Here is a 115,343-nt window from a genome sequence, read left to right as displayed (position 1 = left end):
TGGGGCGGGCCGAGGGCAAAAGATGCTCGTGGACACAAAGGTTTGGAGTTGCTGGTTATGATGATGGTCACTGTTTGGCCAGCGGTTCGGCCAGCGGCGACCACCTAGTCATCCCTCGCCTAGAATTGCATGAGATGTACGGACTTCGAAGCGCTTGAAATTCGGGTTGCGTAGAACGACGAACACCGAGAAGAGCGGCTGCGATTGCGCCAGTGGTCAGCTCGCAATAGGAGGACTCCATAATGGCTGAGCACAACGGCGGAAACCGCGGCGGAAAAGATCGCGGCGGTTCCAGCGGGCGGGGTTCGGGTGGCCCTTTCCGGGGCACCAATAATTCGGGCGGGGACCCACGTGGATTCCGTTCCCGAGAAGATCGTGACGGCCAGGGCTCGCGTCCGCCGTTTGGCGACCGCCAGCGCCCGCAGGGCGACGCCGATCGTAAGCCGTTCAGCGGTGGGGATCGTAAGCCGCCGTTTGGCGACCGCCAGCGCCCGCAGGGTGATCGGGATCGTAAGCCGCCGTTTGGTGATCGTCCGCGTCGTGAGGGTGACGGTGAGCGCCGTAGTTTCAGTGGCGGTGACCGGGATCGTAAACCGTTCAGTGGTGGGGATCGGGATCGTAAGCCGCCGTTTGGTGATCGTCCACGTCGTGAGGGTGACGGTGAGCGCCGCAGCTTTGGCGGTGGGGATCGTGACGGCCAGGGCTCGCGTCCGCCGTTTGGCGACCGCCAGCGCCCCCAGGGTGACCGGGATCGTAAGCCGCCGTTTGGTGACCGGGATCGTAAGCCGCCGTTTGGGGATCGGGATCGTAAGCCGCCGTTTGGTGATCGTCCACGTCGTGAGGGTGACGGTGAGCGCCGCAGCTTTGGCGGTGGCGAAAACCGCAAACCCTTTGGCGACCGCCAGGATCGTGCGCCCAGGACCTTCGACCGTGGAGACTCGGGCCCCCGCCAGTTTGGCCGACGCGACGAGGGTGAGGACCGTCCGGTACGCGTACCGAACGCCCGTGACCTGCGCAGCGCCAACCGTCCCGATCGGGAACGTTCACCTCAAATCGACGAAGATGTCACAGGTCAGGAACTTGACCGGGCCACCAAGCACGAAATCAAGACACTCGAGGCCAACAGCGCCGAGTGGGTTGCACGGCACTTGGTGATGGCCGGGCGGCTCATCGATGACGAGCCCGAATTGGCCTTCCAGCATGCCTTGGCTGCCAGCCGTCGGGGCGGAAGGCTTTCAGCTGTGCGCGAGGCCGTAGGACTCACGGCCTATGCGGCAGGTCATTATGGCGAGGCGTTGCGGGAATTCCGGACATACCGGCGCATCAGTGGTTCTAACGTGCATCTTCCGGTGATGGCAGATTGTGAGCGGGGCCTGGGAAGGCCGGACAGGGCTTTGGACGTCGTACGGTCCGAGGAAGCCAAGGACCTGGACGCGCCCGGCAAGGTCGAGCTGGCCATCGTGGCCGCAGGCGCCCGCTCTGACCTGGGCCAGTTGGACGCTGCTGTGGCTGAGCTGGAGATCCCCCAGCTGGACATGAACCGGGCATTTTCCTACAGCCCGCGTCTGTTCAGGGCATATGCGGATGCTTTGGCCGCAGTTGGTCGCGGCGAAGAAGCCGGGAAGTGGCAGCGCCAGGCTGTGGTGGCCGAGAACGCCCTCGGGCTTGGCGCTTCGGAGGAGCCCGACATCATCGATCTTGGCTGGGACGAGGAAGAGGAAGCCCGGCAGGACGAGGAATTGCGCCGCCTGCAGGCCAGGCAAAACCTCGGGACGACGGAGGTTGCGGAGGGCACTGGCAAGGCAGCTGATGCTGAACTGAGGCCGGCGGCAACAGCGTCTGCACCTGCAGAACTTGACGAAGGCTCAGATGACGCCGAGTCTGACTACTTTGAGTCGGACGACGCAGAATCGGATGAAGATTCAGTCGAAGAAGAAGTCGAAGCGGCCGAGGCTGCCGGGACGGAAACAGTGGATGAATCCGACCCAGTGAACCGCACAGAGGACTAGCCCGCATGCCTTCCGCTTCACTCATCTCGATGTTCGACGCCCTGCTGTCGGATCTGGACGGCGTGGTGTATGCCGGACCCCACGCAATCCCCGGTGCCGTAGAGGCTCTCGGGAAGCTTGAAGGGGAAGGCCTGCGCCTGGGTTATGTCACCAACAATGCCTCCCGGACTCCTGCCCAGGTGGCAGCACATCTGCGTGAACTGGGTGCTCCGGCTGAGGACCAGCAAGTGGTGAGTTCATCACAAGCGGCAGCAGAGCTTCTTTCGGGCATGCTTCCGGCCGGCTCCCGGGTCCTCGTGACGGGTAGCCGTGCCCTTGCGCATGAGCTGGAACTCGTCGGACTCATCCCGGTGCATAGTGCCTTGGAACACCCTGTGGCGGTGGTTCAGGGGTTTAATCCTGAAATCGCCTGGAAGGATCTTGCCGAGGCATCGTACGTGGTCGCGGGCGGCGCGCTCTGGGTGGCAACGAACACAGACATGTCCATCCCGCAGGCCCGGGGGATCGCGCCCGGGAACGGTACCTTGGTTGCAGCCGTGGCATCGGCCACTGGGCAGAAGCCGCTGGTCGCGGGCAAGCCGGAGGCTCCCTTGTTCCATGCCGCTGCCAAACGGCTTGGCTCTGAGCGTCCGCTCGTCGTCGGTGACCGCCTGGACACTGACATCCTCGGCGGCAACCGGGCCGGGTTTGCCACTGTCGCCGTCCTGACGGGCGTCGATACCCGGGAATCCATCCTGGCAGCCCGCGCTGAGGAACGGCCTGGCTATCTCATCAACACGTTATCTGAGCTTTATGAGCCCTACCCGGAAGTGGACGGTCGTGACGGGACGTACCATTGCCGCGGATCCCGCGCGCGCGTTGACGGGAACACAGTCACTATCAGCGGTGACCGCGCGGACGTGGATTCCTGGCGGGCCGCCTGCGCAGCATGGTGGGCTGCGAACCCCGGAGCCACAACAGCAATGGTGCCAGACCTCGAATGGCTTGATCATTAGACTGGTGAAATGACCGAGCTGAACCAACCGCCAAACCCAGTTGACCATACTGCGGTCCGCTGGCCGCAGGCACCCCGGGTGCAGGGCGCCTTCGGCCATAGCACCTCCGGGCAGGGCACCACTGGTCCAGGGATGACTGACCGGGACGTGGACGAGGCCCTGGGTCTGCTGTCGAAATTGCCTGACCTGGAAGTGGCCGAGCACGGAACTGTCTACGCCGAACTGCACGATGCCCTGCTGGGGGCGCTGAATGCTGAGGCACTGAACGGTGACTCGTCGTCGGACGATACCCGCCCATGACCCGACTGGACCAAATGCTTGTGGCCCGGGGGCTGGCAAGATCGCGTACCCATGCCGCGCGGCTTATCGTCGAAGGAAAGGTGAGCTCTGGCGGGACTACCCTGTCAAAGGCTTCCCTCCAGGTTGAGGAACAAACGGAACTAAGCGTGGTTGAGGCGGCGGAAGACCTTTACGTCAGCCGTGCAGCCCATAAGCTGGCTGGCGCGCTCAAGGCTTTCCCTGAAATTTCCGTCCATGGAAAACGCTGCCTCGACGCAGGAGCGTCCACGGGCGGCTTCACGGAGGTGCTGCTGAGGCAGGGTGCGGCACGTGTAGTGGCAGTCGACGTCGGGCATGGACAGCTGGTGCCGCAGCTGAGGTCCGATCCCCGTGTGGACGTTCACGAAGGACTCAATGTCCGATACATGAAGGCTGATGATATCGGCGGCCCAGCCCAACTGACTGTGGCCGATTTGTCCTTTATCTCCCTCACCCTGGTGGTTGAACCGCTGGCTGCCTGTACAGAGCCCGGCGGGGACCTGGTGCTCATGGTCAAACCCCAGTTCGAGATTGGGAAGGACAGGCTTGGCCGCACCGGTGTGGTCAATTCCGAGCTGGAACGGCGCCGCGCAGTAACTAAAGTAGCGACGGCAGCAGCAGAGTCAGGACTGGAATTGCGGGGGCTGGCAGCCAGTCCCTTGCCCGGACAGGACGGAAACGTTGAATACTTCCTGTGGATAAAACGCCGGATGGTTCCAGACTTGCCTAAGATCGAAGGGCATGACGCAGCTGTTGCCGCGTTGCTTGGAAGTATTTGGCCGAGTCCTTTGAAGAACCACTAGAAAGCGGAACCCGATGAGCAGGCGTGTACTGGTCCTTGCCCACACCGGCCGCGAGGAATCACTGAAAGCTGCATGGGAGGCTTGCGAACAGCTGCATTCCTCCGGGATTGTGCCCGTAATGCAGGAATCGGAGCTAGGCGACATGGAGCGCTACTTCGGCCGGCTGGAACACCCTGTTGAGGTTCTCCACGATCACATCCAGCTGCCCGATGTTGAACTTGTCATGGTCCTCGGCGGAGACGGAACCATTCTGCGGGCAGCTGAACTCGTCCGCGAAGTGGACGTGCCGCTACTGGGCGTAAACCTGGGGCACGTTGGTTTCCTTGCTGAAAGCGAGCGGGCAGACCTTGCCCAGACTGTCGAATGGATTGCCAGCAGGCAGTACACCGTCGAAGAGCGAATGACGATCGATGTTCAGGTCTGGGTCCGCGGACAAAAGATCTGGCACACGTGGGCGCTCAACGAAGCCGCCATAGAAAAAGGCAACCGGGAGCGGATGCTGGAAGTGGTTACGGAAGTGGATGAACGCCCGCTGACCACCTTCGGGTGTGACGGTATTGTGCTGGCAACCCCTACGGGTTCCACCGCCTACGCCTTCTCCGCCGGAGGACCGGTGGTGTGGCCAGAGGTGGAGGCTCTCGTGATTGTTCCGATCAGCGCCCACGCCCTCTTTGCCAAACCGTTGGTCGTTTCGCCCCGCTCGAGACTCGCCGTCGAAGTTCTGGGCCGGACAGACGCGCAGGGAGTTCTCTGGTGCGACGGGCGGCGCTCTGTTGACCTCCCGCCGGGTGCCCGTGTGGAGGTTACACGGTCCGCCACCCCCGTACGTCTGGCCCGCACCCACCCCACGCCATTCTCAGGGCGGCTGGTCCGGAAGTTCGAATTGCCAATCCACGGCTGGAGGGGGCCCGTACCAAAAGGGGAATCCGTTCACACCGGACCCATTCCCATTGTCCGTACCCCCAAGCCGATGCCGTTGCCCCCCACGCCGTCGACCCCGGCATCCCGGCCGGCAAATTCTTCGGCAGAACGTCCGGAAGAACCGCCGGCCGCCCCCGACCCCACCACTGCGAGGTGAATCGTGCTTGAAGAACTGAGAATCCGCGATCTCGGAGTCATCACGGACGCCACTTTGCCGCTTGGCCCGGGGTTGAGTGTGGTGACGGGCGAAACCGGTGCGGGCAAAACCATGGTGGTCACCGCCGTCGGCCTCCTGCTAGGGGCAAGATCCGACGCCGGTGCCGTCCGGAGCGGGGCAAAAAGCGCCACCGCTGAGGCGGTGCTGAAGCTGGCGAATGAGCATCCTGCCGTTGCCCGCGCGGTGGAAGCCGGCGCAGACGTGGAGGAGTTCGACGGCGGCACTGAGCTTATCCTCGCCCGGCGCCTGGGAGCCGACGGCCGCAGCCGTGCTTTCCTCGGCGGTCGGGCAGCCCCTGTGGGCGTCCTCGCCGAAATCGGCGAAACCCTCGTGGTGGTTCACGGCCAGTCGGATCAGATCCGGTTGAAGGGCGCTACCGCCCAGCGCGGTGCCCTGGATAAGTTTGCGGGCGACTCTCTCGCCGCTCCACTCGCCACCTACCAGGCGCTCTACAGCCACTGGAAGTCCATCCAGGCGGAGCTGGACACGCTGCGCAGCGCCGCCCGCGACAGGCTGCGTGAGGCCGAGTCACTGGAGATCGCCTTGACGGAGATTGATGAGGTGGATCCCCAACCAGGTGAGGACGAGTCCCTCAAGGCCGAGGCCGTGAAACTGGCCAACGTGGAAGAGCTCAGGATTGCCGCGAATACCGCCCACCAAGCGCTCATCGCGGAGGACTTTGGGGATTCCGGTGACGCAACCACCATGGTGGATGCAGCGAAGCGCACTTTGGAGCACGTCGCGGAGCACGACGCCGAGCTGGGTGCGGCCGCTGCCCGGCTTGCCGAAGTCGGCTTCCTGCTCAACGACATCGCCACAGAGCTGGCGAGCTACCAGGCCGGGCTGGACTCGGAGGGCCCGGAGCGGCTCGCGGAGATCGAGGACCGTCGTGCTGCACTAGCCAAGCTGGTCCGCAAATATGCACCAAGCATCGACGAGGTCCTGGTCTGGGCCGAAAACGCCCGGACCAGGTTCGACGAACTCCAGGACGATTCCACGCGTATCGAGGCTCTCGATGCTGAGGTTGTCCGCACGGAGGCTGACCTGAAGAAACAGGCGGCCGCCATCAGCAAGATCAGGGCCAAGGCAGCCAAAGACCTTTCCGCCCGTGTCAGTTCGGAGCTGAAAGCGCTGGCCATGGCGGATGCCACGCTGGTGATCAACCTCGAGGCGGGCGGACAACTTGGCCCCTTTGGCGTGGATGAGATTTCGTTCCTGCTCCAGCCGCATGCCGGCGCCCCTGCACGGCCCCTCGGCAAGGGCGCCTCCGGCGGCGAACTCTCCAGGGTGATGCTGGCCATCGAGGTGGTGCTGGCTGCGGTCGATCCTGTGCCGACGTTCGTGTTCGATGAAGTCGATGCGGGCGTTGGCGGTCGCGCCGCCGTCGAAATCGGGCGTCGGCTGGCCATGCTGGCCAAGCATGTCCAGGTGCTGGTAGTGACCCACTTGCCCCAGGTGGCGGCTTTCGCCGACCAGCACATCAGGGTCACCAAAACCTCTGTACGCGGCTCCGACGGCGCCACTGCCACGGGATTTACATCCAGTGATGTTCAGTTGCTGGACGCATCCGAACGGATCAAGGAGCTTGCGAGGATGCTGGCGGGCCAGGAGGATTCCGAGTCGGCACAAGCCCACGCGAAGGAACTCCTGGAAGACGCCCGTCTCCTGCCCCTGCAGGCCTAACAGGAAGCAGGCCTAACAGGAAGCAGTGTCTAGCGGGGAGTCAGCACTCGGATGGCCCTGGCCATCATGGCGTGCACCACGAGCGGATGCAGAAGCCTCACAGGCAGGAAATAGAGACGGCCCCGCCATCCCTTGAGCCGCACGGCCGTGGTGACCCTCAGCAGCATTCGTGAAGCATCAAGGGCCACTCCGCAACGGAAATCAAGATGCTTGTCGTCGGCGCTGATGAGGGCTTCCTCACCAACAACCCCGGACACGGCGAAGATGCCCGTGGGAGATGGCTTGACTCCAATCAAGGCCACCAAAGTTTGGCGGATGCCCATCAGCCACTTGACCCAGAGTGGGACCACGGCGCCTGAAAAGATCGTCTCTGCCCAAAGCCGTGGTTCCACTGGGCTTCCTGCAGGCACTGGGAGAACAATCACATCGGCATAGTCCGGCACCGGAATCGAGGCGAGGGCCAACGACACGAAAGACGGAGAGGGAGCGGGGGTCTGGCTGGTTTCAGTGGGCTGGTTTACGGGATCCGGCGTCGTCACCCCTTGATCGTAGCGGCCTAAACAGGCGAGACTTGAGGCTTTGGGGGAACAACCGGATGGACCCGTGGAAGGCGCAATTGATGATAGGCTCGAATTCCGTGGTGCAGCGATCAAATTCCCGTGTAAATTCCCGGTTCCCGGGCTCGTCCAAGACGACCAAACACATCTTCGTCACCGGTGGTGTGGCGTCCTCGCTCGGTAAGGGACTGACGGCTTCAAGCCTCGGACACCTGCTGCGGGCACGTGGTTTGTCTGTAACAATGCAAAAGCTGGATCCCTATCTGAACGTGGATCCCGGCACAATGAACCCGTTCCAGCACGGTGAGGTTTTTGTCACCGACGACGGCGCCGAGACAGACCTCGATATTGGACACTACGAGCGCTTCCTGGATGAAAACCTTGAAGGCTCGGCCAACGTCACCACGGGCCAGATCTACTCCACCGTCATCGCGAAGGAACGCCGCGGCGAATACTTGGGTGACACAGTCCAGGTCATTCCTCACATCACGGACGAAATCAAACGCCGCATGCGGCTGCCGTCCGAAGGCAAAAATGCACCTGACGTCATCATCACCGAAATCGGCGGTACCGTCGGCGACATTGAGTCCCAGCCGTTCCTGGAGTCAGCACGCCAAGTACGGCAGGACATCGGCCGTGGCAACGTTTTCTTCCTCCACGTCTCCCTGGTTCCGTACATCGGTCCCTCCCAGGAACTGAAGACGAAACCAACGCAGCACTCGGTTGCCGCACTGCGCTCCATCGGTATCCAGCCTGAGGCTATCGTGATCCGATCCGATCGCGAGGTGCCGCAGCCAATGCGCGAAAAGATCGGCCGCATGTGCGACGTCGATATTGACGCCGTCATCGGTGCCCCGGATGCCCCCAGCATCTACGACATTCCCAAGACCCTCCATTCCCAGGGCCTGGACTCGTACATTGTGCGGGCACTTGATCTGCCGTTCAAGGACGTGGACTGGACCAGCTGGGACAAGCTGCTGGAAGCCGTCCACAACCCTAAGCACGAGGTCGAAGTTGCGCTGGTGGGCAAGTACATTGACCTGCCGGACGCTTACCTTTCAGTCACCGAGGCCCTCCGCGCAGGCGGGTTTGCGAACAACACCAAGGTGAAGATCCGTTGGGTCCCGTCAGACGAGTGCGAGACGCAAGAGGGTGCAATCACCTCCCTCGCCGGCGTCGATGCCATCTGTGTTCCTGGCGGCTTCGGAATCCGCGGCCTCGAAGGCAAGCTGGGGGCCCTGACGTTCGCACGCCAGACCAAGCTGCCGGTACTGGGCCTCTGCCTGGGACTGCAGTGCATGGTGATCGAATATGCTCGCAACGTGGTCGGGCTGGAAGGCGCTTCCTCCAGCGAGTTTGAACCTGACTCCAAGCATCCTGTCATTGCCACCATGGAAGAGCAGCTGGACATCGTTGAAGGCAAGGGCGACCTTGGCGGTACGATGCGGCTGGGGTTGTATGAGGCCAAGCTGGACGAGGGCTCCGTTATCGCAGAGACCTACGGCGCCACCACCGTCAGCGAACGTCACCGCCACCGCTACGAGGTCAACAACAAATACCGTGCGCAGATTGCTGCTGAAGGGCTCGTCTTCTCAGGCACGTCTCCGGACGGCAAGCTCGTGGAGTTCGTTGAACTGCCCCGCGAGACGCATCCGTACTACGTGGCCACGCAGGCCCACCCCGAGCTGAGCTCACGGCCCACCCGCCCTCACCCGCTCTTTGCGGGTCTGGTCAAGGCCGCGCTGGAGCACCAGCAGGGAGCCACCACAAAACGTAATACAGTGGGTGCTGAGGCACCGGTCCGCAAGGAAAAAGCGGACAGCGTGGTGCCGGCCAAGTAAGCCAGCACGACCAAAGGACGGCGCGATGCCTCATATATCTGAAACCCCCAACGCTGCACGGCAGGTTTCGGATGTACCGAGTCCGCGCCGTCTTTTGTCGTCCCGGACCGTCTACGAGGGCCGCATCTGGGATGTTGTCAGTGACAGCTTCAAACTGACTGACGACGGCGATGCGCTCACCCGGGATTACATCGACCACCCCGGCGCGGTGGCAGTATTGCCCATGAACGACGCCGGTGAGGTGCTGCTGATCAAGCAGTACAGGCACCCGGTGGGAATGGAGCTTTGGGAGATTCCGGCAGGGCTGCTGGACGTTCATGGCGAGGACTTCGTTGTGGGCGCTGCGCGTGAGCTGGCCGAAGAGGCGGATCTCGCGGCGGAAACCTGGAACGTCCTCGTTGATTTCTTCAATTCTCCCGGTTCCTCGAGTGAAGCCATCCGCATCTACCTGGCCCGCGACCTCACCGCTGTACCCCACCACGAACTCCACGTCCGCACTGACGAGGAAGCCGAAATCGAACTGCACTGGACGTCCCTGGACGATGCCGTTGAGGCCGTACTGGACGGCCGCCTTCACAACCCTTCCGCCGTCGTCGGGATTCTGGCCGCTGCGGCTGCCAGGGGCAATGACTTCCAGCACCTCCGTCCGGCCGATGCGCCGTGGCCGGCTCACCCCAGCCAGCGCTGATGACCGACACTGCGACGGTTGAAGCGGCGGACACGCCTGACAGTTCCTCACCGACGCCGCGGACGCCGTCAGCCATCGATCGGGGTATCACCGATTATCTGCAGCACATGGGGGTGGAACGCGGACTCGCTGTGAACACGCTGTCGGCTTACCGACGGGATCTTTCCAGGTACGCCAATTACCTTGCATCAGCCGGCGTTGCACGCCCGGGGGATGTGACGCGGCGCCACGTGACGGCGTTCGTGCAGTCACTCTCGGACGGCTCTGACGGGGGATCGGTGCTCGGTGTGCGTTCCGCCGCACGGACCGTGGTTGCCGTACGCGTATTGCATAAGTTCTGGGCGCTTGAAGGCACGACGACGGCGGACCCGGCAAGTGATGTGCACCCGCCTATGCCCGGCAGGCGGCTGCCCAAGGCCATCAGCGTGGGAGAAGTAACGCGGATCCTTGAGGCTGCCGCAACGGACTCTCCCACAGGCCTCCGCGACCGCGCGCTCCTTGAGTTCCTGTACTCCACCGGTGCCCGCATCAGCGAGGCCGTGGGGCTCGACGTCGATGACATCTCCCTCGAAGGAGCGGACGAAGGGCCAGCGATCGTGCGTCTTTTCGGCAAGGGATCCAAGGAACGCCTGGTACCTCTGGGTTCCTTCGGCGCGCGGGCACTGGATTCTTACCTGGTCCGGGGACGCCCCCTCCTGGCGGGCAAGGGGAAAGGGACTCCAGCTTTGTTCCTGAACGCGAGGGGAGGGCGGATCAGCAGGCAGAGCGCCTGGACCATTCTCAAAGCAGCGGCAGAGAAAGCCCGGATCACCAAAGATGTTTCACCGCACACGCTCCGCCACTCCTTCGCGACCCATCTGCTGGAAGGCGGGGCGGACGTGCGAGTGGTCCAGGAACTTCTGGGCCATGCTTCGGTTACCACCACTCAGGTGTACACGCTGGTGACAGCGGATACGCTGCGCGAGATCTACGCAGCGGCGCATCCCCGCGCACTCGGCTAGCCCGGGGATATTGTTGGGGATATGACTTCCGCGCCTGTTACGCTCTGCTTCCTCCTCCGCGATCTTGAGGGAGTGGGCACAGAGGTGCTGCTGGGGCTCAAGAAGACCGGCTTCGGGACCGGAAAGATCGTCGGAGTGGGTGGCCATATCGAAGCCGGAGAGTCGGCTGCCGAAGCTGTGTGCCGCGAGGTTTACGAGGAAACCGGAATTACCGTTCTCGAGTCCGATCTGCGGCCTGCAGGCAGAGTCGACTTTGTCTTTCCGGCCCGTCCTCTCTGGAACATGTCCGCCATCCTCTTTACGACGCGCACCTGGCAAGGTGAGCCGGAGGAAAGCATGGAAATCATCCCCGAGTGGTTTCTGCTTGACTCCCTGCCGCTGGAGCGGATGTGGGCCGACGCCGAACACTGGCTTCCGCTGGCGCTCACGAAGGGTGAGGTCAACGTTGTGGTGACGCTGAATCCTGACAACGAGACAGTTCAATCTGCGGTGACGATTTCCGAGTTTTTGTAACCATCCACGGCGGGCCGGAAACTATACATTCAGCCTGCGGGTCAGGACACTACGTTTCACAGGGGGGAAGCGTGCTTTCAGAGCGCGAATTGGCGTTTATCGCCCTTCACAAGGACAACTATCCGCGCGTGTACAAGTTTGTCCAGCGAAGAGTGAACGATCCTGAGTTGGCGCAGGAACTGGCCGCGGATGTGTTTCGGGTTGCCTGGCAGAAGCAGGACGAGACCGTCGAGGTGGCGGTCACCTGGTTACTGACCATTGCCCGGAATCTTATTGGAAATGCCTACCGCAGCCGCGAGCGGCAGCAGGCCCTGCAGGACAAGCTGAAACACAACGCCCGAATACACTCCGTTGCGGATGACGGCAACGCTGCCATTCAAGACGCTATGGATGCCTTGCGTGACAAGGACAGGGATGTTCTCCAGCTCGCCTATTGGGACGCTCTGACCATGGCGGAAATCGCCGCCGTTTTGGGATGCAGTGAATCCGCCGCCAAGGTCCGGCTGCACCGTGCGCGAAGCGCGTTCCGGAAGCTCCTACCCGCCAGCACCGAATCCGTCACACAGAAGATGGGCGCCTAACATGGATCCGATCAGGAATTTGATTTCAGGTACGGACCCGATGAAATCGGATCCGCACCCCGTCCCGGACGGGGAAGAGGCCCTGCGCCGGATGTTTTCGGAGCCGGCAGCATTTACCGATAGACTCCCTCCGGTCGCTTCCCTGGACGAGGCCCGTCGCCGTCGTGCAAGGCTTGCTGGCCTGCTGACCATCGCCGCCGCTGCCGTGACCGCCGGTGTGCTGGTGACCGCCAATCTGGGTTCGCTGACAACTGCACCGGCCCCGGCGAACACCTCTTCTGTCGAAGCGGCAAGTGAATACGCGACGCCCACGCCGACACCCACGCCGTCCGCCTCCGCCTCGCCAACTCCAACCCCCACACCAACGGCGGCACCCGTCGCCTGGACTACCTTTACTGACGCAACAGGGCAGGCCACCTTCGAGCTTCCGGTCGGCTGGGGAGTGACGGAAAATCCCCATATGATCGCAGGTGCCCCCTACAACACCATCACCATCACGAACGAGGCGGGGAAAAAGGTGTCGACGCTGCAAATGTTTTACGATCTGGCCGTCGGTTACGACTGCCCCGTCGCCAAGCCCGTCTCCACCTTGGATGCAGTGGTATTGGACATCCCGCAAAAAGCGGCGAAGAAGCCGGGAGGGGGACCTTCAGAATTTGCTTTCCGGGTCATCCAGTCCGACAAGGTCTATGGAACCATGGCATTGAATGATGCTGACGTGGCGCCCGAAGCCACATCTTGTGTTCTCTACAACACTATCGTCGGGCCCGAGAATGTCCCCCTTGTCAGCTTCGGAGACACGATGTCTCTGAAGCAGGACGGCCAGGACGCACCGCTCACCTTCGATACCTTGGCCGAGGCGAAAGCGTACATGGGCAGCCAAGAATATCAGTACATCAAACGCATGCTGGTTTCGTTGTCCTTGAAGCCAACGTCCGGGAACTATGTAAGCGCGGCTGCAGATGCCTCCTTCAAACTGCCCGCTGGATGGACGGCTCAGGAGGTTGCGGCAGGCACTCCGGATTTCCCCGCCGTCGGAATCCAGGTGTCAGACGAGACCGGAAAGACGGTGGCAAGCCTCTACCACGGAGCAGGCGGCGGACTCGGAGGCGCCTGCGGACCGGAAACATATAAAGCAACTGAGCTGGATACGGGAACGCTGGCCCTCACTGAACAATGGGCGTTCGCTGCAGGGGCCAGGTTCTCCTACCGCGTCCTGGATCAAACATCAGTGGGGAAGGGCTTCAGCTACCAGGTGGGCCTGGTGGACAAGTCCAGCGGGCAGCTCTCCGACAGCTGCCTGATGTACTCCGTGGTCACCGGGACGCCCAGGGGCACGCTGTCCTTCGCGGACCGGGCATCGAAAGGCCCGGACGAGCCGGTGTTCCAAAGTATGGCCGAAGCCAAGGCCTACATGGAGACTCCGGAGTACAAGAAGCTTAAGAACATGATCCTGAGCCTCAAGATGCCGGCACAGGGTTAAGGAAAAGCGGCGGGCCGGTCACCTTCGAAAGGTGGCCGGCCCGCCGTCGTACGCTGCAGGGAATTAGGGGACGTGCCGTTCCTCAGCACCGTTATACAGGCTCAGCGGACGGATCAGGGAGTTGGATTCCACCTGCTCCATAATGTGCGCGGTCCAGCCGGTGATGCGGCTGGCCACGAACAGGGGAGTGAACGTGGCGGTATCGAAGCCCATGAGGTGGTAGGTAGGCCCTGCCGGGTAGTCAAGGTTCGGTTTGATGGCCTTGGCCTCTTCCATTGCTGACTCAAGCCCGTTGTAGAGGCCCAGAAGCTCCGGCCGGCCATAGTGGGCGATCATTTTGTCGAGCGCTGCCTTCATCGTGGGCACACGGGAATCACCGTGCTTGTACACGCGGTGGCCAAAGCCCATGACCTTTTTCTTTTGGGCGAGGGCGTTTTCCATCCACGTTTTAGCCCTGGCCGCAGCTTCTTCCAGTGACTCCTCGGGACGGATGCCGATTTCATCGAACGTGTGCATGACGGCTTCGTTGGCACCGCCGTGAAGCGGGCCCTTGAGGGCGCCGATCGCACCTGTGACGGCAGAATGAAGATCGGACAGCGTGGACGTGATGACGCGCCCGGTGAACGTGGAGGCGTTGAAGGAGTGCTCGGCATACAGGATCATCGAGACGTTGAACGCCTCCACAACCTCCGGGACTGACTCTTCGCCGAAGGCCATCCAGAGGAAATTCGCCGAGTAGCCCAGATCGTCCCGCGGCCCTACGAGCGCCTGGCCGTGGCGCCGCCGCTGATCGTAGGCGACCACCGCCGGCATGGCGGCAAAGAGGTCGATGGCCTTGGTCATGTTGGCTTCCCGGGACGAATCCTCGGCAAGGCTGTGGCGGGCACCCATCACCGAGGTGGCGGTGCGGCATACGTCCATGGGGTGAGAAGTGGTGGGCAGTGCATCGATGACCTGTTTGACTATCGGATCCAGTGCCCTGCCCGCGCGCTCCCTTGCCGTGAACTCAGCGAGTTCGTCGGGCGTGGGGAGTTCCCCGTTCCAGAGGAGGTATGCCACTTCCTCGAAGCTGCACCTTGCCGCGAGTTCCTGCACCGGATATCCCCGGTACAGGAGTGAATTGGTGTCCGGATTTACCTTTGAGACGGCAGTGGTGTCCACCACGACGCCGGCGAGGCCCTTTTTGATCTCTTCTGCAGCCATGCTGAAAACTCCTTTGTTTCTTTGAGACGCTGTTGGCCCTCCTGGGCCGGCAAATCCTTCGGGATCTGGGTGTCAGTTCTTTCCGGGAATCTGGAAGTTGAACACACCGGTGTCGAAGCGGTTGTAGGCCTCGTAGTCGACAAGGTCGTACAGTCGCGCTCTGGTGAGCATGCTCTCCACCTGTGCCTCCTGCGTGCCGTCAGCCTTGATCGTCTCCAGCGTACGCTCCGCGGCACCCATGGCACTACGGAGGAGAGTGACGGGATAGATCACCATGTTCACTCCCACGGCCTGCAGTTGGTCAACCGTGAACAGCGGGCTCTTGCCGAACTCAGTCATATTGGCCAGGATCGGCACATCCACTGCCTCGCGGATGGCCTTGAACTCGCCCAGGTCCTTCATGGCTTCCGGGAAGATCGCGTCGGCACCGGCTTCAACCAGGGCCACAGCCCGCTCCTGGGCAGCCTCAAGGCCGTCAGTTGCCCGGATGTCCGTGCGGGCCATAATCAGGAAGTTCGGATCACGCCGGGCATCCGCTGCGGCACGGATCCTCTTCGTGGCTGTGTCCAGGTCCACCACATTCTTTCCATCCAGGTGTCCGCACCGTTTCGGGTTGAACTGGTCTTCGATGTGGCACCCGGCCAGGCCTGCATTTTCCAGCTCCTGGACAGTACGGGCAACATTCATTGGCTCGCCGAAACCCGTGTCCACGTCCACAATGGCCGGCAGCTCCGTCATCCGGGCAATTTGGCCCGCCCGCGTCGCAACTTCCGTCAGGGTGGTGAGGCCGATATCAGGCAAGCCGAGGTCATTGGCCAGCACGGCACCGGAGATGTACACGCCGGCAAAGCCCTTCTCCTCGATCAGCCGGGCCGAGAGCGGGTTGAAGGCTCCGGGAAACTGCTGAATGGACCCGGAGCCTAACAGTTCACGGAGTCTGATCCGTTTCTGCTCGGGGGTGGTGTGGGAGTACAGCACTTAGAACAGTCCCTTCGGTGCCGCGGCGAAGTCAATGACACCGCGAGCCGCAGCGATGTTCAGCTGGTCCAGTTCTCCGGCGGCCAGTTCCGGGAGCCTTGCAGCGGCGTCGAGGAAACGGTCGATCTCCTTTTCCTCCACCAGCCCTGCGGCGAGGGTGCGGAACTTGTTGATGTACTGCTCGCGGGCAAACGGCCGGGCGCCCAGCGGATGGGCGTCAGCCACGGCGATCTGATCGGTGACCACGGATCCGTCGTTGAGGGTGATTTCCACAGACCCGCCGAACGCCTTTTCCGCAATGTCCTGGGAGTGGTAGCGGCGCGTCCACTCGGGGTCCTCGATGGTGCTGACCTTTTGCCACAGGTCAACGGTGTCCGCGCGTCGTGCCCGCTCCGGTGTGTAGGAATCCACATGGTGCCAGCTGCCGTCCTGCAGTGCCACCGTGAAGATATACGGGATGGAGTGGTCCAGGGTTTCGCGGCTGGCATCCGGGCTGTACTTCTGCGGATCGTTGGCTCCGGAACCGATCACAAAGTGCGTGTGATGGCTGGTCTTGATCAACACTGATTTCACGTTCGCCGGGTTGGTTACTTCAGGGTGCTCAGCGTGAAGTTTCCGTGCCAGGTCTATCCATGCCTGGGCCTGGTATTCAGCCGAATGTTCCTTGGTGTAGGTGTCAAGGATGGCGCGCTTGGCTTCACCGGCCTCGGGCAACGGCACGCTGTAGGAGGCCTCGGGGCCATCGAGCATCCAGGCAATGACGCCGTCTTCCCCTTCATAGATCGGCACCGGGGAGGTCTGCCCCCGCATGGAACGATCCACGGCCTCGACTGCCATCTTGCCGGCGAAGGCGGGGGCGTGCGCCTTCCAAGTGGAGATTTCGCCCTTGCGGGACTGGCGTGTGGCGGTGGTGGTGTGGAGTGCCTGGCCCACGGACTGGAAGATGGTCTCGACGTCGAGCCCGAGCAGGGTACCGATGCCGGCAGCGGCCGAGGGGCCGAGGTGCGCGACGTGGTCAATTTTGTGTTTGTGGAGGCAGATCGCCTTCACCAGGTTGACCTGGATTTCATACCCGGTGGCGATCCCGCGGATCAGATCCTGGCCGCTGGAACCGACATGCTGTGCCACGGCCAGGATGGGCGGGATGTTGTCGCCCGGATGCGAATAATCGGCGGCCAGGAACGTGTCGTGGTAATCGAGTTCGCGAACAGCCACGCCGTTGGCCCAGGCAGCCCACTCCGGGGAGACCCGCTCACCGATCCCGAAGACTTTCGCGCCCTTGCCTCCGGTACTTGGAGCGTGGGTCAGTGCCTGCGCCCTTGCGGCCACAATGGGGGCCCTGTTCAAAGAGGCGATTGCGACGGAGGCATTGTCGATGATCCTGTTGATCACCATGGCTGTAACGTCATTGGTCACAGCGACGGGATCGGCCGCGACCACGGCGATCTTGTGGGCCAACTGCTCTTCGCGGGGCAGCTTTTCCTCGCTCCGGTAAACGCGGACGTGGTGTTCCTTGACCATGGGGCTCCTTCTAGTGCGGTGTATGCGTGGCTTTGACGTGGGAGAGACTGCGGTGCAGGTGGAGCATGGTGGCTGCTTCAGCCAGGCGGGGATTGCCTGCGGCGATAGCCTCGGCGATGGCCGCGTGCTCGGCAGCGGCCGAGGTAAGCCGGCCGGCGTCGTCGGCTGCAAGCCGCCGGACACGCACCAGGTGGACGCGCAAACTGCGCATGGCCTGTGCGAGGTAGGTATTGGAAATGGCTGAGTCGATCGCTGAATCAAGACGTCCCACGAGGTCGTAGTACTCGTGTCGTGCAGGGTCATCGGCCTGAATAAGGGCGGGAGCCTGAAGGAACTCGTGGTGGAGTTTCTGAAACGTCAAGGCGTCACCACGTTCGGCAGCGAGGGCGGCGGCCCGTCCTTCCAGCGTTTCCCGCAGTTCGAACAGCTGGTCGATATCGTCCAGTGAAATGTCGGTGACGACGACGCCCCGCCCGCCCGACGCCGTCGTGAGCCCCTCCGCAGTGAGGCGGCCCAGCGCTTCCCGAAGGGGCGTCCGCGAGATGCCCAGGCGCTCCGACTGCTCGACTTCTGCAAGCACTGTGCCTGGACGAAGGCGCCACTCGATGATGTCGTCGCGCAGGGTCGCATAAGCCCGATCGCTCGCCCGCATCATCACCTCGCCGTCATCCTGGTCCCACCCTCAGTGTATACACGGACTGCCTCGATCGGGAGAATCATGCAGATTTATCCAGCTGGGAAGAGTTTCTGTATACAGAGGAGCGCGCTTAGATAGGTCAGGCGCGGGTCCAGCGATACTCGTTCTCGGGTCTGCCGGGTGCTCCGTATCTGGGCGCTCGCGATACCGATCCCGCGTCCGCCAGGTACTCAAGGTAGCGCCGCGCAGTCACGCGGGACATTCCCAGCTCATCCATTACTTCGCTGGCAGATACTGCCGCATCTTCCTTGCGAAGAAAGTCCTTGACCGCGTCCAAAGTGGATACGGACAGGCCCTTCGGTAATTGGAGTTCCGACGGCGTCCGCAAACTCGCGAAGGCCTGGTCGACGTCGCTCTGGGAAGCGCCGGTTTTGTTTTTTCCGTCGTCGGATGATGCCAGCTGCTCCCGGAACAGCCGGTAGTTGGTCAGCTTCTCGGCGAAGGTGGCGTACGTGAAGGGCTTGATCAGGTACTGGACCACTCCGATTGCGACGGCGCTGCGTACTATGTTGAGCTCCCGTACGGCGGTTATGGCGATGATGTCGGCAAACAGGCCGGACGACCGCATCCGGCGCGCAATATCCAGTCCATGAAGATCCGGCAGATTCATGTCCAGCAGCACCAGCTCCACCGGGTTCCCGGCGGCGGAAAACTCCGCCAGGAGCCGGAGGGCAGACTGTCCGTCCGGGGCAGTCCCCGCGAGAGAGAATCCGTCGAGGCGTTGCACATAGGCGGCATGTGCGGCGGAGGCGATTGGCTCGTCTTCGACGACGAGCACGCGGATATCGCTCAAAACTGCTCCTTAGTACCGGACGGCAGAACAACGCGGAACAGCGCACCGCCCGGGTTGGTGATGGTCAACGTTCCACCCAAACGCTGGACTGCCTGACGGACCAGTGCCAGTCCAATGCCCCGACCGTACTTGCCGGGTGCCTTGGTACTGAAACCGTAACTGAAAACGTCATCCACAGATCGTGGATCAACTCCGCTACCAGTATCCTGCACCGTGATCTCAAGACTCTCCCCGGTGGAGTGCAGGGCAAGCTCCACACGTTTGGGGGAGGGGGCCTCAGCGGCGGCATCAATAGCGTTATCCAACAGGTTTCCGAGGATGGTTACCAGATCCTGGATGGCGAGGCCCGCAAGTTCCGTTGACCCCTTCGCCTCGAGAACCAGTTCGACGCCGCGCTCGTGTGCCTCCGCTGCTTTACCCATGACCAGGGCGCTGAGCACAGGCTCCTCAACGGAATCAACCAACTCATCAGTTAGCTTCTGGCTGAGTTCGAGGTCTTTTGTGGCAAAATCCAGCGCGTCTTCTGTTCGTCCCAGTTCCATCAGGGAGACCAGTGTATGCAGCCGGTTGGCGTGCTCGTGGGTCTGGGAACGAAGCGCGGCAGACAACGTCCGCATGGTTTCCAGCTCCGAACCAAGGGACTCAATCTCCGTCCTGTCACGGATGGTTGCAACTGTGCCGAAGACCTCGTCGCGCTGGCGGCCTTGGGTTGGTGGTCCAAGTGCCGGCCCCTGGTTGACCACCAGAATGCGGGAGCCGGTCAGATGGATTTCGTCGTGGGCCAGCCTTCCCGATTCGAACAGTGTCTGCAGGCTTGACGCCAACGGCAGCTCAGAGAGCGACGGCGGATCGCTCGGGTCGCCGTCGGTCTCCCGTGGGGCCAGCCCCAGGAGCTCGGCAGCCTGGTCGTTGTACATGACCACTTTTCCCTTGCTGTCAATGAGGATGACTCCTTCGCGGACTGAATGAAGCACGGATTCGTAGTACGCGAAGAGTTGCGCGAGTTGTTCGGGTCCCCACCCCCGGGTAACCCTGCGGAGGTACCTTCCGAGAAGCCAGGACGCCACCGAACCGCCCACCAGGAGTGCGAAAGCGATCGCCAGGACGGCTGGCAGGCGCCCGGAAACCGCGACATCCACGGTCCGTACCGTCACGCCGGCCGAAACCAGGGCCTTGACGTTCCCGGCAGCGTCCTTGACGGGCGCAATGGTGCGCACTGATGGGCCCAGTGTCCCCGCCGTGACCTCGGTATAGACATTCCCGGCAAGTGCGGCGTCAATTGAGCCAATGTAGGGTCGTCCGATTTCTTCGTTCCGGGGATGGGTCCACCTTGTCCGGTCAGGAGCCATGATGGTGATGAAATCAGCGCCGGCGTCCCGCATGACGTTGAGCGCATATGGCTGAAGCGTGCTTGTAGGATCCGGTGTGGCTGCGGCGTCCAGGACCAGAGGGTTGTCGGCAATCGCTGTCGCCACTCCCGCCATCCGCCGTCCCGCCTCTGCATAGGCATGATCACGCGCGTCAAGGAACGTTGCCGTGCCGACGATCGCGGTGAGGGCAAGCACAAACAGCAGGTGCGCCACGAACAGCCTGCGGGCAATGCTCCATTTGTGCCTCATGGGTACCTTTCATGACCAATATGAACGCAACGGTGAGCCAGATCACTATGTACCCAATGATGGATATCACACCGGACCGACGTGAAGAGCTCAGAGACTGTGCCGAACGTCTTCCAGATTATCCAAAGGAGACACATCATGGCTTCTCAAAGAGGAGAGTCAGCAGCGCCTGCCAAGGCCGCCCGCAAGGGGCTGGACAAATCCCATTACCTTTACATTGCCGTCATCGCCGCCGTTATCCTGGGCGCACTCGTCGGTTTGCTGTTTCCCGAAGTAGGAAAATCGCTCAAGCCGCTGGGTGATGGCTTCATCAAGCTGATCAAAATGATGATCGCCCCGATTATCTTCTGCACCATTGTGCTGGGGATCGGTTCCATCGCCAAAGCAGCCACGGTCGGAAAGGTCGGCGGACTGGCTCTTGGCTACTTCGTCATCATGTCGACCTTCGCGCTGGGCATCGGCCTGGTAGTGGGCAACCTGATCCACCCGGGCGAGGGCCTGAAGCTGGCGCCGTACGACCCCAACAAGAAGGCTGAAGTAGACAGCACTGTCGCCTTCCTCCTGGGCATCATTCCGGGCGACATTCCGGTCCTGCCCACTCTCTTTGCCGCGATCCTCGTCGGTTTCGCACTGCAGAAGATGGGTGCCCAGGGTGCTCCGGTTCTCAAGGCAATCGGCCACGGCCAGGCGGTTGTGTTCCGGATCCTCATCATGATCATGTGGCTCGCCCCGGTCGGTGCTTTCGGCGCCATCGCTGCTGTGGTCGGTGCTACCGGCTTCGCAGCAATCGTGAGCATGTTCACGCTCATGGCGGCCTTCTACGTCACCTGCGCACTCTTCATCGTTGTGATCCTGGGCGGTCTGCTGCAGGCTGTTGCAGGCGTCAACATCTTCCGGCTCATGAAGTACCTGGGCCGCGAATACCTGCTGATCTTCTCCACGTCCTCCTCCGAAGCGGCGCTTCCTCGCCTCATCGCCAAGTTGGAGCACCTGGGTATTTCCAAGCCGGTTGTGGGCGTCACGGTCCCGACGGGGTACTCCTTCAACCTCGACGGCACCGCTATCTACCTGACCATGGCGTCACTGTTCGTTGCCAACGCCATGGGAACACCGCTGGACCTCGGAGCCCAGGTCTCACTGCTGATCTTCATGATCATCGCTTCCAAGGGTGCAGCAGGTGTGACCGGTGCCGGTCTGGCCACGCTGGCAGCAGGGCTGCAGGCACACAAGCCCGAGCTGCTGGGTGGCGTCGGCATGATCGTCGGCATCGACCGCTTTATGTCCGAAGCCCGCGCCCTGACCAACTTCACCGGTAATGCCGTGGCCACGGTGCTCATCGGAACGTGGGTCAAGGAGATCGACGGCGGCCAGGTTGAGCGTGTGCTCTCCGGTGAAGAGCCGTTCGACGAGACGACCATGATCGCCCATCACCACGAAGTCGAGGAGACCAAGGCACAGGCCGTTCCGGCCACCGTCTAGGCCTCCCCGCAACACCCTTCAACATCACATACGGAACCGCCCGCACAGCAACCGCTGTGCGGGCGGTTTCCGTTTTCAAAGCGAAGCCTTCAAGCTTTACCAGAAGGTAAAGGCACGGGCAAGGGAGCGTGTCGGGGTCCGTTGAATACCAAGCCCGGCGCTGTAACCTTGGGAAGAAGCAGGATCGGCGCTGGGAAGCCAGCGGCAAGAGATCAGCGCAATAATCACCGGAAATATGCACCGGCAATAATCACCGTCATCGAAAGTGTGGATAGATACGTGAGCAGCGAACACGGTTCAGCAACTCTGGAAGGCATGGACCTCGATCTGGAAGACGCGGTCATGGGTCCCACAGGACGCCCCCACCGTGAGTTTCCGGAACCCGCACCGCTGTCATCGCACGGGCCGGCGCGCGTTATAGCCATGGTGAACCAGAAGGGCGGGGTGGGCAAAACCACGTCCACCATCAATCTCGCTGCGGCTCTGGCAGAATACGGGCGGCGTGTCCTCCTCGTGGACTTCGATCCCCAGGGCGCCTTGTCCGCGGGCCTGGGCGTCAACCCGCATGAGCTCGACCTGACCGTCTATAACGTGCTCATGGACCGCAAGGTGGACATCCGCGATGCCATTCACCAGACAGGCGTGGAGAACGTTCACCTGCTTCCGGCAAACATCGATCTCTCGGCGGCCGAGGTCCAGCTGGTTAATGAAGTCGCCCGTGAACAGGTTCTGGACCGGGCGCTGAAGAGCGTTGAGGATGACTACGACGTCGTTCTCATCGACTGCCAGCCCTCCCTCGGCTTGCTTACCGTGAATGCCCTCACGGCAGCCCATGGCGTTATCATCCCCCTGATCTGTGAGTTCTTTGCGCTGCGCGCTGTGGCCCTGCTGGTGGAAACGATCGACAAGGTGCAGGACCGGCTGAACCCCAGGCTCCAGGTGGACGGTGTGCTGGCCACGATGTACGACGCCCGGACCCTGCACAGCCGTGAGGTCATCACGCGGCTGGTGGAAGCCTTCGGGGACAAAGTCTTCGAAACCGTCATCAAGCGTTCCATCAAGTTCGCCGATGCAACCGTAGCCGCAGAACCCATCACCAGTTACGCAGGCAACCACATAGGCGCCGATGCATACCGGAACCTGGCCAAAGAACTGATCTCGCGCGGCGGCGCGCCCTAGTCAGCAATGACCACTGCAGTCGATGTTGCGGAGACGGGCGTAGCTAAAAAGCCGGGCTTCGAGGTGCGGCTCGCGAATTTCACAGGCCCTTTCGACCTCCTCCTCGGCCTTATTTCCAAGCATCAGCTGGATATCACGGAGGTGGCGCTGGCAACGGTCACCGATGAGTTCATCAAATACATCCGGGGACTGCAGAAGCTCGGCGAGGAATGGGCGCTGGATGAGGCCAGTGAATTCCTGGTGATAGCGGCAACGCTTCTTGACCTCAAGGCGGCCAGGCTCCTTCCGGCCGGAGAAGTCGAGGATGACGAGGATATCGCCCTGCTTGAGGCGAGGGACCTTTTGTTCGCCCGGCTCCTCCAGTACAAGGCCTTCAAGGAGGTCGCCGGCCTTATCAATTCAACGCTGGAACTGGAAGCAGGCCGCTACCCCCGCCAGGTGGCACTTGAGAGCCATTTTGCGGCGTTGCTTCCTGAACTCGTCTGGCGGCATACCCCTCAGCAGTTCGCTGCCCTGGCGCAATCGGCTCTGAAGCCAAAGGATGCCCCCGTGACCCAGGTGGGCCTGGGCCACCTTCACGGCTCCACTGTGAGTGTGAAAGAGCAGGCGGAGATCATCGGGCTGAAGCTGCAGCAAGGAAAGCCGTTGTCGTTCAGGGCCCTGATTTCCGACGCCGAGTCCACCCTGGTGGTGGTTGCCCGGTTCCTGGCGCTGCTTGAGTTGTACCGTGACAAGGCGGTCGGATTCGACCAGCTCCAGCCGCTGGGGGACCTGACAGTTCATTGGACCGCTGATGCTGCTTCCTGGAGCAGCGAGAATCTGAGCGAAGAATATGAGGAACAACCTTGAATGAACCGGTCGCGGCACCCGAAGAGACCGGAAACGACCTGTCAAAACTCCCAGGCGGTGCCCGTGCAGCGCTCGAAGCCGTTTTGATGGTCATCGACCAGCCGGCCACCCCCACTGAGCTTGCCGCCGGGCTCAACCTGACCGTCGACGTCGTCGAACAGCTCCTGACGGAACTGCAGCGCGAGTATAACGGCTATACTGTTAAAGCCCCGGACATGGACGATGCCAGCGATGCTGGCTTCGGCACCAGCCCCCGGGGTTTTGAATTGCGGAGTATCGCCGGAGGCTGGCGGATCTATTCACGCGCTGAGTTCGCCGATCTGGTCGGCAGCTTTGTACTTGAAGGACAGACAGCCAGGCTGACGCAGGCGGCGCTTGAGACGCTCGCCGTCATCGCTTACCGCCAGCCCGTCTCACGGGCAAGGGTGTCTGCAATTCGTGGGGTTAATGTTGACTCCGTCGTGCGGACACTCACCCAACGCGGACTGATTGAGGAGTCAGGAAACGACCCCGAGTCCGGGGCCATCCTGTACCGCACAACGTCGTTTTTCCTGGAACGCATGGGAATCGGCTCGGTGGCTGAGTTGCCTCAGCTTTCACCCCATCTTCCGGGGCTTGAAGGCATAGAAGAGTTTTATGATGCCGGAAGAATGTAGGCCGCTGAGGCCTGCGGGAGAGTAACCACAAGGGCAGAATTATTCTGCACGGCTGGCTAGTGTGTTGAACAGAGATACACAGCGCGGCCACATTAACGAAGGACGGGTCATGACACAGGCGGGACGCCAGGGTTCACCACGTAGCAGTTCAGGACGTAACAGTTCAGGACGCACTGCAGGACCGCGCACAGGGGCACAGCGAAATGCTGGCCAACGCGATTTTTCCAAGGGCGGCGGAGACCGGCCCTTTAAGCACCCCAAGCCCCGCGAGGAGCGCTTCATCGACCCCGATGAGCAGCCCACGGACGGCGCCCCGGCGGGCAGGGGAACTGACGCAGCCAAGTCCGGCGACTGGAAGACCGGTGCTAAGCCCTCGGCCAGGAAGCCTGCCGCACGGAAGCCAGGGGCAGGAAAAACTCCCGGCACACCCGGAGCGCTGAAGCCGAAGCCTCGGACCGGCGCGCAGAATTCCGCAGGCCCGCGCGCCTTCGGCAGCGAACGCTTCGGCCAGAACCTTGGACCGGTGCGGAAGCCTGCACGCAGGCGCGGCCCGCGCAACGAAGTACCCCAGTCAGAACTTCACGATGCCGACGGCATCAGGCTGCAAAAGGTCATGGCTCAGGCTGGCGTCGCCTCCAGACGGGTCTGCGAGGAGATGATCGCTGAAGGCCGCGTGGAAGTTGACGGCCAGGTGGTTACCGAACTCGGCGTCCGCGTCGATCCCAAGACTGCGGTCATCCACGTGGACGGCCTGCGCATCCAGCTCGATGAATCCCTCGTGTACATGGTGTTCAACAAGCCCAAGGGCGTTGTCTCCACAATGGAGGATCCCGACGGACGTCCGTGCATCAGTGATTTTGTCCGTAACAACCACGGCGAACGCCTGTTCCACGTCGGCCGCCTCGACGTCGCCACCGAGGGTCTGCTGCTGCTGACCAACGACGGCGAGCTGGCGAACCGCCTGACGCACCCCTCCTACGAAGTGCCCAAGACGTACCTCGTCCAGGTGCGGGGGCCCTTCCCCCAGGGAGTGGGCGCCCAATTACGGGCCGGCGTTGAGCTTGAGGACGGCATTGCTTCTGTTGATTCCTTTAAGCTGGTGGATTCCACGCCCGGCCACGTGCTGATCGAAGTGGTGCTGCACTCCGGAAAGAACCGGATTGTGCGCCGGCTCTTCGATGCCGTGGGCTTCCCGGTTCTCCGGCTTGTCCGGGTCAAGGTTGGTCCGATCGGTCTGGGCGACCAGCGCCAGGGCAGTATCCGGAACCTGGGCAAGCAGGAAGTCGGCCACCTGCTGGCATCAGTGGGGCTCTAAGGAATGTCGGCATTCGGTACTCACGGGCGCGGCCACCTGAATGGCCCCGTGGTGGTGATTGGTACCGGGCTGCTCGGTGCCAGCATCGGCCTCGGCCTACGTGGCCGCGGCGTCCCCGTTTTCCTGTCCGATCCGTCACCCACCAACCAGGCAGTTGCCGTTGACATCGGGGCGGGGCTTCCCCTGTCCGGACTGGGAACGGAGCAGCCCGAACTGGTGGTGGTGGCTGCTCCTCCCGACGTAACGGCCGACGTCGTCGAGCGCGCCCTGGGGGACTACCCCGGGGCAGTCGTCATCGACATCGCCAGCGTCAAAGCAGGGATCCAGCAGGAGCTGCGTCGCCGTGGCGCGGACATGGGCAGGTACGTGGGAACGCATCCCATGGCCGGGCGGGAGAAAGCCGGGCCTGTTGCGGCAAGGGGTGAACTGTTTACCTCCATGCCTTGGGTCCTGTGCCCTTCTGAGGAAACCCTGCCCGATTCTCTCCTGACAGCCCATGCCCTGGCGACGGATCTTGGCGCCATTGTTTCCCAATTCGACGCTCAAGAACACGACGAAGCTGTGGCGTTGGTTTCCCACCTGCCTCAGGTGATGTCGTCGCTGCTGGCCAGCCGCCTGCAAGGCATCCCCCTGCACGCCCTGTCACTGGCGGGCAACGGTCTGCGAGACACCACCCGCATAGCAGCGAGCGATCCCACCCTGTGGGTTCAGATCCTTGGTGCGAATGCGGAGAAAGTGGTGGAAATCCTCCACGGGGTCCGTGAAGACCTCAACAGGCTCATCGGGACTCTCGAGGATCCACTCGCTCCCGGCGCACGGCTGGACCTGGCGCAATTGATCAGCGAGGGCAACGCCGGGCAATCCCGGATTCCAGGTAAACACGGCGGCCCGCCGCAGGCGTATTCGTGGCTCACTGTCCTTGTGGATGACCGGCCCGGCCAAATCGCGCGCCTCCTCACCGAGATCGGCGAGATCGGCGTTAACCTCGAGGACCTGCGCCTGGACCATTCTTCAGGGCAGAATGTTGGCATGGTGGAATTGTCCGTTCTGCCAAACAAGCATGATTTGCTGATTGAGGCGCTCAACGACCGCGGATGGCGGGTACTTCAGTAATGACACAGGAACTCATCGATACATTGCCCATGCTGCGGCAGGGCCGGGGCCTTGTCGTGGCTATCGACGGTCCTTCAGGTTCGGGCAAGTCAAGTGTGAGCCGGGAAGTGGCACGTCGGCTCCGCCTTGCCTATTTGGATACCGGCGCAATGTACCGGGCACTTACCTGGTACTGCCTTGACCAGGGAATCGATCTGGAGGACCGTGCGGCTGTGGAGCAGGCAGCCGAGGAGCTGCCTCTGGAAATCAGCACAAGCCCGCTCGAGGAATACGTCAGGGTTGGCGGTGCGGAGGTGACTCACGCGATCCGGGAGCCGGCTATTTCCGCGGCTGTCAGCACTGTGGCAACCACCCTTGGTGCCCGCACCGAACTGATCCGGCGCCAGCGTGAACTCATCGAACAGCACAACCGGCGCATTGTGGTGGAAGGCCGGGACATCACTACCGTTGTGGCACCGGGAGCCGAAGTGCGGATGCTTCTCACCGCCAGCGAAGAAGCCAGGCTTCGCCGCCGTGGCATCCAGCTCGGAGGCACCCAGAATGAGCAGGAGCTTGCCGCCCAGGTGACGCATCGTGATGCCAAGGATTCCACAGTTGTGAACTTCACCCAGGCGGCCGACGGTGTTGTGACCCTCGATTCCTCCGACCTGGACTTTGACGGGACCGTGGATGCAGCCCTCGCCATCGTCACCAAGGTAATCAACCGTGACTAAGCCCGGACTTCGGGTCGGTCTGAGCATGGCATGGAGCCGTCCCGTTGGTTGGTTCATCACCCATGTCCTTTACTGCACCTCAGTCCGTGGCCGCGCCAAGGTTCCGGTGACCGGCCCGGTGATTTTTGCGGCCAACCACATCAGCTTCCTCGACGGGCCGCTGATGTTCGGTGCGGCCCCACGGCCCATGCACATCCTCGTCAAGAAGGAGTTGTTCACGGGCTTCCTCGGGCAGGTTCTCCGCGCGTCCGGCCAGTTGCCGGTTGACCGCTCGGGTGACCGACAGGCGCTCCAGCTCAGCAAGAACGTGCTCGACGCCGGGCGGTGCGTCGGCATACTTCCCGAAGGAACCCGGGGGAGTGGCTCAGCGTCCTCGATCAATAACGGTGTGGCATGGCTGGCGCTCAATTCCGGTGCAACGGTTGTGCCCGTTGCAATTCTCGGCACCAGGATCAGGGGCGAGCACCTCAACGCCTTGCCCCGGCCGCGCAGGCAACTTCATGTCCATTTCGGTGATCCCCTCCACGTCACCCGCAAACCCGGCGAGACGGGGCGTGTTTCAATGGACAGGGCGGGAACCGAGATCCGTGCTGCGTTGGCGCAGCACATCCAGCAAGCAATTCAAGTCAGCGGGCAGCCTCTGCCCCTCGCGGATTCCCCGCAAAAACGTTATGAAGCAGTAGCCGGGACGCCGGCAGACCACCACTAAGGAAAGTGCAATGAGCGATACGACTCAAACCTCCGGCAATTTTGGCGCCGGCGAAGACGAATACACGCCCACCGGCACAGACCAGGTGGCGGAGAACCTTGCAGCTCTGGACGACGACGAGGCGGAGGTCCGCGCGGCCTCCCTTCGGGCCGGCCTGGAGGACTACGACCTTGATGAGGAAGACGCGGCCCTCCTTGACGGGCTCTACGCGGATGACGACTTTGACGGACCCGTCAAGCTGGATCCCGTGCTTGCCATTATCGGCCGCCCGAACGTGGGCAAATCCACGCTGGTCAACAGGATCCTTGGCCGCCGTGAGGCCGTAGTCGAGGACACACCCGGAGTAACCCGTGACCGCGTGATGTACTCGGCCCACTGGAACGGCCGTAACTTCACCATTGTGGATACCGGCGGCTGGGAGCACGATGCCCGCGGCATCCACGCCAGGGTTGCAGAGCAGGCAGAGATGGCAGTGGAGCTTGCTGACGCCGTGCTCTTCGTGGTTGATTCCGCGGTCGGTGCCACAGCCACCGATGAAGGCGTCATGAAGATGCTCAGGAAGAGCAAGAAGCCGGTCATTATGGTGGCCAACAAAGTGGATGACTTCGCACAGGAAGCAGACTCATCAACACTCTGGGGCCTGGGATTCGGCGAGCCTTACCCGGTCTCAGCGCTCCATGGCCGCGGTGTGGCGGATCTCCTTGACCACGTGATGGACACCCTTCCTGAGTTTTCCACCATCGAGGGCCTTGAGCGCTCCGGCGGCCCCCGCCGGGTTGCGCTGATCGGCCGGCCAAACGTCGGCAAATCCTCCCTGCTCAACAAACTGGCCGGTTCGGAACGGGTAGTGGTGGACAACACTGCCGGCACCACCCGCGACCCCGTCGACGAATTCATCGAGCTCGGCGGCCGCACCTGGCGTTTCGTCGACACCGCTGGCATCCGCCGCCGGCAGCACATGGCCCAGGGAGCGGATTTTTACGCATCCCTGCGTACCCAGGCGGCGCTTGAGAAGGCGGAGGTCGCCGTCGTGCTCCTGGCCGTGGATGAGGTGCTCAGCGAGCAGGACGTCCGCATCCTGCAGTTGGCCATCGAGTCCGGCCGTGCCCTGGTCCTTGCCTTCAACAAGTGGGATCTGCTGGATGACGAGCGCCGGAAGTACCTGGAACGCGAAATCGACCAGGACCTCGCTCATGTGGCCTGGGCCCCGCGTGTGAACATCTCTGCAAAAACCGGGTGGCATAAGGACAAGCTGGTGCCTGCCCTTGACGTTGCCCTTGAGAGCTGGGACAAGCGTATCCCCACAGGCAGGCTCAACGCCTTCCTCGGTGAGCTCGTCGCGGCACACCCGCACCCGGTCCGCGGCGGCAAGCAGCCCCGCATCCTCTTCGGCACCCAGGCGTCGAGCCGTCCGCCGAAGTTCGTGCTCTTCACCACCGGGTTCCTGGACCCCGGATACCGCCGCTTCATCACCCGCCGGCTGCGTGAAACGTTCGGCTTCGAAGGAACTCCCATCGAGGTCAACATGCGTGTCCGCGAAAAGCGTGGCAAGAAGCGTTAATTTGGACACACAAGGCCTGTGATGCCCCTTCGGTGTCACAGGCACCCTCCGGAATCGTGTAAGCTTTTGGAGGTGGTTCGGCCGGACTGCTTAGATGAAATTCTCAGATCTCATCGAAGCGGAGAACGGCGGAACTGACGGGCTGTAGCGCAGCTTGGTAGCGCACTTGACTGGGGGTCAAGGGGTCGCAGGTTCAAATCCTGTCAGCCCGACCAACCAAAAAACCCCGTCGATCCTTTACCGGATCGGCGGGGTTTTTGTTTGCCTACTTCAGGAACTTTGAGGTGCGGCGGTCCGCTAAAATTTTCCCCTTGGTTTGGCAGGTAGGGCAATATTGCAGTGCCGTGTCCGCGAAAGAAACCTCCCGGACAGTGTCACCGCACACGGGGCATACCTGGCCGGCCCGGCCATGGACCCGCATTGTGCTTCGTTTGGCGTCCTTGAGCTCGTTTGGAGCTTTGCCGGCGGCCTCCGCTACGGCGGCTCCCAGCACTGCGTGGATGGCGTCATAGAGCACCTGGACTGTAGCCCGGTCCAGGGACTTGGCGACAGCGAAGGGTGAGATCCTGGCGGCGTGCAGGATCTCGTCGCTGTAGGCGTTCCCGATGCCGGCAATAGTGCCCTGGTTCCGTAGCAACCCCTTGATCTGGTGCGGATTCGGCGCCAATATCGCGGCAAAAGTCTCGATATCGAAGGATGGGCTCAGCGGATCCGGCCCGAGTGTGGCGATCCCAGGAACGTCAAAAGGATCCCGGACAACGTAGACGGCCAGACTTTTCCGTGTCCCTGCCTCAGTCAGGTCGATCCCGATGTGCATATCGGGTCCGCGTGTCAGGGCGAAGCGCGCCGCGATATGCCCTTTTCCCATGCGGAGCTGGGTTGAAGTGGGGGACTCCGTGTACCGCAGCCAGCCTGCCTTCGCCAAGTGGAAGACAAGAAATACGTTGCCGGCATCGATGCTGATGAACTTCCCGTACCGTTGCACGCCCTGAATCTCCCGGCCCTCCAGGGTGGAGTAAGGCGGATCGGCCGTCTTGAGAACGGCGAACGAGACAATCTGAAGCTGCGTCATCACGGCTCCACGAAGCTGGGAGTCCAGGAAGGCGCTCAGCCCGGCCACTTCGGGGAGTTCTGGCATGTCACCACTGTGCCACAGGGAGGTGGCAAAATCAGCGGCCTTCGGAGGGATTGATGTGCCTATACTTTCAGCGGCGGCTTGTTCAGCAGGCTTCCGTTGACATTGGAGTTTGACCCGATGAAAGGCCCCCTGATGAGCAACATCCCCGAAGACCTCTCCTATACTGCAGAACACGAATGGGTCTCGGCGCCCAATGCCGACGGCGTTGTGCGCGTGGGAATCACGGACTTCGCCCAGGACGCACTAGGCGACGTCGTGTTCGCGCAGATGCCCGAGGTAGGAACCACGGTCAGGGCGAACGACGTCGTGGGTGAAGTCGAATCGACCAAGAGCGTCAGCGACATTTACGCGCCGGTTACGGGCGAAGTGGTTGCCCGCAACGAATCACTCGACACAGATTCCGCCTTGATCAATTCAGATCCTTACGGAGATGGCTGGTTGATCGAAGTGAAGCTTGCGGAACCCGACGCCGTTGATTCGCTACTCAGTGCAGCCGAGTACGAACAACAGGTAGGCTAAAGATTACTGGGCAGCGACGTCCGGCCATTGAACTTCGATGAACGTCTGATTCGAACCATTGATTTGGATGTTCGATTGAGTAATCAACGGCCGGACGACGCGCCGCAGACCGGATGTGCCAGGCATTTCCGGACGAGACGGGTTGTTTGCAGGCGGGGCGGCTGCAACGGATGAGGAGGAACCATGGTTGGCCATGAACGTCACCGAGCCAGAGGTATTTTCGGTAAGGGTGAGACGAAGTCGTCGGAAACCACCTCCATCAATCTCACGCCTGTCCGCGATGAGCCAGCTATTGCTCCGCAACTGTCGCGTGAGGAGCGGGCCGCCGTCGAGGCGCTGCCTTTCGGTTCTGCCCTGCTCGTAGCACACAGCGGTCCAAACGCGGGCGCCAGATTCCTGCTCGACTCGGATGTCACCACGGCGGGGCGCCACCCTGATGCCGATATTTTCCTCGACGACGTCACCGTCTCACGCCGGCATGTGGAATTCCGCCGTACCGATCGCAGTTTCGAGGTGGTTGATACCGGCAGCCTCAACGGAACCTACGTTAACCATGACCGGGTCGACGCCGTGGAGCTTAGGTCCGGAAACGAAGTCCAGATTGGCAAGTTCCGTCTTACGTTCTACCTGAGCCCTGCCCGCGCAGGCCAGGGCTGATTACGGAGTAGTTGCCTGTGGCCATGGCACAGCCGGAACGGCGGGGACCGCAAGTCCTGAATATTGGGGAAGTGCTGGCGCAGCTGAGCGATGACTTTCCCAATATGACTGCGTCTAAAATCAGGTTCCTTGAGGAAAAGGGCCTGATTAATCCGCAGCGGACTCCCGCCGGTTACCGGCAGTATTCAGACGGAGACGTCGAACGGTTGCGGTTCGTTCTTGCCCTGCAGCGCGACCAGTACCTGCCGCTGAAAGTGATCAAGGATTATCTTGATGCCATAGACCGGGGGGAGCGTCCGGATAACCTGCCTCCCGGCGTGAATGTTTCGCCCCGTATCGTTTCGGACGACCTGGCAGCTGAGCTCCAGACACGCGTGCGCAGGCTCAGCGAAGAACAGCTGCGGGCGGAGTCAGGAGCAAGCGTTCCGCTTCTTCAGTCACTGCTGAGCTTCGGGCTCATTTCGCACGTCAACGGCACCTTCGATGAACACGCCCTCCAGGTAGCGCGGGCTTGCGTCCAACTGGAGAGCCACGGGCTGGAACCAAGGCACCTCCGCCCCTTCCAGGCCGCCGCCGAACGGGAATTCGGACTGGTGGAGCGGGCCGTTGCAACCCTCACTTCACGCAAGGATGCCGCATCGCAGGCACGCGCGGCCGAAGCGGCCCGTGAGATCAGCGACATCTGCCTGTCCTTGCACCGGGCGCTTGTTCAGGATCGAATCTCCCGGATGGACATCTGATGATAGAAGTAGAGATCGTCGGGGTGAGGATTGAGCTTCCCTCGAATCAGCCACTGGTTCTCCTGCGGGAGATCCATGGGGAACGCCATGTTCCCATCTGGATCGGAACTCCGGAGGCCAGCGCCATCGCCTTGGCTCAGCAAGGCGTGGTCCCACCGCGCCCCATGACCCACGATCTCCTCATTGACGTCGTGGAGACCCTCGGCCACAGCATCGTCAGTGTCAACATCGTCGCCGTTGAGGACAACATCTTCTATGGCCAGCTTCAGTTCGAGAATGGCAGCACCGTCAGCTCCCGGGCCTCGGATGCTTTGGCTTTGGCTTTGAGGGCCAAATGCCGCATCTGGTGCGCCGACTCCGTGATGGAGGAGGCAGGCGTCCGGATCACTGAGCATGACGACGGTGAAGAGACCGATCCAGGGCCGACGGTAGACGAGGAGCGGGAATTGCGGCGCTTCCGCGAGTTCCTGGATGACGTGGAGCCCGAGGATTTCGACGGCTGAGGCCACGCTAAGGTTAAAGCTCAGCCTGAAAGTTTCGACACGCCCTTCCAAACACCCCTACATCTTTGACCTCGCGCCTCCACAGGCCTAACGTCGAAGATACAAGTTCCCATTGCATACAGCAGCCGCGCAAGTCACACTGGAATGTGCAGCCTCGGCAGAATTACACGGATGGATTTTTGTTCGTGCCGCTGTGTTGCAACTTCCTTAGGGGAGCATATGACAAGGAGTGTCCACGTGAGTCCTAAAGGCGAAGCAGGCGAGCTGAAACAGCCCTCAACGGCTGGCGTTGCCCTGCCCGCAAGCGGTGCCCAGGGCCTCCTCTTCACCGAGGACCTTCCCGTCCTTGACGAAGATGCAGGTTACCGTGGCCCCACCGCATGCAAGGCAGCGGGGATCACATACCGTCAGCTGGACTACTGGGCGCGCACAGGATTGGTGGAGCCGGCAGTGCGGGGCGCCGCAGGTTCGGGCTCCCAACGACTTTACGGCTTCCGCGACATCCTGGTTCTCAAGGTGGTCAAGCGACTACTGGACACAGGAGTCTCCCTTCAGCAGATACGCACCGCAGTTGAACATCTGCGCGAGCGGGGCGTCGAAGACCTCGCGCAGATCACTCTCATGAGCGACGGCGCCAGCGTTTACGAATGTACCTCCGCCGACGAAGTTATCGATCTCGTCCAGGGCGGACAAGGTGTATTTGGCATAGCGGTAGGCCGCGTCTGGCGCGAAGTGGAAGGGAGCCTCGCGGCGCTGCCCAGTGAACATGCCACGGAGTCCTTTCCCGACGACGAACTCAGCAAGCGCCGGGCCGCCCGGAAAATCAGTTGACTGAGCTGACACCTGAACCGCTCGGATTAATGTAGACAGCAAAGACGGAGGCCGCCTTCCAACAGGAAGGCGGCCTCCGCCGTCGTTCGCTAAATCATCTATCGCTCAGCCGGCGTTTGCCGGCGTATGCGGGGAGTACCTAACGCTTGCCGCGCCCCTGGGGGTCGTTCCCGGCGGACAACAGGTTCTGCAGCAGGGAGTCGTAGAGGGCTGAGGAGTTCTTGGCGGAATCTCCCGGCCAATGGTGGACAGCGTGGGCCGCTCCCTGGATCTGCTGCCAGTTGGCCTGTTCCGGAATATGAGGGGTCAGCAGGAGCTTGCCGAACATGCTCTGCATCTCGGCCAGGCGGAAGGCATGTTCTGATGATCCGCTGCGGACCCTGTTGGCGACAATGCCGGCGGGGGAGAGCCCCGGGGCAAATTCCTGCCGGAACAGCTGGATGGCACGCATGGTGCGCTCGGTTCCGGCGACAGAGAACAATCCGGGTTCTGCCACGAGGGTTACCTTGTCGCTGGCTGACCAAGCCATCCGTGTGAGGCCATTGAGTGAGGGCGGGCAGTCGACCAGGACAAGCTCATAGTTGTCCGCCGTGGCCAGGACATGCGAAAGCCTTCGCAGATCGCGCCGGCCCAGGTCAGGACGGTCGTAGATCCCGGTGTAAGCGGAACCGACGGCTACATCCAGAACGGGCGCAGGGGAACCATTGACGGAGGTGCGCTTGAGCCAGCCGCTGGGCACGACGTTATCCCCCAGCCGGGCTCGTCTGGGACTCTTGAGCATCCTGCCGATGTCCAGCTGACCGTCGGGCTGGACGCCCAGGGCTGTGCTGGCGTCGGCGTGGGGATCAAGATCCACAACGAGGGTCGGGATGCCGGCGGCGAGTGCCGCAGACGCCAGTCCGGTGGTAACGGATGTCTTACCGACACCGCCTTTGAGGCTGCTGATGCTGACTACTTGCACTGAAAAACCAATACCTAACGCCGGTTGCCGTGTTGGGGTAGAGTCGGCCTCGGCGTATCCCGAAGCCCGGGGCGTTCGTACGCCGCCCAACTCATCATATGTTGACCTTGAGTCAAATCCTGCTTTATCCGTCGCCGATGGCGGGAAGAGTCCTGATCCCGGTAGTTCACCGAGCTTCCGCTGGCTGTTCCGCTTCAGGGGGAGTCCGACATGACGGATAATTCTGTGATAGCGGACACAATGATTTGTCTTTGAACGCAAGCGTCTTAGACACTGTGACCACCTACCGATACACCCGCGATGATGCAGGAGAAGTATGTTTTCGAAGATTCTGGTGGCAAACCGCGGTGAAATCGCTATCCGCGCCTTCCGCGCCGGCTATGAGCTGGGAGCCAAGACAGTTGCTGTATTCCCGTATGAAGACCGCAACTCGATTCACCGCCAAAAGGCGGGCGAAGCGTATCTGATCGGCGAAGAGGGCCACCCTGTACGGGCGTATCTCGATGTTGATGAAATCGTCCGTGTGGCCAAGGAGTCCGGTGCGGATGCCATCTACCCCGGCTACGGCTTCCTTTCTGAGAACCCTGACTTGGCGCGCGCAGCTGAAGCAGCGGGAATCACTTTCGTAGGCCCACCGGCTGAAGTTCTTGAACTCGCAGGAAACAAGGTGGCAGCACTCCAGGCAGCACGGGACGCTGGCGTGCCGGTGCTGAAATCCAGTGCACCCTCGAAGGACGTTGACGAACTCATCGCCGCGGCCGACGAGATCGGGTTCCCCATCTTTGCCAAGGCCGTGGCAGGAGGCGGCGGACGAGGCATGCGCCGGGTGGACACCCGTGACGCGCTCCCGGAGGCGTTGCAGGCAGCCATGCGGGAAGCGGACGCCGCTTTTGGCGATCCTACGATGTTCCTCGAGCAGGCTGTCCTGCGCCCCCGCCACATCGAGGTGCAGATCCTGGCCGACGCGGAGGGGAACGTCATGCACCTCTTCGAACGTGACTGCTCCATCCAGCGGCGGCACCAGAAGGTCATCGAAATCGCTCCGGCACCGAACCTTGACGAAGGGATCCGGCAGGCTCTTTACCGTGACGCCGTCAAGTTCGCCAAAGCGCTCAATTACGTTAATGCCGGTACGGTTGAGTTCCTCGTGGATACGGTAGGTGAGCGGGCCGGCCAGCACGTTTTCATCGAAATGAACCCCCGCATCCAGGTGGAGCACACGGTCACGGAAGAGGTCACGGACGTCGACCTCGTTCAGGCCCAGATGCGGATCGCGTCAGGAGAGACCCTGGCTGACCTTGGTCTCTCCCAAGACACCGTGCAGCTCAAGGGTGCCGCCCTCCAGTGCAGGATTACCACTGAAGATCCGGCCAACGGGTTCCGGCCCGACGTCGGGAAGATTACCGGCTACCGCTCTGCCGGCGGCGCCGGTGTAAGGCTCGACGGCGGCACGGTGTACTCGGGTGCGGAGATCAGTCCGCACTTCGACTCCATGCTCGTAAAGCTCACCTGCCGGGGGCGAGATTATCCTGCTGCGGTGGCGCGGGCCAAGCGCTCTCTCGCGGAATTCCGCATCCGGGGCGTTTCTACGAACATCTCCTTCCTGCAGGCGGTCCTCGAGGACCCGGACTTTGTTGCGGGCAACGTGGTGACATCGTTCATCGACGAACGTCCCGAGCTCCTGAAATCCCGCGTATCAGCGGACCGCGGAACCAAGCTCCTCACGTGGCTTGCCGACGTCACTGTCAACAAACCCCATGGGGAGCTAACCGTCCACTCGGATCCGGCGTCCAAGCTTCCTGTTGTATCAGGGTCAACGTTCCCGGCTGGCTCCCGTCAGCGGCTGCTGGAACTCGGGCCTGAGGGATTTGCTGCCGAGCTCCGCGCCCAGCAGCCTGTAGCTGTCACGGACACAACCTTCCGTGATGCCCACCAGTCCCTGCTGGCCACACGCGTCCGGACCCGGGACCTTGTAGCCGCGGGGCCCGCCGTCTCGGAGCTTTTGCCCCAACTGCTATCTGTCGAGGCATGGGGTGGCGCTACCTACGATGTGGCGCTCCGGTTCCTCGGTGAGGATCCCTGGGAGCGGCTTGCAGCCCTGCGGAAGGCGCTGCCCAACATCTGTCTCCAGATGCTGTTGCGCGGCAGGAATACAGTGGGCTACACACCGTATCCGGAAGAAGTGACGGTGGCGTTCGTCAACGAAGCTGCCGCAACGGGAATTGATATCTTCCGAATTTTCGATGCGCTCAACGACGTCAGCCAGATGGCTCCTGCCATCAAGGCGGTGCGGGCCACGGGCACCGCTGTTGCTGAAGTTGCCCTCTGCTACACCGGTGACATGCTGGATCCGGATGAGCAGCTGTACACGCTGGATTACTACCTGGACCTGGCCGGGAAGATCGTCGACGCCGGCGCCCACATCCTGGCGATCAAGGATATGGCCGGCCTGCTGCGTCCCGCCGCTGCTGCACGCCTCGTAACGGCGCTCCGGGAACGGTTCGGCCTCCCGGTCCACTTGCACACCCATGACACTGCAGGCGGCCAGCTCGCCACGTTGCTGGCGGCCGTGGAGGCAGGGGTCGACGCCGTTGATGTCGCCTCTGCATCGCTTGCGGGAACAACAAGCCAGCCCTCTGCGTCAGCCCTCGTGGCGGCCCTCGCGCACACACCGCGCGATACCGGGCTGGACCTGGCCAAGGTGAGCTCGCTGGAACCTTACTGGGAAGCCGTGCGTCGCGTTTACGCGCCCTTCGAGTCGGGACTGCCCGGCCCCACAGGGCGCGTCTACCAGCATGAGATACCTGGCGGGCAGCTTTCGAACCTGCGGCAGCAGGCCATGGCTCTGGGGCTTGGAGAACGTTTCGAAGCCATTGAGGACATGTACACCGCCGCCGACCGGATCCTGGGCCGTCTCGTCAAGGTGACTCCCTCATCCAAGGTTGTCGGGGATCTTGCGCTGCACCTCGTGGGGCTTAATGCGGACCCCGCGGACTTCAACGAGAACCCTCAGAACTACGACATTCCTGACTCCGTCATCGGATTCCTTTCCGGCGAGCTCGGAGATCCGCCGGGAGGCTGGCCCGAACCCTTCCGGACCAAGGCGCTCCAGGGGCGCAGCATCAAGGTCAGGGATGCGGAGCTGAGCGCTGCTGACAGTGCAGCTTTGCAGTCCGACTCCCAGACCCGCCAGCAGACTCTGAACAGGCTTCTTTTTGAGGGCCCGACCAAGGACTACCTCAAGAGCGTCGATAGCTACGGCAACCTGTCGGTCCTTGATACCCGTGACTACCTGTACGGGCTGCAGCGGGGTGAGGAGCATGTGATCCAGCTGGAGAAGGGCGTGCGGTTGATTGCCTCCCTGGAAGCAGTCTCGGAACCTGACGAAAAGGGAATGCGCACGGTGATGTGCACCCTGAACGGCCAATCCAGGCCCGTCGTGGTCCGTGACCGCTCGGTGGTGAGCAACGTCAAGGCAGCCGAAAAAGCGGACACTTCACAGCCAGGGCAAATAGCGGCTCCGTTTGCCGGCGCTGTGACCCTTACTGCCAAGCCGGGGGACGAGGTCAAGGCAGGCGACACCGTTGCAACCATCGAGGCCATGAAAATGGAAGCCTCGATCACCACCCCGCTGGCCGGTACCGTGTCCCGCGTTGCGATCAACAGCATTGAGCAGGTGCAGGGCGGAGATTTGCTGCTGGTCGTCGAGTAAGGATAAAGAGCGAATCGCAGCCCCAATCCGGAGCGTGTACGGGTTAAGCTGGGGCTGACGGAAGACTGTGGGGGCGGTTCTTGTACCGCCCCCACAGCCTGTTCCAAACCAAAAGGGAAGTCATGACTGAGACGAACACGCCCAAGCCAACTCCCCGGCCTGTCCGGAGTCCAAGGAGCAAAGCCGCCGCTCCCCAGAAACCGCCGGCCAAACCTCCTGCAAAACTGCCGCCTAAGCCAGAGCCCATTCCGGCTGCCACCGAGGATGTTGCTTCAACCGTGGCGCCCGAAACGTCATCGCCACCCGTCTCCGCACCAGAAGCTGGGACGTCCTCCGAACCGGAGGCTTCCTCGCTTGTTGAGGGACAATCGGAACCGGCAGCTTCGCCGGCTCTCACCCCTATGCAGGAGGATGAGATCTCTGTAGTGACCGTAGCGGAAGGCCACGAGATTTCGTCCGCCGATTCCCTCGGGTCCTTCACCCCAATGTCCGTTCCGGCGACCACCTCCGGGGGAATGCCCTCTGTCACCGCCGGCCCCTTCCAGCAGGTCACAAGTGAAGTAGCCCCTGCGGCAAACACCTCCTTGGAAGCCCCGCCAGCGGAAGCCCCGCCTGCGGAGAGCCCGCCTGCGGAGACCCCTGACGACGGTTCCCCTGGGGAGCGGAACAATCCCATCAGCGAGCGGAGGGAAAGGGCAGAGGGGCCGGAGTCAGCAGCATCTCTGACCGCTGACCGCCTCCTGAATAAGACTGCAGCTGAGCCTGTGGGCGGCTGGCGTCTCTGGCTCTACAAGGCGACACTCGGTTACGTCAATCTTGGCGACTCGGACAGGGTCCGCATCCAAAGGGCTACGGAGCACCGCATCGCCGCACGCCTCGGGGAAAGAACCCGCTACGTTCCTGTGCTCTCCCGCAAGGGCGGCGTCGGTAAAACAACCGTCACCACGCTCCTGGGAATGGTCCTGGCCGAGCTGCGGGAGGACCGCGTTATCGCTTTGGACGCAAATCCTGACCGTGGCACATTGTCGGACCGCTCACCTGGACGAGCGGATTTCACCGCACGCCAACTCGTCAAGGACCGTTTTACCGTGGACTCCTTCGCCCAGCTGTCCAATTACACAGCCCGGGACGGTTCGCGCCTGGACATCCTCGCTTCCGACGCCGACCCGATGGTGGCCCACGCGTTCGACGATGCGGACTACAGGGCAGTGACCGACATCCTTGGCCGCTACTATTCGATCGTTCTGACCGACTCCGGCACCGGCATGGTCCACTCCGTGATGAAGGGAACACTGGAGAAAGCCGACGCCGTGGTGTTGGTTTCAGGCGGAAGCGTAGACGAAGCCAGGCTTGCCTCGGAAACACTGTCCTGGCTCGAAGCCCATGGACGCCATGACCTGGTGGCCAAGGCCACGGTGGTGATCAACATGGCTGCTGGAGCCGGAACCCTGGTCAACGTGGACGAGATAGAACAGCATTTCCTGTCCCGGGTTAAGAACGTGGTGCGGATTCCCCACGACCGTCACCTGGCAGAGGGATCCAAGATCGATCTCCGCCAACTGCGGCCTGCCACAAGGGCAGCCGCAGTTGAACTGGCGGCGCTGGTCGTGGAGGAGCTCCAGCAAAGCTGAGCTGCATCCCTCTTATGCGGTAGCGTCAGTCCGCGCGGGCTCCCCGCCCGCGCAGACTGACGCTAACGCATGAACTTACCGTTTATGCGTGAGTCGGGCGAGGAGCAGCGTACATCTCGTCGATGACAGAATCGAAGTCCTTCATGACCTGGGCCCGCTTGACCTTCATGGAAGGAGTCAGGTGTCCTGAAGCCTCTGTGAAGTCTGAGGGAACGATCCGGAAGGACTTGATGGCTTCGGCCTGCGAAACCGAGGCGTTGGCATGGTTGATCAGTTCCTGGACGGCTGCCCTGATTACAGGGTTCTCGGTTGCCTCCTGGAGCGTGGTGGTCGCGGGCAGGCCATGGCGCTGGAGCCAGCCAGGCAGTGCTTCCTCATCCAAGGTCACCAGAGCTCCAATGAACGGCCGGTTGTCTCCCACCACAAGTACCTGTGAAACAAGGGCATCGGCCCGGATCTGGTCCTCGAGCATTGCCGGAACAACGTTCTTGCCACCAGCCGTGACAATGATTTCCTTCTTGCGTCCGGTGATGGTCAGGAAGCCCTGCTCATCGAGTTGACCGATATCACCCGTGCGGAACCAACCGTCCACGAAGGTCTCGGCAGCGAGGTCTTCGCGCTTGTAGTAGCCGCGCATAACACAGACGCCCTTGACGAGGATCTCGCCGTCGTCGGCAATTTTCACTGTATTCCCCGGAATCGGCACGCCCACGGTGCCAATCTTGATCAGATCGGGCGTGTTGACCGAGACAGGGGCAGTGGTCTCCGTGAGACCGTATCCTTCAAGAATCTGGAGGCCGATGCCCTGGAAGAAGTGCCCCAGGCGCTCACCGAGCGGGCCACCGCCGGAGACAGCGTGTGCCACGTGCCCGCCCATGGCTGCCCGAAGCTTGCTGTAGACGAGTTTGTCGAACAGGGCGTGCTGGAGTTTGAGACCCAAACCAACGGAGCCCTCCTGCCGGGCACGCGAATACTTGATTGCGGTGTCCGCAGCCCTGTGGAAGATGGCGCCCTTGCCGCCGTCCTCTGCCTTGGTCAGTGCGGAGTTGTACACCTTCTCAAAGACCCGGGGGACGGCCAGGATAAAGGTGGGCTGGTAGCTCTGCAGATCGGGGAGCAGGTGCTTGATGTCAGGCGTGTGGGCGACAGTAGCGCCGGCAGCCACGGCCAGGACGGAGATAAACCGCGCAAAGACGTGCGCCAAGGGCAGGAACATGATCGTCTTGGCGTTCTCGTTCACGATCGTGCTTATCGAGGTGGCCAGTGCATTCTCTGAAAGCTCCACGAAGTTGCCGTGGGTCAGCTCGCAACCCTTCGGCCGGCCGGTTGTTCCGGAGGTATAGATAATGGTGGCGATATCGTTCAGGTGTGCCTGGCTGCGGCGGGCCTCAAGGTCCGCATCGCTGACGGCGGTGCCTGCCGCACGAAGCTCGTCAAGGCCACGCCCTTCAAGCTGCCACACGTGCGTCAGCGCGGTCAGGCCTTCGGAAGAGGCCGCCTGCCGGATGATGTCCTCGTGGTGCGCGGCTTCGCCAAACGCTGCAACGGCTCCGGAGTCACCCAGATTCCAGGCAACTTGTGAAGGTGACGACGTTTCGTAGATGGGAACTGAAATACCGCCGGCGAACCAGATAGCAAAATCCACGAGCGCCCATTCATACCGTGTGCGCGACATGATTCCTACGCGGTCCCCGGCGCCTACTCCGCTGGCGATGAGGCCCTTCGCGAGGGCCGAGACGTCTGTCAGGAAGTCCTTTGCCTTGATGTCCTGCCACTGCCCCGCGGAATCGAGACGCGAAAACAGCGAGGGGTTCGATGCCTTGGCTGCCTGACGCAGCACGAGGTCGGTGATGTTGCTTTCGGTCGGCACATTCACCAGGGGCGGAACACTGTATTCGCGCACGATAGCTCCTTTGATATCCATAAGCCCGCAAGGGGGTGATCTAAGACTAATACGAGCCCCTCAAGAGTGGGCGCTATTTATCCTACTGGCGGGTAACTTTATGATTAACGCCATGACGGGGCAGGGCAGCGTGGTCTGCGCGCCGTGGGATTCAGGGCTAATAGAGTGGACCCATGCATTCAGTCCCGCCCGCCCCCTCGTCCAGACCCTATCGCAGGACGGCAGCCTGGCGGAGTCCAAAGCCGTACCGTCAGGATTCAGTCCTTTCGGGCATCTCCGGCCTTGGGTTGCGGGAACATCTGAGGCTCGGCCGTCGGGGCCTGGCCATCGGCGTGGACATCGGAGGAACAAAAGTAGCGGCCGGCGTCGTGGATGCGGAGGGCAGGATCCTCAGCCAGGCGCGACGTTCCACTCCCGGTAATGATCCACGGGCCGTTGAGCACGTGATCGTTGAGCTGGTGGAGGAACTGGGACGGGGTCATCGGATCCGTTCGGTAGGTATCGGGGCCGCCGGCTGGATGGACCTCGACGGCGGGACGGTACTCTTCAGTCCCCATCTCGCCTGGCGGAATGAGCCGGTGAGGGAGAACCTCCAGAGGCTCCTCAGACGGCCTGTTCTGCTGACTAACGATGCCGATGCTGCCGCCTGGGCCGAGTGGCGGTTCGGTGCGGGGCAGGGCCAGAGCCGGCTGGTCTGCATCACCCTGGGAACAGGAATCGGCGGGGCCATGGTGATGGACGGGCGGGTCGAACGCGGGAGGTTCGGCGTGGCGGGGGAGTTCGGACATCAGATCATCATGCCGGGTGGCCACCGTTGTGAGTGCGGAAACCGGGGCTGCTGGGAGCAGTATGCTTCCGGAAACGCCTTGGGACGCGAGGCCAGGGAACTGGCGGCTGCTAATTCCCCGGTGGCCCAGGAACTTTTGAAGGCTGTGGACGGTGCAGTGGAAGACATCACCGGCGTCATTGTCACTGACCTGGCTAAATCCGGAGATGCCACTTCCCGCGAGCTTTTGGAGGACGTGGGGGAATGGCTGGGGTTGGGCCTGGCAAACCTGGCTGCTGCCCTCGATCCCGGGAAGTTCGTGATCGGCGGCGGCCTGTGCGATGCCGGTGAGCTACTGGTGGCGCCTGCCCGCAAAGCCTTCGCCCGAAACCTCACCGGCAGGGGGTTCCGGCCCGCCGCAGAAATTGCCTTGGCTGCCTTGGGGCCCAACGCAGGGTTGATTGGCGCGGCCGACCTTTCGCGGGTCAGCAGCCGCATGCACGGCTAGGAGTTATGCGGGCCCTGGTACTTCCCTGGATACGGGTACCTGACTAGACCCGGGCGCCGTCGTCGTATTCGTCTTTATCCGTGGGTAGCTTCATGATCAGGTAGATCACCGAAACAACGAATACTGCAACGATTCCCAGAATCGCCAGAAGCGGTGCGGAACGCCAGAACATTGCGGCGAGCAACAGGGCGACCGGGCCGCCTATGGCGCCCACCCATGCCAGCATGGTCAAGGGATCGACGCCGGCAAGGCTAGGCGGATCCTCAGGTACGAAACCGTGATCCTCATCTTCTACGTCGTAATCGCGGGGACCATGTGGCTCCGGCATATCCGCTTCGCCGTTGTGACCCGCAGCCTCAGCGGCCAGCCGGCGTTCATTGGCGGACGGCTCCGTGGGCGCAGTGCCGGAGAGCCCCAACGGGTCAAAGTCGCTAAACGGCCGGGTAGGTCCATTGCCGTCGTTGCCTGTGGTCTTGGGCGGCTCTGTGTCACCATGCTCCAGCCTCGACACCAGATCCAGCCATGCCGCGTCGTCCGGGTTCGTTCCCGGATCCGGCGAGTTGGCATCAGGTTTTGTCATGGAAGCTGCCCTTCAGGTGCGCGGGGGGATGTTCGCTCGTTGGAAGCCTGGAGGACGTCCCTGATAAAAGCAGCCGAACCACGGAAGATTTTGTCGGCGTCGTGGTCAAGGGTAGCAACGTGGTAACTGTTCTCCAGCATGGTCAGCTCCAACGAAGCATGCGTCAGTCCACGCCTTAGCGCTGAAATGCTGGTATCGGAGACCACATGGTCAACGGTGGAGCGGAACACGCGGACCGGGGCTGTTATTCGAGGCAGGAGCCGGACCGTGTCCTTGAACATCCTGTTCAGTTCGTGGGCAGCGGCCACCGGTGTGCGGGCATAGGCACCTTCGTCGATTCCGGGTTTCAGAATGTCATTGGCAATCGCAGGGGTGCTCTTGAGCACGAACTTGAGAATGCCGGCAAGCGGGGCCCTCGGATCGTCAATGACGAGTCCGGGATTAACGAGGATGGTGCCGGCCACAGGCCGCGTTGCAGCAACACGCAGGGCTAACGCACCGCCCATGGACAGCCCCGCAGTGAAGACATAGTCGCACTCAGCGGCGAGCTCCCGGTAGGCCTCATCATAGGCAGCATGCCAGGCCTGCCAGCGTGTCCGGGCCAACTCCTGCCAGCTTGTCCCGTGACCGGGCAGAAGGGGGATCCTGACGGCATACCCCTGTTCAGCCAAGGCAGTGGCCCAGGCGCGCACGCCATGAGGACTGCCGGTGAAGCCGTGGGAAAGCGCAACTCCCACTCGGGGTCCATCACCGGTAAAGGGGCTGATAAACGGGCTGTGATCCGGGAAGCTGCTCATGATGTCTCCGAGGATACTTCCTTTGCGGCATTCTCCAGGAAAAACTTCACTGACCGTTCGAAGATCACAGGGGCGTCAACGTCGAGTGTAGCCACATGCCCGCTGCCTGCCAGAGGGACCACCTCAAGGCGCTGTGTCCCCAAACGGCGCCGGATCATTTGGAGGGAGGAAGGCGGCACCACAACGTCCTTCTCGGACTTGAACACCAACGCAGGTGCTGTGATCCGCGGCAGCCCCCGGATGGCGGAGGTGAAAAGCTTCCTCAGCTGGTGCACCGCAGCGAGGGGTGTGCGCGAGTAGTCGCCGTCCTGAGTTGCTGCCGCCGTCGGATTCTCTTCTTCAATCGGAACGGTGGTTGGCTGGAAGTACTTGAGAATGCCCACGTAGCGTGCCCGGCGGTCATAGAAACTCAGGCCGGGATTAACTACCGCGACGCCTTTCACAGTGTGGCGGGATGCCACTAACAGGGCGATGGCGCCGCCCATGGACAGCCCCGCCACAAAGCAGGCGTCCGTGCGGGCCGCCAGTTCAAGATAGGCGGCTTCGTAGCTGCCGTACCAGTCCCGCCAGCCGGAGCGGGCAAGGTCCTGCCAATGCGTGCCATGCCCGGGAAGCAAGGGAACCGAGACCGCGAAGCCCTGTGCGGCGAGGTGCTCGGCCCAGGGCAGGACGCTGAGAGGGCTGCCCGTGAAGCCGTGACAGATAGCAATGCCGATTCTCGCATTGGGGCCGTGACCCGGGTAGCTGAAAGCCGCCGGCACCGGCGGATGGCTGCTTTCTGTCATGTGCCCATCGTGTCACTGTTGGGGATAAATCTCACTAGAGTAGGGTTGCACTGAAGTCCCGGTCACACCCGGAGCAGGGTTGGCCGGCTGCCCTCCGGAGAGGTACGACACGTGTTCTATTGGATCATGAAGAGGATCTTTCTGGGTCCGGTTCTGAGGCTGCTGTTCCGTCCCTGGGTGAAGGGTCTGGACAACATTCCCCACGAAGGCGCGGCCATTCTGGCTTCAAACCATTTGTCGTTTTCCGACTCTATCTTTATGCCGTTGATGGTTCCGCGGCCGGTGATCTTCCTTGCTAAATCGGAGTACTTTACCGGTACCGGGCTGAAGGGAAAGCTCACCGCATTGTTTTTCCGGCTTACCAACCAGTTGCCCATGGACAGGTCAGGCGGCGCAGCATCCGCACTATCCCTCAACGCAGGGATGGATGTCCTCACCCGTGGCGGGCTCCTGGGGATCTATCCCGAAGGCACCCGCAGCCCCGATGGGAAGCTGTATCGCGGCAAGGTTGGTGTCGCAAGGCTGGCGCTCCAGGCCCGGGTTCCGGTTATCCCCGTTGCCATGATCGGCACTGACAAAGTGCAGCCGATAGGCAAGAGAATGCCGCACATCCGCCGGATCGGCATGATCTTCGGGGAGCCGCTGGATTTCAGCCGCTACTACGGCCTGGAGGAAGACCGGCTCATTCAGCGCTCAGTCACAGACGAGATCATGTACGAGCTGATGAGGCTTTCGGGGCAGGAATACGTGGATGAGTACGCCGCCACCGTGAAGCTCGCGCTCGCCGCAAAGGCCAAGGAAAAGGGCGACGACGACGGCACAGCGGATAACACCCCGGACAGCACTGATGCCGGCACAGCAGACAGCATGCATGATGGCAAGGACGACGGCACCGGTGACACTGCACCGGGCGAAGCAAAAGTGTGACGGTACTCTCGGTGCGAATGACGTTTGTTGTGCCCCGATCAGTTCAGCGGCCACTACTCTTGTAGTGTGACTGAGCTATCTTCAAAATCTGCTTCCCCTGTTTCCGGAGCCACTGTTTCCGGCGCAGCTTTCTCCGGCGCATCATTGCCGGGGAGCGCAATGACGGCCACTGCCCAGAGCGGTGCTGCTGACTACCCCGGACTGGACAACTGGCGGAACCTGCCGGTTTCCCAGCAGCCCAGCTGGCAGGACAAGGCGGTGTTCGACGCCTCGGTCGGGGAACTGTCAGTGCTGCCACCCCTGGTTTTCGCCGGTGAAGTGGACATCCTTCGTGAGCGGCTGGCTGCCGCGGCCCAAGGTAAGGCGTTCCTCCTCCAGGGAGGCGACTGCGCTGAGACCTTCGAGGCGGCGACGGCGGACAAGATCAGCGCGCGGGTGAAAACCATCCTTCAGATGGCTGTGGTGCTCACTTACGGTGCTGCGCTTCCCGTCATCAAAATGGGCCGCATGGCCGGCCAGTTTGCCAAACCCCGTTCATCCAATGATGAAACGCGCGACGGCGTCACGCTTCCGGCCTACCGCGGAGACATCGTCAACGGTTATGACTTCACTCCTGAGTCCCGCGGCCACGATGCCAGCCGCATGCTCAAGGCCTATCACACGTCTGCTTCGACGCTGAACCTGATCCGTGCCTTTACCCAGGGCGGGTTTGCAGATCTCCGCCTGGTTCACCACTGGAACAAAGGATTCACGGAGAACCCGGCCCACGCACGCTACGAGTCCCTCGCGCGGGACATCGACCGGGCAATCCAGTTCATGGCCTCGTGCGGTGCCGACTTCGAGGCCCTCAAACGGGTGGAGTTCTTCGCCAGCCATGAGGCGCTGCTCCTCGACTACGAACGGGCGTTGACCCGCATCGATTCAAGGACAGGCCTGCCGTACGACACTTCAGCTCACTTCCTCTGGATCGGTGAGCGCACCCGCGAGCTCGATCACGCCCACATCGACTTCCTGTCGCGGGTCCGTAACCCCATTGGTGTGAAGCTTGGCCCGTCCACCTCCGGTGATGACGCCCTTAGGCTCATCGACAAGCTGGACCCGAACCGCGAACCTGGCAGGCTGACCTTCATCACCCGGATGGGCGCAGGTAATATCCGCGAAAAGCTTCCTGCAGTGGTCGAGAAGGTTACTGCCTCCGGCGCCCAGGTCCTTTGGGTTACCGACCCCATGCACGGGAACACAGTCACATCTCCCAACGGCTACAAGACCCGCAACTTCGACGACGTTATTGACGAGGTCCGCGGATTCTTCGAGGTTCACCACAGCCTCGGCACCATTCCCGGCGGCCTCCATGTCGAAATGACGGGCGACGACGTCGCGGAGTGCCTCGGTGGTGCGGACCCCATTGATCAGGAAGCTTTCCTGGACCGCTATGAGTCGGTGTGCGATCCCCGTCTGAACCACATGCAGTCCCTCGAGATGGCGTTCCTTGTGGCGGGTTCACTGTCCAAGCGGTAGCAAGTGCATGGCCCCGTGCGGCTAGACCACGGTAAGTGTCACCACAGAGCCCTCGGGAACTTCAGTGTTGACCGGGTCCTGATCTCTCACGGTGCCAAAAAAACCGCCGAGGACGTTGTTGATCCGGACCTCGAAGCCCAGCTTCCTGAGGGCTTCACGAGCGACATCGGCCTGCTTGCCGATGAAACTTGGCACTTGCACAAGCTTCGGTCCCTTAGAAACAGTGAGCGTTACAGACTGACCCTTCGTCAAAGTTCCCGAGGCCGGTGTCTGAGCCGCTACGGCTCCCTTGGGTACGCTTCTGTCGTTCACTGTCTCAGGCGCAATAACCGCCTTCAGACCAGCTGCCTCGAGGGTCTTCACGGCGTCGTCCTGCGATTTCCCCCGTACATCGGGCACTGGGATGGGCTGGGGCCCCTTGGAAACGGTGAAACTGACAGGCGTTCCCCTTCTTACGGCAGTTCCGGCGGCAGGGTCCTGCGCCAGGACGATTCCTGCCGGGGCGGTCTCGTCAAACTTCTCGGTGATAGGGCCCAAGGCCATCTCGGCCTCGTTGAGGGCTGACTTTGCCTGGTCCAGTGACTTTCCGGTCATCTCCGCAAGGGGGAACAGTTGGGGTCCTTTGGAGACGAACAGGGCAACAGGCTGAAATTTGCGGATCTCCTTCCCCGCTTCGGGATCAGATCCAACCACCAATCCGGAAGGGACGTCGTCGTCGAACACGTCCTTGGTGTTCGATTGAAAACCTGCAGCGCCAAGCAACTGCTGCGCCTCCGCCACCGTCTTGTTGGCTAGTTCCGGAATGGTGCCAGGCGAACCTGGGCCCATGCCGAAGAACCACCCGGCGCCAGTGGCGAGCAAAGCAGCAATGACCAGAACCACGATCCACAACGCCCCGCGGCGTCGCGGATCCCCTTCCCGCAAGCTGCGGACGGGAGTGGCTGCGGCGCGGTTGCGGGCACGCTCATCGTTGCGTTCCAGCTTCCTTTGCTCACGCTTGCTCAGCGGCTGTAGGGGAAGTCCGGACTCATCAGTCAACCCGGCGCCCCCGGGCGCCTGGAACGAAGCAGTACGCGCGATATTGGCCGGAAGCACACTGGTGGGATTGTTCGTGCGGGCGATAATTTCGGTCGGCTCAGCGGCCCCGATTACCACTTCCGTCGCTTCTTGCCGGGGCCCTGGTTCCTTCACTGCTGATGCGGCGGAGGGGTTCTCCTTGTGTGCCGCCGGCGGCTGGAGATCCAGTTCAGCGTCACTCAAATTGGTCCGGATGTGCCGCAACTCGGACAGCAGGGCATTTCCGTCCACTGGCCGGTTCTCCGGGTCGCTTGCGGTGCACCACTGGACAAGCTCATCCACTTCCGATGCCAGGCCGGGAACTTGGACTGATGGCGGCTCAACTGTCCCGTGGACATGCTGGTAGGCCACCTGGATGGGAACATCGCCCTCGAACGGCTGCTTGCCGGTGAGCATTTCGTAGAGCATGATTCCGACAGAATAGATGTCGCTGCGGGCATCGGCAGGCTTGCCCAACACCAGCTCGGGGGAGAGGTAGGCGACGGTGCCGATAAGGGTTCCGGTGCTGGTCGACGTCGTGACGGCCCGCGCGAGTCCGAAATCACCGACCTTGATACGGCCGTCGTCGGCAATCAGAACGTTTTCCGGCTTGATGTCGCGGTGGATCAAGCCTGCCGAGTGGGCGGCGGCCAGTCCTTCCGCTACCGGATCGATCAGTGCCAAAGCCAGCCGTGGGGAGAGTGCGCCCTTTTCGTTGAGGACGTCACGCAGGGTATGGCCCTTGATGTATTCCATCACCAGGTAGGCTGTCTGGCCGTCGGTGCCTTGATCAAGAACGCCGACTACATGAGGATGGGACAGTTTTGCAGCTGCCTTGGCTTCACGCGCGAGCCTGTCAAGAAAAGTGTCGTCACTGACGAAGTGCGGGTGCAGCACTTTAAGGGCTACGTCCCGCTCCAGCCTCTGGTCGGTGGCCACGTAAACCGTGGACATTCCGCCGCGCGCCAGCCGGGACTTCACGCGGTAGCGATTGTCCACCAGCGTTCCTACGAGATTGCCCGACCCATGTTCTTGCACCCTACGATCCTAATTGGTGCGAAGAAAGGGGCCGAATCGACATGCGACCCGGACCCCTTTCCATCTGAAGTGCCCAGGGCTGATCAAACCCTGGAGGAACTAGGAGAAGTTCTTCTGATGAGCTTTGATGGAGGCGACGTAGCTCTTGGTGTCCTCGTACATTCCGTTCTTACTGACGGAGTACTGACCCTGGTAGTAGCCCGCGATGGCATGGTCGAGGTCTTTGCTGGTCTTTATCAGCTGGCGGATGATTGCCACACCGGCTGTCGCATTGTCATAGGGATCCAGCAGGTTGAGCTTTCTACCCACCAGATCCGACGCCCACTGCCCCGACGACGGTATGACCTGCATGGTTCCGATGGCGTTGGCCGGTGAGACTGCCCGCTGGTCGAATCCTGACTCCTGGTGGGCGAAGGCGAGAGCCAACGAGGGATCCACGCCCATCCGGCGGGCAGTATCAGCAACGATCGAGCGCATCTGCTCCCTCGACGGCACGGGAGACGCGTTCAGGAGAGCCTTGTTCTCATTGGCGGAACTGACCACGGCAGGCGGATAGGTGAATCCGAGGAAGGTGCTGGGGACCAAGGGGGTCACGGGTGTGACGTTCCCCGCCGGCTGCACGGCCGCCCCCGGAATCGCCAGTTTGTTGCCGGGATAGATGACACTGCTCATTGTCAGTTTGTTTGCCGAAAGAATGTCCGAAAGCTTCACGCCGTGCTTGGCAGCAATGGCCGACAACGTGTCGCCCGCTTTGACGGTATAGGAACCCGGGCTGGAAGGTGCTGCCGGAGCGGGAGCAGGTGCGGGAGCCGGGGTTGCCGGCGCAGGTGCGGGAGTGCCGGCCCCCACTTTAACCTTCTGGCCCGGATAGATGATCGAAGTCATGCTGAGCCCGTTCCAGGAGATGAGATCGGACAGCCTTACCCCGTGTTTCGCCGCGATGGCGCTGAGGGTGTCGCCGGACTTTACACCATAAACACTTCCGCCCGCCGTGCCCGGGGCAGGGGCGGGAGCGGGTGCTTTGGGTGTGGGTGCAGGGGAAGCAGTGCCGTTGAGCTTGATCTTCTGCCCGGGATAAATGATGGTATTCGGCTGCAGATTGTTCAATGCAAGAACGGCGAACGTGTTCAGGTTGTACCGACCGGCAATTGCACTGATCGTGTCACCCCTTGCCACCGTATATTCGGCAGGAGCCTCTTGCTGGGCCGGGCGGAACGCAGCGGGAACAGTAGTCGAAACGGCCGCAGCGGGAATGGTGCCGGCCCTCGATGCCAACGCCTTTTCCTGGGCGGCGACAGCTTGCGCTTGCATTGCCGCGGCCAGAGTAGCGGGAATCGCTTTGGGCCGGGATTCTGCAGCGGCTGGTTGGGCGAGTGCCAAAGAAGAAAGGACGACGGCAGGCAGGGCAGCCGTGGTAGCGGCAAGCACCGGGAAGCTCGTCCTTGGCTGCTGCTTTGGCGATGGAGACGTCGTCATGGGAAATCCTCTTCTAGGCGGCTTTTATACTGCTAGGCCTGTGTTACCTGTGATACTTCTGTGACTAATGATAGTGCTGTTACTAATGTGATCAATGTGAATCTCTCACGAATTGTCAATTAGCACAAGAATTGAAGGAAATTCGTTTAGTGGGGAATTCCGGGAGTGTCGCCGGGAAAAGCCGCGCCATCGGTACACGTCAGTCCACGTCAGGTGCTACCTGACTAGGCGCAGTGCCGCCTGCCATGGCAACCTTGATCCGTGAGTAATGTAGAAAGCCTCGTAGGCGAATGGCTGCCCTTGCCCGATGTGGCGCAGCTGCTTGATGTGTCAATTACCAAAGTGCATGGCCTGCTCGATGAAAAAGCATTGGCCGCCCTAAGAGTGGGGGATCGGCGAATCCGCTCTGTTCCTGCCGCATTTATTCAGGATGGCCACGCCGTTGAAAGCCTGAAGGGAACTATCCTCGTTTTGTCTGATGCCGGATATTCAGACGAAGAGCTTATTACCTGGTTGTTCACCCCCGACGAATCCCTTCGTGGCAGGCCGATTGACGCGCTGCGCGAAGGCCGTAAGACGGAGATCCGCCGCAGGGCCCAGACGATGGCCTGGTAACTGCCCTCGAGGCCGGAGCGGCCTGGGTGTAATCCGACTCAGGCTGCCCGGCTGACCGTGGCTTCGGCGAGTTTCCGCAATGCGGTCTTGGGTAGGTCCTCCAAGGGGAGCAGATCCAAGGCCGCGAAGGCTGCGGACCCAAACTCGTCAATAAGCACTTCGGTTGCCTGCAATGCCCCGCAATCCACAATGATGCGCCGGATCTCCGCAATGTCTTCATCAGTAAGGTCGGGCCGGCCAAGGCATGAATCGATGAAGGCCGATTCCTGAGGTGTGGCGAGATCCAAGGCGAATGCGACCAACACGGTCCGTTTGCCTTCCTTCAAATCGTCTCCGGCCGGTTTTCCTGTAGTCGCAGGATCCCCGAAAACGCCCAGGACGTCATCGCGTAACTGAAATGCCTCTCCCAGCGGGAGTGCGAAGGCCGAGTACCCGCGGAGCAATTCCTCGGAGGCCCCCGCCAAAGCACCACCCAGGGCCAACGGATGTTCTGTGGAGTACTTGGCGGATTTGAACCTGATGATTGATTGAGCCCGGGTCACGGCGCCTGCACGGTCGCGCACCGGTCCCGCCACTTCTTCCAGGATGTCCAGGTATTGACCGGCCATAACTTCAGCCCGCATCAGGTTGAAGATCAGCCGGGCCTGACTTCCCGAGGCAGCACGTTCCCCGATGTCTGTAAACGACTCTTCGCTGAAGGACAAGCAGAGATCGCCGGTGAGAATGGCCGCAGCGTGTCCAAAGCGTTCGCTGTCCAGCGACCAGCCCTGATCTGCGTGCAGTTGGGTGAAGCGGCGGTGGACACTGGGTCCGCCTCGCCGGGTATCGGACCGGTCGATGATGTCGTCATGGATCAAGGCGGCGGCCTGGAACAGCTCGAGGGCCGATCCGGCGGTGACAACTTCTGAGGCCGAGGCATTTCCGCCGGCCCCACGCCAACCCCAATAGCACATCAGCGCCCGCAGGCGTTTGCCGCCCGTCACCAGGTTCGCGATGGAGCCCATGAGCGGGTCGATGTCCTGGGAAATAGTGGACATGATGTTTTGCCGCGAGGTCAGGAAGTCATTCAGCTTGCCGGCGACGGCGGCGACATAGGCCGTTTGCTCCAGGCGCAGCTGTTCAGCTGTCGTCACTTGGCGGACTCAGGGGAGACGTTAGCGCCGATCGTGAAGGTAGATACTCCTCCGTTGTGAACCACCGCCACATTGATCGTTTCGTTCTCACCTCTGAGGAAGTCTTTGGAAGTTACTGTTTCTACCGACTCCCCAGGGACGGCTTTGAAGCCCTGCGCTTCCAACTCCTTCGTGTAGAAGGTTAGGACATCAGCGGCCGGGGCGCCAACACTGCCGACTATGGCCGCAGTCGCAGGGGTGCCCGTCTTATCAAAACTGCTCGAAACCACTTTTGCTCCAGGCATCAGCGGCAGCAGTTTTGAGGGAAAGCCCTCCACAAGAGCTCCGACCGTTGCCGAGGGTGAGGGTGAAGCGGACGGATCCGGGGAGGTAGGAGCGGATGCTGTTGCAGTGGCTGATCCCGTAGCGCTTTGGTTCGAGGCGGAGGGCTCGGGAGACGAGCCATTACCTGGAGCCGTGGGAGTGCATGCTGCCGTAGTGAGCAGTGTTGCGGCTGCCAATAGTGCAAGGCCTGTTGGTTTCAGCTTTCCCATACCCTTCACAGGTACTCCTTCTAGGGTCGACGCCGGATTCAGCCTCCAGTTTAGTCAGTCCCCGGGACTAGGATTGAGCTGTGCTGCCGGATAAGAACCTTCAACCGCCCGAAGCAGCTCTTCGGGAGCTCCGGCGCAGCAGCATTATGCATGTTGACATGGACGCCTTTTTTGTTTCTGTCGAACTCCGGAGCCGGCCTGAACTCGTGGGAAAACCGGTGATCGTCGGGCATCCTGCCGACCGGTCCGTTGTGCTGTCAGCCTCTTATGAGGCCCGGGCATTTGGGATCAAGTCCGCCATGCCTATGGTGGTGGCCCAGAGAATGTGTCCCCGTGCGGTCATCATCGAGCCGCGCCATAAGCTCTACTACGAAGTTTCAGCAGAGCTGATGGGAATTTTCGAATCCATCACCCAGCTTGTGGAGCCGCTGAGTGTCGATGAGGCCTTTCTGGATGTAGGCGGGGCCATCCGGCGTCTCGGCTCACCCCGGGATATCGGTGAACTTATCCGACGCCGGGTCAGGGATGAGTTGGGTATTACCGCTTCCGTCGGAATTGCCGCCAGCAAGTTCGTTGCAAAGATAGCCTCGACGCGATGCAAACCGGACGGGCTCCTCCTCATCACACCGGAGGAGACCATCCCGTACCTTCACAGCCTCCCCGTGGATGCATTGTGGGGAGTGGGGGCAAAGTCAGTGGAGGTCCTGGCCCGGATGGGCATCAGGACGGTCGCTGACGTGGCAGCAACTCCGGTTCAGTCGCTCAAAAAGGTTTTGGGGGTATCCGGAGAACACGTCCACCGCTTGTCCTGGGGAATCGATCCGCGAGCGGTAACCCCGGTGAGAGTGGAAAAGAGCATCGGTGCGGAGGAGACTTTCGCCGAAGATACCGCCGACGACGCCGTGCTGCGGCGCGAGTTGCTTAGGCTTTCACACCGGACGGCAACCCGATTGCGCACAGCGGGTCTGGTGGCCAGGACAGTGGCCTTGAAACTCCGGTTTGCTGACTTCTCCACCATTAGCCGCAGCCGAAGCGTGACCACCCCCATAGACAGTGCCCAACTTCTCTATGGTGTCGCGGGCCAATTGCTGGATTCGCTCGGCAATCGTCCTATGTCCGTCCGGCTCATAGGGGTGCGTGCTGAACACCTCGAGGAGACAGGGCAGACGGCATTACAACTCAGCCTGGACCGGCGGGAAGACAACTGGCGTTCGGCAGAGCAGGCGCTGGATCGCGTAACCCGGAAATTCGGCAATAAATCGCTCCTTCCGGCGCGGCTCCTTGGCCCCGAGGATCATCCGGGCTGATCGGCCTTGCCAGAAGCCTTCCACTGGCACAGGCGCCCCGCCGGTATCTTTCAGAACCGGCCCCAACAAACTATCCTTAGAGGTACATAGATTTCGAACGTCTGGACATATTGAACTCTCAGCCTGAACCCCCTGACAGCTCCCTCGAACAACTGGATGTTCCCGGAATTCACCACCGAAGGTGCCCGGGAACCTCAGACGCACGTTGGACGTTGTGGGATATGAGGCAAGGGCCGCGAACAGTCCCGACGCTGGCCGACTTAAGGAGGTCGTGATGCCGCTCTCGGAGCACGAACAGAAGCTGCTGGAGCAGCTGGAGAAGCAGCTGCATGAGGACGATCCGAAGTTTGCCAGTTCCATGGGCTCGGATCCTGGCAGAACATGGTCTACCCGGCACATGGTAATTGGCGTGCTGGCTACCCTCGCCGGTGTTCTGCTGCTGTTAGTCGGAGTTTCATTGCAGATGATTTTCGTCGGCGTCCTTGGGTTCGTCGTGATGGGAGCCGGTGTTTACTTCGCCACCATGCGGAGATCATCCGGAGGCGGCGCGAAGGGGCGTCCAGGCCGAAAGCCTGGCAAACCCCGCAGCTCGTTCATGAATGGCCTGGAGGAAAGGTGGGACGAGCGGCGACGTGGCGATACCTGACCAACGCTGACTCCCCACTTCCCCCCACACCGCGTAAGGCACCAGGGGTGAAGGCAAGATAAAGGACCCGCAGAGCCGGGTCCTTTTGCTTTTAAGGCCTCCTGCCTTCGGAAGGGTTATTGTCCCTCCACTTCTCCCCATGCAGGTAAAACCTCGGATTTCCGCGGAAGTTGCCCTTGACAAGAGCGTTGGATCGAGCCGCGTTGCGTTGACTGTGGGGGAATGTGGAGTAAAGTGGAGGATGTAAGAGGGTAGTGGCAGCACAGGGGACGTGCAGCTTCCGACGACAGACGGGCGGTGGGGCCAGGTGTTTCTTGGCACGCACTCACCGCGTCTGGACGAAAAGGGGCGCATCATCCTCCCAGCGAAGTTCCGTGAGGAGCTTGCCAGCGGCTTGGTTCTCACTCGAGGCCAGGAACGTTGCATCTACGTCTTCAGTGAGCGGGAGTTCGGAAGAATTCACGAGCAAATGCGGGAGGCGCCCATCTCCTCCAAGCAGGCTCGTGACTACATCCGGGTCTTTCTCTCTGGAGCCTCGGACGAGGTACCTGACAAGCAGGGGCGCGTGACTATTCCTCCCGCACTCCGGGCATATGCAGGGCTCGGCAGGGAACTGGCGGTCATTGGAGCCGGATCCCGTGCTGAGATCTGGGATGCCCAAGCCTGGAACGAGTACCTGGCTGAGAAGGAGACCTCCTTCTCAGAAACCGACGACCCAATTCCGGGAATTCTCTAGATCCCGGGCTCGAGCTGCCGGCTCGAGCGACCGATCGCGTTTCTTGAACGAGATCTCCAGCCGCCCATCGGATGGTCCTCCTGGCTTACTTCCCCGAAGCCAGGCGGACAGCACGATAGGCGCGGATGGGGATCTGGCTCAAGAAGTGCCACGCAAGGACCATGGCAAGGAAGGACGAAGGTATGACTGATCCAGACCAGGCGAAACCGACGTCCGAACGCCATGTGCCGGTCCTGAGGGACCGGTGCATCAATTTGCTGGCTCCTGGATTCGAAGCAGCACGGCAGCGCGGAGAGACGCCCATCGCGATCGATGCAACCCTCGGGATGGGCGGGCATTCGGAAGCGATGTTGCAGCGCTATCCTGACCTCCATCTGATTGGCATCGACAGGGACGAGGAGGCACTGGCTCTTGCGGGCGAGCGGCTGAAACCATTCTCTTCCCGCACTGACCTCGTCCATGCTGTCTACGATGAGATTCCTGAGGTTCTGCAGGACCTCGGTGTGGCGGAAGTCCATGGGATATTGATGGACTTGGGAGTTTCGTCACTGCAGCTCGACGAACGGGAACGTGGATTCGCGTACTCCTTTGACGCCCCGCTGGACATGCGTATGGACACCAGCCGCGGCCAGACCGCAGCCGACATCGTCAACGGCTACAGCGAAGAGGATCTGGTGCGGATCATCCGCAAATGGGGCGAAGAAAAATTCGCCGGCCGGATCGCGAACCGGATTGTGGCGGCGCGGACAGAAAAGCCATTTGAGACCACGGGGCAACTGGTCGAGCAGATCCGGTCCGTGGTGCCCTCGGCTGCCGCAAAATCAGGCGGTCACCCCGCCAAGAGAACATTCCAGGCGCTCCGAATTGAGGTCAATGAGGAGCTGGAAGTGCTTGAACGTGCTGTTCCGGCCGCTGTGGAAGCCATTGCTATGGGGGGACGGGTAGTGGTCATGTCTTATCACTCCCTGGAAGACAAGATCGTTAAGGCAGTCTTTCAGGCAGGTTCGAAGTCGTCAGCGCCACTCGGCTTTCCAGTCGAGCTCGAACAGCACAAAGCTGAGCTCAAGACCCTGACAAAGGGCACCGAAGTGCCCACTGCGGATGAGATAGCCGAGAACCCGCGTGCGGCCTCAGCCCGGTTGCGCGCCGTAGAACGTATTAGAGCCAGGAGATCAGCATGAGCACGGCAGCAGCCAAGAACTTTCCACTTGTCTCCGGCAGCTCTGCCCACGCCTTTGGACCCAGGGCGCTGACGCCAGGCCAAGGAACCAAACCCCGGACCCCCTTGTCCCTTGTACGCTCCACGCCGTCCAAACGACGTGCCCCATTCGTCGTATTCTGCTTCGCGTTGCTGGCCGCTGCGCTCATGGTGGTCCTCGTGCTGAACATCTCGGTCTCGACATCGCAGTATCAGCTGGTGCAGCTCAAAAGTGAGCAGTCCAGCCTGATGAAGCAGAACCAGGATCTGACACAGCAGGTTCAGAATTACGATGCCCCACAGAACCTGGCTGCCAAGGCCACGGAACTGGGCATGGTCGCGTCGTCAGGCAAAGGCCAGATTGACTTGTCTAACCTCAGTGTTTCCGGAAAAGCATTGCCGGCTGCCAAGGGGGCGAATCCTGGCGCTGTCATTGCCGCCCCTGCAGTTGCCGGTCAGCTTGCTGTCGTTCCGCCCGCCAGTGCGAATGAGCCGCTCGCGGTCCGGAAACAGGAAGAAGCGTCAAATGCATCCGGTTCCGCCTCTGCAGCCCCTGCGGGACCGCCCGCCCAGACCGTAACGCCTCCTGCTCCGGTTGCTGCCGCTCCCGCGGCAGAGCTTCACGGAGGATCGGTGCCGGCGCCGCAGCAGAAGACGCCCGGCCAATAGAACATTCCGGCCCGGGGCAAGCCCAGACCACCCACGGATGACCAGCAAGGATTCGATTGTGGCGCGAAGCACCGGCAAGTCGGCAGCCAAGAAAGTGGCGAGCCCTACGAGGCGCCTGCGGTTGGGTCTGGGCCTGATGCTCTCGCTGCTTCTTGTGGTGGGTGGAAAGTTGTTCCTGGTTCAGGGCCTGGACGCCGGGGGATTGGCCCAGGCTGCGCTGAACAACAGACTCAAGCCGACGGTGCTTCCAGCTGAGCGCGGAAGCATACTGGATGCCAACGGTACTGTCCTGGCCAGCAGCGTCATCCGCTACAACGTGGTGGTGGACCAGCGGGTCAATACGAAAACGCAGTCGTTCCCCCGCCTCGAAACCGTAAGCGGCGAGGAAAAGTATGTGGACGTGTCCCGGGATCAGGGCATCTCCGAGCTCGCCGCCGTCCTGGGCAAGGATTCAGAGGAGCTCAAAAAGCAGCTGACGGGGGAGAAGCCCTACTACATAGTCGCCAAGGATTTGAAGCCTGATGTCGAAGACAGGATTTCCAAGCTGCGGATTCCGGGAATCGTAACCGAAGGAACCAGCAAACGTGTCTATCCGAACGGGTCAGTGGCGGGCGGAATTGTTGGATTCCTTAAAGACGGAACAACAGGGCAGGCGGGCCTGGAGCAGACGCAGGATGACATCCTGAAAGGCACTCCGGGTAAGCGGCTCTTTGAAATTGGAGCCGATGGATTGAGGATCCCCGTTGGCGTGGACCAGTTCACCCCTGCCCAGGACGGCAAGGACATCAAACTCACTCTCAACTCAGACCTCCAGTACTTTGCCCAGCAGGCGATCCAAAGCCAGACTGACAAGCTCAGTGCGGAGTGGGGAGTCCTCACTGTCCTGGACATCAAGACCGGCAACATCGTGGCGATGGCTGATACGAACGCTCCGGATCCTAACGATCCTGGAAAGGTTGATGCCAAGGACCGAGGTGTCAGGTCGGTTACGGCTGCGTATGAGCCAGGTTCAGTGGAGAAGATGATCACCGCCGCCGCCCTCATCGACGAAGGTAAGTCCAGCCCCCTCGAAAAGTTCACCATTCCGCCGTCGTACAGCGTGGACGGGCAGACGTTCAACGATTCCTTTGACCACGGCACCGAGGACCGGACGCTGGCCGGAATCCTCGGCTGGTCGATGAACACAGGAACAGTGATGGCAGGACAACGCCTGACCCGGCAGGAACGCTACGACTGGCTGAAGAAATTCGGCATCGGTGAGGCTCCTGAAATCGGACTTCCCGCAGAAGCCAAGGGCATACTGACCCCTGCTGACCAATGGGATGACCGGCAGCAGTACACGGTTCTGTTCGGGCAGGGCGTCTCGCAGTCGACCCTTCAGACCGTCCGCGCTTATCAGGCGATCGCCAACGACGGAGTGATGCTGCAGCCAAGGCTTATCGACAGTTACCTCAGTCCAGACGGCACTGAGGAAAAAGTGCCCGCCAAACCGGCACGGGAAGTTGTTTCCAAGCAGACGGCCCAACAGGTCCGGGACATCCTCGAAAGCGCCGTAACCGAGGGCCAGATCAAAGATGCCGCCATCGACGGCTACCGCGTCGGCGCCAAGACCGGAACCTCGGAATCACCATGTGACGATGGAAAGTCCGGCTATTGCGGCTACACGGCGTCCATGGTCGGAATGGCGCCGATGGACAATCCGCGGTTTATTGTTGAAGTGGTCCTGCAACGGCCCAAGGGCAGCATCTATGGAATCACCAATGGTCCGGTGTTCCGTTCTGTGATGAGCCAGACGCTGCGGACCTACAACGTCCCGCCATCCACCGGCGAACCTGCCCGGCTGCCGCAGTACGCCAAGTAGCACGTCCACGACCGCATGTATTTGGGGGCACACTCTCTCGCCCGGGGTGTGATCAACTAGCACCAACGGAGATCCACTTGTCAGAGCTCAATGCCCATGCCGCCAACACTGGCCAGAATGCTCCCGATCGGGACAACACAGACAGGGACGACACAGGCCGGCAAAGCACGACACGCGGCTCATTCCGTCCCTCCTCTGTCACCGCGGTGGCGCTTGGAAACCTGGGCGAGGAAATGGGCGTTGTGGTCCCCGAGGCCTCCGCGCCGATCCTCGTCACCGGCATTTCCCTCAACTCAAGGACAGTGGAACCGGGAGACGTCTATGTGGCATTGCCTGGTGCCACCCGGCACGGAGCCGATTTTGTCGGCCAGGCCGTTTCCACAGGAGCTGTGGCTGTCATAACGGACGACGCCGGTGCGCGGCAGCTCGCACTGTCGACAGACATTGAAGTGCCGGTACTGATCGCCCAGGATCCCCGCTCGCTGGTGGGCAAGCTTGCGGCTCACGTGTACGGGACCGGCGCAGGGAAAGAGGGCACCCCCACCCTCTTCGGAGTGACCGGGACCAACGGCAAGACTACGACGACCTACTTCATCAATGCCCTTCTCAGAAGCCTTGGCAAGACGCCCGGGCTGATCGGAACCATTGAGATCCTTGCCGGCGGCGATCCCATCCCCAGTTTGCTCACCACCCCGGAATCGACCGACGTGCATGCGCTCCTCGCGTTGATGCGGGAGCGGGGGCTGGATGCAGTTTCCATGGAAGTCTCCTCGCATGCCATTTCGTTCCACCGGGTCGACGGCGTCATCTTCGACGTCGCCGGGTTTACGAACCTCACCCAGGATCACCTGGATCTCCACGGCACCATGGAGGATTACTTCCTCACCAAAGCACAGCTGTTCGGATCCGCGCATGCTACTGCCGGTGTCGTCACCGTGGACGATGAATGGGGCCGGCGGCTCGCGGGAACCGCAGGGATCCCGGTTGTCACTCTCTCTACGCATGTTGGCCACGAGACCGCCGATGCTGACTGGAGTGTGGTGGAAGCCGTTCCCAGAGGACTTGGTACAGACTTCAGGCTCCGGCACCGGGATGGCCGGGAGATCCGGGTGCACACCGGATTGCCCGGCACCTTCAACGTGTCCAATGCGGCACTGGCCACCATCATGGTGCTCCAATCCGGTGTGGACGAGGAACGACTGCAGCAGGCGCTGGACGCCGCCGACCCCTTCAGCACTTCTGTTCCCGGCCGCATGCAGCTCGTAGCGTCGTCGCCGGCCGCCGTCGTGGACTTTGCCCACAACCCCGATGCCCTTTTACGTGCCTTGGAGGCGTTACGCCCTGCTACCACCGACGCACGGCTGATAGTGGTTTTCGGGGCAACGGGGCAAAGGGACAAAGGCAAAAGGCCGACGATGGGTGCCATTGCGGCCCGTTCGTCGGACATTGTCATAGTCACGGATGACGACCCCCATGACGAAGATGCAGCCGGAATCCGGGCCGACGTCCTTGCCGGTGCAGCAGCGGCGAAAGATGCAGAAGGGCTGGGTTGCACCGTCATGGAGAGCTTTCCCCGTGACGTGGCCATAAGGCAGGCGGTTGAACTCGCCCGGCCCGAGGACACCATCCTCATTGCAGGCCGGGGCCATGAGGTCTGGCAGGAAGTCCAAGGGGTCAATCTCGCACTCGACGACCGGGAGGAACTCCGCGCCGCCTTGACAGCCCGTGGATTCTCGGTTCTCGAAGACCAGCGGATAGAGTCCTAAACCGAGATGATTTCATTTACTGCGGCTGAAATTGCCAACATAACAAACGGCCGCCTCGCCGCCGATCCCTCCATTAAGCCCCTTTCTGTCGTGACGGACTCCCGTGAAGCCACCCCCGGGTCCCTCTACGTCGCCAAGCCGGGGGAAGTCGCGGACGGGCATGACTACGTTGGTGCGGCCTTTGACCGTGGAGCTGTACTCACGCTCGTGGAGCGTGACGTGGCCGAGGCCTCTGGCGAGCCTTATCCCGCCGTCATTGTCTCGGACGCAGTGCTGGCCATGGGGGCGCTGGCCGCGGAGGCCGTGCGCCGAATCCGTGCGCACCGTGAGGCCGAGGGCACCGGACTGACGGTCATCGGCATTACCGGCTCAGCGGGCAAGACCACCACAAAGGACCTGCTTGCGGGAATCCTTGCCGCCGAAGGCGAGACCATAGCGCCGCAGGGCTCCTACAACGGGGAAGTCGGCGTTCCCCTCACCGTGTTCAAAGCCGGGTATGAAACCCGGTACCTCGTCATCGAGATGGGGGCCACCGGCGTCGGGCATATCCGCTACCTCGCGGATATGGTGCGCCCGGACATCGGGGTGGTCCTGGGGGTTGGAACTGCCCACGCGGGAGAATTTGGCGGCGTAGAGAACATTGCGAAGGCCAAGGGGGAGCTGCTGGAAGCACTCGAGGCCACCGGGATCGGCGTGATCAACCTCGATGATCCACGGGTGGCTGCCATGGAGAGCCGGACGTCCTCGTCTGTCCTGGGGTTCTCGGCGCAGCCGGAGCGGCAGGGCAGGAAGGCAGACGTGCAGGCGGCCAACGCCGAAACCAGCAGCGCGGGAAATCCTGAGTTCCAACTGTTTCTTCCTGGCGAAAGCCAGGGGCTTCCGGTGTCAAGCCGGCTGATCGGGGCACATCACGTCGGCAACCTGCTGGCCGCGGCCACTGCAGCCCACGCCGCAGGGATTCCAGGGCCGAAGATAGCCCGTTCCCTCAGTTCACAGACTGCCGTCAGCCGGTGGCGGATGGAACGCACGGAGCGTCCCGATGGCGTGACCATCATCAATGACGCCTACAACGCCAACCCTGAATCCATGCGGGCGGCATTGAGGACCCTTGCGGACCTGGGGCAGGGGCGCCGCACCTGGGCTGTCCTTGGGGCCATGCTTGAGCTCGGGCCCGACTCGATCCGTGAACACACTGCCGTGGGTACCCAAGTGGTGCGGTTGAACATCTCCCGCCTTGTCGTGGTTGGCAGAGAGGCCCGCTCGCTTTATGTTTCAGCGGTACAGGAGGGATCTTGGGGAGATGAATGTGTTTTCACCGAGACAGCTGATGAAGCCTACGATCTGCTCCAGTCTGAACTCCGGCCCGGGGACCTCGTCCTCTTCAAGTCCTCCAACAGTATCGGGCTGAGGCACTTGGGCGATCGGATAGCATTACCTCCACATGCCGCGGCAACTGCCACTCCAACCACCAATGAAGGGAGCGAACTGCTGTGATTGCACTGCTGATCGGTGCTGGCCTTGCCCTCCTGTTCGCATTGGTGGGTACCCCGCTGTTCATCCGCCTGCTCGTCCACAAGAGCTACGGCCAGTTCATCAGGGATGACGGACCCACGTCACACCACACCAAGCGTGGCACACCCACGATGGGCGGAACGGTGGTGGTCTTTGCGGTCATCCTGAGCTACGGGCTGACACACCTCATCATGTGGATGATGAATCCGCGTTCCCCCGGGCCCTCCGCCTCTGCGCTCCTGCTCCTGTTCCTTGCCGTGGGCATGGGCCTCGTCGGTTTCCTGGATGACTACATCAAGATTTCAAAGCAGCGGAGCCTTGGCCTGAACCCTGCCGCCAAACTCATAGGCCAGGGCGTGGTAGGCGTCGCCTTCGCGGTCATGGCACTGGGATTTCCGGATGCAGACGGCGTCACCCCTGCATCAACCCACATTTCTCTGGTACGGGACATCCCGTGGTTGAACCTTGCCTTTGGTGGCACGGTCATCGGCGCCATTCTCTTCGTGATCTGGTCGAACCTGATCGTGACGGCGGCGACCAACGGGGTCAACCTGACGGATGGGCTGGATGGGCTGGCCGCAGGAGCTTCCGTCATGGTCTTTGGCGCCTATACCGTCATGGGTATCTGGCAAAGCAACCAGGCCTGCGGCTCACCGCGGCAAGCCGGCGCGGGTTGCTATTCGGTCCGAGATCCCCTGGATCTGGCGCTCCTCGCCGCCATCATGAGCGCTGCACTGGTTGGCTTCCTGTGGTGGAACACCTCCCCGGCCAAGATCTTTATGGGAGACACGGGATCCCTCGCCATTGGTGGAGCGGTGGCAGGCTTCGCGATCCTCTCCCGGACTGAGCTTCTCCTGGCCTTCATTGGAGGTCTGTTTGTCCTCATCACACTGTCAGTGATCATCCAGGTGGGCTATTTCAAGGCCACCAAAGGCAAGCGCTTCTTCAAGATGGCTCCGCTGCAGCACCATTTCGAACTCAAAGGATGGGCCGAGGTCACTGTTGTGGTCCGGTTCTGGATACTGGGAGGCCTATGCGTGGCCGCTGGTTTGGGAATCTTCTACGCAGAATGGGTCGTGCTGCTGTGAACGCGTTGATTCGTGGCTTAGACCCCGCGGCCCGATCAGCGAATCTGCTGCGGCTCAAGGGACTCGTCAGTTGGGATTCGGACTGGGCCGGGCTCCATGTAGTCGTCACCGGCATAGGCGTTTCCGGTTTTGCGGCCGCAGACACCCTCATAGAGCTGGGTGCACGGGTAGTCGTAGTAGATGCCTCGACGAGCGCAAAGGCACAGGCCCAGGCTGACACTCTGAAGATCGTCGGGGCTGTCGACGTCCTCCTCGGTGATGCGGCAGTTCAGTCCATCCCCAGGGTGGATGGCGCGGTGCCTGACCTCATCGTTACCTCGCCCGGCTGGAGGCCTGACCAGGCCCTCTTGGCGGCTGCTGCACGTGCGCACATTCCAGTCTGGGGCGACGTCGAACTCGCCTGGCGCGTACGTGAACGTGCAGGGCGCAAGACGGCGGAGTGGCTCGCCATCACGGGCACCAACGGTAAGACCACCACGGTTGGACTGACCGAGTCGATGTTGCAGGCTGCAGGGCTGAAGGCAATCGCCGTCGGAAATGTCGGAACGCCGATCCTTGACGCCCTCCGGGACCCTGTGGAATACGACGTCCTGGCTGTCGAGCTCTCCAGCTTCCAGCTGCACTGGAGCGAGTCCGTGTCGCCTCTGGCAAGCGTGTGCCTCAACGTAGCCGAAGACCACGTCGACTGGCACGGCTCCTACGATTCGTACCTCGCTGACAAGGCAAAGGTCTATGAGCGGACCCGGGTGGCCTGTATCTACAATGCCGAGCAGGTCGAAACGGAACGGATGGTCGAAAACGCAGACGTCGTTGAAGGCTGTCGCGCCGTGGGTTTCACCACAACAACACCTGCCGTCAGCATGCTGGGGGTGGTCGAAGGGCTCCTGGTAGACCGTGCCTTCATCGCTGAACGCAAGGACAGTGCCGCGGAACTTGCTGCCCGCTCAGATCTCGGCCCGGTGGCGCCCCGCCACATGGTGGCAAATGCCCTGGCCGCCGCCGGACTGGTGCGGGCCTATGGCCTGGACGCGTCCGCGGTCCGGCAGGGCCTTCGGAACTACATCCCCGGCGATCACCGCATCCAGCTTGTTGCCCGTTACGACGATATCCTGTGGATCAATGATTCCAAAGCCACCAACCCGCATGCCGCGGCGGCATCGCTCGCGGCTTTCCAGAACGTCGTTTGGATTGCCGGCGGGCTCTCGAAGGGCGTCAGCTATGACGACCTCGTGCGCGAAAATTCGCACCGCCTCAAAGCTGTGGTCCTCATAGGGGAGGATGTGGCTGACCTTTCCGCTGCCCTTGAGCGACACGCTGCGGATGTTCCGGTGATCAGGGCGGAAACGGGCGACACTGAAACTACGCAGACTGCCGGGGCAGGTGGTGCCTCCACGGGTTCCGGACCGGACTCAGGCAGGTACGTGATGGCGAAGGCTGTTGCGGCGGCGGCTCAGATCGCCTCACCGGGCGATACCGTGCTCATGGCACCGGCGGCTGCTTCCATGGATCAGTTCTCTTCCTACGCTCACCGTGGCGACGCCTTCATCGAGGCCGTTAGCGAGCTCGTGGAGGGGCAGGCACGGACCGGCGAGGAGTAAGAATGGCCAGCACGCCAGCACGCACCGCCGCTACTACGGGCGGGGCAAAGCCGCGGCAGGCCCCGACGGCAAGGCAGGCTACGACTTCAGCGCAGGCTTCGACTGCAGGAAAGGCCAAGACAACCCTTCCCGTCAAAGTCCGCAATGGATACCGTCGTTTCTGGTCAGTACTTGAGGGGACCGGTACGTCCCGCAACGGTTCAACGTACTACCTGATCCTGGGGTCCACACTTGCCCTTACCGCCATCGGCATCATGATGGTCCTGTCTGCCTCGAGCGTTGAAGCGATCGCGGCTGGCGAATCACCGTACTCGGCTGCCCTCAAGCAGGGCATGTTCGCCGTCATCGGGTTGTTCTTCATGTTTATCCTTTCGCGCGTTAACGTCGTCTGGCTCAAGCGCTTCGCCTGGCCGGGAGTGGGGATCGCCCTGGTTCTCCTGGTCCTGGTCCAGGTCATTGGCGACGAAGTCAACGGCAACAAAAACTGGATTGATCTTGGCGGCATAACTTTCCAGCCATCCGAAGCCGCCAAGCTCGCGTTGGCTCTCTGGATGGCCACCGTGTTGGCCATGAAAAGGAAGCTCCTTCGCCATTGGCAGCACGCGCTGATCCCCGCTGTGCCGCTGGCCGGCATCATCATCGGCCTGGTTGTGCTGGGCAATGACCTCGGGACAGCCATGATCATCATGATGATTACTGCTGCCGCGCTCTTTTTTGCAGGCGTACCGCTTTACCTTTTCGGCTTTGCTGGATTGGTAGCTGCCGCAGGAACCGCCGTTATGGCCATAACCAGCTCCAACCGCATGTGCCGTATCACCTCCTGGTGGACGGGTGGGGCCTGCACCAATGGCAGTGATGCCAACTACCAGTCCACAAACGGCCTCTACGGCCTGGCCTCCGGCGGTTGGCTTGGAGTAGGACTCGGCCAGAGCAGGCAAAAATACAGCTGGATCCCGGAAGCACACAACGACTTTATTTTTGCCATCATCGGAGAAGAACTGGGACTCGTCGGAACCCTGGTCGTCCTGATCCTCTTCGCCATTCTCGGCGCAGCCATCTATCGGGTTGTGGTTGCCCAGGAGGACCTGTTCCACCGGGTACTGGCCGGAACTATCATGGTGTGGCTGTTGGGACAGGCGACAGTCAACATGGCCGTAGTTACGGGCCTGGCTCCCGTGATCGGCGTGCCCCTGCCCTTCATTTCCTATGGTGGCTCCGCATTGTTGATGTCCCTGTGTGCGATCGGCGTAGTCTTGTCGTTGGCCAGGGCCCAGATGGCACCCGGCATCCAGTCGAAGCGGCTGCTTCCGGGCCGGGCAAAGGCCGGACGCAAAGACTCCCCACGAAAGCGGAAATAGCATTCCAATGAACCCGAAGTCCCCCTCACTTTCCGTGGTCCTGGCCGGCGGTGGAACGGCCGGGCATGTTAACCCGCTCCTTGCCATCGCGAACGCGCTACGGAAGGTCCGTCCGGAAGCCAGGATTCTCGCCGTCGGAACGCCGACCGGTATGGAAACGCGGCTTGTCCCTGCTGCGGGGTTTGAACTTGCGACCATCGATCGCGTGCCGTTTCCGCGCAGGCCGTCGCTGGACCTCCTTCGCCTGCCTGCGCGGCTGGCTGCCGCTGTACGGCAAGCGGGCAAAATACTTGACGATGCCCGGGCCGACGTTGTGGTGGGGGTCGGCGGTTATGTCTGCACGCCGATGTATCTCGCTGCCTGGCGGCGCAGGGTGCCGATCGTCCTGCATGAAGCCAACACACGACCTGGACTGGCGAACCGCATCGGGGCCCGGCTCAGCACGCATGTTGGAGTGGCTTTCGAGCGGACTATGCTGCAGGGTGCGCGGCACGTCGGGATGCCGATGCGTCCGGAGATTGCCGGGCTTGACCGGGCATCAGCGCAAAAGGCGGCGAGGATGTCGCTTGGGCTGGACCCGGAGCGCCCTACCCTGATCGTGACCGGTGGTTCCCTGGGTGCCCAAAGCATCAACCGCACCATCGCAGCCTCGCTCACGGCCTTGGCGGATGCCGGCATCCAGACGCTCCACATCACCGGCAGGGGAAAGTCCCTGCAGGATCCGGACGGAGGTCCATTGAAGGCAGCGGGTTACCGGCAGCTCGAATACGTGGACGGTATGGAGTCCATTTATGCTGCAGCGGATCTGCTCCTTGCCCGCGCCGGAGCCGCCACTGTTTGCGAGGTTGCCGCCGTGGGCTTGCCGGCTGTATTCGTTCCCTTGCCCATCGGAAACGGTGAACAGGCCCTGAATGCCTCCGGGCTGGTGAATGCCGGTGCGGCGCTCTTGGTGAACGATAGGTCTTTCACGCCCGGGTGGGTCAGCAAGGAGATCATTCCGTTGCTGTCTGACAAGGAACGCCTTGCCCGGATGGCAGCACAGGCTGAACGACTTGGTATCAGAAACGCCGACCAGCTTATGGCCGGCCTCATCCTGGAAGCGGTAAACCAATGATTTTGCCTGGACCAATGACAGAGCCGCGGACGCAGGACTCCCTCGGCAAGGTCCATTTCATCGGCATCGGAGGAGTTGGAATGTCCGCCGTTGCCCGGATCATGGTTGCCCGTGGGGTAGCGGTCAGCGGATCCGACGCCAAGGACCTTCCGGTGATGGCGGAGTTGGCAGCTGCAGGGGCGCGCATCGCCGTCGGGTATGACTCGTCAAATCTCGGGGACGCAGAAACTGTGGTCGCCGGATCCGCCATCCGTGAGGACAATCCCGAGCTTGCGGCCGCACGCAACCGGGGCATCGCCGTCCTGCACCGTTCGCAGGCCCTGGCCGCGCTGATGGCTGACGATAACGTGGTGACGGTTGCAGGCACCCACGGAAAATCGACCACTACCTCCATGGTGACCGTATTGCTCCAGGGGGCAGGGCTGGACCCGTCTTATGCAATCGGTGCCAACGTACCGTCCCTCGGCGTGAATGCCGCCCACGGGAAATCCAAAATCTTCGTTGCAGAGGCGGACGAATCGGATGGCTCCTTCCTGAACTACCGGCCAAGGATCGCCGTGGTCACCAACGTGGAAGCAGACCACCTGGACCATTACGGCACAGCCGAGGCAGTCTACGAATCCTTTGACCGCTTCGCGGCGCTCCTTCCGGCTGATGGCTTGTTGATCGTCTGCGGAGACGACGACGGCGCGCGCGCCTTGGCGGATCGGATAAGGGCGGGAGCCACTACCAGGGTCCTGATCTACGGAACCGCCGAGGACTGTGAGGTCCGATTGCACCACGGAGGCCCGGATGGAATCTGGTTGTCCACGCCCGAGGGACGCTTCAGGTTGGACCTCAAGGTTCCGGGGCTGCACAATGCCCTGAACGCGACAGCGGCTTTTGCGGTGGCTCGTGAACTTGGCGTCGAACCAGAGCTGGCAGCCAGGGCCCTCGCTGATTTCTCCGGTGCCTCGCGGAGATTCGAATTCAAGGGCGAAGGCCGCGCCGTCCGGGTTTACGATGACTACGCCCATCACCCCACGGAGGTGCGGGCCGCCCTGTCTGCCGCCCGTTCTGTTGCCGGAGACCACAAGGTTCATGTCCTCTTCCAACCGCATTTGTTCTCCCGCACCCGGGAGTTTGCCCGGGAGTTTGCGGAAGCCCTCAACCTGGCCGACACAGCCCTGGTGCTGGACATTTATCCGGCGCGCGAAGATCCTATCCCTGGAGTCAGCAGCCAACTGATTGCCCAGTACCTGCAAGCCGGCGGCAGGCTTGTAGGGGCCGGAGGGACAGCAGTGTCCCAATTGGCTGCCGCTGCCCAGCCCGGAGACGTCATCCTCACTGCGGGCGCGGGGGACGTCACTGCGTACGGCCCGCTCATCGTGGAGGCTTTGAGTGGCTAGCACACGGAGGCCAACCTACAAGCCCTCAGGCAGCAAAGCAGCCCCGGACGCGACCCCGTCAGGCGAACCAGCCTCGGGCAGGCTGGCAGTGGGAAGGCCACAAGGTGGTGTTGACCTGCTACGCAGCGGGATCATTTCCGCATCCAAGTCTGCGGGCGGCCTCGGAGACCAGCCCTCGGCGGCCGTCCCGGACAATGTGCTCACCTTTCCAGAGCCCAGGGCGCGACGGATCAGGCGGAACATCATCATCGCGGCAAGCATCGTTGCAGCATTGGTGGCAGGGCTCCTTGCAGCCGCCATCTACTCCCCGGTGCTTGCTGTCCGGACCATTACGGTGCAGGGCACGAAGATGCTGACCACCCAGCAGATCCAGGCGGCGTTGAAACCACTGGAGGGCAGGCCCCTGCCGCAAGTCAGTGACTCCGAGGTCAGCGCGCTGCTGCAGCCCCTGGTCCAGATCAAGGCTGTTACAGCGCAGGCAAGACCTCCTTCCGGGCTGCTGGTCCAGGTTCAGGAGCGGGTTCCTGTCGCACTCCTGAAACAGGGCGGGACTTATCAACTGGTGGACATCGAGGGCGTCCAGCTCAGCAGCACCACGGATCCGTCCAGCGTGCAATTGCCGGTCATCGACGGCGGCGGCGGGGCCATGGGGAAGGATCTGTTCCACGCCATCACTGCTGTGCTCGGTGCCCTCCCGGCCGATGTGCTGACAAGGCTTTCAGATGCCTCGGCGAAGTCCGCGGATGCCGTTGAGCTCAAGCTGATTGACGGGCAAACCATTGTCTGGGGAAACGCGGGGGAGAAGGAGCTCAAAGCGAAAGTGCTGGAGGCCTTGCTCAAGGCACCGGCTGATCCGAAGAACCCCGTGCGTGTCTATGACGTCAGCGTCCCCAGACACCCCGTGACCCGTTAAACAGCTCTATTTTGGGGGTATTCCCACGACACGCGGTGGCGGTATTTGAATGTGGCAAGCAGAGGAAATAGCGTCACAGGCATGAGTTAGTTGACATAACTATAACCCTCAGGTCGAGGGTTAAGGTTGAAAGTTTCAAGCTAGACTCCATCAGGTTTCGCATCAGGACACGAACAAGGGACACGTAACGTGGCAGCTCCGCAGAATTACTTGGCCGTCATCAAGGTCGTCGGCATCGGCGGCGGTGGCGTGAACGCAGTCAACCGCATGATCGAGGTAGGTCTGCGCGGCGTGGAATTCATCGCGATCAACACCGATGCCCAGGCCTTGCTCATGAGTGATGCTGACGTCAAGCTTGACGTTGGACGCGAACTGACACGGGGCCTCGGCGCAGGGGCTAACCCCGAGGTCGGCAAGCAGGCTGCCGAAGATCACGCTGATGAAATCGAAGAGGTCATCCGCGGCGCGGACATGGTCTTCGTGACCGCCGGCGAAGGCGGCGGCACAGGCACAGGCGGTGCCCCGGTTGTGGCGCGGATTGCCCGTTCCCTCGGTGCACTGACAATCGGCGTTGTCACCCGCCCGTTCACTTTTGAAGGCCGCCGCCGTGCAGGCTCGGCCGAAGCCGGAATTGATGCCCTCCGCGATGAGGTCGATACCCTGATCGTCATTCCCAACGACCGTCTGCTCTCCATCAGCGACCGGAACGTTTCGGTCCTGGATGCCTTCCGCTCGGCGGATCAGGTCCTGTTGTCCGGTGTCCAGGGCATCACCGACCTGATCACCACGCCTGGCCTGATTAACCTCGACTTCGCGGACGTAAAGTCCGTCATGCAGGGCGCCGGGTCCGCACTCATGGGCATCGGTTCCGCCCGTGGCGAGGACCGTGCCGTCAAAGCCGCAGAACTCGCCATCGCGTCACCGCTGCTCGAGGCATCCATCGACGGTGCGCATGGTGTGCTGCTGTCCATCCAGGGCGGTTCCGATCTTGGGCTGTTCGAGATCAACGAAGCAGCCCGCCTCGTCCAAGAGGTTGCCCACCCGGAAGCAAACATCATCTTCGGTGCGGTCATCGACGATGCGCTCGGGGACGAAGCCCGCGTCACGGTTATTGCTGCCGGTTTTGATGACGTCAAGGCAACGTCGCCCTCCATGGACCAGACGCCTGCACAGGCAGCTCCCCAGCGGCCGGCAGCGCCGGCTGCCGCGCCCGTCGGAGTGCCCGCCCAGACTCCTTCCCCCGTGCAAGCCCAGCCGGTACACGCGGGGATCGGCGCTTCCGGCCTGAGCAACTGGGGTCAACAGCGCCACTCCGCTGTGCCCGCTGACTCAGGTTTCGACGTCGACCTCCCCTCCATTGTGGAATCAGACCTGTCCGGGAGCCATTCTGACGACCTGGACGTGCCCGATTTCCTGAAGTGAGGCTGACTTCCTGAGGTAACCCTGACTTCCCGAGGTGACATAGGCTTAGGCTGCCTATGGGGACGCGGTGGCGCACCCGGCGCCCATCTATTTCTTGAAGGTGTTCTGATTGTTTTCGTGGCGAAATGAAGTCCTCCCCGGCACATGGGTGGCCTTCACCGACGCCGCGGCCGGGAACTTGGCGTTGCACGTCGGTGATGATCCTGCTGAAGTCAGGCGTCGCAGGGACCTGCTGGAATCGGCGTCGGGGATCAAACCGCGGCACTTCCAGTACATGAATCAAGTACATGGCAGTGACGTCCTGATCTTGGAAACCGGTAGTGCCGCACACGACGCCGCCGGACCTACGGCCGATGGTCTGGTCTCCCGCGGAATGCCCCTGGCTGTGATGGTGGCAGATTGTGTCCCAGTGGTCATGGTGGCCGAGCCCGCGGCGGGTACTGGCTCCTTGCCGATTCTCGCCGCCGTCCACGCTGGGCGCCCCGGTGTGGCCGCGGGGATCGTGCCTGCTGCCATCCAAAAGATGCGCGACGCCGGAGCAGTGGATATCAGGGCCTGGGTGGGACCATCGATCTGCGGCTCATGCTATGAGGTTCCCGGCAGCATGAGGGATAGCGTGACAGCTGTGGTACCGGCGACGTGGTCACAAACTTCATGGGGAACGCCGGGGCTGGACCTTCCGGCGGGCGTCAGGAGCCAACTGGAAGCTGAAGGCGTCGCAATCGAATATGCGGGACCATGCACACTGGAGAACGCGTCACTGTATTCCTACCGCCGCAACCGGGAGACCGGGCGGTTTGCAGGATTGGTGTGGACGCATGACTGATCCTTCAGTGGACGTCAACGACCCTCGAACCTCCGAACTCAGCGAACGACTCAATGCCGTTCACCTGAGAATCGCGGATGCAACAGTGGCGGCGGGGCGCACCACCGCTCCCCAGTTGATTGTGATCAGCAAGTTCCATCCCGCCGCAGATGTGCGGCGCCTGGCCTCTCTGGGAGTCACGGACGTCGGAGAGAACAGGGACCAGGAGGCGACGGAAAAATCCGGCCTGCTCGGAGACCTGGGGCTGCGCTGGCATTTTGTGGGGCAATTGCAGAGCAACAAAGCCAAATCCGTGGTGCGCTACGCCCACGCAGTCCATTCGGTGGACCGGCCTCAAATCGCGGGCGCCTTGGCCAAAGCTGTTGCTGTGCAGATTGAGAATTCCGGCCGTGATCCACTGAAGTGCTTCATCCAAGTCAACCTCGACGAGCATGCCCAAGGCCACCGCGGCGGTGCCCTTCCGGCTGACGTGGCGTCCCTGGCCGACTACTTGGCCGACCTTGAGGGCCTTGAATTGGCCGGCCTGATGGCCGTGGCGCCACTTGGCGGTGAGCCTCGGAAAGCCTTCGAGAAACTGGCCGCAATCTCTGCGTCCATGACCGCCGTCCATACCGGAGCGGCGGGCATTTCAGCCGGGATGAGCCAGGACCTGGAAGCAGCAATAGAATTCGGGGCGACACACCTCCGAATTGGTTCGGATATTCTCGGTTCGCGTCCGGCGTTGGGGTAGCGTCAAAGTACTGGATGAGAATGGCGGGGATTCCGGTACTGTCAAGTCAATTGAGCTGCCCGCTGACGGACACGATAAGGAGTCGACCATGGCAGGCGCTCTGCGCAAGACAATGATCTATCTTGGGCTCGCTGATGGCGACGAACACTACGAGTCTGAGCATCACACATCGCACAAGGGTGAGGACAATTCGATGGAGCATGACCGCGAGGAACGCCGCGCACCGGCACCTGTCCGCGAGGTCTCCCGGGAAGCGTCCTACGCCTCCGAAGAGGAGTACCGTGCCCCAGTGACACCTATTAAGCGCGCGGCATCGAGTCGCGAAGAGAACTCCGGTCTCCGGCAGATCACCACGATCCATCCGCGGTCCTACAACGACGCCAAGCTCATCGGTGAGAGCTTCCGTGACGGTATCCCCGTCATCATGAACGTCACTGACATGGGGGAGGGCGACGCTAAGCGGCTCGTTGATTTCTCTGCCGGCCTCGTCTTCGGGCTCCGGGGGAGTATCGAGCGGGTCACCAACAAAGTTTTCCTCCTGTCGCCCTCTTACATCGAGGTCATCGGGGACGACAAGAAGGCCAGTGAGACCCAGGCCAGCTTCTTCAACCAGAGCTAGAGCACCCCTGTGACAGGTGCCGGACAGGTCCGCCTGTCTGGCATCTGTGCTGAAATAGACAAGACGACTTCTACAGGACGCCTCGGTTTCCGGAATGAACATGGAGATATGAGTTAGCTCATGGGAATTGTTTTCGGTCTTGTCTATCTGGTTTTGTTGTTCTTTTTGGTGGCGTTGATCATCCGCCTGGTCTTTGACTGGGTCCAGATGTTCGCACGGGAATGGCGGCCACGCGGAGCTGCACTCGTTGCTGCCCACGGTGTGTACTCTGTCACAGACCCACCCCTGAACCTCCTGCGGCGGCTCATCCCGCCTTTGCGGCTCGGCGGGATCTCCCTGGACCTGGGCTTTTTGCTGTTGTTCATTGCGGTGAGCATCGCTATGGCAATCGTCCGGGGTTTCGCGTAATTTTCATAACAGCTTGCGGCTGGCAAGCGGCCCCGAATCGGGCCACGAAGCCGTGGAAAAACTCTGGTTTGACATTGACGTGTTGAATTAGAGGAACGAGACCATATTTAGGTACCGTAGTTTTGACGGCCGGAAGGCCGCCGACTAACTAGACCAACGAGGTGACCAGATGGCTTTGACGCCAGAAGACGTTGTCAACAAGCGCTTTCAGCCGACCAAGTTCCGCGAAGGCTACGACCAGGACGAGGTTGACGACTTCCTGGACGAAATCGTCGTCGAACTGCGGCGCCTGAACCAGGAGAATGACGAACTTCGTAAGAAGCTCGCAGAAGGCGGTTCGGGCTCGCCTGCCACGTCGACAGTCGCGGCGCCCGTCGTAGAGAAGGTGCCGGCCCCCGTCAAGGCGGACAAAGACGAGTCCCGCGCCAAGGCGGAGGCTGAGGCGAAGGCTGCTGAGGCAGCACGCAAGCAGGAGTCGGAGAAGGCCGCAGCATTGGCAGCCGTCCCAGTAGCCACTCCTGGTGCGGGTGGGATCACGCCCACGGCCGAGTCCGCTGCCGGACTCCTGGCAATGGCTCAGCAGATGCACGACAAGCACGTTTCCGATGGTGAGCAGCAGCGCGACAAGATCATTGCAGAAGCACAGATCGAAGCCAGCAGCCTGGTCAACGACGCACAGGAGAAGTCCCGCAAGGTTCTGGGGGCACTCGAGCAGCAGCGGTCCGTGCTGGAGCGCAAGGTTGAGCAGCTCCGTGGATTCGAACGGGACTACCGTTCACGCCTGAAGGCCTACATCGAAGGCCAGTTGCGCGACCTGGATGCCCGAGGTTCTGTAGCGGCCCCGGAAGTCGAAGCGAACAACTAGCGTCTGTTAGAAGTATTCTGAAAGCCGGTGGCTGGGGATTCCTTAGCCGCCGGTTTTTCCATTGTGTCAACTAACCCGAAACTCACCGACCGCAACTGACAGGTCAACACCCACGGCCCGTCTCCCAGCGCTTTCGCTGGCACCGCAATGAAAGTCCTCATGACTGACGAACTCGCCCCTGACGCTGCGCAACCGTCCCCGGCCAAGCCCAGGCCGCGACGACTGCTCCTGATGTCGCTCTTTGCCGGTTTCGCTGTTTTCGCCTACGTTTTTGACCAGCTGACCAAGCTCTGGGTTACCAGCACGATGGTGGAGGGCGAACGCATCCCTGTCCTGCCCCCGCTGCTTCACTGGTACTACATCCGAAATTCCGGGGCCGCCTTCTCCATCGGCGAGAACGTCACCTGGGTTTTCACCATCATCATGTCCGTGGTCTCGATCGCCATTCTTTTCCAGCTCCGGCGGCTGGGTTCGGCCTGGTGGGCACTTGCCTTGGGGCTCCTGCTCGGAGGCGCACTGGGCAACCTGACGGACAGGGTCCTCAGGGAACCATCATTTGCCATGGGACACGTCGTGGATTTCATCCAGCTGCCCAATTTCGCGATCTTCAACATCGCTGACTCGGCAGTGGTTTCGGCTGTGGCCATCATTTGCATCCTGACCCTCAAAGGAATAGGCCTCGACGGGTCGCGCCACACCCACACCAAGACCAAGACCAAGAAATCCTCGAGTCACCGTGCCTGAACGCGTCATTGTTCCCCTTGAGCTCGCCGGGACGCGTGTAGATGCCGGGCTTGCCAAGCTCATGGGCATCTCCCGTTCGCTGGCCGCCACCCTGATCGCCGAAGGGAACGTCACGGCAGCAGGCAAGGCCGTGGGAAAGTCGCTCAAACTCGAGCCCGGCACAGTGCTGGACGTCGTCGTGCCTGAACGGCGGGACCCGCTTGAAGTCGTGGAGGAAGCCGTGGAAGGCCTGAAGATCCTGCTGGACGATGACGACTTTGTGGTCATCGACAAACCCGTAGGAGTCGCCGCCCATCCGTCTCCCGGATGGGTGGGGCCAACCGTCGTGGGTGGCCTGGCCGGCGCCGGGTACAGGATCTCCACGTCCGGTGCTCCCGAGCGGACCGGTATCGTCCACAGGCTCGACGTCGGAACGTCCGGAGTGATGGTGGTGGCAAAGACCGAAGACGCCTACACAGCCCTGAAGCGTGCCTTCAAGGAGCGAACCGTCGACAAGGTCTACCATGCCGTAGTCCAGGGGCTCCCGGACCCGTTGGCCGGGACCATCGACGCACCGATTGGCCGGCACCCTGGCCACGACTGGCGTTTCGCCGTGATCGAGGACGGGCGTCCTTCTGTCACTCACTATGAGGTCCTCGAAGCGTTCGGGAAGGCCTCGCTGGTCGAAGTACACCTCGAAACAGGGCGCACCCATCAGATCCGCGTCCACTTTTCAGCGTTGCGGCATCCCTGCGCGGGAGATCTGACGTACGGCGCCGACCCCCGCCTCGCGGCCTCCCTGGGACTGACCCGTCAGTGGCTGCATGCCCGCCAGCTTGGGTTCGATCATCCCCGGACGGGGGAGCGGGTTACAGTGACCAGCGAGTACCCGCAGGACCTGGCCCACGCATTGGAGATCCTGGACTCGGGCCAAGCCTGAAGCGGGTTGTCCGACGTCGGCACTAGAATGATTCGGTGACTTCCAGCAACGACTCGTTTGTCCATCTCCACAACCACACCGAGTACTCGATGCTGGACGGTGCCGCACGGCTTGGGGACCTCTTCAGCCACACGAAGGAACTGGGGATGAACTCCCTGGCCACTACCGACCATGGATTCGTTTTCGGAGCCTTCGACTTCTGGAACAAGGCCCGCAACTCGGGAGTGAAGCCCATCATTGGCGTGGAGGCCTACCTGACTCCCGGTACGGCACGCCAGGACAAAACCCGTGTGCGCTGGGGCGATGGCGGGCGCAATGACGTCTCGGGCGCAGGTTCGTACACCCACATGACGCTGTGGGCCGAAAGCACCCAGGGCATGCATAACCTGTTCCGTATGTCCTCACTGGCATCGCTGGAAGGCTATCTGTACAAGCCGCGTATGGACCGGGACCTGCTTCAGACCTACGGTCAGGGACTGATCGCCACCACCGGCTGCCCCTCCGGCGAAGTCCAGACCAAACTCCGGCTCGGCCTGTACCAGGAAGCCAAGCAGGCGGCGTCCGATTTCCGGGACATCTTCGGTGCGGAGAATTTTTTCTGCGAACTGATGGACCACGGCCTCGACATCGAACGGGCCATCCAGGGCGACCTCATCAAGCTCGCCAAGGAACTCGGCCTGCCCATGGTGGCAACCAACGACCTTCATTACACGCACGCCGAGGACTCAGCCAGCCACGCGGCACTGCTGTGCGTGCAGTCGGGTTCCACTATGGCCGATCCCAAGCGCTTCAAGTTCGACGCCGACGAGTTCTACCTCAAGTCTCCCCAGGAGATGCGGGCCATCTTCAGCGACCACCCGGAGGCCTGTGACAACACCCTGTTGATTGCGGAACGCTGCGATGTCGAGTTCAATACCAAGGCCAACTTCATGCCGCGGTTCCCCGTTCCCGAAGGCGAGAACGAGGAGTCCTGGTTCGTCAAGGAGGTCGAAGCCGGGCTGCAGTACCGGTACCCGAAAGGTATCCCGGACGCTGTCCGCAGGCAGGCCGACTACGAGGTCGGCGTCATTGTGCAGATGGGGTTCCCCGGCTACTTCCTGGTGGTGGCCGACTTCATCAACTGGGCCAAGAACAACGGCATCCGGGTAGGTCCGGGCCGCGGCTCCGGTGCCGGTTCCATGGCCGCCTACGCAATGCGGATCACGGACATCGATCCGCTGGAGCACAGCCTGATCTTCGAGCGGTTCCTCAACCCGGACCGCGTATCCATGCCCGACTTCGACGTCGACTTCGATGATCGGCGGCGGTCCGAGGTCATCAGGTACGTCACCGAGAAGTACGGTGATGAACGCGTGGCCATGATTGTCACCTATGGCACCATCAAGGCCAAGCAGGCCCTGAAGGACTCCTCACGCGTACTGGGTTACCCCTTCTCCACCGGTGAACGGCTTACCAAGGCCATGCCACCGGATGTGATGGGCAAAGGTATTGCACTGGCCGACGTGCACAATCCTGAGGCCAAGCGCTATTCGGAAGCAGATGAGCTGCGTGAACTCCTGAAGTCCGACGCCGACTCCCAGAAGGTCTTCGAAATGGCCTTGGGGCTTGAAGGGCTGAAGCGGCAGTGGGGCGTCCACGCTGCGGGCGTCATCATGTCCTCGGATCCGTTGATAGACATCATCCCGATCATGCGCCGGGAGCAGGACGGCCAGGTGATCACCCAGTTCGATTACCCCACCTGTGAGGGCCTTGGCCTGATCAAGATGGACTTCCTCGGGCTGCGGAACCTCACGATCATCACCGACGCCGTGGAGAACATCAAGCTCAACAAGGGCATTGACCTCGTCCTGGAGGACCTTGAACTCACGGACAAGGCCTCCTACGAACTCCTGGCCCGCGGAGACACCCTCGGTGTGTTCCAGCTCGACGGCGGGCCAATGCGGTCGCTGCTCAAACTTATGCGGCCGGACAACTTCGAAGACATCTCCGCGGTGTTGGCCCTCTACCGGCCCGGACCCATGGGCGCCAACTCGCACACCAACTACGCGCTGCGCAAGAACGGGCTCCAGGAGATCACCCCGATCCACGCAGAGCTCGAAGAGCCGCTGGCGGAAATCCTTGGCACCACACATGGCCTGATCGTGTATCAGGAGCAGGTCATGGCTATCGCCCAGAAGGTGGCCGGGTACTCCCTTGGCCAGGCAGACCTCCTCCGGCGCGCTATGGGAAAGAAGAAGAAGGAAGAACTGGACAAGCAGTTCGAAGGCTTCTCCCAGGGCATGCGCGACAACGGCTATTCAGACGCCGCCATCAAGGCGCTGTGGGACATCCTGCTTCCCTTCTCCGACTACGCGTTCAACAAGGCACACACCGCCGCGTACGGGGTTATCTCCTACTGGACGGCCTATCTCAAGGCCCATCACCCCGCCGAATACATGGCTGCCCTGCTCACGAGCGTCGGTGATGACAAGGACAAACTGGCGATGTACCTGAACGAATGCCGGAAGATGGGCATCACAGTTCTGCCCCCGGACGTCAACGAGTCCAGCGTGAACTTCACCCCGGTAGGGACAGACATCCGCTTTGGCATGGCCGCCATCCGGAATGTCGGCGTCAACGTCGTTGAGGCCATGGTGAGTGCTCGTGAAGCGGAGGGGGCCTTCACCTCATTCAAGGACTATCTGCTCAAGGTACCGGCCGTAGTGTGCAACAAGCGGACCATCGAGTCGCTGATCAAGGCCGGGGCGTTTGACTCACTGGGGCATCCCCGACGTGCGCTGGCCATGATCCATGAAGAGGCCATCGATTCCGTCATCACCCTGAAGCGCAACGAGGCGATAGGCCAATTCGACCTTTTTGCCGGCTTTGAGGACCAGGAGCCCGAAGCCTCCCTCACCACCGAGATTCCTGACCTGCCGGAGTGGGAAAAGAAGGACAAGCTTTCCTTTGAACGGGACATGCTGGGCCTCTACGTCTCGGATCACCCTTTGCAAGGGCTGGAGGGTTTGCTGAGCCAACACGCGGACCAGACGATTACATCAGTGATCGGCGAGGACGGACCGAACGATGGCGCAATTATCACCATCGCTGGCATGATCACTTCCCTGAGCCGGCGCATAGCCAAAGCCAGCGGAAATGCCTACGCCCGTGCTGAAGTCGAAGACCTCGGCGGATCCATGGAGGTGATGTTCTTCGGCCAGGTGTACGGCCCCATCGCCTCGGTGCTCGCCGAAGACCTGATCGTTGTGGTCAAGGGCCGGCTGCAGAAACGCGACGACGGTGCTGTCACGCTGAACTGCATGGAGCTGTCCGTTCCCGACCTTAGCGACAACATGAACGGTCCCGTGGTCATCACTATGCAGACCCACAAAGCAACCGAAGCCGTTGTCACCGAACTCGGCGATGTGTTGCGGACGCACCGCGGAACATCCGAGGTGCGGCTGCTTCTGCAAGGGGACACACGGGTAGAGGTGATGGGCCTTCCGGTTCACCTCCGGGTCAACCCGACACCGTCCTTGTTCGGCGACCTGAAGGTGCTGCTGGGGCCAACCTGCCTGGACAACTGAGCGGAGAGTCCAGATCAGATCTCATAGTCCAAGGGGACCGGTTGGCCGTACCCGCCCGAGTGATAGAGCAGCGGAGAGCCGTCCTCGCCCACCTGGCCGTCCACGACCTCAACCACCACGACGGCATTGTTCTCGAAGGAGAGCCGCATCTGGATCTTGCCGATCAGCCAGCCCGTCACATCCTTTAGAATAGGCACCTCGTGAGGTCCGAGCGCCCAATGATCGCCTTCGAAGCGGTCCTTGGTTCGAGCGAACCGGTCGGCCAGGGCCTGGTTTTCAAGTCCGAGCATGTGCAGCCCGATGTGCGAAGTGTTAGCCACCGCGGGCCAGGACCTGGAGCTGCGGGCCATGTTGAAGGTGAAACGGGGCGGTTTGGCAGAGAGCGAAGCGACCGAGGTTGCCGTGAATCCGAACGGAACGCCGTTGTAGTTGACGGTGATAATGGACACACCGGCAGCGTGCCGGCGGAACATTTCCCGGAACATGCCCTCGAAGGCTGCCTCATTTGGGGCCACTTTGATCGAACTCCCTGCTGCTGAACGTAAAAATCCCGATTCCCAGCCTATCCGGCCCTGCTGGCGATCGTTCCGCCAGCAATCGTCGCGCCACCGGTTGTTGCAAGAGGGCCATCCTTTGTTAGCGTTTCCCTCATGAATCAGCCAGCGACGCCCATCCCGGGTCCCCGAAGGTGGCTCGGGGTCATCGGGCCAGCGGTCATTCTGCTTTCCGGGATCCCGCTTGGCGTGGCCTGGTGGCTGCTTGCCCCGAGCGGCCTTAATTTGTTGAGCGGAAATCCCGAGCTGGCATCCGGGATGAACACCCTCGGATGGCTTCCCAGGGACCTGATCCTGGCTGGACTCCTCCTCTTGGCCGGATGCCTGACCGGAGTGCTGATCTCCGGGAAAGATGGGCCCACCGTCCGGACCATCATGATTGCCCTGGTGTGTGGAGCGGTTGCGGCGGTGATCGCCTGGCGGGTGGGGATCCTTGCCTCAGAATGGTGGGGTACGGCAGAGGATGCATCTGCTAATCCCAGCATCGCATTCTCACTGAGGTCGTACCCGGTGCTTCTTGTGTGGCCTGCCGCCACGGCCCTGGCGGTCTTTGTGGTCAATCTCGTGAGTCTGATACGACGGCCGGCAGAGATTCCCGACTGAGACTTTTCGGCATTTGTGTCTCCGTCCGTATCGCCGGCGCGGCCCAGCCGAAGATAGCCCGTAAAATACTCGGGTGACCTCTTCTCCAGACACCGCCCCGGGTTCCCCTTCGCCGATCCTGAATTTCCGCAGCGTTGATCTCCGTGGTCAGATGCTCTCCTTGGCGGAGTTACGTACGGCCATGCCCCGTGCGCAAGGTAGCACAGCCGACGACGCCGAGCAGAAAGTGCTCGAAATCATCAGCGATGTCCGAAGCAGGGGATTTGATGCCCTCAGGGACCTTGCCAGGTCATTCGACGGCGTTGAGCAGGGGCATCCCAGAGTCCCGGCCGAGGAATTGCAGCGCGCACTGGAGAATCTGGATCCAGAGGTCAGGTCGGCCCTGCAGGAGTCCATCAGCCGGGCACGCCGGTTTGCGCAGGCCCAGCGGCCGGCCGACATCGACGTCGAGCTTGGCGAGGGGGCAGTGGTAAGCCAGAACTGGGTCCCGGTTGCCAGGGTGGGCCTGTATGTTCCAGGCGGGCTCGCCGTCTACCCGTCTTCAGTGATCATGAACGTTGTGCCTGCGCTGGCGGCTGGAGTCGAGTCAATCGCACTTGCCTCGCCGCCCCAGAAGGATTTCGGCGGGCTGCCGCACCCTACGATTCTCGCGGCAGCGGCTTTGTTGGGCATCGATGAGGTGTATGCGATCGGTGGTGCCCAGGCCATCGCTGCCTTCGCCTACGGAATTCCTGGCGGACCCGCAGGGCCTGCACTCGATCCGGTGGATGTGGTGACCGGGCCTGGAAACATCTTCGTGGCTACGGCAAAGCGCCTGGTGAAGGGAGTTGTCGGGATTGACTCCGAGGCCGGAACCACGGAAATTGCCATTCTCGCAGACTCCGCCGCCACTGCAGCCCTCGTGGCGGCGGACCTGATCAGCCAGGCCGAACACGACCCCAAGGCCGCATCCGTACTCATTACTGATTCAGAACCCCTCGCGGACGCAGTCCGTGCAGAACTTGAGTTGCAGGCCGCCGCCACAAAGCACAGCGACCGTGTACGGGAGGCGCTCTCAGGTCCACAGTCGGGAGTAGTTCTTGTCGACGACATCGGGCAAGGAGTTGCCGTGTGCGACGCCTACGCTGCGGAACACCTGGAGATCATGACGGATGATGCGCCCTCCGTAGCGGCCCGCATCCGGAACGCGGGGGCGATTTTCGTGGGTGATTACAGCCCGGTAAGCCTGGGTGATTACTGTGCCGGCTCAAACCACGTCCTGCCGACCAGTGGCACGGCCGCATTCTCTTCCGGCCTTAACGTCACCACGTTCCTGCGCGCCATTCAGGTGATCAACTACACCAAATCCGCTCTGCACGATGTGAGTGGGCACATCCTTAGCTTGTCGGATGCAGAGGACCTGCCCGCCCACGGGCAGGCCGTAACGGCACGCTTCCGGGACTAGTCCAAAGGGCCGAATCAGTCAGCCAAAGGCCATTGCTTGTACCACATGTAGTAATTACAGGCTTGTTATTCCGCTAGATGTAGTCGTAAACTGAAGGCGGACGAGGGGAGAACCAAACGTGTACTGTCCGTTTTGCCGTAACCCTGATTCCCGCGTGGTCGACAGCCGGATGGCCGACGACGGCTCCGCCATCCGCCGTCGTCGTCAGTGCCCCGAATGCGGACGCCGGTTCACTACGGTGGAGACAACAAGCCTGTCCGTGATCAAGCGTTCCGGCGTCGGCGAGCCTTTTAGCCGGAGCAAAGTGATCAACGGCGTCCGCAAAGCCTGCCAGGGTCGTCCTGTGACCGAGGATGACCTGGCCATGTTGGCGCAGGAAGTCGAGGAGACCATCCGCGCCTCGGGCGCAGCCGAAATCGATGCCCACGAAGTGGGACTGGCCATCCTGAGCCCCCTCCAGAAGTTGGACAAGGTGGCCTACCTGCGGTTCGCCAGCGTGTATCAGGCTTTTGAATCACTGGAGGACTTCGAGTCCGCCATTTCCCTGCTCCGCCATGAAGCGGAAGTGGAAGCGAAAAGCGCCCAAGGAAAGAGCGCCGAGACCAGCCAGCTATAGACTCCGGTGGCGGCCGCGGAGGGGAAGCCGCGGCCACCACCGGCCACTACTTGACGAGCTTGTGCTTCAGGGCAATTTCGACTGCTGCGCCAACAATGCCTGCATCATTCTTCAGCACCGCCGGAACGATCGGGGTGCGCAATTTCAGCCTGGGCAGGTACTCATCCGACCGCTTCGAGATTCCTCCGCCGACGATGAACAGTTCCGGGGAAAAGAGGAACTCAACATGGGAGAAGTAGCGCTGCAGCAGCACGCTGTACTCCTCCCAGCTCAGTCCGTCCCTCTCACGGGCAACAGCGGAAGCTTTCGTTTCGGCGTCAAAACCATCAATCTCCAAGTGCCCCAGTTCGGCATTGGGGACCAGTTTCCCGTTGAAGATGAAGGCTGAACCAATTCCGGTACCCAAGGTAATGACCAGGACGGTGCCCTTGACGTTTTCGCCGGCTCCAAAGCGTGCTTCAGCAAGACCTGCGGCATCAGCATCGTTGATCACTTCCACGGGCCGGCCCAGGCGGGCAGTCAGCATGCCGTCGATATCGGTATTGAGCCAGGATTTATCGACGTTGGCTGCCGACAGCACCATGCCGTGCTGGATGATGCCGGGAAAGGTGACACCAACGGGGGAGTCAGGGGCCGGGGCATGGGGCTGTGTGGAGAGTTCCTGGACCACCTGGGCAACGACCTCGGCCACGGCGGCCGGTGTGGCAGGTTGGGGCGTAGGGATACGGACCCGATCGCCCAGGAGTTTGCCCTTCTTAAGGTCGACGACGCCGCCCTTGATTCCGGTGCCCCCAATGTCGATTCCGATGAGCGGGGCATTTTTCACGGTTTTGTCGTCCTTCTTGGCCAATGGGCTTCCGTTCGTGGCTGGTTGCGGGCTAGGGGATCAGCTCGGCGGCTGAAGTGCTGCTGGCTATCAGGGTAGTGTCAGGATTTCCGCGCCGGTCTCAGTCACCAGGAGCGTGTGCTCAAACTGTGCGGTGCGTTTGCGGTCGCGGGTCACCACGGTCCAGTCGTCCTCCCACATGTCCCACTCCACAGTCCCAAGAGTGAGCATGGGCTCGATCGTGAACACCATGCCCGTCTCGATCACCGTGTTGTAGGCGGGAGCGGCATCGTAGTGCGGAATGATGAGGCCTGTATGGAATGCTTCACCGACGCCGTGGCCGGTGAAATCCCTAACCACACCGTAGCCGAACCGCTTTGCATATGACTGGATGGCCCGGCCGATGACATTGATCTCACGGCCTGGGGCTACAGCCTTGATGGCTCGGTTCAGTGATTCCCTCGTACGTTCCACCAGGAGTCGTGATTCCTCGTCGACGTCCCCCACCAGGAAGGTGTAGTTGGTATCGCCGTGAACGCCGTCGATGTAGGCGGTGATATCGATATTGAGGATGTCGCCGTTCTCCACGAGGGTGGTATCCGGGATGCCGTGGCAGATGACTTCGTTAAGCGATGAGCATAAGGACTTGGGGAAGCCACGGTAACCCAGCGTTGACGGGTACGCATGGTGGTCCACGAGGAATTCGTGACCGACCCTGTCCAGCTCATCGGTGGTGACGCCGGGCCGGATATGCTTGCCCACCTCGACGATGGCCTGGGCAGCGATGCGGCTGGCAACGCGGATCTTCTCGATGGTCTCAGCCGACTTGATCTCCGACCCCGTGAACTTCGCGGGCCCGGGCTTCCCAACATACTCGGGCCGGGGTATGGACGCCGGAACCGGCAGCTGGGGACTCACGGTTCCCGGGATGAGGGTTCCGATGGGTGCAGTCGAGGCTAGGGAAGGCATAGATTGATCATATAAGGCGCCGTCGCGGGCCAAGTAACAGAATCGGCAATGTAACAGAACCGGAAACGGAACAGAACCGTCAACGGAAAGCGGCACCGATCAGGGTTATGAGGCTGCCAAGCAACGGAGCCATGCGGAGCAGATGCGGGGAGGGAACCATGACCGAATACTGGTACAACGTCAACACCCACGAGGTGGAAGAGGACGCGATGTCTGACTGGAGTCAATTGATTGGTCCATACAAGACACGAGAAGAGGCCGAACACGCACTGGAGAAGGTACGTGCCCGCAATGAAGCGTGGGAGAAGGACGAAGAGGACTGACACCTCGGCTAGAAGCTGTGTTCCGGTCCTGGGAATTGGCCGGAGCGGACATCATCACCGTACGCACGGGCCGCATCGCTCAAGGTGGTCCGGATATCGGCGTACTGCTTGACGAACTTTGCCATCCGGCCGCCCCGTAATCCGGCCATGTCCTGCCACACCAGGACCTGCCCAGTGGTGGCATTGCCGGCGCCGATGCCAATAGTCGGCACATCCACAGCCGCGTCCACCGCGGCGGCAGTATCGGCAGGAACCATTTCCATAAGTACGCAGAAGGCACCCGCCTCAGCCAATGCGGTTGCGTCCTCGATGAGGCGCTTTGCGTCGTCGCCGCGCCCCTGCACACGGTAGCCGCCCAACGCATGCTCGCTTTGGGGCGTAAAGCCGATGTGCGCCATGACGGGAATTCCGGCCTGGACCATCGCCCGCACCGTTTCGGCGTAGAACTTCCCGCCCTCAATCTTTACGCCATGGGCAAGCCCTTCCTTGAGGAAGCGCACGCCGGTGGCCACAGCCTGCTGAGGAGAAACTTCGTAGCTGCCGAACGGGAGATCAGCCACCACAAGGGCACGCTTTGCGGACCGCGCAACGGCGCGGCAGAGCGAGAGGAGCTCATCCACTGTCACGGGAAGGCTGGTTTCGTTTCCAAAGACGTTGTTCGACGCAGAATCACCCACCAGGAGTACCTCGATGCCGGCTTCATCGAAGATCTCCGCCGCGTACTGCTCGTAGGCGGTGAGCATGGCAAAGCGCCGGCCTTCATTCTTTGCCTGCTGCAGATGGTGCGTTCGAACCTTCGGAAGCCGCTTGGGGGCCGTTTCCGCGGATGGCGCGACAGAAGGGACAGGCCCGTTTCCGTACGGGGCAGGTACTTCTGTGGGCATGCTGGAATCGGAGCTGCTGCTTGTGGCCATGGCTAGAGCGTAATGCGATACCAAGCGTCCTAGCTACCGGCCCGTAGCCGCAGACAGGGTGAAAAGAGTCACACATGGTGCGGTGCGTTAGGTTCCTGTGGCCCGGAATATCCGACTTACACCCCGGATCGGTGACTTATAAAGGCTTTACGTGTTAACGCTGTGTTACGCGGGGCACTGGCTCCAACATCCGGCTGGAATGCTTAGTAAAGTGAATCGTGAGACTGCCGCCGGCTTCCGAGACACCCGGGGCATGCACGTTGAACCGGAGAAGAGGCCATCATGGACCGCCAGCAAGAGTTTGTCCTGCGGACGATCGAAGAGCGTGACGTTCGATTCGTGCGCCTCTGGTTCACCGACGTCGTGGGTTCGCTTAAATCTGTGGCCCTCGCTCCCGCCGAGGTTGAGGGCGCCTTTGAAGAAGGCCTCGGCTTCGACGGATCAGCAATTGAAGGCCTCGCGCGCGTTTTCGAATCGGACATGCTGGCGCAGCCGGATCCTTCAACTTTCCAGATCCTGCCGTGGCGTGGCGAGACGGAGCAGACCTCAAGGATGTTCTGCGATGTCCTGACGCCTGACGGCGAACCATCTGCCGCTGATCCTCGCAACGTCCTCAAACGGACTCTCGCGAAGGCCGCGGACATGGGTTTCACCTGCTACACGCATCCCGAGATTGAGTTTTATCTCCTCAAGTCACAGGAGCCCGGCCCTGACGGCGCCCCTGTCCCCGTGGACGAGGGCGGCTACTTTGACCACGTCCCGGGCGGCGTGGCGCAGGACTTCAGGCGCACCGCTGTGACCATGCTGGAATCGGTGGGTATTTCGGTCGAATTCAGCCACCACGAAGCAGGTCCGGGCCAGAACGAAATCGACCTTCGGTATGCAGATGCCCTGCAGACCGCGGACAACATCATGACCTTCCGGACGGTTATCAAGGAAGTAGCGCTGCAGCAGGGCACGTACGCCACGTTCATGCCCAAGCCTTTCACCGACCACCCGGGTTCCGGCATGCACACGCACTTTTCGCTGTTTGAAGGCGATACCAATGCCTTCTATGAGGCCGGTGCAGAATTCCAGCTGTCCAAAACCGCACGGCAGTTCATCGCAGGCATCCTCAAGCATGCGCCGGAGTTCACTGCCATCACCAACCAGTTCGTCAACTCCTACAAGCGGCTCTGGGGCGGGGGAGAAGCGCCCAGTTACCTCAGCTGGGGCCACAACAACCGTTCGGCCCTGGTCCGCGTTCCCCTGTACAAGCCCGGTAAGGGCCAGTCGGCAAGGATCGAATACCGCGGAATAGACTCCGCGGCCAACCCTTACCTGGCGTACGCTGTGCTGCTCGGCGCGGGACTGAAGGGGATCGAAGAAGGATACGAACTGCCGGCTGCAGCGGAGGACGACATCTGGTCGTTGAGTTCGGCAGAACGCCGCGCCATGGGACACGATCCTCTTCCGGCAAGTCTCCACGACGCCATCCGAAGCATGGAAGATTCAGAACTGATGCCTCAGATCCTTGGGGAACAGGTTTTTGAGTACTTCCTCCGGAACAAGCGTGCTGAGTGGCAGGATTACCGTCTCCAGGTGACCCCCTACGAGCTGCAGCGCAATCTCGGTATTCTGTAGGGCGTCGCGATGAGCCTTGCCCGTCGGCTGATTTCCACCGGCTTCAGCGACCTGGAAAAGGCCGAGCGTTTCCTGGCTATGCGGGAGTTGGAAGGCATTCACCAGGACGTCCTGTTTGCCGGATTCCACCTGTCCGCAAGCCCGGACACTGCGCTTCAATCCCTCGTCCGGCTGCTGGAGAAGCATCCGGAGCTGAAAACCCTTGCCTCCGCCGATCCGGACACCAGCGAAGCCCTCTACCGGGTCCTCGGGGCCTCAGAGGCTCTGGGGGAATTCCTGATCCGCCATCCGGAGCACCTGGGCGCCTTCAACGTGCGGGTCAGCCCTGAACCGGTAGCTGCTGATGCTGACGAACTCCGTGAGCGTCTGCTGTGCTCCGTGCAGGCGGACACCAAGTCGGACCGGCCTGTTGCGGCTTTAACAGGGGCGGAGGCGTATGAGGCGCTTCGCACTGCCTATCGCCGGGGAGTGGTGGACCTCGCAATCAAGGACCTCTGCGCAGCGGATCCCCTCGATTTCATGCCGGCTGCCGGAGGGGAACTGGCTGATCTTGCCGGTGCCGCCATCGAGGCGGCCCTCGCTGTTTCCAGGGCAGAAGCGGCGGAACAGTACGGCTCGGCCGATGTCGCTAACGTCGGCCTTGCAGTCATCGGAATGGGCAAGTGCGGGGCGCGGGAACTTAACTACATTTCCGACGTCGACGTCATTTACGTCATCGAGGCGGGATCCCTGGATGATGCCCGTTCCAACACCATAGGCACCGCCCTGGCCACGGGAATATCGCGGGCGATTTCCTCGGTGGGACGTGAACCTGGACTATGGGAGGTGGACGCGAACCTGCGGCCTGAGGGGAAATCAGGTCCGCTTGTCCGCACTCTGGCCTCCCACGAGAGCTACTATGCGCGCTGGGCCCAAAGCTGGGAGTTCCAGGCGCTCCTGAAGGCAAGGACTATTGCCGGGGATACCGAACTCGGTGCGAAATATGAGGCGGCCGTGGCGCCGCTCATCTGGGCTTCCGCGGGACGTGACGGTTTCGTCGAGTCTGTCCAGGCGATGCGCCGCAGGGTTACCGAGCACATCCCGCCTGCAGAGGAACTACGGCAAATCAAGCTTGGGCGGGGTGGCCTGCGCGACGTCGAATTCACTGTGCAGCTTCTGCAACTGGTGCACGGTAAATCCGATGAGACACTCAGGCGCCGGGATACGACATCTGCGATCGCGGCTTTGTCCGCCGGCGGCTACATTGGCCGTTCTGACGCCGCAGGATTCGATCACGCCTACCGTTATCTGCGGGTTCTTGAGCACCGCATCCAACTGTTCCAGTTGCGCCGCACCCACCTGATGCCGGTGCGGGAGGAAGCGCTGAGGTCCCTTGCCAAGGCGATGCTGGGTCCGTTTTCCCGCGAACGTCCTCACCCGGACACCCTGCTGGCGGCCTGGCACCAAACCAAGCGGTCAGTGCGCGAACTCCATGACCGCATCTTCTACCGGCCCCTGCTGAACACGGCAGCGAAGCTCAGCAGTGAAGACGCCCGGCTCACACCGGAGGCGGCGCAGGCACGGCTTGCAGCATTGGGTTATCTCGATCCCCAGGGAGCTATGCGGCACATTGAGGCGCTGACTGCCGGGGTCAGCCGCCGCGCGGCGCTCCAGCGCCATCTGCTCCCCATCCTCCTCGGTTGGCTCGCGGAAGGCGTCGATCCCGACGCCGGTCTGCTGGGTTTCCGTCGCATCAGCGAGACACTCGGCACCACTCACTGGTACCTTGGCATGCTGCGTGACTCCACGGCCGCTGCCGAACGGCTGTGCCATGTGCTGTCTAACTCCAGGCTGATCGCTGACCTGCTGGAGGTTTCGCCGGAATCCGTAGCCTGGCTGGGCTCGGAAAGGGACCTTGCACCGCTCGGATTCGATGCACAGTGGCAGGAAATCACCTCCAAGATGTCCAGGCATTCAGATCCCGAGAATGCCATGCGGCTGATCCGGCTGATCCGCCGACGGGAAATCCTGCGCACGGCGATCGCGGACAGCGCAGGGCTCCTGGACCAGGACCAGGTGAGTGTCGCACTGGCCGACACAGACAGGGCTGCCATCGTCGGGGCGGTCCGGGTGGCCGAAGGCATCGTATCCTCCCAAGGCGCTCTGAAGACAAGAGTCCTGGTGGTGGCCATGGGCCGCCAGGGCGGACGTGAGATCGGATATGGCTCCGATGCCGACGTCATGTATGTTCACCGCGGGCTGCCCGGCGTTCCGGAAAAGGAAGCCCAGCTGCAGGCTGCCCAGATCGTGGGCCATATCTCCAGCCTCCTGACGCAGCCTCTGAAGCCGGCGATTATGGCTGAACGGGTTCTCCAGGTCGATGCCGATCTTCGCCCGGAGGGTAAGAGCGGGGCGATGGTCAGATCGCTGGACTCCTACGCCGAGTACTACCGCAGGTGGTCCCTGATCTGGGAAGCCCAGGCGCTCCTGCGCGCTCGGCCAATTGCGGGAGACGACCAACTTGCCGCCGATTTCGTGGGCCTCATCAACCCCATCCGCTATCCGGAGTCGCTCTCGGAGCAGGACGTGCGCGAAATCCGCCGGGTGAAGGCAAGAGTTGAGTCCGAGCGGCTGCCGAGGGGAGCGGACCCCGCCAGGCACCTCAAACTGGGCCGCGGCGGGTTGAGTGATGTGGAATGGCTTGTTCAATTGCTCCAGCTACAGCACGCCGCCAAACATCCCGGACTCCGGACTACGTCCACCATCAAGGCGTTGGAGGCGGCCGGGTCCCTTCAGCTGATCGGAAAGAATGACGCCGAACTGCTGATGAAGGCGTGGCGTCTTGCGAGCCGGATCAGATCAGCCAACGTGATCTGGAACGGCAGGGCTTCAGACCTCCTGCCCTCGTCCCGGCGGGACCTTGAAGCGGTGGCTCGTTGGTGCGGCTACGAGCCAGGCAACGCAGCTGCCTTGGAAGAGGACTACCTGCGCGTGAGCAGGCTGGCCCGTGGAGTCTTTGAGAGACTGTTTTACGGGCAGTAGGCGAGAGGTTTTCGCAGGGCATCCCGGACGCCCGCCAAGGGCGGCGAAAGGGCTGACACACACAATGCAGGGTGCTAGTTTGAGCGGATGGCAACCCAAATTTATCTGAATCTTCCCGTCAAGGACCTTAACCGGAGCGTCGAGTTTTTCAGCTCGCTCGGATTTACCTTCAATCCTGATTTCACCGATGAGAATGCCACCTGCATTATCATCAACGACAACGCCTTCGTCATGCTGCTCGTGGAGGGCTTCTTCAAGACGTTTACGTCCAAGAACATTGCTGACAGCACGGACACCACTGAAGCCATCATGGCCTTCTCAGTCGACAGCCGTGAAGCCGTGGACGAAACCATAAGGAAGGCCCTTGCAGCTGGTGGAACTCCATCCCAGGAGGTCCAGGACTATGGATTCATGTACAACCACAGCTTCCAGGACCCGGACGGCCACCTCTGGGAAGTCATGTGGATGGACCCCGCAGGTCCTCCTGCTGAGTCTGCGGAGGAATAGCTTCCAACGCGGACGACGGCGGCAGGTGCAGGCCCCCGTTCGGTAATCTGAGAGGCATGCACTCTTTTGTATGGCTTATCCCGCTGAAGAGCCTCGATGCAGACGGGCAGGCTATTCAGTTGGGAGAAGCAGCCCAACTGGAATTGGCGCCCGGTCAGTCCGACTTCGTTGGAGACCCGTTGCGGATGATGCTGGCGGGGCTGGCGGAAGAATCGCGATTTCCCTACATCGTAGAGTCTGAGGGCCGTGCAGTCGGAGTGCTGACGCTTCAGTCGGGCGCGGCACGGCTGGCCGGTTGGACAGACGACCGGTCAGCCTGGCTGCTTCGGGGCTTCCTTATCCGCCGGGAGGACCAAGGCAGGGGACTGGGAACGCTTGCAGCACAGGCGGCCTTCCGGGAAGCCGGGCGATTGTCAGCGAAGCTGGGCGGCGGTGAGGCCGGCGTCGTACTTTCAGTGAACGAGGGCAATCCCGCCGGACAGGCCGCTTATCGGAAAGCAGGATTCTCAGATCACGGCGCTTATCTTGGCGGCGCGGCAGGTCCTCAGCGGACCATGTATCGTGCTTTTGGAGCCGTGCAACGTCCGGAAGGACGTGCCACGCAGTCTGACCCCCTCGTGAAAAGGCTATGATTCGACGGTGCCAGGCAGAGGAGAATAACCGCGTGATAACGACCGAGACCGAGGAAAGCAAAGCAACGCGGACGAGGGCCTACCTGGCTTCCTTGGGGGTCTGGGTACCTGTTTCGGTACTCATCGTCTGGCTGGCCTTGCTTCCGACGTTCATCCCGCATCTGCGCTTTGACCGGGGAATATTTGTTTCAGTCGCCGAACGCATTCTGGCCGGAGACGTACTGTATCGGGACGTCTGGGACAACAAGGACCCCCTGTTCTACTACAGCATCGCCTTGGGAAGGCTGATCTCACCCTACGCTGACGTCCTTCTTGAGGTTGCCTGGATAGCGTGTGCCGCATTGGCTGTACACATCCTGGCTAGATGGCGGGGCTGCGAATCGCGGAGCGCCCTGTTCATCGCCTTCACAATGACGCCTCTCATTCTGACGGGCAGCCTATATGTACCCGGATTCACCCACCTGCCAGGAACGGCACTGACACTGCTGATCATGGCTTCCGCCCTTTCCGGCCGGTACGCGGTTGCGGGTGCATTGCTCGCAATCCTGACGTTCCTGAAGATCGTTATGATGCCCATCGCGTTCTTACTGCTTTTTACCATCATCGCGGTCCGCCGGAAATGGTTCGCAGCGCTGAGGTCAGGCGCTGCCTTCGCCCTTTTTACATCCGCCATTCTGTCTGTGCTCCATGCTCGCGGGGAACTGATTCCGTACGTGGAGTCGCTGGTTCGTAACGTCACCTATTCACAAGGGGGCGTGATCGAGGGACAGGGGAACCCCATAATTGAGCACCTGCTGCGATCGCAGTCACTTGGCAGCGGCACCATCCTGGCAACCATGCTGTTGGCCTCCGCCTGGATGTTTGTCAGTTGGCGCCGGAGCGGCAGCCCCGGTCCGGATCAACAGAGCGTGGTCCACTGGGCGTGCGTCGGCGCGTCTCTGCTGGCGGCGCTGGCGGTCTTGGGTTTGACCGGATTATGGACGCACCACGCCCAGGTCCTTTATGTACCGGCCATTCTTGTTGCTATTGAGGTTGTGCGGCATTTCGAGGCTGTTTTCAATGTTCAGGCGGGTCTCCCCGTCGCCGCATTTATCTGCCTTGCAATCGTGCTTTCGGGGCCGGTTCCGCCGTCACAGTACGTGAACTCGGTTCTATCCGCTCCACAGTCGCTCAGGGCTCTTCGTGAAGTGCCGCCGGAAACGCAAGCCATCTTGTCAGTCGGCCAACATGGGACGTACGCGCGCGTAGGCCAGAATGACGATCGTGGCCATGCCTATGGCTTGGGAAATTGGAAGCTGGCATGTCCCCGATTCCACCAGTACCCGTTTGATTCCCCGCAGGCTCTTGAGGACGTGGTCCAATGCCTACCCAAGGCAAGTGTGATCGTCGTATCACCGAGTGCTGTTCCGGTTGAGGGCAACACTGTGTGGAATGCATACCTGGAACGCGTGGAAACGCTCTTACGAACCAGTTTTTCCTGTGCAGAATGGAGCGGTGAGCGCATCTGCAGACGCTTGGAGGTTTAGCGACAGCTACGGTAACGAAAGTCACGGGCCCGTCAGCAGTTACAGCCAATCAGTAACACCGAGAACCAGCTCAAGCCTCGCCGTCAGGGGGCGGTACTGAGCTCTCTGGTTCACGGACGTCGTCTTCGTAAGCGTATGGCCACTGCCGGCGCACCGCTACCTCATCCCAGCCGCCTTGCAAGCGGTTATGTGCCCGGTTCGCCAGGATCTCAAGGGACCGCACGATTTCACGCGGCGGTAGTTCCGGCCTGCCGGCGAAGTAGCCCAGCAAGATGTTCACTGCGGTCGCTTCCTGCGGCGTCATTCGAGCCATGCACGCAGTCTAATTCCGGAAACACGAAAAAGCCCCACGTCCGCCCAAGCCGTGCCAATAGTGGGGGTGCAACGCTAGACGACAAAGGGCCGGCCCAAAGTGGTGAAACCTGGGCCGGCCCTGTGCTGTAGGCAGGTTATTGAGGACTACCTGCGGAGTAACGCGGATTTGGCCGCGTGTGCTAGCTACACGCCGTAGTAGAGCTCGAACTCGTACGGGTTCGGGCGCAGGGAAAGCGGGCGGATTTCGTACTCGTACTTGTATTCAATCCAGGTGTCGATCAGGTCCTGGGTGAAGACGCCGCCGGCCTGCAGGAACTCGTTGTCCTCAGCCAGCGCGGTCAGTGCTTCTTCAAGCGTGCCGGGAGCCTTCGGGATGTCCTTGGCTTCCTCGGCCGGGAGCTCGTAAAGGTCCTTGTCGATCGGAGCAGGCGGTTCAATGCGGTTGCGGATGCCATCGATACCGGCCATCAGTTGGGCAGCGAATGCCAGGTAGGGGTTCGATGAGGGGTCCGGAGCGCGGAACTCGATACGCTTGGCCTTGGGGTTGGTGCCCGTGATGGGGATACGGATACCGGCTGAGCGGTTACCCTGCGAGTACACCATGTTGACCGGAGCCTCGAAGCCCTTGACCAGACGACGGTAGGAGTTCACCGTGGGGTTGGTGAACGCCAGGACAGCCGAAGCGTGCTTCAGCAGACCACCAATGTACCAGCGGGCGGTGTCAGAGAGGCCGGCATAACCCTTCTCGTCGTAGAACAGCGGGTCGCCGTTGTTCCACAGGGACTGGTGGCAGTGCATGCCTGAACCGTTGTCGGCAAACACCGGCTTGGGCATGAAGGTTACGGACTTGCCCCAGGCATCAGCGGTGTTCTTGACGACGTACTTGAACTTCTGAAGGTCATCTGCTGCGTGGGTCAGCGTGGTGAACTTGTAGTTGATCTCAGCCTGACCAGCGGAGCCGACCTCGTGGTGGCTGCGCTCGACCTCAAGGCCTGCTTCATCCAGCGCAACACACATGGCGTCACGCAGGTCAGCCTGCTTGTCGGTGGGGGAAACCGGGAAGTAACCGCCCTTGACCGGGGTCTTGTAACCGAGGTTCCCGCCTTCTTCTTCACGACCGGTGTTCCAGTGGGCTTCCTCAGAGTCGATCTTGTAGAAGCTGCCCTGCGGGGAGGACTGGTACTGGACGTTATCGAAAACGAAGAACTCGGCTTCGGGAGCAAAGAACGCGGTGTCTGCGATGCCGGTGGAGGCCAGGTATGCCTCGGCTTTTTCAGCCACGCCGCGCGGGTCACGGTGGTAAGGATCACCGGTGCGCGGGTTCACGATGGAGAAGTTCAACGCAAGGGTCTTCTCCATGCGGAACGTGTCCAGGAAGGCAGTGGTGACATCGGGGATGAGCTGCATGTCGGACTCAGCAATGCCCTGGAAGCCGCGGATGGAAGACCCGTCGAAGAGCTGCCCGTTGACGAAGAAGTCCGCGTCAACGCTCTTGGCCGGCACATTGAAGTGCTGCTGGACGCCAGGGAGGTCGGTGAAGCGGATATCAACGAATTTAATATCTTCGTCCTTGATGAACTTGAGGACTTCGTCCGCAGTCTTGAACATCTATGCTCCTTATGCATGTGGAATAACTGGCTGGAAAGCCAAACGGTCCAGCGCAATACAACAGCGGGGAAAGCGAATCGCCCTCCCCGCTCATAGCTCGCTAGCAACTGTTACCACCCTAGGGATACGGGATTTCTCGCCTGTGTCCGCTTTGTTTCGGGCAGGTTACAGAAGCGCCTGCTATGTAAACGCTACTAGGTGTCCACACTGTGGCCTACACGGTTCCACACTGTGAGCTGTGGAGGGACGTGGCGGGCAAGGCGAGTGCGCGGTGTTGAGGGGTATGTGGCGGAAGCCGGGCGCCCGAAAGCCGATAGTCTTGTTCAGTGGTTGATCGCAAAGACATAGGTTCATGGCTCAGTGGGCCCGATACATCGGGAACGTCCAAATATCCTGGGGAACGGCTTGGACTGCCGGAGTCAGGCCCGGGTTCGATTGCCCGTGCTGGACGGCGGATCCTCGCGATCTGCATCGATTGGGGAATCGCCCTCCTCATCAGCAACTTCGCCTTCGCCGAAAATCCTTGGGCCACGCTGGCCGTCTTCGCGGTGGAGCAGATCCTGCTGGTGGGCACTCTGGGCTACAGCATTGGCCATCGCATCGCCGGAATCCACGTCACCAAGCTGGACGGTGGCCCCGCGGGTCCCTTACCGGCACTGGTCCGGGCCGTGTTGCTGTGCCTCGTGATTCCCGCCGTAATCTTTGACCCTGATCAGCGAGGCCTGCATGACAAGGCGATGAACACGGTACTCGTCCGCCTGTAAGGGCCGCCCTTCCGCCAAGCATCCGCCAATCCCACACACAGCATAGGCGGTCAGCAGGGCCGGTCAGGCCCGGGCTTCCTGTAGTTCGTCCGCTGCCTGGGAAGTCTCCGCTGAAGCCGTCAGATAACCGCGCCCGGCGGCCCATCGTTCAAACACCAACGTGGCAAAAGGCAGAACTGCGGAAAGGCCCGCGAAGAGCGCCACGAGAAACTGCCAGCGCTGCAGGCGCCAGAGGACCAGCGCGGCGACTCCGTAGGCGATGAACAGAGCACCATGGATTGGTCCGGCTATCTCAACTCCCAACTCAGTGATCCTCAGCACCCATTTGAGGAACATCCCGATCAGCAGGGCGGCCCAGCTGAACGCTTCCGCCACCGCAAGTATTTTGAAGATCCGGATAACGGCAGATGTTGAGGGCAGTTTCATGGCAGATTCTCCGATTCAAGGTTTATGCGTTCACAAGTGACGCATTCACAGGTGATGCGCAGAAGTGACGCGAGGTGTTGCCGCCACGAAAGGAAACGCCCCGGTAGTGGCCTAGTGGCCGTTCACCGGGGCGTTGCATTTCTTGCTAGCGGCCGCGTGCTGCTTTGCGGTCAGGACGTGCTTTGTAGGGATCGATGCCCTTCGGAATCGGGAGTCGGTTTCCCAGCGACGCAATCCGCTTGGAAACGGCGCTGACCTCGATCTTGGTGAGCTCCTTGTTCAGCTTCCCCATTTTCTTTGCGACTTCGCTGAGGGGTACCTGACCCTCGCCCCGGCCGCTCTGGATCACATGCACAGGAACGTTGGGAAGAATGCGTGCGAGCTTCTTACGCTCGGCCTCGATCAGCGGCTTCACCCGATGGGTGGGTCCTTCGCTGACCAACACGACGCCTGGGCGTCCAATGGCCCGGAAGACAGCGTCCTGCGTCCTTGGGTTGACAGCTACGGGCTGCTCTTCCGTGATCCATCCGCGCTTGAGCGTGCCCAACGCGGCACCTGAGGCCCCGGGCTGGTTCTCAATCTGCGCAAACGCCGCGCGCTCGGCGCGGCGGGAAAGGATCAGCGTGGCCCCAAGCAAACCGAGAGGGATGCCGATGATGAGGCCGGTCACCCAGTTCTCCAGCCAGAAACCGACCAGGAAGCTGACAGCAACGACTCCGAGGAAAACCAGCAGCATCAGCCACGGCACCATGGGGTCGTGGCGCCGGGTCATTTGGAAGACCTCGCCGATCTGCTTCAGACGGCTTGGCTTCTTGACCTTCGCTGCCTTGGGCTTACGTGAAAAGAGGCCACGCTTCGGCTCGTCGGAGGGTGCCGGAGTGGTATTGCTGGAATCAGGGGATTTCGCCATAGTGCCTCAATTCTACGTGATTGACCGCTGAGGGCCGGACGCCGGGAAGCCCGGCTTCCGGCCCGAAGCCACTGGCCGATAGTTCCAGGAGCGGGAGTTCTAGGAACGGGCCGCGATGAGTGAGCTGGCTTCCTGGCGAGTGCTGCCTGAGCTCTCGATGTGGGCGAGCTCGGCCGGGATTTCCCAGCCCTTTTTCCGCATTGCGGTTGCCCAGAGACGGCCGGCGCGGTAGGAGGAGCGCACCAGCGGGCCGCTCATGACTCCCAGGAAGCCGATCTCATCTGCTTCCTGCTGCAGGTCTACAAACTCCTGCGGCTTGACCCAGCGGTCTACCGGAAGGTGGCGTTCGCTTGGCCGCAGGTACTGCGTGATGGTGATGAGGTCGCAGCCGGCGTCGTGCAGATCCTTGAGGGCCTCGGAAATCTCTTCCCGTGTTTCGCCCATTCCGAGGATGAGGTTCGATTTGGTGACCATACCCAGCTTGCGGCCCTGCGTGATGACGTCCAGGGAACGGTCATAACGGAAAGCCGGCCGGATGCGTTTGAAAATCCTCGGCACTGTCTCCACGTTGTGCGCAAACACTTCGGGCTTGGAATCGCAGATCGCCTCAATGTGCTCCGGCTTTCCGGAGAAGTCCGGGATGAGGAGCTCGACGCCGGTGCCCGGGTTGAGTTCGTGGATCTTGCGTACTGTTTCCGCGTACAGCCAGACACCTTCATCTGCAAGGTCGTCGCGGGCGACGCCGGTGACCGTCGCGTAGCGCAACTGCATCGACTGGACCGAGCGTGCAACCTTGGTGGGTTCGAAGATGTCAACCGGCGACGGCTTCCCTGTGTCGATCTGACAGAAATCGCAGCGCCGGGTGCACTCGGAGCCGCCAATCAGGAAGGTGGCTTCCTTGTCTTCCCAGCATTCGAAAATGTTGGGGCAGCCTGCTTCTTCGCAGACGGTGTGGAGGCCTTCCTTCTTCACCAGGTTCTTGAGGTTGACGAATTCCGGCCCCATCTGGACCTTGGCTTTGATCCACTCCGGTTTCCGCTCCACCGGTGTGGCCGAGTTGCGCTGCTCGATTCGCAGCATTTTCCGGCCTTCTGGTGCCAGTGTCACAGTAGAGCTCCTTCGGGAATCGCAACTAGGGCGTCTTCATTCTTGCGCAGTTCTTCAGTGATCCGCGAAACGAGATCCGCCGGAGCCACATCTCTGCCGATCTCCTGGGCGATGGTGGTCACGCCTGCGTCGGTGATGCCGCAGGCGATGATCTGGCCGTAAGGTGCCAGATCGTTGTTGCAGTTGATAGCGAAGCCGTGCATGGTGACGCCATCGCTGACGCGGATGCCGATCGCGGCGATTTTTCGGGCCGGGCCCTTCTCGTCCTGGTCGATCCAAACCCCTGCCCGCCCCTTGATCCGTTCCACCTTGAGGCCATAGTCGGACAGAACGGCGATGATCACTGCTTCAAGGCGTTCCACATAGTCGCGGATACCTGCAGGGTTCTTCAGCTTGATGATGGGGTAGCCCACCAGTTGGCCGGGGCCATGCCAGGTGAGCTTGCCCCCGCGGTCCACCGGAACCACCGGTGTTCCATCGAAGGGACGCTCATGTTCCTCGGTGCGCTTTCCCGCCGTGTAGACGGGGGAGTGCTCGAGGAGGAGGACTGTGCTGGGTGCTTTGCCGGCGACGACGTTGTCGTGGAGTTCGCGCTGGATTTCCCAAGCACGCGTGTAGTCAACGAAATCCGGGGCCAGACCCAGCTGGGAAAACTCAAGAGTCATGCCTAACAGCTTAGACCCCGTCCGCCGTCGTGCCCGGTTCTGTGCTTAACCTCTCACCGCAGGAGAGGGTCTGTGGATAACTTCTGCGGGATCCCGCGGAATCGGCTATTCCTTGACTATGGATGAATTCCAGGACGGCGGACCGGAGATCAACTCGGAAAATGGCGGGGAAGGGCCTGGACCGGCTCCATTCCCGGCTGCCGTTGACAATCGGGATATCAGGCCGTCTGTGCCCGGGTACGAGGTGGGACGCGAGCTGGGCAAGGGCGGATCAGCTGCCGTCTGGCTCGTCAGCGAGAAATCGACGCGCCGCAGCTTTGCCCTGAAATGTATGGAGACCGGTTCCGATGACTTCTCCACGGAGGAATCCATCCGCCGCGAGATCCGGATCCTCTCGGCCTTGGATCACCCGCACCTCGTTAAGGCGCACGACGTCGTCAGGCTGGGAGGGGGTGGCGGCGGCGCCTTGGGTCTCGTCATGGATTTCGCCGCCGGTGGCTCCCTCGTGGAACTGGTTTCCACCCGGGGCAAGCTCACAATCGGCGAAACGGTCACCATCCTGACGCCGATGGCCCAGGCTTTGGCATACCTCCACGGCCAGGGCTTCACGCACTCGGACGTCTCACCGGGCAACATCCTGTTCTCCGGGCAGGGTAAGCCTCTGCTGGCAGACCTCGGTGTGAGCAAGATGGTCGGTGATGCCGTAGCAGTTTCCGGGCACGGCACCTTTGGCTTTGTAGATCCTGCGGCGGACGACCCCCTCAGGGCAGGACTGCAGCCGGAGCGGGATGTGTATTCCCTCGCCGCGGTGGGTTGGTACTGCCTGACCGGAAACCCGCCCCCGAAGACATCCCGCAGGCCCCCTCTGACGCTTTTAGTGCAGGGTGCCCCGCCCGAGCTTGCGGCGGCGCTGGAGGCGGCACTTAATGATGAGCGGCGTCAGCGCCCCACCGCCCGTGAATTCGCTACCGCGGTGTATCGAAGCGCGGAAGCTGTACCGGTCGATCTTTCCGCGTCCGTCCACCCCACTATTATTCCGGAGCTGCTGACGCGCCGGAGCTTGCCGCCTCAGGATGATCCTTTGGTCCGTTTTATGGGGTACGGGGACTGGAGACGGCGTTACCGGGAGTGGAGGCGCCGGTCCGCAGGGCACCCGGCAGGACCAGCCCCTGCCTCCGGATCCCCAGGTCGTTTGTCCTCCCGAACAAGCTCGCCGGGAAGGGCCAGCGACAGCCAGGAAACACGGCGCACCCTGCGTACACGTCGCAGGCGAAGGCGGCCCGGACTCCTTACTGGTGCCAGCCTGGCCCTGATGCTGCTGTTGACCGGTTCGGGTGTCAACTGGTGGCTGGCCGAAGGTTTCGGCACGGCCTCTGGGTTGCAGACGGGAGCACGGCATGTTGCGCCTCAGACCGGTGGAGGCAGAGATGGGGCAAGCCCGGACGCAGACACTTTCGCGGGTGTCCCCGGAGATCTTCCTGCCGACATCCCGTTGGAGATCCGTGAACGGATCGATTCGGGGGTGCCCGAGCAGGCGGCGCAGGGGTTGGCCTGGTTGCGTTCAACAGCATTCAGCACCGGCCGGCTCGAACTGCTGAGTGCAGTAAACGCCACTGGTTCCAGTGCGGCGGAGGCTGATGCCAGGACTGCTGCGGTGCTCGAGAAATCCGGCCACAGGCTGGCAGGTTTCAACACCATGCTGTCCAAGGTAGCTACTGAACACGGAAGCACGGCGGATCGCGCAGTCCTTAGTATTACCGCGTCCACATCCGCCTATCAGGAACTGGACTCTTCAGGTGCCTTGGTAGCGGATGTGACAGCGCGCGGCGAGGAGAAACTTCGGCTGGTCTTGCTGCTGGAGAACGGCCGATGGCGTATTCAGGAGATCCTGCCGCCCTCCTGACGGCCTGTGATCCACGGGGCTGCAGTGGTCAGCGATGGATGTTTCCATTGGAAACCTGCTGATGTGAGGACAACAGGATCGAGCCGCTGGCTTGCCAGTAGGAGCTCGTCCGCCAGTTGGCCCATGACGAGGCGCAGGAGCGGCGCCGGAATCTTCAAAAGCGCCGGCCGGTTCAGCCCGGCCGCGAGGTGGGAAATAAGGGAGTGGAGCTGGGCACTGTGCGGTGCCGCCACATTGACGGGTCCCGCGAGCGGCGCCTGCAGGAGGAACGAAAAGGCGGACACAACGTCGGGAAGCGTGATCCAGGGCCAGTACTGCCGCCCGTTACCCAAGGGGCCGCCCAGCCCGAGCCTCAAGAGTGGAAGCAGCTTGCCGAGGGCTCCTCCCACAGGGCTGAGCACCACCCCCGTCCGTGGTGTGATGACGCGGATACCTGGCGGGGCCTCGTTGGCCGCGGCCTCCCACTCCAGGCACAGCCCTGCCAGGACTCCTGTTCCGGCCGGTGACTCCTCGTTCAGGATCGCCCGGCCGGCATCCCCGTAGTAGCCGGATGCCGACTGGCTGATGAAGACGGATGGCGGTGACTCCAGCTGTTTCATTCCGTGCACAAGGGTTTGGGTGGGCAGGATCCGGGAGCGAGATAATTCCCGGATCCTCGCACGGGTCCATAGCCTGTCACCGATACCCGCGCCCGAAAGATTGATGACGGCGTCGGCGCCCTCAAGGGCCGCGGTGTCGAGAACACCCGCCTGAGGATCCCATTGTCTTTCCGAGGCAGAGGTGGGCGGCCTCCGAACGAGGGTCAGAACCTTGTGGCCGTCCCCGCGGAGGCCCCGGGTTACCGCTTTTCCAATCAGCCCTGAAGCACCTGAAATCACTATCTGCATGTCCAATCTCACCACGGGAGACGCCTGTGGGAGGTGTGTCAGTCCATGACAGTTGGAGGGCAGTACTTTGACTATGATCAACTGATGACCTCTTCGAGCTATTTACGTTTTCCGCATCTGCACGGCGACCTGATCACCTTTGTGGCCGAGGACGACGTCTGGATTGCACCCCTGGGAGGAGGCCGCGCCTGGCGGGTCTCGTCTCTTCAATTGCCCGCCCGCAATCCCCGGTTCACTCCGGACGGCAAGCGGCTTGTCTGGACAGTGGTGCAGGGTACCAACCCGGAGGTGGTCACTTCCGACGTCGACGGCGGCGGTTACCGCCAATTGACGTATTTCGGACACGCCACCACACGCGTCAAGGGATTTACGGCAACGGGCGAAGTTGTCGTCACGAGCGCTTTCCGCCAGGCTGAAGGGCGTCACACGCACGCCTACAGTGTGCCGGTGGATGGGGGCTGGGCGGAGGAGCTCCCGTTCGGGCCAGTGGAATCCGTGGCCTTTGGCCCGGAAATCGGGGACGAACGGCCGGTCGTGCTGGCCAGCGTGCTGTCGCGGGAGCCTGCTTGGTGGAAGAGGTACCGTGGCGGAACAGCGGGCAAGCTGTGGATCGATGACGACGGAAACGGCGAGTTCGAACGGCTTCTCCCTGAGATTGACGGGAACCTCACTGATCCGATGTGGGTCGATGGAAGGATCGCATTCCTGTCAGACCACGAAGGGTACGGGAACCTATATTCAGTGCTGCCCAACGGCACTGACCTTCGCAGGCACACAGACCACGAGGACTTCTACGCCCGCCACGCCGCCACTGATGGAAAGCGCATCATTTTCGAATCGGCGGGCGAACTGTGGGTTCTGCCGGACCTTGCCTCAGAGGCCGTGAGGCTGGACATCTCCCTGGGCTCCGCCTCCCAGTCGCGCCGAAGCTCCCTCCTTAAGGCGGCGAAGCATCTTGGCGAAGTGATTCCGGACCTCACGGGAACTTCAAGCGCTGTTGAGACCCACGGAACCATTCACTGGCTGCGGCACAAAGACGGCCCCTCGCGAATACTCGAAGCTACCCCCGGAGTGCGTGGACGGCTGCCACGGCCGCTCGCTGATGGGCGGATCGCCTATGTTGCTGATCATGGCGGGGTGGAGGCCCTCTACGTGAAGGCAATCGCTGGCCTGCTCGTCCCCGCCCCTGCGGGGATTAAGCCCACCAAGCCCACTCCAGGGCAACACCAGGGAACGGCGTTGCCCAGCCCTGTATCGGCTGCCGGCCTGAACCACCAGGCTGGGGCAGGTCCCGAAAGCCCTCCTGCCGGCCAGGCAACTGATGGGGTCAGGGACGACGCTTTTGAGGACGCTGATGTTGCAAGCGGGCCTGCCCCGTCGTCCGCCGCATCGAACGTCACCGCGGCTCAGGCTTTGCGCATGGACTTCCCGAAGCCCACGCGTGCCAGCGCTCTGGAGGCCAGCCCGGACGGGCGATGGCTTGCCGTCGGTACGGCCTTTGGTGACGTCTACCTTGCTGACACCCGTGCCGGTTCTTTGTCTCTCGTCACCAGCATCGGTGAGGGCAGTATTGAAGACTTGTGCTGGTCGCCGGACTCCCGCTGGCTGGGGTGGTCCGAACCCGTGACTTCCTTTGGATCCCGGAGCAGGATCAGGATGGCCCGCGTTTCGACGGATCGCATGGAAGTCATCAGTGTCACTGATGGGCGCTTCCGGGACGAGTCGCCGTCGTTCACTCCTGACTGCAAGTTCCTCGCTTTCCTTTCCAATCGCAGCTTTGACCCCGTTTACGACGGACATTCCTTCGATCTGTCCTTTCCGAGTCCCATCAAGCCTTACCTTGTGGCGCTCGCAGCCGACACACCTTCGCCTTTTGGGCCGACAGTTGACTTCCTGGGCGGAGCCGAAGCGCCGGATGATGACGGCGATCAGAAGGCGGAAGGTGCGGAGGCTGCGGAGGTCAGGGTGGACGCGGAAGGGTTGGCTCACCGTGTCATCAGCGTCCCCGTTCCGCAAGGGAACTATTCAGCCCTCTCGGCAACCGAAGGCGCGTTGCTCTGGATGGACAGTCCTCTGGCCGGGGCAACGGGGGATGGCAGGGCAACCGTCGACGACAAGAAGCCCGCACCGCGGTTGGTGCGTTTTGACCTGACCACCCGCAAGGACTCTACGATTGTCGATTCGCTGGACCGTTACACCCTGTCCGGAGACCGGAAGAAGCTGGTATTCGTCCACGAGAAAGCCGTCAAGGTGGCGCCTTCCGGGGCCAAGGCGGATGAAGATTCCGGCAAACTGGTCACGGTGGATCTGGGTCGGATCCGTGTCCTCATGGATCCCGTGAGTGTTTGGGCGCAGGCCTTTGATGAGGCGTGGCGCCTGCAGCGCGACTTCTTCTGGGCCGAGGACATGGCGGGCCAGGACTGGGACTCTGTGCATAGCCGGTATCGCCCCATAGTTGACCGCCTGGGGTCCCATGATGATCTCGTGGACCTCCTGTGGGAACTCCATGGTGAACTTGGCACGTCACACGCCTACGTGCGTCCGGCCGCTTTGACCGAAAATGGCAGCAACGGTCAGGGCCGCCTCGGCGCCGATCTCGCCTTTACAGGACAGGGATGGGAAATAACCCGGATCCTTGCCAGTGAATCTTCGGATCCCCTGGCTACCTCACCGTTGACACGTCCAGGAGCCGACGCTAAAGCAGGCGACGTCATCCTGGCCATCGACGGCGTGGAACTTTCCGAGACGCTCACGCCGGCCGTTCAGCTGGTGGGCGCCGCCGGACGGGCTGTCGAGCTGACCATCCTCAACGGCGCCGGCCATGGTGACGCCGCAGGACAGCAGCGGCGGATCGCTGTGGTTCCCGTGAAGGACGAGGAGCGGCTGCGCTACCAGGAATGGGTAACTGCCAACCGCCGGACAGTCAGGGAGGCCTCAGACGCTACATTTGGGTACCTCCATATTCCGGACATGATGCCGAATGGATGGGCACAACTGCACCGCGATCTGGACACTGAAACGGCCCTTGACGGGCTGATCGTGGATGTTCGCCGGAACCGGGGCGGACACACATCACAACTGGTTGCTGAACTCATCGGGCGCAAGGTTACGGGTTGGAGCATGCCTCGTGGGGAGAAACCCCGAACCTACCCTCACCATGCCCCGCGCGGGCCCGTGGTGATCCTCGCTGACGAGTTTGCCGGTTCCGACGGCGACATCATCACCCAGGTTTCGAAGCTGCGGGGAATCGGACCGGTTATCGGCACCCGGACATGGGGTGGGGTCGTGGGCATCGATAACCGCTTTACGCTCGCCGACGGGACCGGCGTGACCCAGCCCCGGTATGCCACCTGGTTCAGCGGCGGAGTCGGTTGGGATATCGAGAACTTCGGCGTTACTCCGGACATTGAGGTGACGTTCCCGCCCCACGCCTATGCGGCCGGCCGCGATCCGCAGCTGGAATACGGCATCGGAGCACTCAAGGAAATGATCCAGGAGCTTCCTACAGACCGTCCGCCGCTTCGCGAAGGCTACCGGCGCGTGGTCCCTGCTCCCTTGCCTGCCCGGAAGCTTACAGACTGACTTCCTATCAACGCTGAAGGCCCCGTCGGGCTGATATCAGGCTTTCCTGACTATCAGTCCGACGGGGCCTTTGGGCTGTCACAAGCCGATGCGTTGCTGCTAAGCCACTTTCGGCTCAGAAAGCTTCGTGATGGCTGTTGAGATCAGGAAGCGGCGAGCGTCGCGTCCAGGGAAATATCGATACTGGCCAGCGCGCCGGAAACGGGGCAGCCGGTCTTGGCTTCGCCGGCGATCTTCTGGAACTCTTCTTCGGAGATGCCCGGAATCCTGGCGTTGACGGTGAGGTGGCTTCCCGTGATTCCGGTGCCGGGCACGAACGTTACGGCAGCCGTGGTGTACAGCTCATCGGGGGTGTGGCCGGCCTTGGCAAGCATATTGCTGAAGGCCATGGAGAAGCATGACGAGTGCGCTGCGGCAATCAGTTCCTCGGGGCTGGTCTTGCCCTCGGCCTCTTCGGTTCGGGCCTTCCAGGTGACGTCGAAAGTGCCCAGTCCGGAGCTATCCAGTGTTGTTGCGCCCGAACCTGTCATCAGGTCGCCGTTCCATACAGTGTGTGCGTTGCGTGTTGCTGCCATGTCCGCTCCTCAGCTTGAATTGGTACCGGGTCAGGCCTTGGCCTTTTCCCTCCGGGTCAATCCTATGGATTCCGGAGTCGAAGTGCACCAGTGTCCGCTGTCAGAGGATTGTGGCTGAATAAGCTGTGGACATGAATCCCTGGTCAGCCCGGGGTGAGGACGCAGAACTCGTTGCCTTCCGAGTCAGCGAGGCACATCCACGGCACGTCACCCTGCCCGACGTCGGCGTCCGTTGCACCGAGAGCCCGCAGCCGTGCCACTTCAGCCGCTTGATCGTCACCTGGGTACGGCTTCAGGTCCAGATGGATACGGTTCCACACGGCGTTGTTGTCGGTGCGAATGAACTCCAGATACGGTCCGACACCCATAGCCGAACGCAGCCGGGCCCGATCCTCGCTGACCTCATGCAGGTTCCAATCCGTCGCCTGGCTCCAGAAACCGGCCATGGCGCGGGGATCGGTGCAGCTGACCACCACTGCGGCGATGGGCCCGGTGTTGCGGTAGATCGAACGGGGCTCAAGTACGCAGAACACGTTGCCCTCCGGATCAGCCAGGACCGTCCAGGGCACGTCACCCTGGCCCACGTCGGCCGGCGTCGCACCGAGCGCCAACAGGCGCTCGACCAGCTCCGCGTGGTGGGCAGCAGACGTCGTGGCGAGATCGAGGTGCACACGGTACTTCACGGTTTCGGGGTCCGGGACGGTGACGACGTCGACACAAACGGCGGCGGGGTCCGGCCAGTCGAAGCCGCCGGGTTCAACGTTGGTTACCCCGGGTCCGTCGCTGGAAACGCCCCATCCGAGCGCTTCCGCCCAAAACCGACCGAGCGCTGAGTCATCCCGGGCCTTGAAATTCACCTGAACAAGTCGCAGTCCCATGCCGCCCTACCCTATACCGGGGCGGCCCCAAACCGGGGACAGGCACGGGAGACATGCCCGGAAAGTAAGCGCTAGTTCCAGAGAGTGGCGATGGCGACGTTAAGGAGGGCAAGTCCGCCCACGCTGTGGGCCAATCCCTTGCTGACAGGCTCGCCCTTCTTGAACTTGCGGCTACCGATGAAAGCGAGGACGGCCACTACAAGGGCGATAACGATCTTGACGCCGATTTTCGCGTAGATAACGTCCTTGCCCAAGGCAGGGATGAGACCCATCATCACGATGCCTGTGAGGAGCTGCAATGCCGCTCCGTCGAACTGACGCGGATGGACCGTTGGCTTCTTCATGTTGCCGATCCAGATGCCGACGATCATTGCGGCGCCAACGATGTGAAGGAAGACCATGATGTCATAGACGATGTTCATGGCATCAGTCTAGCCACAGAGTTCTACAGCCTGTAGTAAGGCGGCCGCGCGTTTCGCAGCCGGAACCTGGCGGCCCAAACAACGACGGCGGCCCGGGCTTCCGAATGGATTTTTCCACCGTTGCCCGGGCCGCCGCCGTCGTTGATCTGTTGTCAGTCCTTCTGAGGTTTTAGAGCCCTAGGTCGGACTCGAAGGCACCCGATTCGAGGCGCGCCTTCAAGGTCTGCAGGAAACGTCCTGCATCTGCTCCATCCACCAGTCGGTGATCGTACGTCAGGGAGAGGTACATCATGGAGCGGATGGCCAGTGAGTCATCGCCGTTCTCATCAGTGACCACCACTGGCCGCTTGACGATGGCACCTGTGCCCAGGATGCCGACCTGCGGCTGATTGATGATCGGGGTGTCGAACAGTGCGCCGACAGATCCGATGTTCGTGATGCTGAACGTTCCGCCGGAGAGCTCGTCCGGGCCGATCTTGCCGTTGCGGGTACGGTCAGCAACGTCGGCGATCTTGCCGGCAAGTCCGGCGAGGTTCAGGTTGCCGGCGTCGGAAATGACAGGAACCAGGAGGCCCTTGTCGGTGTCCACCGCAATCGCCAGGTGCTCGGCGTTGTGGTACGTGATTTCCTGCTTTTCCTCGTCGTAGGCGGCATTGAGCTTCGGGTGCTGCTTCAGCGCCTCGGCTACAGCCTTGGCGATGAAAGGCAGGAACGTCAGCTTTACGCCGTTCTGAGCCTGGAAGGAGTTCTTGGCCTTGAGCCGGAGCTTCGCAACCTTCGTCATGTCCACCTCGTGGACCTGGGTCAGCTGGGTCGAAACATCAAGCGACTCGCGCATACGCCGGGCGATGACCTGGCGGATGCGGGGCGCCTTCTGTACCGTACCGCGCAGCGAAGCAGCGGCAGCCGAGGCGGCTGACGGGGCAGCTGCGGCGGGCGCTGCCTGTGGCGCACTGGCAGCCTGGGCAGCCGGCGCAGCGCTGGCAGCCTTGGCTTCTGCTGCGGCCAAAACGTCCTGCTTGCGGATTCGGCCTCCGACGCCTGTTCCGGTGAGTGAAGAAATGTCCACACCCTGCTGGTTGGCAAGCTTGCGGACCAGGGGAGTCACGTAGCCGGACTCCGCAGCCGACGGCTCCGTGGTTGCCGCAGCAGCAGGAGCCGAAGCGGGGGCAGCAGGAGCTGCTGCTGCAGCAGCAGGTGCCTCCTGCTTGGCTTCGGCGGCGGGTGCTGGAGCCGGGGCAGGTGCCTCCTGCTTGGCCTCAGCAGCAGGTGCCGAAGCCTGAGCCGGAGCCGGGGCAGCGGGGGCCTGTGACGCAGCCGGGGCACCAGAACCGATAACAGCCAGGACTGCACCGACCTCAGCAGTCTCGTCCTCATTAACACGGATTTCCTGAAGAGTTCCCGCCACCGGCGACGGAATTTCGGTGTCCACCTTGTCCGTGGAGACTTCGAGCAGCGGCTCGTCAACTTCGACGCTATCGCCGATTGCCTTGAGCCAGCGGGTCACCGTACCCTCAGTGACGCTTTCACCCAAGGCCGGAAGAGTGACTTCATGGCCCTCGCCGCCGGCAGCCGGTGCAGACTCAGCGGCCGGCGCCTCAGCCGCAGGCGCTGCCTGAGCTTCAGCGGCAGGAGCCTCTGGTTCTGCGGCAGGTGCTTCCTCTGCAGCGGGCGCTTCCTCAGCGGCGGACGGAGCCACAGCGCCGTTCGAAGAAGAGCCGTCCCCAATACGGACCAGGGGTGCACCCACTTCGGCGGTCTCGTCTTCGGCAACGAGAATTTCCTCGATCACACCGGCGATCGGAGAAGGGATTTCGGTGTCTACTTTGTCAGTGGATACTTCGAGCAGCGGCTCGTCCACTTCTACCCGGTCACCTACCTGCTTAAGCCAGCGCGTAACGGTTCCTTCAGTGACGCTCTCACCGAGGGCGGGCAAGTTAACGGATTCAGACATATCGTCCCCGTTCTCCTTATTGATCTTTAGTGCGGATGGTTGCTGCTGCGTTGTTCGAGCTTAGTGCACGCAGCAGTTACTGCCGGGTGCACCAAACCCTGTTGCCTTGCGGGATGACTAGCCGTGAAGGGGCTTGCCTGCCAGAGCGAGATGGGCCTCGCCCAGTGACTCATTCTGCGTCGGGTGGGCGTGTACCAGCTGGGCCACGTCCTCCGGGTAGGCTTCCCAGTTCACGATCAGCTGGGCCTCGCCGACCTGCTCGCCCATGCGCGCACCGATCATGTGGACACCGACGACCGGACCGTCCTTCTGGCGGACCAGCTTGACGATGCCGGTAGTGCCGAGGATGGAGCTCTTGCCGTTACCGGCAAGGTTGTATTCCTGGGTCTGGACCTGGTCGTCGCCGAACTTCTCCTTGGCGGCCTTTTCCGTGTAGCCCACAGTCGCGATTTCGGGATCGCAATATGTGACCTTGGGGATGTTCACATCCTCGACGATCACCGGCTTCAGTCCTGCGATTTCCTCGGCCACGAAAATACCCTGCTGGTAACCGCGGTGGGCCAACTGCACGCCGGGCACAATGTCGCCAATGGCGTAGATGTTGCCGACGCCCGTGTGCAGGCGCTCGTTCGTGATGACAAAACCGCGATCGATGGTGACGCCGGCGTCCTCATAGCCGAGGTTGGCGGTAACCGGTCCGCGGCCGACTGCTACGAGGAGCAGTTCGGCCTCAAAGGTTTTGCCATCGACCAGGGTGACCTTAACGCCGTTTTCGTCCTGCTCGACTCCCTGGAAGAAGATGCCGGTGGAGAACTTGATGCCGCGTTTCTTGAATGCACGCTCAAGGTGCTTGACGATGGCCGCGTCCTCATTGGGAACCAAGGAAGGCAAACCTTCGACGATGGTTACGTCAACGCCGAACGACTTCCAGACAGAGGCGAACTCGACGCCGATGACGCCGCCGCCCAGGACGATGACGCTCTTGGGGATGTAGTCCATGGTCAGGGCTTCGTCGGAGGTGATAACACGTCCGCCAATTTCCAGCCCCGGCAGGGAACGGGAGTACGAGCCGGTGGCCAGCACGATGTTCTTGCCCTTGTAGGCCGTTCCGTTCACGACGATGGTGTCGGTGCCCTGGAGCTTGCCTTCACCCTCGATTACGGTGATTCCCTTGGACTTGATGAGTCCCTGCAGACCTTTGAATTTTCCGGCGATGATGCCGTCTTTGTAGGCGTTGACCGCAGTCATGTCGATACTGTCAAGGGTCACGTTGACCCCGTACTTCGAGGCATCGCGGGCATGATCTGCCAGTTCGGCGGAGTGCAGGAGTGCCTTGGTGGGAATACACCCGTTGTGGAGGCAGGTTCCGCCGAGCTTGGCTTTTTCAACCAGCCCAACAGTGAAGCCGAGCTGAACGGCACGCAGGGCGGTGGCGTATCCGCCGCTGCCGCCACCGAGTACCAGGATGTCGAATTCTTGCGCAGTTGCCTGATCGGCCACTAAAACGCTCCCTCGCGTGAACGATGACGCGAGAGTACGCATCATCTGGTCTTGGAACTTGTTCTGCCGTGATTATGCCAGCAGGCAGGTTCTCTTGCATTTGTGACTACCAAAGTTCACCTTAGCGAACCACTTATCCATGCTCCACCTTGGAGTGGCGTTTGTGGAGCGCTTGTGGTCAGTGTCACGCAGCTTTGTGGCGAAGGCATCAGGGCCGGGAATCTTCAACACCGGCAATGCATGACCTGATGACACACCTGTCGCGGGTCTGCTGAGTGGCGGGGCCATCAGTGGCATGCCCGCCGGCAGACCCGCGACGAAGGCGGATCGCGGTACAGCCCGGCTTGATCCAGGCGTTGCCGACGCCCCCCAAAGCTCGCGCCGGCACACAGACTTCGTTCCAGGCCCCCCATCATGGCTGGCCGGGAATCATTGGTACCTAGACGAGAATATGCGTAACCGGCCGGTAAAACAATATGGTTGACCGGTTTAGCTGGATCGTTATTCAGCTGAGATAAGGCCCGCGAGAGTCATGGGGTCCTCGTCATAGTCCTCGTGCATAATTCCGGGCAAAAGGATGGACCACATCTCTTCGATGCGTTGCATGACGTCGCGCCTGTCGGTCAAGATGCCGGATACCATCTGCACTCCTGTGAAAGAAGCGACCAAATAGCGCGCAAAAGCGGCGGAAGTCACGGAGGAGCGGATCTGCTTTTCCTCCCTGGCCCGTTCTGCCAGCTGTCCCATGGCTTCAATCCAGTCTTCATACGGTCCGCGCACAGGTTGACCGAACGCAGTCGCTTCCAGCGTGAGCCGGATGCCCGCCCTGACTACTGGTTCATGAATGAGCTTGAGCCCGAAGGCCCGGCACATCAGGATCATCGTTGTCAGTGCCGGACGACTTTCAGCCAGGATGGCCTGACCCTCCGCGAGAACGATCCGGTGCTGTTCCTCGATCACTGCACGGGCAAGGTCTTCCTTGCTCTGAAAATGAAAGTAGAGGGCTCCCTTTGTCACCTTGGCGGCCTGGGACACCTGCGTCAGGCTGGCATTACCGTAGCCGTGCTCTTCGAAGACGGCAGCTGCCCCTGCAATGATCGCCTCACGGGTTGCTTTGGCGCGATCCTGAAGGACCATTTATTGACCTCAACTCTGTAAGAAGCGTTTCTCCGGGGAAGTTACCCGCCCCGTGGCTGCCGGCGGACTTCTGATCCTAACAACATGAATCTTTTAGCTTGGCGCCTCACTTTTAGAGACGCTCCGGCGTTTTTCATGAGCGTGTCCGGATCAGCAATGCAGCTAGGCTGAGGCAGCCAGGAGATCTTCCGCATACGCAACCAAGGTTCGGACTGTGCAGCCGGTGCCCTGTTTGGGGGTGTAGCCATACGGGCTGCCGTTGTTAAAGGACGGGCCGGCAATGTCGATGTGGGCCCACGGAATGGGCTCCCCGTCCTTGCCTTTTCCGACGAATTCCTGCAGGAACACCGCCGCGGTCATCATGCCGCCATGACGTTCACCGATGTTGGCGAGGTCAGCAACCTGGGAGTCCAGGCTCGGGCGGAGTTCTTCGGGCAGCGGCATCGGCCAGAGCAGCTCGCCGGCGCGGTCGGCGGCGGCCTTCAGCGGAGCGGTGACGCTGTCCGCTCCCATGACGCCGGCCGTGCGGTTACCGAGTGCGATCAGTTGTGCTCCGGTCAACGTCGCCACGTCAATGATGGCGTCCGGGTACTCCTGGCTTGCCGCCACAATACCGTCGGCCATCACGAGGCGGCCCTCGGCATCGGTGTTCAGCACTTCAACGGTCTTGCCGCCAAACATCTTCAGGACGTCCGCGGGACGGGTGGCAGCGCCGGACGGCATGTTCTCGGCAATGCACAGCCATGCCGTTGCCTTGACGGGGACGCCCAGGCCTGCGAGCGCCAAAACTGTGTTAAGTACGACGGCGGCGCCGGCCATATCGCTCTTCATGTCACCCATACCCAGGGCCGGCTTGATGGAGATTCCGCCGGTGTCGAAAGTGATGCCTTTGCCCACCAAGGCAATTTTGGCCGTCGCCTTCGCGGGCGAATATTCGACTTTGACCAGCCGCGGCTGGCGGGTAGAGCCTTTGCCTACCCCCATGATGCCGCCGAACCCTTCCTTTTCCAGGCGCTTTTCGTCCCAGACCGTGACTTTGACGGGCAGGCCCTTGGAGAGCTCCTTCGCCGCCTCTGCGAACGACTCCGGGTAGAGATGGCTTGGCGGCTGGTTGACCAGGGATCGGGTTGCATTAACTGCTTTCCCGATGAGGGCTGCCCGTTTCAGCGTCTGGGGGAGGTTCCTGTCTTCAGCGAGTTCAGTAAAGATGACCGCGGTCTTCACCGGGTCCTTGAGTCCGTTTTTTTCCGAGCGGTGATCGGTAAAGGAGTAAGCGCCGAAGGAGGCTCCCTCGGCGACGGCAGCGACGTCGCCGAGGGCCGCCGTCGGGAACGCAATGGTGACGCTGGAGAGCCCGGCCAGCTGACGGACAGCGGATCCGGCCGCCCTTCGCAGCGACTCCTCAGAGATCTTCTGGCCGTCACGCACTTTGCCCAGACCGGTCAATACCAGGACGGAAGCCCCGGTCTCGGGGAGGCCCGGAAGACGGATCAACTGGTCGGCAGCCCCGGTGACCCCAAGAACCTTCAGCGATCCGGCGAGGGCCTCGGCGGACTTCGCCGTCAAAGGGTTCTCCA

At 61.7% G+C, this 115,343-nt stretch carries 102 protein-coding genes and 1 tRNA gene (1 of these 103 only partly in view); 68 read left to right on the top strand and 35 right to left on the bottom strand.

The window, feature by feature from the left end; translation table 11 throughout:
* Positions 1 to 242: 242 nt before the first annotated feature.
* From MU551_RS13105 to recN, 6 genes are read left to right on the top strand one after another with little or no spacing between them, the layout of a single operon-like run.
* Positions 243 to 2,009 (top strand): hypothetical protein, encoded by a 1,767-nt coding sequence (locus MU551_RS13105; RefSeq protein WP_247045207.1) that lies wholly within the window; start codon positions 243 to 245, stop codon positions 2,007 to 2,009.
* A 5-nt stretch (positions 2,010 to 2,014) separates the two neighbouring features.
* Positions 2,015 to 3,004 carry an HAD-IIA family hydrolase gene (locus tag MU551_RS13100; RefSeq protein WP_247045205.1) on the top strand — a complete coding sequence of 330 codons (990 nt, stop codon included), beginning with the start codon at positions 2,015 to 2,017 and terminating at the stop codon, positions 3,002 to 3,004.
* 9 nt (positions 3,005 to 3,013) lie between these two features.
* Positions 3,014 to 3,304: a hypothetical protein gene (locus MU551_RS13095; protein WP_247045203.1), complete on the top strand. Its 291-nt coding sequence runs from the start codon at positions 3,014 to 3,016 to the stop codon at positions 3,302 to 3,304.
* Positions 3,301 to 4,125, top strand: coding sequence for a TlyA family RNA methyltransferase (locus tag MU551_RS13090; protein ID WP_247045200.1), 825 nt, complete (start codon positions 3,301 to 3,303; stop codon positions 4,123 to 4,125). The genes MU551_RS13095 and MU551_RS13090 overlap by 4 nt, the downstream gene beginning before the upstream one ends.
* A 13-nt stretch (positions 4,126 to 4,138) precedes the next feature.
* The gene (locus MU551_RS13085; protein WP_247045198.1) at positions 4,139 to 5,203 is read left to right on the top strand and encodes an NAD kinase; all 1,065 of its coding nucleotides are present in this window, start codon (positions 4,139 to 4,141) and stop codon (positions 5,201 to 5,203) included.
* Positions 5,204 to 5,206: 3 nt separating this feature from the next.
* On the top strand, positions 5,207 to 6,946 hold the full coding sequence (recN, locus tag MU551_RS13080; protein ID WP_247045196.1) for a DNA repair protein RecN: 1,740 nt from the start codon (positions 5,207 to 5,209) through the stop codon (positions 6,944 to 6,946).
* Positions 6,947 to 6,975: 29 nt separating this feature from the next.
* Here the strand turns inward: recN and MU551_RS13075 are convergent, their stop codons facing one another.
* A complete protein-coding gene (locus MU551_RS13075) occupies positions 6,976 to 7,485 on the bottom strand; it encodes a DUF2867 domain-containing protein (protein ID WP_247045194.1) in 510 nt (169 codons plus the stop codon).
* An 80-nt stretch (positions 7,486 to 7,565) separates the two neighbouring features.
* Here MU551_RS13075 and pyrG point away from each other — a divergent pair, with 80 nt between their 5' ends.
* The 6 genes from pyrG to MU551_RS13045 all read left to right on the top strand — a co-directional run bounded on the left by pyrG (position 7,566) and on the right by MU551_RS13045 (position 13,610).
* Positions 7,566 to 9,344: a CTP synthase gene (gene pyrG / locus MU551_RS13070; protein WP_247045193.1), complete on the top strand. Its 1,779-nt coding sequence runs from the start codon at positions 7,566 to 7,568 to the stop codon at positions 9,342 to 9,344.
* Between the two features lie 25 nt (positions 9,345 to 9,369).
* Complete coding sequence (locus tag MU551_RS13065; RefSeq protein ID WP_247045191.1) at positions 9,370 to 10,032, top strand: NUDIX domain-containing protein; 663 nt, start codon at positions 9,370 to 9,372, stop codon at positions 10,030 to 10,032.
* Positions 10,032 to 11,033, top strand: a complete 1,002-nt coding sequence (gene xerD / locus MU551_RS13060) for a site-specific tyrosine recombinase XerD (protein ID WP_247045188.1) — start codon at positions 10,032 to 10,034, stop codon at positions 11,031 to 11,033. The genes MU551_RS13065 and xerD overlap by 1 nt, the downstream gene beginning before the upstream one ends.
* A 21-nt stretch (positions 11,034 to 11,054) precedes the next feature.
* Positions 11,055 to 11,546, top strand: a complete 492-nt coding sequence (locus MU551_RS13055) for an 8-oxo-dGTP diphosphatase (protein ID WP_247045186.1) — start codon at positions 11,055 to 11,057, stop codon at positions 11,544 to 11,546.
* A gap of 71 nt (positions 11,547 to 11,617) precedes the next feature.
* Positions 11,618 to 12,127, top strand: a complete 510-nt coding sequence (locus tag MU551_RS13050; RefSeq protein ID WP_247045184.1) for an RNA polymerase sigma factor — start codon at positions 11,618 to 11,620, stop codon at positions 12,125 to 12,127.
* Positions 12,128 to 12,167: 40 nt separating this feature from the next.
* The gene (locus MU551_RS13045; protein ID WP_247045183.1) at positions 12,168 to 13,610 is read left to right on the top strand and encodes a hypothetical protein; all 1,443 of its coding nucleotides are present in this window, start codon (positions 12,168 to 12,170) and stop codon (positions 13,608 to 13,610) included.
* 63 nt (positions 13,611 to 13,673) lie between these two features.
* On the opposite strand, the gene MU551_RS13040 is transcribed toward MU551_RS13045, so the two are convergent.
* The 6 genes from MU551_RS13040 to MU551_RS13015 all read right to left on the bottom strand — a co-directional run bounded on the left by MU551_RS13040 (position 13,674) and on the right by MU551_RS13015 (position 20,421).
* Positions 13,674 to 14,813: a bifunctional 2-methylcitrate synthase/citrate synthase gene (locus tag MU551_RS13040; protein ID WP_247045181.1), complete on the bottom strand. Its 1,140-nt coding sequence runs from the start codon at positions 14,811 to 14,813 to the stop codon at positions 13,674 to 13,676.
* 72 nt (positions 14,814 to 14,885) lie between these two features.
* Positions 14,886 to 15,791 (bottom strand): methylisocitrate lyase, encoded by a 906-nt coding sequence (gene prpB, locus MU551_RS13035; RefSeq protein ID WP_247045179.1) that lies wholly within the window; start codon positions 15,789 to 15,791, stop codon positions 14,886 to 14,888.
* Positions 15,792 to 17,312 carry an MmgE/PrpD family protein gene (locus tag MU551_RS13030; RefSeq protein WP_247045177.1) on the bottom strand — a complete coding sequence of 507 codons (1,521 nt, stop codon included), beginning with the start codon at positions 17,310 to 17,312 and terminating at the stop codon, positions 15,792 to 15,794.
* A gap of 10 nt (positions 17,313 to 17,322) precedes the next feature.
* The gene (locus MU551_RS13025) at positions 17,323 to 17,964 is read right to left on the bottom strand and encodes a GntR family transcriptional regulator (RefSeq protein ID WP_247045231.1); all 642 of its coding nucleotides are present in this window, start codon (positions 17,962 to 17,964) and stop codon (positions 17,323 to 17,325) included.
* A gap of 124 nt (positions 17,965 to 18,088) precedes the next feature.
* Positions 18,089 to 18,802, bottom strand: coding sequence for a response regulator (locus MU551_RS13020; protein WP_247045175.1), 714 nt, complete (start codon positions 18,800 to 18,802; stop codon positions 18,089 to 18,091).
* Positions 18,799 to 20,421 (bottom strand): sensor histidine kinase, encoded by a 1,623-nt coding sequence (locus MU551_RS13015; RefSeq protein ID WP_247045173.1) that lies wholly within the window; start codon positions 20,419 to 20,421, stop codon positions 18,799 to 18,801. The genes MU551_RS13020 and MU551_RS13015 overlap by 4 nt, the downstream gene beginning before the upstream one ends.
* 138 nt (positions 20,422 to 20,559) lie before the next feature.
* On the opposite strand from MU551_RS13015, the gene MU551_RS13010 reads away from it, so the two are divergent.
* The 10 genes from MU551_RS13010 (at position 20,560) to MU551_RS12965 (ending at position 30,210) form a co-directional block, all read left to right on the top strand.
* On the top strand, positions 20,560 to 21,900 hold the full coding sequence (locus MU551_RS13010; RefSeq protein ID WP_247045171.1) for a cation:dicarboxylate symporter family transporter: 1,341 nt from the start codon (positions 20,560 to 20,562) through the stop codon (positions 21,898 to 21,900).
* Positions 21,901 to 22,179: 279 nt separating this feature from the next.
* Positions 22,180 to 23,079, top strand: a complete 900-nt coding sequence (locus MU551_RS13005) for a ParA family protein (RefSeq protein ID WP_247045170.1) — start codon at positions 22,180 to 22,182, stop codon at positions 23,077 to 23,079.
* A 6-nt stretch (positions 23,080 to 23,085) separates the two neighbouring features.
* A complete protein-coding gene (locus tag MU551_RS13000; protein ID WP_247045168.1) occupies positions 23,086 to 23,928 on the top strand; it encodes a segregation and condensation protein A in 843 nt (280 codons plus the stop codon).
* On the top strand, positions 23,925 to 24,584 hold the full coding sequence (scpB, locus tag MU551_RS12995; protein ID WP_281507135.1) for an SMC-Scp complex subunit ScpB: 660 nt from the start codon (positions 23,925 to 23,927) through the stop codon (positions 24,582 to 24,584). Before MU551_RS13000 ends, scpB begins: the two co-directional genes overlap by 4 nt.
* 109 nt (positions 24,585 to 24,693) lie before the next feature.
* Positions 24,694 to 25,899 carry a pseudouridine synthase gene (locus tag MU551_RS12990; RefSeq protein WP_247045166.1) on the top strand — a complete coding sequence of 402 codons (1,206 nt, stop codon included), beginning with the start codon at positions 24,694 to 24,696 and terminating at the stop codon, positions 25,897 to 25,899.
* Between the two features lie 3 nt (positions 25,900 to 25,902).
* Complete coding sequence (locus tag MU551_RS12985; RefSeq protein WP_247045164.1) at positions 25,903 to 27,012, top strand: prephenate dehydrogenase; 1,110 nt, start codon at positions 25,903 to 25,905, stop codon at positions 27,010 to 27,012.
* Entirely contained in the window at positions 27,012 to 27,725 is a 714-nt protein-coding gene (gene cmk, locus MU551_RS12980) for a (d)CMP kinase (RefSeq protein ID WP_247045162.1), read from the top strand. Before MU551_RS12985 ends, cmk begins: the two co-directional genes overlap by 1 nt.
* 25 nt (positions 27,726 to 27,750) lie before the next feature.
* A complete protein-coding gene (locus MU551_RS12975) occupies positions 27,751 to 28,434 on the top strand; it encodes a lysophospholipid acyltransferase family protein (protein ID WP_247045228.1) in 684 nt (227 codons plus the stop codon).
* A 10-nt stretch (positions 28,435 to 28,444) separates the two neighbouring features.
* On the top strand, positions 28,445 to 29,995 hold the full coding sequence (gene der, locus MU551_RS12970; protein WP_247045160.1) for a ribosome biogenesis GTPase Der: 1,551 nt from the start codon (positions 28,445 to 28,447) through the stop codon (positions 29,993 to 29,995).
* Positions 29,996 to 30,133: 138 nt separating this feature from the next.
* Positions 30,134 to 30,210 (top strand) — tRNA-Pro (locus MU551_RS12965).
* Between the two features lie 50 nt (positions 30,211 to 30,260).
* Here the strand turns inward: MU551_RS12965 and MU551_RS12960 are convergent.
* Entirely contained in the window at positions 30,261 to 31,133 is an 873-nt protein-coding gene (locus tag MU551_RS12960) for a DNA-formamidopyrimidine glycosylase family protein (protein ID WP_247045158.1), read from the bottom strand.
* A 132-nt stretch (positions 31,134 to 31,265) separates the two neighbouring features.
* On the opposite strand from MU551_RS12960, the gene gcvH reads away from it, so the two are divergent.
* The 5 genes from gcvH (at position 31,266) to MU551_RS12935 (ending at position 34,383) form a co-directional block, all read left to right on the top strand.
* Positions 31,266 to 31,652 (top strand): glycine cleavage system protein GcvH, encoded by a 387-nt coding sequence (gene gcvH, locus MU551_RS12955; protein WP_247045156.1) that lies wholly within the window; start codon positions 31,266 to 31,268, stop codon positions 31,650 to 31,652.
* A 183-nt stretch (positions 31,653 to 31,835) separates the two neighbouring features.
* A complete protein-coding gene (locus MU551_RS12950) occupies positions 31,836 to 32,309 on the top strand; it encodes an FHA domain-containing protein (RefSeq protein ID WP_247045154.1) in 474 nt (157 codons plus the stop codon).
* A gap of 23 nt (positions 32,310 to 32,332) precedes the next feature.
* Positions 32,333 to 33,049, top strand: a complete 717-nt coding sequence (gene ftsR, locus MU551_RS12945; protein WP_247045152.1) for a transcriptional regulator FtsR — start codon at positions 32,333 to 32,335, stop codon at positions 33,047 to 33,049.
* Positions 33,049 to 33,552, top strand: a complete 504-nt coding sequence (locus tag MU551_RS12940) for a bifunctional nuclease family protein (protein WP_247045150.1) — start codon at positions 33,049 to 33,051, stop codon at positions 33,550 to 33,552. Before ftsR ends, MU551_RS12940 begins: the two co-directional genes overlap by 1 nt.
* A gap of 237 nt (positions 33,553 to 33,789) precedes the next feature.
* On the top strand, positions 33,790 to 34,383 hold the full coding sequence (locus MU551_RS12935; protein WP_247045148.1) for a MerR family transcriptional regulator: 594 nt from the start codon (positions 33,790 to 33,792) through the stop codon (positions 34,381 to 34,383).
* Positions 34,384 to 34,522: 139 nt separating this feature from the next.
* On the opposite strand, the gene MU551_RS12930 is transcribed toward MU551_RS12935, so the two are convergent.
* Positions 34,523 to 35,344 carry a ParA family protein gene (locus tag MU551_RS12930; protein WP_247045146.1) on the bottom strand — a complete coding sequence of 274 codons (822 nt, stop codon included), beginning with the start codon at positions 35,342 to 35,344 and terminating at the stop codon, positions 34,523 to 34,525.
* Between the two features lie 316 nt (positions 35,345 to 35,660).
* On the opposite strand from MU551_RS12930, the gene MU551_RS12925 reads away from it, so the two are divergent.
* Entirely contained in the window at positions 35,661 to 39,056 is a 3,396-nt protein-coding gene (locus MU551_RS12925) for a pyruvate carboxylase (protein ID WP_247045144.1), read from the top strand.
* Positions 39,057 to 39,178: 122 nt separating this feature from the next.
* Complete coding sequence (locus MU551_RS12920) at positions 39,179 to 40,687, top strand: MinD/ParA family ATP-binding protein (RefSeq protein WP_247045142.1); 1,509 nt, start codon at positions 39,179 to 39,181, stop codon at positions 40,685 to 40,687.
* An 82-nt stretch (positions 40,688 to 40,769) separates the two neighbouring features.
* On the opposite strand, the gene MU551_RS12915 is transcribed toward MU551_RS12920, so the two are convergent.
* The gene (locus MU551_RS12915; RefSeq protein WP_247045139.1) at positions 40,770 to 42,590 is read right to left on the bottom strand and encodes an AMP-dependent synthetase/ligase; all 1,821 of its coding nucleotides are present in this window, start codon (positions 42,588 to 42,590) and stop codon (positions 40,770 to 40,772) included.
* Positions 42,591 to 42,763: 173 nt separating this feature from the next.
* Between MU551_RS12915 and MU551_RS12910 the strand changes: the two genes are divergently transcribed.
* Entirely contained in the window at positions 42,764 to 43,864 is a 1,101-nt protein-coding gene (locus tag MU551_RS12910; RefSeq protein WP_247045137.1) for an ROK family glucokinase, read from the top strand.
* 43 nt (positions 43,865 to 43,907) lie between these two features.
* On the opposite strand, the gene MU551_RS12905 is transcribed toward MU551_RS12910, so the two are convergent.
* The 3 genes from MU551_RS12905 to MU551_RS12895 are packed head-to-tail and all read right to left on the bottom strand — an operon-like array spanning position 43,908 to position 46,026.
* On the bottom strand, positions 43,908 to 44,444 hold the full coding sequence (locus MU551_RS12905; RefSeq protein ID WP_247045135.1) for a DMT family transporter: 537 nt from the start codon (positions 44,442 to 44,444) through the stop codon (positions 43,908 to 43,910).
* On the bottom strand, positions 44,441 to 45,241 hold the full coding sequence (locus MU551_RS12900) for an alpha/beta hydrolase (protein WP_247045134.1): 801 nt from the start codon (positions 45,239 to 45,241) through the stop codon (positions 44,441 to 44,443). Before MU551_RS12900 ends, MU551_RS12905 begins: the two co-directional genes overlap by 4 nt.
* Positions 45,238 to 46,026: an alpha/beta hydrolase gene (locus tag MU551_RS12895; RefSeq protein ID WP_247045132.1), complete on the bottom strand. Its 789-nt coding sequence runs from the start codon at positions 46,024 to 46,026 to the stop codon at positions 45,238 to 45,240. The genes MU551_RS12900 and MU551_RS12895 overlap by 4 nt, the downstream gene beginning before the upstream one ends.
* Before the next feature lie 111 nt (positions 46,027 to 46,137).
* On the opposite strand from MU551_RS12895, the gene MU551_RS12890 reads away from it, so the two are divergent.
* Both MU551_RS12890 and MU551_RS12885 read left to right on the top strand, forming a co-directional pair.
* Positions 46,138 to 46,953, top strand: a complete 816-nt coding sequence (locus tag MU551_RS12890) for a lysophospholipid acyltransferase family protein (protein ID WP_247045130.1) — start codon at positions 46,138 to 46,140, stop codon at positions 46,951 to 46,953.
* A 159-nt stretch (positions 46,954 to 47,112) separates the two neighbouring features.
* Positions 47,113 to 48,471 carry a class II 3-deoxy-7-phosphoheptulonate synthase gene (locus MU551_RS12885; RefSeq protein ID WP_247045226.1) on the top strand — a complete coding sequence of 453 codons (1,359 nt, stop codon included), beginning with the start codon at positions 47,113 to 47,115 and terminating at the stop codon, positions 48,469 to 48,471.
* Between the two features lie 21 nt (positions 48,472 to 48,492).
* Here MU551_RS12885 and pknB read toward each other — a convergent pair whose 3' ends face one another.
* Entirely contained in the window at positions 48,493 to 50,481 is a 1,989-nt protein-coding gene (pknB, locus tag MU551_RS12880) for a Stk1 family PASTA domain-containing Ser/Thr kinase (protein ID WP_443629485.1), read from the bottom strand.
* A 183-nt stretch (positions 50,482 to 50,664) separates the two neighbouring features.
* Positions 50,665 to 52,041 (bottom strand): lytic transglycosylase domain-containing protein, encoded by a 1,377-nt coding sequence (locus tag MU551_RS12875; protein ID WP_247045126.1) that lies wholly within the window; start codon positions 52,039 to 52,041, stop codon positions 50,665 to 50,667.
* Between the two features lie 261 nt (positions 52,042 to 52,302).
* On the opposite strand from MU551_RS12875, the gene MU551_RS12870 reads away from it, so the two are divergent.
* Positions 52,303 to 52,656: an Rv2175c family DNA-binding protein gene (locus tag MU551_RS12870; protein ID WP_247045124.1), complete on the top strand. Its 354-nt coding sequence runs from the start codon at positions 52,303 to 52,305 to the stop codon at positions 52,654 to 52,656.
* Positions 52,657 to 52,694: 38 nt separating this feature from the next.
* Here the strand turns inward: MU551_RS12870 and MU551_RS12865 are convergent, their stop codons facing one another.
* Positions 52,695 to 53,789, bottom strand: a complete 1,095-nt coding sequence (locus tag MU551_RS12865) for a polyprenyl synthetase family protein (RefSeq protein ID WP_247045121.1) — start codon at positions 53,787 to 53,789, stop codon at positions 52,695 to 52,697.
* A complete protein-coding gene (locus MU551_RS12860; RefSeq protein WP_247045119.1) occupies positions 53,786 to 54,331 on the bottom strand; it encodes a hypothetical protein in 546 nt (181 codons plus the stop codon). The genes MU551_RS12865 and MU551_RS12860 overlap by 4 nt, the downstream gene beginning before the upstream one ends.
* A 137-nt stretch (positions 54,332 to 54,468) precedes the next feature.
* On the opposite strand from MU551_RS12860, the gene dinB reads away from it, so the two are divergent.
* The 23 genes from dinB to dnaE all read left to right on the top strand — a co-directional run bounded on the left by dinB (position 54,469) and on the right by dnaE (position 81,575).
* Complete coding sequence (dinB, locus tag MU551_RS12855; protein ID WP_281507154.1) at positions 54,469 to 55,629, top strand: DNA polymerase IV; 1,161 nt, start codon at positions 54,469 to 54,471, stop codon at positions 55,627 to 55,629.
* Between the two features lie 274 nt (positions 55,630 to 55,903).
* Positions 55,904 to 56,275: an SCO2097 family morphological protein gene (locus tag MU551_RS12850; protein ID WP_247045114.1), complete on the top strand. Its 372-nt coding sequence runs from the start codon at positions 55,904 to 55,906 to the stop codon at positions 56,273 to 56,275.
* 307 nt (positions 56,276 to 56,582) lie between these two features.
* Positions 56,583 to 57,011, top strand: a complete 429-nt coding sequence (gene mraZ / locus MU551_RS12845; RefSeq protein WP_247045223.1) for a division/cell wall cluster transcriptional repressor MraZ — start codon at positions 56,583 to 56,585, stop codon at positions 57,009 to 57,011.
* 182 nt (positions 57,012 to 57,193) lie between these two features.
* Positions 57,194 to 58,192, top strand: coding sequence for a 16S rRNA (cytosine(1402)-N(4))-methyltransferase RsmH (gene rsmH, locus MU551_RS12840; RefSeq protein WP_247045112.1), 999 nt, complete (start codon positions 57,194 to 57,196; stop codon positions 58,190 to 58,192).
* Positions 58,189 to 58,878: a cell division protein FtsL gene (gene ftsL / locus MU551_RS12835; RefSeq protein ID WP_247045110.1), complete on the top strand. Its 690-nt coding sequence runs from the start codon at positions 58,189 to 58,191 to the stop codon at positions 58,876 to 58,878. The genes rsmH and ftsL overlap by 4 nt, the downstream gene beginning before the upstream one ends.
* 58 nt (positions 58,879 to 58,936) lie before the next feature.
* The gene (locus tag MU551_RS12830; protein ID WP_247045108.1) at positions 58,937 to 60,739 is read left to right on the top strand and encodes a peptidoglycan D,D-transpeptidase FtsI family protein; all 1,803 of its coding nucleotides are present in this window, start codon (positions 58,937 to 58,939) and stop codon (positions 60,737 to 60,739) included.
* A gap of 233 nt (positions 60,740 to 60,972) precedes the next feature.
* On the top strand, positions 60,973 to 62,505 hold the full coding sequence (locus tag MU551_RS12825; RefSeq protein ID WP_504871029.1) for a UDP-N-acetylmuramoyl-L-alanyl-D-glutamate--2,6-diaminopimelate ligase: 1,533 nt from the start codon (positions 60,973 to 60,975) through the stop codon (positions 62,503 to 62,505).
* A gap of 6 nt (positions 62,506 to 62,511) precedes the next feature.
* The gene (locus MU551_RS12820; protein ID WP_247045106.1) at positions 62,512 to 63,999 is read left to right on the top strand and encodes a UDP-N-acetylmuramoyl-tripeptide--D-alanyl-D-alanine ligase; all 1,488 of its coding nucleotides are present in this window, start codon (positions 62,512 to 62,514) and stop codon (positions 63,997 to 63,999) included.
* Positions 63,996 to 65,105: a phospho-N-acetylmuramoyl-pentapeptide-transferase gene (gene mraY / locus MU551_RS12815; RefSeq protein ID WP_247045104.1), complete on the top strand. Its 1,110-nt coding sequence runs from the start codon at positions 63,996 to 63,998 to the stop codon at positions 65,103 to 65,105. The genes MU551_RS12820 and mraY overlap by 4 nt, the downstream gene beginning before the upstream one ends.
* A complete protein-coding gene (gene murD / locus MU551_RS12810) occupies positions 65,087 to 66,703 on the top strand; it encodes a UDP-N-acetylmuramoyl-L-alanine--D-glutamate ligase (protein WP_247045102.1) in 1,617 nt (538 codons plus the stop codon). Before mraY ends, murD begins: the two co-directional genes overlap by 19 nt.
* A gap of 2 nt (positions 66,704 to 66,705) precedes the next feature.
* Entirely contained in the window at positions 66,706 to 68,061 is a 1,356-nt protein-coding gene (gene ftsW, locus MU551_RS12805) for a putative lipid II flippase FtsW (protein WP_247045100.1), read from the top strand.
* A 7-nt stretch (positions 68,062 to 68,068) separates the two neighbouring features.
* Positions 68,069 to 69,175 (top strand): undecaprenyldiphospho-muramoylpentapeptide beta-N-acetylglucosaminyltransferase, encoded by a 1,107-nt coding sequence (gene murG, locus MU551_RS12800; protein ID WP_247045098.1) that lies wholly within the window; start codon positions 68,069 to 68,071, stop codon positions 69,173 to 69,175.
* A gap of 14 nt (positions 69,176 to 69,189) precedes the next feature.
* Positions 69,190 to 70,563 (top strand): UDP-N-acetylmuramate--L-alanine ligase, encoded by a 1,374-nt coding sequence (murC, locus tag MU551_RS12795; RefSeq protein ID WP_247045096.1) that lies wholly within the window; start codon positions 69,190 to 69,192, stop codon positions 70,561 to 70,563.
* Positions 70,556 to 71,476, top strand: a complete 921-nt coding sequence (locus MU551_RS12790) for a cell division protein FtsQ/DivIB (protein WP_247045094.1) — start codon at positions 70,556 to 70,558, stop codon at positions 71,474 to 71,476. Before murC ends, MU551_RS12790 begins: the two co-directional genes overlap by 8 nt.
* 189 nt (positions 71,477 to 71,665) lie before the next feature.
* Positions 71,666 to 72,898, top strand: a complete 1,233-nt coding sequence (gene ftsZ / locus MU551_RS12785) for a cell division protein FtsZ (protein ID WP_247045092.1) — start codon at positions 71,666 to 71,668, stop codon at positions 72,896 to 72,898.
* A 109-nt stretch (positions 72,899 to 73,007) separates the two neighbouring features.
* Positions 73,008 to 73,724 (top strand): purine nucleoside phosphorylase YfiH/LACC1 family protein, encoded by a 717-nt coding sequence (locus tag MU551_RS12780; RefSeq protein ID WP_247045090.1) that lies wholly within the window; start codon positions 73,008 to 73,010, stop codon positions 73,722 to 73,724.
* Entirely contained in the window at positions 73,717 to 74,454 is a 738-nt protein-coding gene (locus MU551_RS12775; RefSeq protein WP_247045088.1) for a YggS family pyridoxal phosphate-dependent enzyme, read from the top strand. The genes MU551_RS12780 and MU551_RS12775 overlap by 8 nt, the downstream gene beginning before the upstream one ends.
* A gap of 88 nt (positions 74,455 to 74,542) precedes the next feature.
* Positions 74,543 to 75,073, top strand: coding sequence for a cell division protein SepF (locus MU551_RS12770; protein ID WP_247045086.1), 531 nt, complete (start codon positions 74,543 to 74,545; stop codon positions 75,071 to 75,073).
* Between the two features lie 120 nt (positions 75,074 to 75,193).
* Positions 75,194 to 75,481, top strand: coding sequence for a YggT family protein (locus MU551_RS12765; RefSeq protein ID WP_247045084.1), 288 nt, complete (start codon positions 75,194 to 75,196; stop codon positions 75,479 to 75,481).
* A gap of 169 nt (positions 75,482 to 75,650) precedes the next feature.
* Positions 75,651 to 76,346 (top strand): DivIVA domain-containing protein, encoded by a 696-nt coding sequence (locus tag MU551_RS12760; protein ID WP_247045082.1) that lies wholly within the window; start codon positions 75,651 to 75,653, stop codon positions 76,344 to 76,346.
* Positions 76,347 to 76,505: 159 nt separating this feature from the next.
* Positions 76,506 to 77,090 (top strand): signal peptidase II, encoded by a 585-nt coding sequence (gene lspA / locus MU551_RS12755; protein ID WP_247045080.1) that lies wholly within the window; start codon positions 76,506 to 76,508, stop codon positions 77,088 to 77,090.
* The gene (locus MU551_RS12750) at positions 77,083 to 78,009 is read left to right on the top strand and encodes an RluA family pseudouridine synthase (RefSeq protein ID WP_247045078.1); all 927 of its coding nucleotides are present in this window, start codon (positions 77,083 to 77,085) and stop codon (positions 78,007 to 78,009) included. The genes lspA and MU551_RS12750 overlap by 8 nt, the downstream gene beginning before the upstream one ends.
* A gap of 35 nt (positions 78,010 to 78,044) precedes the next feature.
* Positions 78,045 to 81,575 (top strand): DNA polymerase III subunit alpha, encoded by a 3,531-nt coding sequence (gene dnaE / locus MU551_RS12745; RefSeq protein WP_247045076.1) that lies wholly within the window; start codon positions 78,045 to 78,047, stop codon positions 81,573 to 81,575.
* A 14-nt stretch (positions 81,576 to 81,589) separates the two neighbouring features.
* On the opposite strand, the gene MU551_RS12740 is transcribed toward dnaE, so the two are convergent.
* Positions 81,590 to 82,060: a flavin reductase family protein gene (locus tag MU551_RS12740; protein ID WP_247045220.1), complete on the bottom strand. Its 471-nt coding sequence runs from the start codon at positions 82,058 to 82,060 to the stop codon at positions 81,590 to 81,592.
* A gap of 165 nt (positions 82,061 to 82,225) precedes the next feature.
* On the opposite strand from MU551_RS12740, the gene MU551_RS12735 reads away from it, so the two are divergent.
* The 3 genes from MU551_RS12735 (at position 82,226) to nrdR (ending at position 84,792) form a co-directional block, all read left to right on the top strand.
* Positions 82,226 to 82,732, top strand: coding sequence for a hypothetical protein (locus MU551_RS12735; RefSeq protein ID WP_247045074.1), 507 nt, complete (start codon positions 82,226 to 82,228; stop codon positions 82,730 to 82,732).
* A 73-nt stretch (positions 82,733 to 82,805) separates the two neighbouring features.
* Positions 82,806 to 84,176, top strand: a complete 1,371-nt coding sequence (hisD, locus tag MU551_RS12730; RefSeq protein ID WP_247045072.1) for a histidinol dehydrogenase — start codon at positions 82,806 to 82,808, stop codon at positions 84,174 to 84,176.
* 118 nt (positions 84,177 to 84,294) lie between these two features.
* Positions 84,295 to 84,792, top strand: coding sequence for a transcriptional regulator NrdR (gene nrdR / locus MU551_RS12725; protein ID WP_247045071.1), 498 nt, complete (start codon positions 84,295 to 84,297; stop codon positions 84,790 to 84,792).
* A 46-nt stretch (positions 84,793 to 84,838) separates the two neighbouring features.
* Here nrdR and ppgK read toward each other — a convergent pair whose 3' ends face one another.
* Positions 84,839 to 85,642 (bottom strand): polyphosphate--glucose phosphotransferase, encoded by an 804-nt coding sequence (gene ppgK, locus MU551_RS12720; RefSeq protein ID WP_247045070.1) that lies wholly within the window; start codon positions 85,640 to 85,642, stop codon positions 84,839 to 84,841.
* A gap of 66 nt (positions 85,643 to 85,708) precedes the next feature.
* Positions 85,709 to 86,587: a type I methionyl aminopeptidase gene (gene map / locus MU551_RS12715; RefSeq protein WP_247045069.1), complete on the bottom strand. Its 879-nt coding sequence runs from the start codon at positions 86,585 to 86,587 to the stop codon at positions 85,709 to 85,711.
* Positions 86,588 to 86,745: 158 nt separating this feature from the next.
* Between map and MU551_RS12710 the strand changes: the two genes are divergently transcribed.
* Positions 86,746 to 86,910: an SPOR domain-containing protein gene (locus MU551_RS12710; protein ID WP_247045068.1), complete on the top strand. Its 165-nt coding sequence runs from the start codon at positions 86,746 to 86,748 to the stop codon at positions 86,908 to 86,910.
* Between the two features lie 8 nt (positions 86,911 to 86,918).
* On the opposite strand, the gene panB is transcribed toward MU551_RS12710, so the two are convergent.
* Positions 86,919 to 87,824 carry a 3-methyl-2-oxobutanoate hydroxymethyltransferase gene (gene panB / locus MU551_RS12705; protein WP_247045067.1) on the bottom strand — a complete coding sequence of 302 codons (906 nt, stop codon included), beginning with the start codon at positions 87,822 to 87,824 and terminating at the stop codon, positions 86,919 to 86,921.
* A gap of 282 nt (positions 87,825 to 88,106) precedes the next feature.
* Here panB and glnA (MU551_RS12700) point away from each other — a divergent pair, with 282 nt between their 5' ends.
* The 5 genes from glnA (MU551_RS12700) (at position 88,107) to MU551_RS12680 (ending at position 95,133) form a co-directional block, all read left to right on the top strand.
* Entirely contained in the window at positions 88,107 to 89,447 is a 1,341-nt protein-coding gene (gene glnA, locus MU551_RS12700; RefSeq protein ID WP_247045066.1) for a type I glutamate--ammonia ligase, read from the top strand.
* Positions 89,448 to 89,456: 9 nt separating this feature from the next.
* A complete protein-coding gene (locus MU551_RS12695; RefSeq protein WP_247045065.1) occupies positions 89,457 to 92,468 on the top strand; it encodes a bifunctional [glutamine synthetase] adenylyltransferase/[glutamine synthetase]-adenylyl-L-tyrosine phosphorylase in 3,012 nt (1,003 codons plus the stop codon).
* An 87-nt stretch (positions 92,469 to 92,555) separates the two neighbouring features.
* Positions 92,556 to 92,975 carry a VOC family protein gene (locus tag MU551_RS12690; protein ID WP_247045064.1) on the top strand — a complete coding sequence of 140 codons (420 nt, stop codon included), beginning with the start codon at positions 92,556 to 92,558 and terminating at the stop codon, positions 92,973 to 92,975.
* Between the two features lie 56 nt (positions 92,976 to 93,031).
* Positions 93,032 to 93,607: a GNAT family N-acetyltransferase gene (locus MU551_RS12685; protein WP_247045063.1), complete on the top strand. Its 576-nt coding sequence runs from the start codon at positions 93,032 to 93,034 to the stop codon at positions 93,605 to 93,607.
* 32 nt (positions 93,608 to 93,639) lie between these two features.
* A complete protein-coding gene (locus MU551_RS12680) occupies positions 93,640 to 95,133 on the top strand; it encodes a putative glycosyltransferase family protein (RefSeq protein WP_247045055.1) in 1,494 nt (497 codons plus the stop codon).
* A 70-nt stretch (positions 95,134 to 95,203) separates the two neighbouring features.
* Here MU551_RS12680 and MU551_RS12675 read toward each other — a convergent pair whose 3' ends face one another.
* Positions 95,204 to 95,446, bottom strand: a complete 243-nt coding sequence (locus MU551_RS12675; RefSeq protein ID WP_247045053.1) for a hypothetical protein — start codon at positions 95,444 to 95,446, stop codon at positions 95,204 to 95,206.
* 185 nt (positions 95,447 to 95,631) lie between these two features.
* The gene (gene glnA, locus MU551_RS12670) at positions 95,632 to 97,056 is read right to left on the bottom strand and encodes a type I glutamate--ammonia ligase (RefSeq protein ID WP_247045051.1); all 1,425 of its coding nucleotides are present in this window, start codon (positions 97,054 to 97,056) and stop codon (positions 95,632 to 95,634) included.
* 326 nt (positions 97,057 to 97,382) lie between these two features.
* Here glnA (MU551_RS12670) and MU551_RS12665 point away from each other — a divergent pair, with 326 nt between their 5' ends.
* The gene (locus MU551_RS12665) at positions 97,383 to 97,820 is read left to right on the top strand and encodes an RDD family protein (RefSeq protein WP_247045040.1); all 438 of its coding nucleotides are present in this window, start codon (positions 97,383 to 97,385) and stop codon (positions 97,818 to 97,820) included.
* Between the two features lie 63 nt (positions 97,821 to 97,883).
* Here the strand turns inward: MU551_RS12665 and MU551_RS12660 are convergent, their stop codons facing one another.
* The 4 genes from MU551_RS12660 to lipB form a co-directional block, all read right to left on the bottom strand.
* Positions 97,884 to 98,246 carry a DUF3817 domain-containing protein gene (locus MU551_RS12660; RefSeq protein ID WP_247045039.1) on the bottom strand — a complete coding sequence of 121 codons (363 nt, stop codon included), beginning with the start codon at positions 98,244 to 98,246 and terminating at the stop codon, positions 97,884 to 97,886.
* A 145-nt stretch (positions 98,247 to 98,391) separates the two neighbouring features.
* Positions 98,392 to 99,156 carry a DUF4191 domain-containing protein gene (locus MU551_RS12655; RefSeq protein ID WP_247045037.1) on the bottom strand — a complete coding sequence of 255 codons (765 nt, stop codon included), beginning with the start codon at positions 99,154 to 99,156 and terminating at the stop codon, positions 98,392 to 98,394.
* 99 nt (positions 99,157 to 99,255) lie between these two features.
* Positions 99,256 to 100,263 carry a lipoyl synthase gene (lipA, locus tag MU551_RS12650; RefSeq protein ID WP_247045034.1) on the bottom strand — a complete coding sequence of 336 codons (1,008 nt, stop codon included), beginning with the start codon at positions 100,261 to 100,263 and terminating at the stop codon, positions 99,256 to 99,258.
* Positions 100,260 to 100,928 (bottom strand): lipoyl(octanoyl) transferase LipB, encoded by a 669-nt coding sequence (gene lipB / locus MU551_RS12645; RefSeq protein WP_247045032.1) that lies wholly within the window; start codon positions 100,926 to 100,928, stop codon positions 100,260 to 100,262. Before lipB ends, lipA begins: the two co-directional genes overlap by 4 nt.
* A 118-nt stretch (positions 100,929 to 101,046) precedes the next feature.
* Between lipB and MU551_RS12640 the strand changes: the two genes are divergently transcribed.
* Entirely contained in the window at positions 101,047 to 102,831 is a 1,785-nt protein-coding gene (locus MU551_RS12640; RefSeq protein WP_247045030.1) for a protein kinase domain-containing protein, read from the top strand.
* Here MU551_RS12640 and MU551_RS12635 read toward each other — a convergent pair.
* On the bottom strand, positions 102,807 to 103,718 hold the full coding sequence (locus MU551_RS12635; RefSeq protein ID WP_247045217.1) for a TIGR01777 family oxidoreductase: 912 nt from the start codon (positions 103,716 to 103,718) through the stop codon (positions 102,807 to 102,809). The two genes, MU551_RS12640 and MU551_RS12635, sit on opposite strands and share 25 nt — an antisense overlap.
* An 84-nt stretch (positions 103,719 to 103,802) precedes the next feature.
* On the opposite strand from MU551_RS12635, the gene MU551_RS12630 reads away from it, so the two are divergent.
* Positions 103,803 to 107,300, top strand: a complete 3,498-nt coding sequence (locus tag MU551_RS12630) for a S41 family peptidase (RefSeq protein WP_247045028.1) — start codon at positions 103,803 to 103,805, stop codon at positions 107,298 to 107,300.
* 143 nt (positions 107,301 to 107,443) lie between these two features.
* Here MU551_RS12630 and MU551_RS12625 read toward each other — a convergent pair whose 3' ends face one another.
* The 7 genes from MU551_RS12625 to MU551_RS12595 all read right to left on the bottom strand — a co-directional run.
* Positions 107,444 to 107,875, bottom strand: a complete 432-nt coding sequence (locus tag MU551_RS12625) for an OsmC family protein (protein WP_247045023.1) — start codon at positions 107,873 to 107,875, stop codon at positions 107,444 to 107,446.
* 143 nt (positions 107,876 to 108,018) lie between these two features.
* A complete protein-coding gene (locus MU551_RS12620) occupies positions 108,019 to 108,753 on the bottom strand; it encodes a VOC family protein (RefSeq protein ID WP_247045021.1) in 735 nt (244 codons plus the stop codon).
* Positions 108,754 to 108,824: 71 nt separating this feature from the next.
* Entirely contained in the window at positions 108,825 to 109,175 is a 351-nt protein-coding gene (locus MU551_RS12615; RefSeq protein ID WP_247045014.1) for a hypothetical protein, read from the bottom strand.
* 169 nt (positions 109,176 to 109,344) lie between these two features.
* Positions 109,345 to 111,129: a 2-oxoglutarate dehydrogenase, E2 component, dihydrolipoamide succinyltransferase gene (sucB, locus tag MU551_RS12610; RefSeq protein ID WP_247045012.1), complete on the bottom strand. Its 1,785-nt coding sequence runs from the start codon at positions 111,127 to 111,129 to the stop codon at positions 109,345 to 109,347.
* Positions 111,130 to 111,246: 117 nt separating this feature from the next.
* Positions 111,247 to 112,629 carry a dihydrolipoyl dehydrogenase gene (gene lpdA, locus MU551_RS12605; RefSeq protein WP_247045010.1) on the bottom strand — a complete coding sequence of 461 codons (1,383 nt, stop codon included), beginning with the start codon at positions 112,627 to 112,629 and terminating at the stop codon, positions 111,247 to 111,249.
* Positions 112,630 to 113,130: 501 nt separating this feature from the next.
* Positions 113,131 to 113,766, bottom strand: a complete 636-nt coding sequence (locus MU551_RS12600; protein WP_247045003.1) for a ScbR family autoregulator-binding transcription factor — start codon at positions 113,764 to 113,766, stop codon at positions 113,131 to 113,133.
* Positions 113,767 to 113,928: 162 nt separating this feature from the next.
* Positions 113,929 to 115,343, bottom strand: partial view of a leucyl aminopeptidase gene (locus tag MU551_RS12595; RefSeq protein ID WP_247045001.1) — the 3' portion only. Its footprint extends 112 nt past the window's final position; 1,415 of the gene's 1,527 nt are visible here — the last part of the coding sequence; its start codon lies off the right edge, out of view; the stop codon is at positions 113,929 to 113,931.

Origin of the sequence: Arthrobacter rhizosphaerae, assembly GCF_023062595.1 — a bacterium.
Taxonomy (GTDB): Bacteria; Actinomycetota; Actinomycetes; order Actinomycetales; family Micrococcaceae; genus Arthrobacter; species Arthrobacter rhizosphaerae.
Note: the sequence above shows the minus strand (reverse complement) of the source record. Positions and strands in the feature narration are given on the sequence as shown.

What these genes read in the sequence shown, in the direction of transcription:
- MU551_RS13105 (WP_247045207.1), top strand. Translation starts at nt 243, where the DNA reads ATGGCTGAGCACAACGGCGGAAACCGCGGCGGAAAAGATCGCGGCGGT.
- MU551_RS13100 (WP_247045205.1), top strand. Translation starts at nt 2,015, where the DNA reads ATGCCTTCCGCTTCACTCATCTCGATGTTCGACGCCCTGCTGTCGGAT.
- MU551_RS13095 (WP_247045203.1), top strand. Translation starts at nt 3,014, where the DNA reads ATGACCGAGCTGAACCAACCGCCAAACCCAGTTGACCATACTGCGGTC.
- MU551_RS13090 (WP_247045200.1), top strand. Translation starts at nt 3,301, where the DNA reads ATGACCCGACTGGACCAAATGCTTGTGGCCCGGGGGCTGGCAAGATCG.
- MU551_RS13085 (WP_247045198.1), top strand. Translation starts at nt 4,139, where the DNA reads ATGAGCAGGCGTGTACTGGTCCTTGCCCACACCGGCCGCGAGGAATCA.
- pyrG (WP_247045193.1), top strand. Translation starts at nt 7,566, where the DNA reads ATGATAGGCTCGAATTCCGTGGTGCAGCGATCAAATTCCCGTGTAAAT.
- MU551_RS13065 (WP_247045191.1), top strand. Translation starts at nt 9,370, where the DNA reads ATGCCTCATATATCTGAAACCCCCAACGCTGCACGGCAGGTTTCGGAT.
- xerD (WP_247045188.1), top strand. Translation starts at nt 10,032, where the DNA reads ATGACCGACACTGCGACGGTTGAAGCGGCGGACACGCCTGACAGTTCC.
- MU551_RS13055 (WP_247045186.1), top strand. Translation starts at nt 11,055, where the DNA reads ATGACTTCCGCGCCTGTTACGCTCTGCTTCCTCCTCCGCGATCTTGAG.
- MU551_RS13045 (WP_247045183.1), top strand. Translation starts at nt 12,168, where the DNA reads ATGAAATCGGATCCGCACCCCGTCCCGGACGGGGAAGAGGCCCTGCGC.
- MU551_RS13040 (WP_247045181.1), bottom strand. Translation starts at nt 14,813, where the DNA reads ATGGCTGCAGAAGAGATCAAAAAGGGCCTCGCCGGCGTCGTGGTGGAC.
- MU551_RS13030 (WP_247045177.1), bottom strand. Translation starts at nt 17,312, where the DNA reads ATGGTCAAGGAACACCACGTCCGCGTTTACCGGAGCGAGGAAAAGCTG.
- MU551_RS13025 (WP_247045231.1), bottom strand. Translation starts at nt 17,964, where the DNA reads ATGCGGGCGAGCGATCGGGCTTATGCGACCCTGCGCGACGACATCATC.
- MU551_RS13015 (WP_247045173.1), bottom strand. Translation starts at nt 20,421, where the DNA reads ATGAGGCACAAATGGAGCATTGCCCGCAGGCTGTTCGTGGCGCACCTG.
- MU551_RS13010 (WP_247045171.1), top strand. Translation starts at nt 20,560, where the DNA reads ATGGCTTCTCAAAGAGGAGAGTCAGCAGCGCCTGCCAAGGCCGCCCGC.
- MU551_RS13000 (WP_247045168.1), top strand. Translation starts at nt 23,086, where the DNA reads ATGACCACTGCAGTCGATGTTGCGGAGACGGGCGTAGCTAAAAAGCCG.
- MU551_RS12990 (WP_247045166.1), top strand. Translation starts at nt 24,694, where the DNA reads ATGACACAGGCGGGACGCCAGGGTTCACCACGTAGCAGTTCAGGACGT.
- MU551_RS12985 (WP_247045164.1), top strand. Translation starts at nt 25,903, where the DNA reads ATGTCGGCATTCGGTACTCACGGGCGCGGCCACCTGAATGGCCCCGTG.
- cmk (WP_247045162.1), top strand. Translation starts at nt 27,012, where the DNA reads ATGACACAGGAACTCATCGATACATTGCCCATGCTGCGGCAGGGCCGG.
- MU551_RS12975 (WP_247045228.1), top strand. Translation starts at nt 27,751, where the DNA reads ATGGCATGGAGCCGTCCCGTTGGTTGGTTCATCACCCATGTCCTTTAC.
- der (WP_247045160.1), top strand. Translation starts at nt 28,445, where the DNA reads ATGAGCGATACGACTCAAACCTCCGGCAATTTTGGCGCCGGCGAAGAC.
- MU551_RS12960 (WP_247045158.1), bottom strand. Translation starts at nt 31,133, where the DNA reads ATGCCAGAACTCCCCGAAGTGGCCGGGCTGAGCGCCTTCCTGGACTCC.
- gcvH (WP_247045156.1), top strand. Translation starts at nt 31,266, where the DNA reads ATGAGCAACATCCCCGAAGACCTCTCCTATACTGCAGAACACGAATGG.
- MU551_RS12950 (WP_247045154.1), top strand. Translation starts at nt 31,836, where the DNA reads ATGGTTGGCCATGAACGTCACCGAGCCAGAGGTATTTTCGGTAAGGGT.
- ftsR (WP_247045152.1), top strand. Translation starts at nt 32,333, where the DNA reads ATGGCACAGCCGGAACGGCGGGGACCGCAAGTCCTGAATATTGGGGAA.
- MU551_RS12940 (WP_247045150.1), top strand. Translation starts at nt 33,049, where the DNA reads ATGATAGAAGTAGAGATCGTCGGGGTGAGGATTGAGCTTCCCTCGAAT.
- MU551_RS12925 (WP_247045144.1), top strand. Translation starts at nt 35,661, where the DNA reads ATGTTTTCGAAGATTCTGGTGGCAAACCGCGGTGAAATCGCTATCCGC.
- MU551_RS12920 (WP_247045142.1), top strand. Translation starts at nt 39,179, where the DNA reads ATGACTGAGACGAACACGCCCAAGCCAACTCCCCGGCCTGTCCGGAGT.
- MU551_RS12910 (WP_247045137.1), top strand. Translation starts at nt 42,764, where the DNA reads ATGCATTCAGTCCCGCCCGCCCCCTCGTCCAGACCCTATCGCAGGACG.
- MU551_RS12905 (WP_247045135.1), bottom strand. Translation starts at nt 44,444, where the DNA reads ATGACAAAACCTGATGCCAACTCGCCGGATCCGGGAACGAACCCGGAC.
- MU551_RS12900 (WP_247045134.1), bottom strand. Translation starts at nt 45,241, where the DNA reads ATGAGCAGCTTCCCGGATCACAGCCCGTTTATCAGCCCCTTTACCGGT.
- MU551_RS12895 (WP_247045132.1), bottom strand. Translation starts at nt 46,026, where the DNA reads ATGACAGAAAGCAGCCATCCGCCGGTGCCGGCGGCTTTCAGCTACCCG.
- MU551_RS12885 (WP_247045226.1), top strand. Translation starts at nt 47,113, where the DNA reads ATGACGGCCACTGCCCAGAGCGGTGCTGCTGACTACCCCGGACTGGAC.
- pknB (WP_443629485.1), bottom strand. Translation starts at nt 50,481, where the DNA reads ATGTCCACGGTTTACGTGGCCACCGACCAGAGGCTGGAGCGGGACGTA.
- MU551_RS12875 (WP_247045126.1), bottom strand. Translation starts at nt 52,041, where the DNA reads ATGACGACGTCTCCATCGCCAAAGCAGCAGCCAAGGACGAGCTTCCCG.
- dinB (WP_281507154.1), top strand. Translation starts at nt 54,469, where the DNA reads ATGCATGTTGACATGGACGCCTTTTTTGTTTCTGTCGAACTCCGGAGC.
- MU551_RS12850 (WP_247045114.1), top strand. Translation starts at nt 55,904, where the DNA reads ATGCCGCTCTCGGAGCACGAACAGAAGCTGCTGGAGCAGCTGGAGAAG.
- rsmH (WP_247045112.1), top strand. Translation starts at nt 57,194, where the DNA reads ATGACTGATCCAGACCAGGCGAAACCGACGTCCGAACGCCATGTGCCG.
- ftsL (WP_247045110.1), top strand. Translation starts at nt 58,189, where the DNA reads ATGAGCACGGCAGCAGCCAAGAACTTTCCACTTGTCTCCGGCAGCTCT.
- MU551_RS12825 (WP_504871029.1), top strand. Translation starts at nt 60,973, where the DNA reads ATGGGCGTTGTGGTCCCCGAGGCCTCCGCGCCGATCCTCGTCACCGGC.
- MU551_RS12820 (WP_247045106.1), top strand. Translation starts at nt 62,512, where the DNA reads ATGATTTCATTTACTGCGGCTGAAATTGCCAACATAACAAACGGCCGC.
- murD (WP_247045102.1), top strand. Translation starts at nt 65,087, where the DNA reads ATGGGTCGTGCTGCTGTGAACGCGTTGATTCGTGGCTTAGACCCCGCG.
- ftsW (WP_247045100.1), top strand. Translation starts at nt 66,706, where the DNA reads ATGGCCAGCACGCCAGCACGCACCGCCGCTACTACGGGCGGGGCAAAG.
- murG (WP_247045098.1), top strand. Translation starts at nt 68,069, where the DNA reads ATGAACCCGAAGTCCCCCTCACTTTCCGTGGTCCTGGCCGGCGGTGGA.
- murC (WP_247045096.1), top strand. Translation starts at nt 69,190, where the DNA reads ATGACAGAGCCGCGGACGCAGGACTCCCTCGGCAAGGTCCATTTCATC.
- MU551_RS12775 (WP_247045088.1), top strand. Translation starts at nt 73,717, where the DNA reads ATGACTGATCCTTCAGTGGACGTCAACGACCCTCGAACCTCCGAACTC.
- MU551_RS12770 (WP_247045086.1), top strand. Translation starts at nt 74,543, where the DNA reads ATGGCAGGCGCTCTGCGCAAGACAATGATCTATCTTGGGCTCGCTGAT.
- MU551_RS12765 (WP_247045084.1), top strand. Translation starts at nt 75,194, where the DNA reads ATGGGAATTGTTTTCGGTCTTGTCTATCTGGTTTTGTTGTTCTTTTTG.
- MU551_RS12760 (WP_247045082.1), top strand. Translation starts at nt 75,651, where the DNA reads ATGGCTTTGACGCCAGAAGACGTTGTCAACAAGCGCTTTCAGCCGACC.
- lspA (WP_247045080.1), top strand. Translation starts at nt 76,506, where the DNA reads ATGACTGACGAACTCGCCCCTGACGCTGCGCAACCGTCCCCGGCCAAG.
- MU551_RS12740 (WP_247045220.1), bottom strand. Translation starts at nt 82,060, where the DNA reads ATGTTCCGGGAAATGTTCCGCCGGCACGCTGCCGGTGTGTCCATTATC.
- MU551_RS12735 (WP_247045074.1), top strand. Translation starts at nt 82,226, where the DNA reads ATGAATCAGCCAGCGACGCCCATCCCGGGTCCCCGAAGGTGGCTCGGG.
- map (WP_247045069.1), bottom strand. Translation starts at nt 86,587, where the DNA reads ATGCCTTCCCTAGCCTCGACTGCACCCATCGGAACCCTCATCCCGGGA.
- MU551_RS12710 (WP_247045068.1), top strand. Translation starts at nt 86,746, where the DNA reads ATGACCGAATACTGGTACAACGTCAACACCCACGAGGTGGAAGAGGAC.
- panB (WP_247045067.1), bottom strand. Translation starts at nt 87,824, where the DNA reads ATGGCCACAAGCAGCAGCTCCGATTCCAGCATGCCCACAGAAGTACCT.
- glnA (WP_247045066.1), top strand. Translation starts at nt 88,107, where the DNA reads ATGGACCGCCAGCAAGAGTTTGTCCTGCGGACGATCGAAGAGCGTGAC.
- MU551_RS12695 (WP_247045065.1), top strand. Translation starts at nt 89,457, where the DNA reads ATGAGCCTTGCCCGTCGGCTGATTTCCACCGGCTTCAGCGACCTGGAA.
- MU551_RS12690 (WP_247045064.1), top strand. Translation starts at nt 92,556, where the DNA reads ATGGCAACCCAAATTTATCTGAATCTTCCCGTCAAGGACCTTAACCGG.
- MU551_RS12685 (WP_247045063.1), top strand. Translation starts at nt 93,032, where the DNA reads ATGCACTCTTTTGTATGGCTTATCCCGCTGAAGAGCCTCGATGCAGAC.
- MU551_RS12675 (WP_247045053.1), bottom strand. Translation starts at nt 95,446, where the DNA reads ATGGCTCGAATGACGCCGCAGGAAGCGACCGCAGTGAACATCTTGCTG.
- glnA (WP_247045051.1), bottom strand. Translation starts at nt 97,056, where the DNA reads ATGTTCAAGACTGCGGACGAAGTCCTCAAGTTCATCAAGGACGAAGAT.
- MU551_RS12660 (WP_247045039.1), bottom strand. Translation starts at nt 98,246, where the DNA reads ATGAAACTGCCCTCAACATCTGCCGTTATCCGGATCTTCAAAATACTT.
- MU551_RS12655 (WP_247045037.1), bottom strand. Translation starts at nt 99,156, where the DNA reads ATGGCGAAATCCCCTGATTCCAGCAATACCACTCCGGCACCCTCCGAC.
- lipB (WP_247045032.1), bottom strand. Translation starts at nt 100,928, where the DNA reads ATGACTCTTGAGTTTTCCCAGCTGGGTCTGGCCCCGGATTTCGTTGAC.
- MU551_RS12640 (WP_247045030.1), top strand. Translation starts at nt 101,047, where the DNA reads ATGGATGAATTCCAGGACGGCGGACCGGAGATCAACTCGGAAAATGGC.
- MU551_RS12635 (WP_247045217.1), bottom strand. Translation starts at nt 103,718, where the DNA reads ATGCAGATAGTGATTTCAGGTGCTTCAGGGCTGATTGGAAAAGCGGTA.
- MU551_RS12630 (WP_247045028.1), top strand. Translation starts at nt 103,803, where the DNA reads ATGACCTCTTCGAGCTATTTACGTTTTCCGCATCTGCACGGCGACCTG.
- MU551_RS12625 (WP_247045023.1), bottom strand. Translation starts at nt 107,875, where the DNA reads ATGGCAGCAACACGCAACGCACACACTGTATGGAACGGCGACCTGATG.
- MU551_RS12620 (WP_247045021.1), bottom strand. Translation starts at nt 108,753, where the DNA reads ATGGGACTGCGACTTGTTCAGGTGAATTTCAAGGCCCGGGATGACTCA.
- MU551_RS12615 (WP_247045014.1), bottom strand. Translation starts at nt 109,175, where the DNA reads ATGAACATCGTCTATGACATCATGGTCTTCCTTCACATCGTTGGCGCC.
- sucB (WP_247045012.1), bottom strand. Translation starts at nt 111,129, where the DNA reads ATGTCTGAATCCGTTAACTTGCCCGCCCTCGGTGAGAGCGTCACTGAA.
- MU551_RS12600 (WP_247045003.1), bottom strand. Translation starts at nt 113,766, where the DNA reads ATGGTCCTTCAGGATCGCGCCAAAGCAACCCGTGAGGCGATCATTGCA.